Source organism: Paenibacillus sp. J22TS3, from assembly GCF_018403205.1.
Classification (GTDB): Bacteria; Bacillota; Bacilli; order Paenibacillales; family Paenibacillaceae; genus Fontibacillus; species Fontibacillus tuaregi.
Genome location: NZ_BOSF01000009.1, coordinates 57,672 through 173,014, shown reverse-complemented (window position 1 = coordinate 173,014; position 115,343 = coordinate 57,672). Strand labels below are relative to the sequence as shown.

Sequence of the window (115,343 nt, the reverse complement as noted above, 5' to 3'; positions counted from 1 at the left end):
AATTCGAACGGGAGCAGTCTGTGCTCACACTTCACCGCAAATTGGTAAATGAATCCAAACTGACTGAGCTTCGGAAAGCACTGGACCAATTTATAAAGTCAAAGATATGGTCTGAATTGCCGGTGCTGCCGGGTGACCATGACCTGTTCTTCTTCGCCAACCTTTTGGTCAATCCCGACCTGATGAAGCAGGAGGAGCAGGAGATTGATCCATTGATTCGCCAGTTATTGGGCAAAATGCAGAAATTCCCGAAACGCAGAGACGAGTGGATCCGGCAATATACTTCAGCTTTTAAACACTGGGCGCAGGAGCATTTCCTGCCGCGGTATTTTGAACCGACCGGAAGTTATGGACAGGAGTGGGTGATTAAGGAGGGGACGGATCTTGCTGCTGTAGATTCCAGAGACCTGGATTTCTTTCTGTATGCGGCTCTGCAGGTCGGCTCCTCCGACCCGGATACCCGGCAGAAATACCTGGAGCTTGCGATTCAATTGGGCTCTGACCAAGCTCAGGCTTATCTGAACACGGGCAGCGGGAAATTCGTCAGCGCTTATCGTGGGGAGCGGATGGAAGGCAAGAACAATGATGTGACGAAGACGATTGAAATACGCATCCTGTCCGAAGAGGAGCAGGCTTACAGTGAGGCGCTGGATTATATCATCGGCTTGCTGCAGCAGGGGTTCCCCAAAGGCTATCAATTAAAACTGAAGAGCAGCCAGAAGCATTTCTTGCCCGTAAAGAAGCTGGCGAAGTCCAAGCTGCACCAGTTTTTTGCCAATGCACTGAGCTATCCTGATCTGTACCCTAAGCTTGCCGAATATGCCGATGCCGTTATGGAGGAGTTCGCGTGGTATGAAGACGTGGAGCCGAGCGAGAAATCAGTCATGCCGGGCACTTATGCCGTTATGGGCCTTGGCTTGTACAGTGAATCTTATTTCCCACTGGTCTGCCGTTATATGGAATTGGTTGATACTGAGCATCAAATGGTACAGGATGGCTACGCTGAGGCGTTTATTGAGGCACATGACGTTCAAGCGGAGCATATGCCTGTGATTGTGTCGATCTTACTTGGCGGCAATGAGGAAGGCAGACAGGTCAAGAACATCACTATCGATCGTCCGGAGCTTGCGGAGGCGCTGATCCAGGCGCTGAAGGGCAAGAAGGACCATGAGATAGAACTGGTGCTCTGCCGGATCTTCGGAAACCCGAAGAAGCTGGCCGGAGCGGTCCGGGCAGCCCAGCCGCCGCTCAGGGAGGGACTTGAGCAGCTGCTTGCGCTTTGGGGATAGGTTAATTCTATTTTCTGACTTTTATAGCAACCGTTATTTTAGCCCTTTACGATTGGAAGCATAATTCCTAACCTGTATGGTAGTTCTATTCACTATCAGGATAAATCGTCAGATATTTGGCTGCAGGATTCCTTCTATTTCTTCGCGGACTTATTTGGATGGAGGATTCTTCATTCATCTAAAGGTTCATGGCGTTCAACGTCATGGGCCTTTTCTTTTTCCGCCAATGACTCCCCATAATTCCAGTATCAAAAAGTATCCTACCTTACAAAAATGATCGGATCATACAAAAAAGTGCGTACTATTCAAGCGTTAGGGAGCCTGCTAACCTAATATACAGAACGATTGATCCGGAATTCGCTGGATGGTACGGTCGTTTTAAAAAAATCATAGATGAGGTGCGAAGATATGCAGGAATATCAACTTACTTTGAAAGATAAGCGAATCGTATGGGGGAGGGCTGTCGATATCGAGTCTCTAGTTGGCAAATATTCTGGCGACTCTCTTAGACGGGGTGTGAATACGGACTTGGATTGGAATCTGCCTGCTGGTGTATATCGGGCAAAAGAGGTCGTTATGGAGCTCGATAAGATGCTCGAGGCCATGCTGATCCAGCTTGGCGAACCGGTGAACGGTGATCCGACGGTGCTCTTGGACAGCCTTCAAGCCAATTTGGCGATTTCAGGACGCATGTCATCTTTGCCACTAGGGCCATTAGCTCTTGAGGATAAAGCTGGCTCCGAGATTACGGCTCAGGCGGTGCGCATCGGCGAGCAGTTGGTAAGCTGGGCCCGGGAAATTAATTCCGGGAAAAAGGCGCTCGCTGAGTATGGGCCGGAAACGCTCGGAAAGCTGGAGTTTCGCAGCCACTGTTATGGTCACCCCTTGATCCCGGAAGCCGTTGCTCAGGTATGGGGTCCCTACGGCGGTCCAAAGATCATGCAGATTTATAATGAATATCTGCACCAATTCGTTCTGCTGCGGGATGCCTTGCTTCCGTTCGCCAACTGGGAGGAAGTTCCGTTTGAAGTCAAGGAACACAAGGGTTTCAAAGGACTGCGCTTTCTGGAGCCGGCCCGGGAGATCTTTTTAACACAATTGCTCGGGAAAAATTTAACGCATAAATCGATTATCCGATATGCGCAAAGTGTGGTCAGCTCAGGTCTGACTGAAGCCGGTTACGGCTTCCAATATCATCTGGGAACCGTCTTGCCAGCGGGCTTGGGAGAGTCGGCCCGAACGTCGGCGCGCTATCTGCTGAAGTGGCATCCTGTACAAACCATAACGGCAGATGAAACGCAAGATTTGGCTGCTGTCTCCTTTGATTATGAATATGAGGATTATTATGCCGCGCCGCGTAATGAAGCTGGGAAGGGCACACCGGCGGGCGAGTATGGACTTCCTATTTCCGGGGAGCATTACGATGAACCATCCATCGCTCGGTTGCTGCCAAATACAGGCAACGGCCGAACGACCCTGCGGTTCAATCTGGAAATGAAAGGTAACGAGATTACGGTAGATCTCGGTCAGATTTTTAGGGGACATCGGTTTTTATATCGTCCGTATGGAAACGACAATGCCGACGCTGCAGTTGCGAAGCGGGAATCCCTCAGCTGGCACCTTGCGGCAGACATTTTCTCGCATTCCGGGTTGGTGACTAATACCGATGGCATTCATTTTATTTCAACGGGCAGAAATGAACTTGTATTATGGGCGTTGCTCGGCAAACTGTATCCTGAAAATGTGGTGTTATTGGACAAAGGGGATCATAAGGAGCTGGGGGCCGCTTATGTTTCCGGCAAAGGGTTCGGAACGCAATTTTTAGTGCTGTAAATCTTTACACCAAACGAGATTCACTGTCCATTTAGATAGGAGTGGGAGAGAACCCTCTGTATCCATCAATGTCGGGATTGCCGTGGGATATATGTTTTTGGGAGGGTTTGTCACGACGAACATGGAGCTCGTTGATCTTTCCTGGTCCGGGGGAATTGTGGCTGTCTTGGCAGCCGTGCTGGCTTCAATCACTATCGTTTAGATCGGGGAACTCACAGGACATCTAAAGAGGACAACGAGCTGCGCAGTCAATACGAAAGGAAGCTTGTGATCACGGAATATAAGGCTAAGAGGTACCTGCCCTGGGTACCTCTAAAAGTTTTAATATTTGAAGCAGCTCCTTAGGCATGCTTTTGGTTGGTGTAAGATACTTCATCGGGATAACTATCGATATAGATGGTGCCAAATTCGCATAACATCGTGAGCATGGGAGCCAATTGTTCGCCCAGCTCGGACAAGCCATATTCTACTTTTGGGGGCGAAACTGGATAAACCTTGCGAATAATGAGTCCGTCACTTTCGAGCATTCTTAGCTGCATCGTAAGCATGCGTTGGGTCGCGTCGGGAAGCAGCCGCTGCAGCTGATTAAACCGTACCGGTCCTTTGGACAATTGATTTAATATAGATATCTTCCATTTTCCGCTGACTAAGCCTAGTACAATTTCCGAGGTACAGCGATACGTTTTGTCCCTAAAAGTTATCATCTGTCCACACATCCCTTACAGAAGATCTGAGCAAAAACCATAAGATGACCCGTGAAGTCGAGCTTAATTTTAGATCGATCATTCTATATGTTAAGCTTAACCACGTTTCCTTGTCAACAAATTGTGGATCGATTAGTATAAAATTAATGAAAGGGGATCATCTTATGGCACGAACAGGACGTCCACGCGCATTTAATCGTGACGAGGCGGTTGCTACCGCCATGCTGCTATTTTGGGAACATGGCTTTGAAACCACCTCAGTGGCTCAGCTGCGGGCGGCGATGGGGGATATATCGGCCGCGAGTTTTTACGCGGCGTTTGAATCGAAGGAAGCGCTGTTCCGTGAAGCGGTGGATCGATATATATCTACTTATGGACATGTTTCGGAAGCTTTCAGGGATACAAACCTGACAGCTAAAGCAGCAATGGAACTGGGATTGCGGCAATCAGCGCGGATGCAGACGGAGAACTCCCATCCTTCGGGTTGTCTGTTGGTTTTGTCCGCTGTAAATTGTTCGCCCGAGCAGCAGCATATCCGCGGCCTGCTGTCCAAGGAACGAGAGAGAGTCCGGGGTTGGATAAAAGAATGTATAGAACGAGCCGTAGTTAACGGGGAGCTGCCCGAATCCACGGATATCTCCATGGTAGTTATGTTATTTGAAACATTTCTTCGAGGAATTTCCACTCAAGCCCGGGACGGTGTTCCTTACGAGGCCTTTGAAGCTGCCATAACTCAACTGATGAGTGTATGGGATGCATTATCTAGTCATGGTACTGAAGGAACGTGAAAAGCAAAGTCTTAACGGACATTTGTCAGCATTTCAGATGACACTGGGCTTAACATAAAGTCGATACGTAACAGCTTTCGTGACTATATCAGTCGTCTTGAAGAAACGTTGCCGTTTAAAACGGAGCCATCCAGGCCGCGTCTGTTTTCTTTAACCTCAAAAGCCCGCGTCATACGCGGGCTTCTTTAGCGTGCTTGGCTTATTGGGTATCCTCACTGGCCTGAACGAAGTCAGGCCTTTTCCAACTGCTGGATCAACTCGGCCACGGCCTGATCCGTGAAGCGGAGCCGCCCATGATCCTGTACGATGCGTCCTTCGCTTTTACGCTGATCCAGCCAATCGGTTATCCACGCGGGTGCATAGCCGCCTTGTCCGAATTCACCGCCAAAGGCAATCATGTCCTTATACACATCTAGGTATTGCTGGCGTCCGGTATCCGGGTAGGACTTTGTATAAAGCCAGAACTGCACATCATACATTAGATAGGACAGCGGATCGGCATGGAAAGAGAAGTGGCCTTTCTCTTCAACGATCTGGGTACAGATGTGGCGGATCTTTTGCGGGAGCTGATTTACTTCCGTGACCCGGGCGCACAGTTCTTCCAGTAAGGGGGAGAACTTACCGTGCGCTACCCTGTGAAGATCCGCTTCTTTATCCTCTTCGGAGGTATCGAATTCTTCCTCGTTGACCAGGCCTCTGATAAAAGCCTCAAAGTTGTCGGCCAGGAAGGTGATCTCATAGTCGCTCTCCTGGTCCACATGGATCACTTCGGGTTCTCCGTCTGGACCGCAGGCCCGGTAGTCCAGCATGACCACATCATGGCCAGCCGATGGGCAATCGCAGATGACGACTCCAATATCGGGATAGCCCCAATCTTCAATCATAAACCGGCTGCCGGTGTCCCCGCAGAGGGAGTAGCTTTTCTCCCGGCCAATGCCCATGATGCTTGTTATTGCGATATGATCCTCGGCCCAGGAGGTCGCTTCTTCGGTTGGGAAGCAGGTGTTCTTCGGAACTCCGCCGTTCTGCTGCTTCATCAAGGCGATATAGGATGCCGGGAGTTTATAGCCTAGTTCTTCTTCTATTGAGGCGATCAGCTCATCCGTCGGTGGATCGCTAACATATTCCTTCCTGGCATAATCGCTGTCTTCCCAGAAGTCGCTCAGGGACATGCCTGAGAAAGGAACCTTGTCTTCGCCGGCGCCCTGATTCGTGAGCGCAGCTGCCCGTCTGGTCGCTATTCGCTGCTCGTGCTTCCGCTGCTTCTCTGCTTTCCGCAGACTGGACTGCAGCAGCCATTGGGTATCCGGATCGCCGGGTTCGAGCTTGTCCGAGGTGGCAAAGGCTTTCGCTGCCTCTTCATACCTGCCCAAATAATAAAGGGCATAGCCTGCCCGGTAATGCCAGAGCGGGTCCTGCTGCCCGGCTTCAGCTATTTTTGCAAATTGTTCAAGAGCTTCCTCATAGAGACCCAGATTGTTATAAGCCCTTGCCAGCCGGCTGATGGCTTCATAATTCCGTTCTTCCTCAGGAACGGCAAGAACGGTGTCAACGATCCGCTGATGTTCATCTGCTTCATGCCATTCCGTTAATTGATCGAGCCATGTTTGGTCCATTGGTAAACCTCCGAATATAGATTTGTTTGTTATGTTTACTTACAGACATCTCTTGCTGTATGTAGTTTCATGTTGTCTATAGAGAAAGACTAGCGACGTCTGCTCTCAAGCACACGTGCATGATCCAGGAGCACCCACTGATTCAGCTCGTCGTAGCCCTTCACGGTTGCAGTGAGCTTATATCCAGGATACATCCGTTCCCGGGGAGTCACTTGGTTCAGGGCAGCGGTGTCCGCCAAGCCTACAGCCTGATCTTGAAACAGACTTACCAACGTGCCATGTGGAAAAAAGGCTTCTATCGCCCCTTCCACTTCCATGCCAATGGACAGGGCCAGCTTAACTTCGTTCCATTCCTCCAAGGTGGTTTCGAGGGAACGGGCCCACAGCTCTTCAAAAAGGCTCTTAGGGATCGGCTCGTAGTAGGGATCGGTGACATCGATGGGATGTTCGGCCAACATGAAATGAAACTGCTCGTGTTTCCGGTTGGAGACGACTTGGCTCCCATCCTCTTCCATGACCATTTGTCTAAAGGCGATTCCGTCTGGATCAACCTCGAAATAATAGGTTCCCATTCCGGGCTCGAGGCAGGCGCTGAAATACAACATAGATGCTCCCTCTCTTTTTTTAGATAGAATATAGCTGCTTCTGTCTTGATTCATATGTCTGCCTTGCCGTCTACATCACGGGCTTAATCATAAATCTGTTCATGGCACCAGCATCAGCCAAGCGGCGGCGCCGCCTGCGGCAGTGAGGATAGCGCCAGCTGCAATCCCCCATATATGCCGTCTATCGAGACCCAGCTTCCCGATGATGCCGGGCAGCACCCATTTGAATGTGATTAGACTGTAAACGCCGTGCAGGAATCCCAATGTGAGGAGCTTCTTGGCTTGACCCAGCTGCACATTGGCCGGGGCTGAACGGGAGAATGCCAAGGTTCCTCCGGTGTGCGCACACCAGTAGGTGATAATCATGTACGTAATGATGGCTAGCAGTGTGAACAAGATAGGGAGGGATTGTCTGATGATATCCCAGGTTCTGCTTCTTCCGGTCTGCTTGAATTCAGGCAGCCCAATCAGGAAGAACACAATTCCCATAAGTAGAATGGCGCCTGAGGCAGCACATAATGCGGCATTCACGATGGCACCGGTCACCAAAATAATAAATAACATGTAGGTCCTCTCATACTATGGCGAGGTTTCGAGTCTATTAGACTTCCGATTATAATAGATGCCCCCGTGATTTTGATCTTAACAGGCACACCGGTTGGATAGTTGTACCAATTAATTGTAACACGTTTATTGTATATGCCGCAGATATGCTGGTGTCAACTGTTAGGAATCTGGAAAGACCGAGGTGAGGAGGACGGATGGAGCCTGGAACGGGTAGGGCTATTTCTTGTCTCTTCATCGCTAAGAGCCCGTCTCTTTCTCCTTTGGGGTATAAGTATGGTAAAATTTATATAAACATATGGGAAAAGGAGGAAGCTTAATGATGAATCCACATACACAGGAAGAATTTCGTTTTCAAGTTGATCTTAGCGGTATGATTAATATATTATCCAATCATTTATACAGCAGTCCCAAGGTGTTCCTGCGGGAGCTGCTGCAGAACGCCGTTGACGCCATTACCGCCATGCGGGAGAGGGATTCCTCTTATCAAGGGCAGGTGAGGGCGGAAGTCATTGGAACAGGAAACGGTGCAACGCTGGCCATGGAGGATAACGGGATAGGCCTTACCGAGGAGGATGTCCATGAGTTCCTGGCGATGATCGGGCAGTCGTCCAAGCGGAAAGACGGGCAGCTGCTAGGGGAGACTTCGTTTATCGGCCGGTTCGGCATCGGCTTGCTCTCCTGCTTCATGGTTAGTGACGAGATTGTGCTCCTAACCCGGTCGGCCAAGGGAGGACCTTCACTGGAGTGGCGGGGGAAGCCGGATGGTACATACAGTATACGTAAATTGGAGAACGAGCTGTCATACGGCACAAAAGTCTATCTGCGGTGCAAGCCGGGATGCGAGCTATACTTCGATCCAGCCAATCTTGAAGAATGGCTTGGTGATTATGGCGCCCTCCTTCCTTACCCGGTTGTACTCGAGTCGGAGGGAGTTAGCAGAACGATCAATATTCCGCATCCGGATTGGATGAACAACTTGTCCCTTGTCCGGGGAAGACGGGAGGAAGTTCTGAAATTTGGCGAGCAGCTGCTGGGGGAGCAGGTTCATGATTTTATTCCTTTATCTTCATCCTCCGGCCGGACCTCTGGAATTGCCTATATTCTGCCCTACTCCGTCAATCTGAGCGCCAAACGCTCACACCGCGTATATCTGAAGTATATGCTCGTCTCCGAATCGGCGGAGAACATTCTTCCGGATTGGGCCTTTTTCGTCAAATGTATCCTCTGGACGGATGAGCTTCAGCCAACCGCTTCGCGGGAGCATTTCTACGAGAATGAGAAGCTGGAGACGGTCCGGACTGAGCTTGGAGAATCACTGCGCCGTGAACTGATGAACCTGGCAGACCAGGACCCCGAACGGCTCAAGGGCATCATTCAGCTGCACGCCTTGTCGATGAAGGCGCTGGCAGTGGAGGATGAGACGTTCTTCAGGATGATTCACCGGTGGCTGCCTTTCGAGAGCAGTTATGGCCGCAGGGATCTTGGGGAACTGCTGGACGAGAATGAGGAGCTGTACTTTACGTTGACGCTGGACGAATACAGACAGATTATGCATGTCGCCGCGGCGCAGTCGCTTCCGGTGATCAACGGGGGGTATGTATATGATGCTGGGCTGCTGGAGGGCCTGCAGAGACTATATCCTGGGAGAAAGATCGATCGGCTGCTGCCGGAGGAGGTCTCCTTCTCCTTTACCGATCTTACACCAGAGGAACGCAGAGCGTATTACGAGCTGATCCGGGAGGGCGATATTGCGCTGCAGCCATTCCGCTGCCGGGTTCAGCTCCAGCGGTTCAAGCCTGCCGCACTTCCTTCTCTGTTCACCCTGTCGAAGGAATCCTCCGATTTGCGGAGCTTGATTGCTGCTGAAGAAGTAAGCACGACGGAGCTGTCGTCGATTCTGAATAGTCTGGGCGCCTCTCATCAGGAGCAGGTGTATTCCACACTGTATTTGAATTTGGACAATGAGGTCATTGCGCGGATCTTTGGCTCCAATAATCTCGAGATTCTTAGAGCAGCGATCGAAATGCTGTACGTGAATGCGCTGATGATGGGACATTATCCGCTGAACCGGAAGGAAATGCAGGTGCTGAATGAAGGCATTTTGCGGTTTATAGATCTGGGATTGTCTATGAATAATGGAGGAGATACCAAATGAGTATGGAGCTTGAATTTGAAGATTTGCTGGACGAAGCGATGGATTTGCCTGATTCTCCGGCCAAGATCGCTCTGCTGGAGCAGGCGATCCGGGTCGCCGATGCGGCGGGGGATATCGAACAGGGGTACGAGGCACGAAGCATGCTGGTGAATACCGCTTCTTTTAACGGTTTTCCTATGAAGGCCTTGGTCGCTTTCTCCTGGCAGTTAGGTCAATACGATAAACACCCTGAGCTGTTCGAGTATGATCTGCATAACCTGTTATGGTCCTACAAATGGATCCTCGATGATCTTCCTTCATTCCCGGACATTCAGCTAGGGCAGATTCATAATTTGCTTGAGGATTTCAAGCTTCGCATCAAGAAGGCCGGTCATTCCGAGAGAACGTATGATTACTATCGTTTCCGAATGGCGCTGTTGACGGGAGAGCTTGAGAAGGCCGGGGAATATATGGACAAGTGGAGGCCGGTTGACCGTGATTCGCTAAGCAATTGCCAGGCCTGTGAGCAGGATGCCCTTGTTGAATATTTTTTCATGTTGGGTGATGATGAGCGGGCGCGGGTTGAGGCGAAAAAGATCATGAGCGGCCGAATGTCCTGTGCTGAGGTGCCACATGTCACCTACCCCAAGCTGCTGATGCCGCTGTATCGTACCGGACGGCAGGATGAGGCAGCCAAGCTGGAACGCGAGAGCTTCCGGCTGATTAAAGGCAACCGCGACTTCATCAAAGCCGCAGGGTTGCAAATGATATATCTGACCCATGCAGATCCCTTCCGGGGACTTGAGGTTTATGAGTCGTTTGCCCCACTGACGCATAACCATGAAAGCCCGATGTTCCGCATGGTCTTTGATGGTGCAGCGGCTGTCTTGTTCAAGCGGCTGGCCCGCGAGCAGGTGAAGTTCAATGTGCGGCTGCCCGCTTATATTACAGAGTCCGGGGCGGCAAACGATGTGTCGCGCCTATCGGAGATTTACTCTGAACTGGCCTTCGACGCTGCCGGGAAATTTGATAAGCGCAATGGCAACCGGTTCTACACCGGTGAGGTTGAGCGGCTGCTGGCCCAGGTGGATGAGTAAACGGGAGCACATTTGCTGCATTTCCGGGCGGATGCCGTATCAACTTGAAATTAACGGTTTGGAGCAAACTTTTATCGGAAAGCACGTGTTAACTTTTTAGATAAAGCAATTTCGAGCTATTCTTCCTGTCTGATAATCTCATATGAGAAGGGAGAAGATCATCTTGGGAAATAAAAAGTGGCTATTCTTATTGCTGGGACTGGTCGTTATAGGCGCATTTATGACGATTGAGACCTTCTTTCCAGACACAAACTATAAATATATAGTTTATGCGGTTCTGCTGGTTGCAGTGTTGTATATTGCCGCTAAAATAAAAACAAGATCGGACCTAGCAAATGGAAATATGCATGCCTTTATTTTGGTGATGTTTTTATTTACGCTCGGTTACCACCTGCTTTTGATTAATTGGACACATCAAGCGTTTTTCCAGAATGACTATCTGATCTTTTTATGTTTGATTTATCTCCTGGTGTGGGTCCGGTATTCGTTCGCTAATAAGCGCAGGTAAGCTTGGGATAAAAAGAGTATCGTGTTCATGGGCTTTTCTACAGCCGTCAAGCAGTATATGCGGCCCATAGCTTGGCTTGTATTCATAAGAGATGTGACTCTGCTTAAGGACTAACTCCTTATATCTTAAAAGAGAGACCTGGATGCTGATTGCACCCAGGTCTCTCTTTTTGCCGTGAAGGCAGCATGTAACGAAGACTTTGTGGACTTAGCTCCACTTCTTCTCAATATATACGGGTTCATAGGGGTAATCCTCCGACAAAAGTTGCATACCAAAATTTGAAATTTCTTACTACTCCTGAACGACTTATTTCCAAAAGTTAAGTTCATAGTTGGATAGATATTATTCCAAAATTATCTAATAATTGGTGTATATGTATATGAATATCTTTATATTTCATATCCAACTATACGCTTGAGAGGAGTAATGTCTTTGTTACGGTCAATTCCACGCAAGGTTACGAGTCTGCTAGCGAGTGCCGTCATTGCATTCAGTGTAGGGGCAGGTCTGGGAAACCCTGCAGCAGCTGCCGGTTCAGAGGTCCAGCCGGTAATTGAATGGACCCAAGAGTTCGGGGATAATTCAATGGGGAAGTCGGTAAGCCCTACTTCGGATGGTGGGTATATTACAGCAGGTGAAATCACTGAGTTAGATGAATCAGGCTATTATCCGACATGGGTTAGCAAGGCATACATCGTTAAAACCAATGCCTTAGGTCAGGTCGAATGGGAACAAAAGGCTGTTTACGGGGACAGTGAGACCAACAGCGCCAGCAAAGCTGTTCAGACCAGAGATGGTGGTTATATTGTGATCGGGTCAACAGACATAGCCCGGATGTCCAGTGTTTTTCTAATTAAGTTAAGTCCACAAGGTAAGGTGGAATGGAAAGTGGCTTACGAAGGCGGCCAGCATCAATATGGAAATGCCGTTGTCGAAGCTTCAGATGGAGGCTTTCTGGCGACTGGCTATGCCAGTGGATGGGCCGGGGCTTCAGGAGCTGATGCCTATATCTTGAAGACCGATGCCCAAGGGCATAAGACTTGGCTTAAGACATACCATTTTGATGAAAGTCAGTCCTTGAGTGATATTATCCCTGCTGAGGATGGCGGGTATGTTGCGGTAGGGAGCGTTAATGTTGATCCTTATTTCTCCGGGCCAGGAGATTATTCGGTTGCGCTTAAGATCAACGATCAGGGAGAAAAGGTCTGGACTAAGTATTACAAAAATGGAGACCAGAGCAGAGCGACCTCGGTGATTGCTTCTGGAGATGATGGTTATATTATCGCCGAGAGGTTAAACGATGTGGCGCAGAATCAGACCCGGCTTTTCAAAACCGATTTAAAGGGTGAAGTCATCTGGGGGAAAACTTACGATTTCGCGCCTATCGAATCCTTGAATCAGGTGGTCTCTACAGGTCAGGGGTATGCCTTGATCGGAGGAACTTATGAGGGGGCCGGAAGTGCACGGCAGCTCAAACATGAGGTGCAGCTAGTAGATGGGAACGGTGAGGCAGGAAGTAAATTCATATTTGGGTCTGATCTTAACGGTGTGGGTCATGGGACTTATACCCCAGACGGGGGCTTCGTTATAACGGGAACACTTGGAGATGCGGAGAAATCCAAAACACAGCTTATCAAGATCAAAGCTAAGAAGAACAACAATTTAACCAGATTAGCTTTTGAGAGAAGTGAAGAGCAGGTTAAAGCCGGAGAGACAGCAGCTGTAAAGGTAATTGGCCAGTATGGCGATGGAAGCACCTCAGAGCTGACAAATGGTGTAGCTTACACCAGTCAGGACCCTTCTATTGCTACCGTGAATGCGGAAGGGAAAATTACAGGAGTTAAAGCCGGAGCTACGAGCATCACAGCTGCCTATGAGGGACATGAAGCCGTTCTTGCCCTGACAGTGACCGCTGCTGAGGGCCCCGTTATAGGGACAGGGGAATTTTATCTGGAATCAGACGAGTATTCCCTCTCTGCAGGTACGATGATTGATACCGCAGCCTACTTCAAAGACACGGAAGGTAAGGTTCATAATGTAACCCAAGATTGTGAATTCAAGAGTGAGAATCCAGAGATTGCGGAGTTCGATGCGGAAGGCAACATTATTGGACACCGGGCAGGTACTACCCGGATTACGGCCACCTACAATGGGAAGAGCTATACCGCAGCAGTACAGGTCGTTCGCGCATTTGTTCCAGCGCAGGATCATCCGGCCAATGAGCAGCTGGCCGACTAATGTATAACCTTTGTATACCTCTATCTAGGTTATTATAGCTTTACTAGGAAGACTACCCTCCCGGGGTAGTCTTTTTTAGTTGGGAGAAGGCCAAGCTGCAGATAAATAGTTGCCGCAAGTGAGAGATTTGCGGATTTGTTCCGTCTTAATAGTATTGAATTTCTGGGAGGCTTGGCAGTGTGGAACGAACATAATCTCACTAGACAGGATGACGAGCGAAAGTGGATCAGCCGTGTATTGGATGGACATACGGAGGAATACGCATTCCTGGTGAATTTGTATAAGAATAAAATCTATGGTCTTCTGCGCGGAATGGGTGCTGATCATCAAGATGCCCAGGATCTTGCTCAAGAGACCTTTATAAAGGCCTACCGCAACCTGGCATCACATGATAGGAGCAGAAGCTTTGCAGCTTGGCTCTACACAATTGCAGCGAACCTGCTGAGAGATTTCCGGCGGAAGACACCCTACATAGAACATCGGGTGGAAAACTATGCTCACTTATCGGCCGGAGCCAATCCGGAGGAAATTCTGCTGAAAGGTGAGAATCTGAATGAATTGCAGGAAGTCTTAAGGCAGCTGCCCGCGAATTACCGGATGGTCATACTTCTTCGATACACAAACGATTTAACCTATGAGGAGATGAGTGAAGTGCTGGGGGTGCCTATGAACAAAGTCCAGAATGACCTGTACCGGGCTAAAAAGAGATTGAAACAATTGTTAACTTCACAGGAGGCGAGAAATGATGCAGTGTTTAAGTCCAGATGAAATGGAGCTGTACATCCTTAGCGCCGAATCTTCTCAAAAAGAGGAAATATCCAGGCACATCCGCACCTGTGCACAGTGCGCCGCCCTGTATAATCAGCAGAAGGAGGAGCAAGCAGGCTATTCCAGGGAGTTGTTTGGCGAAATCTTAACGGATTCCTTTACCTCACAGGTTATGGCTTCGATTGAGCGGGTTGAAGCAGAGCCGACTTCAGTTGGGAAAGGAACCTCTTTGGGAGATAGCTTTTTCCAACGGGGCGGCGCCCGAAGCTACAGAAAGATGAGAGTTGTGGCTGCTGTTGTGCTTGTTATCCTAAGCTCAGTTATATTATGCCTGCCACCTCTGGCAGACGCTCTTCAGTCATTGTTCGGGCATATAAAATACGCCGACAAGGGATTGCTGCGGGCACAAGGAAACGGTCTTGTCCAGCATCCGAACATTAGTATTGAAGACAAGGGTTACACAATCCAGGTTAAGGAAGTAGCCGCTGACTCCTCTCGGGTATTCCTCGCCATGCAGCTGTTTGGCCCAGATGGAAGGCATAAACCTGATGATCTTGACATCTATGATTATCTTGGAAATCAGATTATCGTTAAAGATGACCAGGGCCTTATTCTCGGCAAGATGTTCCGAGATGATGAAGGGGAGATCAGAGATTTTTATTATATGCATTGCGATTTTCGAGAGCCTCTCCAAACTGACCGGATAACCATAGAAGGACAGCTTACGCAGTTGAAAAATAAACTCCAGGGAAATTGGAATTTTAAGTTTACCATTGATCTAAAAGAAACGAACAAAAAAATGAAGGTTACACCACTTTTAGCTAGTTATACCTCGCCAGACGGAATGACCATTCGTTTGAAAAAATTGACCCGGACAGTTACAGGTGTATGGTTAGATATCGATACAGAGCTAAGTGAGGAAGCTTTATCCCGGTCACCTGGTGAATTGTGGAGTCAGCAGCTCCTAAAGTTTCACTTTGTGGATCAGCGAGGGAAAGAGATTGAATCTGTGAATACCAGGAAACAACCATTTACATCGTTCTTAGTAAAGGAGCACCAGTATCCCGGAAATAAACCTGGAGTAATGCATTGGAAATACTTGTTTGAATATTTGCCGGAGGACAAACCGTTGACATTTGTGTTCGATGGTTACTCGATTGCTGAGCGTGACGGTTCCTCTATCCAATTCGAGCCATCCAAGCTGAAAGACCATCCGGTTTCTTTTCATTACGATGGGGATGAGATTTGGCTAAGAAATTTCACAATTGAACCCAGGTATCCTAAAAGCAAAGAGTTACAAGGAGTGCTGCATGTCGATGGCAAGCTATGGAATGAAGAACAATTCTGCCAGTGGCTTCTAAGAGTTCCAGGTGGTAAGAACTATACGGCAATACCCGGAGGTGTGCTTACCTTTGAGAGCTCTAACTGGAAAGACGGTTATATAATACTGGAAGGGATACAGCCACGCTATTCTTTCGGATTCTACTCAAGGGAACTGACAACTATTCCGGACAAGCTCCAATTAATTCGTCCCATTGTCGGTCGGCTTCATACCAACGTAGATTGGTCGGTTCAGATGGATTCAATCAAACTACAATGACGACCTGTGATAATAGCTTTCCGTCTGTATGGAAAAGGGCTTTTGACCATGGGATCATACCATGACTGATGTAAGAGGGTGCCCCCAAAGTCATCTCTTAGATGACGGAGGACAGCCCTCTTTTTGCTTTGGGGAGAAGGCAAGCTGCGGATAAATAGTTGCTGCAAGTGAGGGATTGGCGGAGTTTCCGTCTTACTAGTATAGAGCACTCGAAGTTTTATTTTCTCAAACTGTCACATTAAGACTAGGCTCGTACGTTCTGTACTGTTACCCTATGCTGGGGCATTATGCAGAAGCTGAGGATAGTACACAGGAAGTCTTTATTAAGGCATTCAGGCACTTAAGTAAATATAAGCTTGAAACAGCCTTTTGAATAAGTGTTTGTTGCTGATAGGTTTTAGCCTTTTTACTCGTATTACTTTATAGATACCGGGAACAAAGTAGAAAAGGAGGCATTTCTTGAATACAAATTCCGAAGATGACATTCTGCAGCAAATCAGAAACCGCGATGAGAAAGCAATCGCTTCTATTATTCAATCCTATGGAGGGTTGCTCTCAGCCATTATCAGGCGTTATGTTCACTTCAATCAGCAGGAGTACGAAGAATGCCTGGATGATGTGCTGCTGGCAGCCTGGCAGAATATCAACTCATTTGACCCTGAGAAGAATACGCTCAAGCAGTGGATTGCGGCAATTGCCAAATACCGTGCCATCGACTATCAACGCAAAATGATCAGAAACCAGCAGCAATTTACCCATACAGAAATAACGGATGATTTATATAAGGCGGAACCGGTGTCACTGTATCAAGATGTTGACGAGGTATTGGATCACTTATCCCCAGTGGAACGGGCAGTTTTCGTAAAGTACTATTTGGAAGGCGTACCCTCTCGCGAAATGGCCGAAGAGATGAAGGTTAAAGAGACCTGGATTCACAACAAGCTTTCTCGCGGACGTAAGAAGCTGAGACAGCTGTTCATTTCAAATAAGGAGGTGTAGTAGATGTCCCTTTATGAAGATTTAAACGAAGTGCGAATGGATGTATCGACATATGAGGAAGAGAGGCTAACGGACGTAGAGCAGAAAAGATGGGAGAAACGCGTGCTCCGTAAGCTCCCCAAACGTAAACCGCGGTCGATGATAAAGTGGGCCGGACTGGTAAGTGCTGTTATCTTAGCAGTAAGTCTAATTATCCCGTTAGGCAGCACGGCCCTTGCCAAAATGCCGCTGATCTCCCGGCTAATTGAAAGTATTATCAATATCGATAATCCGCCAGATTTATCGAATTATAAGACAGCCGTTGGTGAGACTGCCGAGAACAAATATGGCAAGTTGACCTTGAATGAAGTGTTGGTTGATACAGACCGTCTGTTGATCAGTGCTACATTGGAGCCTACAGGGAAGGCGAACATGAACGAGGTGCTTTACCTGACTCCAAATATTTTCGTTAATGGAGAGGAGGTTCCGCATCCCTTTTTTAACCAGGGGTTTGGAGAGAAGGGCAATGGAGTCTACACGATATCGGGAGATATCCCTCTAAACTCTTTGCCTGATTTCCCCAAGGATGACCGGCTTCAAGTTAAGGTTTCTTATGATTTCCGAGCGAAAGACATGAAAGATTTAATAGATAAGCCATGGGTGTTTGATGTCAGTGTTTCCATGGGGCAGATCAAGAGGGATACGGTTATCTATACCATGAATAAGTCCATGCCTATCAAAGGTGGAGGAGGTACAGTCATAATAAACAAAGTCGTGAGTTCACCGGTCACGACAACGCTTTATTATGATGTGAGCAAAGCGACACTCGGATCATTTTGGATCAGACTGGTATCAAAAAATGGAAAAGTCGAGGAGGATAAATTCTATGAATCGAAACTTACCGGAGAGCGCTCCTACCATCGGTATAAACCCTTGGATTTCAAGAAAGAGGCATATTGGATCGTTGCTGAGGATAAGAATGGAAAAGAAATCAGCCCGCGCATTCCCGTTGAGTAATTGAGAATTAATTAAAGTGAACCCGCTCTCGGAGCGGGTTTCTCCTTTGGATGGTCAAAATCAGACAGGTTGGACGAACCTTGTCACGAATTTACCATCTTTTTCTACACCAGGTTTGCTATAATATAGTCACACAACTGCAAGGAGGAGATTATTTGAGCTCACATCAAATTGGAGTTCCATTAGAAGGATTTGCGGATTTCAGCAGGAAGGTTGCGGCGGAAGGCGCAGTGCTGTTGAAGAATGATGGACAGGTTCTTCCGATCCGGGAGAACGAAAGCGTTTCAGTTTTTGGCAGGGTCCAGGTGAATTATTACCGCTCTGGTACAGGCTCCGGTGGTAGTGTTAATGTACCTTATACCACGAATCTGCTGGACGGGCTTCGCAGCAAACCAGGCATTCAGGTCAATGAAGAGCTGGCCGCTGTGTATGAGCAGTGGATTGAGCAGAACCCGTTCGACAACGGTGGTGGCGGCTGGGCAGCTGAGCCATGGCATCAGAAGGAAATGCCTCTGACGGATGAGCTGGTTGCGGCAGCAAGGAAGAAATCATCCAAAGCGATTGTGGTGATCGGCCGCACGGCGGGTGAGGATCAGGATAACGCGGATGAGCCGGGAAGCTACCAGCTAACGGAAGACGAGAAGGCGATGCTTCGGCAGGTGGCGGCACATTTTGATCAGACAGCCGTAGTGCTGAATGTCTCGAACATCATCGATATGAGCTGGCTGCTGGACGAATCCTATGTCCACCCGATCGCAGGTGTGATTTACGCTTGGCATGGGGGCATGGAAGGTGGCAATGCCATTGCTGATGTGCTTGCTGGCGATGTGAATCCTAGCGGTAAGCTGACGGATACGATTGCCTACTCCATCAACGATTACCCGTCAACCCGGAACTACGGGAATGAGCTGCAGAACCTGTATCAGGAAGATATTTATGTGGGGTACCGGTATTTTGAGACGTTCTGTCCGGATAAAGTCCAGTTTGAGTTTGGTTATGGTCTGTCCTATACGGAGTTTAAGATAGAGCCGGAAGAAGCCAAGCTGGTCACTAAGGATGGGAAAGCCCACCTGGAAATTGGTGTGACTGTGACCAATGTGGGGGATACTTTTGCAGGTAAAGAAGTCGTTCAGGTTTACTATGAGGCACCGCAGGGCAAGCTGGGCCAACCGGCCAGAGCTCTAATTTCTTTCGAAAAATCGAAACCGGTTGCGGTAGGAGAATCCGAGCGCCTTATCCTCAGTTTCCCTGTTGATTCCATGGCCTCTTATGATGACGGTGGGGTCACCGGACATCCATCTGCTTATGTGCTGGAAGCCGGTACCTACAACCTTTATGTAGGGAATAGTGTGAAGAATGCTGTACAAATTCGCGTGGACGGCAAGAGCGGATACGTGCTGGATGAGCTTAAGGTTGTGGAGCAGCTGCAGGAGGCGTTGGCCCCGACGGAGAGCTACACACGGATGAAGCCGGGTGCCCGTAAGCAGGATGGTTCCTATGAGCTGACTTATGAGGAAGTGCCAACGCAGAAGGTGTCTATAGCTGAGCGGATTGATAAGAACCTTCCAAAGACGCTGCAACAGACCGGGAACCAAGGATATACCTTAAGAGACGTACTGGAGCAAAAGATCAGCATGGAGACCTTTATCGCCCAACTCAGCGACGAGGATTTGGCGGCAATTGTCAGAGGGGAAGGCATGAGCAGCCCGCTTGTCACTCCGGGAACGGCGTCTGCATTCGGCGGGGTCAGTGACAGCCTTCTCAGCTACGGTATTCCGGTGGGCAGTACGGCGGATGGTCCGTCCGGTATCCGCATGGACAGCGGGGACCAGGCGACTCAGGTGGCGATTGGCACACTGCTGGCCGCAACGTGGAATGCTGAACTGGTTGAGGAGCTGTATGTGATGGAAGGCCAGGAGCTGCTCCGCAACCAGATTGATACACTGCTGGGACCGGGGATGAATATCCGCCGCAGTCCGCTGAACGGCCGTAACTTTGAGTACTTCTCGGAGGACCCGCTGGTAACTGGAGTGTTCGCCACGGCGTGCACACGCGGGATTATGCGGGGCGGATCGAATGCGACACTGAAGCATTTTGCCTGCAACAATCAGGAGAAATACCGCAGCAAGGTGGACGCGGTGGTGTCGGAACGCGCTCTGCGTGAGATCTATCTCAAAGGTTATGAGATCGCGGTGAAGCAAGGTGGGGCCAACTCCATCATGACCTCTTATAATCCAGTGAATGGGCATTGGGCTGCCTCCAACTATGATTTGAACACCACCATCCTTCGTGGGGAGTGGGGCTTCAAGGGCATTGTTATGACGGACTGGTGGGCGATCATGAACGATGTTGTTCATGGCGGACCAGCCGACCGCAAGTACACGAACTGGATGGTCCGTGCCCAGAACGATCTGTATATGGTTGTCAGCAACTATGGGGCCGAGACCAATGTCTGGGGGGACAACACAATAGAGTCCCTGGCGAATGGCACTTTAACACGTGGCGAGCTGCAGCGCAGCGCGATGAACATCTGTGAGTTCCTGATGCATGCGCCGGTGTTCTCCCGCGATCAAGTGCTGGAAGGGAACATTCCTTCCATCGCGGCGAATTCCGATCTAATGCCTGGGCAGTCCCAATCGCTGACCGAAAGCGCACAGATTAAGCTTGCCGCAGACGGGCCGGCTTACATGAAGGTGGAGCAGCCGGGGATATACCGGATTTTTGCCCATGTCATGTCCCCGGATACAGAGCTTGCCCAAAGCGCAAGTAATGTCACCCTGAACGGACAGCTGGTAACAACGGTTCAGACCAATGGAACCGAAGGCAAATGGGTTACGATGAAGCTCATTAAAGTGGAGCTGGAAGCCGGCCAGTATGAGCTGAAGCTGGTCCCTACCAAACCGGGCATCCAGATGGATTGGATAGAGTTCAAGCAGGTTTAAAGACAGCTGGATACAACTAGCATTGTGGTAACTGTTGGCTCGGGAGAGGGTATAGTGGGGAAGGGAAGACATTCCCTCAATAACGTGTTTGGAAGGTGCTAAAAGTGATTTATCTCTGGTTATCAGGCCTTAATCCGCTTATACCAACTTTTATTGTAAGCCCGTTAATTGCCATCGTAATTGGACTGTTGCTAGCCCGATTTGGCGGGAAGATTTACGCAGGCTTAGGGATAGCTTTATTACTTCCGCTTTTATTTATTGCCAGCGACCTAACCACGCTTAAAGCTAATCTGGATGCGTGGGCCCTTTATGGTATTGTCTATGCCGTCCTAACCTATGTGGTTTACAAACTTACCGTTTCCCTATCTGTACGATAAAAACTAGGCGTAAGGAGGAAGCAGCCATGCAGCTGTTAAGTTCTCCTTACGCCTGTTTATTTTTTTGGATCATGTTTTTACCTTCTCAACGCCCAGCAGCCCATAGCTAACTTATGAAGCTACCCGGATCAAGCCTTTCTTCCATCACATTCTTTAGGAATAGTATTCTCACAGCTTAAGCCCCCCAAGTCTATCCTGGGATTTCGGGCTTCTTTGGTGTTCGTGTGGTGTCTAGTTCAGGCCCGCTGCTTCAACATCGCCTGCTGGTTTACCTCTTCCTGGAGCCGCCGTTTGATGCGTTCTACCGATGGAATCCTCCCCAAGGTGATAGCAGAAAGAGCCCGTGCCCCAAGCAGCAGGATGCTTCTGAAATTCCCTGGGTCAGCCCCCCGGCTTATAATTCTGTTAAACATGCTCACCACCATCCTTCTTATTTTAGTTGTAGTTATAGTATACTTATCCGGCTGTTTTACTATAATTTAACACTTTAATTAAGTAAATAATTTGTCGATATATGTCGATATATAAATTAATACTTTGAAGGGAGTTTGATAGATGAAACTTAAAAGCATTAGGGTAAAAACACTGCTGTTGGTTTTGCCTTTCCTGATTATCATTAATTCTGTCATTTCAGGTATTGTCTTTGTAAGCGCCCGCTCGCTGCTGACCGAGGAGACAGAGAAGGAACTGAATGGGCAGCTGCATACAACGGAACAGAGTATTGAAAAGGGGTTGGTGGCTCACGGCAGTCTTACTGAGGTTATAGCCAAAAGCTTGCAAAGCCAATATCAGAAGCTGACTTTAGAAGATTATGACCACCTGCTTAAGAATACCCTTGCCGTGAACAAAGACACATTTGGAGTGGGAATCTATCTTAAGCCTTATGCCTACAATCCGGATACGAAATATTTCTCATCTTATGCCTATCATATGGGGGATGCCATATCGGTCATTCATGATTACAGTGATCCTTCTTATGATTATCCATCCAAAGACTGGTACAAGCTTGCTGAGAAAAGCAAAGACATTGCCTATTCCGCGCCTTATTACGATGACAAGACCAAGTCTACGATGGTGACGGCATCGGTGCCAACATTTAATGATCAGGCCGAGTTTATTGGAGTTACGACAGGTGATATCAGCTTAAATACAATTCAGAATATTATTAAAAACACTAAATTAGGTGAAACCGGCTGGGCTTTTATGATCAATAAAGACGGCACATATCTTGCCGGGCCGGATACGCAGCTGATCATGAAGCAAAAGCTTCAAGACAATAAGGACCCCGAGCTGGCAAGATTAGCCAAATCCATGCTGGAGCAAGGAAAGGGAAATACCGTATACAAAGGAGCAGACGGAAGCAATCATGTGTACTATGCGCGATTGGCACAGACGGACTGGGTCTTAGCGATGGTGCTGCCTGACAAAGAAATGAGCTCCAAGGTCAATTCCTTGATCATTAAAGTTCTAGTCGTAAGTCTTTTGGGAATTGCATTGGTTGTGATCGTCATTGTGTTGTTCACCAACTATCTGGCGGCGCAAACCAAGCGGGCCAACCAAATGGCGGAACAATTGGCCCAAGGCGATTTTACGCATCGGCTTGAGGTGAAATCACAGGATGAGTTCGGAAGAATGACGGCGAGTATGAACGAAACCAGTGCGACGCTCAGCGGTATGGTTAAGGAAGTTAGAGATCATGCGCTGTATGTGGCTTCCATATCAGAGGAGCTGGCCTCGAGTGCTGATCAGACGAGCCGGACATCCGAGGAGATTGCGCTAACAATTCAACAGGTAGCCGCGGGAGCAGCAGCCCAGCAGAGAAGCACGGAAGAGAACGCAAGAGCACTTGAGGAGCTGGCAGCAGGCATTCAGCGGATAGCGGAATCTTCTTCCTCACTCCATGATACGACCTTAAACACATCTGAGAGAGCTCAGAAGGGTAATGATACGATCCAGCTTGCCGTTCAGGAAATGAACCAGGTGGATCATATGTTTTCGGGTACGGCAGCCATTATGGAGAAGTTGTCCCGGCGTTCCGAGGAGATCGGGAACATTATCAAAGTTATTACAGACATCAGCAACCAGACGAATCTGCTGTCCTTGAATGCGAGTATTGAAGCCGCCCGTGCTGGAGAGCATGGCCGGGGATTCGCGGTTGTTGCTGCTGAGATCCGGAGCTTGGCTGAGCAGTCCAGACAATCCGCAGAGCAGGTTCGTGATATCATCGGGAAAATACAAAATGAAACAGCTGACGCCGCCGCGTCCGTTCAGAGCGGAGTACAGACTGTGAAATCAGGTACAGCCCGGGTTGAGCAGGCAGGCCACGCCTTTACAGGCATTTTCACGGAAATACAGCAAAATGTGCTTCAAATTCAGGAAGTCTCGGCAGTTGCAGAGCAAATGTCGGCAAGCTCCCAGCAGATCAGCGCGACCGTTGAGGATCTGGCTCATCTAGCCGGTGAAGCTTCGGATGGTTCGCAGAATGTTGCCGCTGCAAGTGAGCAGCAGCTTGCGTCCATGGAAGAGGTGGCAAGCTCAGCACAGTCACTGGGCAAGATGATGCAAGAGCTTCAAGATCTGTTAGATAAATTTAAAGTGGATTAGCCCGGGGTCAAGGAAGCACTATGGTTCTTGACGCAAAGATGCACCCTTACAATAATCCCTGGAGCCTATAAGGTAATCGGGGAAATTCATGGGGGTGCATCTTTTTGTTACATGTCAATTTCAAAGAGCTGCCAGTTCATCTGGCAGCTCTTTGAATTCATGTGTCCTCGAGCGGCACTCCTGCTGCTTCAGAATCAGAACGGATTCAGCACATGGTAGAAGACGTTCGGCGAGGCTATGCGGTAATAGTAGCTGCACCAGCCCACACCTTTGTGGTTGAAGCGGTTGGCCGTGCTGTAGACCAGCCGTTCCTGCTCCAGCTCCTCAATGCACGGGATGCGCCCTTCCACATAGTCCATGATCCGGACAGCTGCGGTATCCAGGCGGGTAAGCACACCTCCGTAGCGGATATCGATAACCTCCCAGCCAAAAGGCTTGAACATCCGCAGCCACTGTGTGCGGTGTGCCGCCCGGAGCTCACGTACCGCTTCGGCTATGGCAGGCAGTCCGTTCACCGCCATGGCCCGAAGTGTCCCGGCATCCTTCGCATCATATGCGAGCTTAAGATCAATGCCGAACTCGCTCTTCTGCTTGAGTACGGCTGCGAGTTTCTCCGGCATCTCAAATAAGTAGTCCAGCGCCGCTTCGGGATTACGCCGGCTGTGGATGCGCTGCTCCAGATCGGCATAGTGGCTGTTCAGTTCCAGTCCTTCAATTTGCTTGTCGAACAGTCCCAGAAGCACATCCTGATACAGGAGGAACTTCGAAGGGTTGCTCTGCTTGCTGTTGTTCGGCTCTGAACCCGGAACCTCATCCAGATCTTTAAGCTGAAGGAAGGTTTCCATGTCAATGCCGGTACAGAATTTCACCCGCTCCGCTAGCCAATCTTGGTTCGGCTTCTGCTCAGAGTAAGCATGCTCTGCATACAGCTGCAGTCCCAGCAGGGCGGCGAACGGATTTCCCTCATTGCCGTCATCGCCCCACATGGTCGCATAGACCTCGCGGATGCCTTCCTGTTTGCACACCTGCAGGGCCACATCCGAGGCGTTTAAGGATAAGCCATAGTTCACGCCAAACGTGTTGAAGATCCACACAGCCCCGGCGAATACCAGGTTGCAGCCCAGCGGCCGGTGATTGGCGATGACCTTCTCGTAATCCTCCGGCTCCATATGGGTGTAATCCCAATACACCATATCCACGTCCTTCGGGATGCGGCGGGCCATGTCTTCCGGGATGGAAATGTTCTTATCATAGTATTCGTCTCCGTTACCGGAAGCGAGCTTGAGGAACATGTCGCTCCACATCATTGGTTTCAAGCCGCGCCGACGGACGGCGGCCAGCACCTGGTCCAGGTGGGAGACCATGATGTCGAACCGGCTCTCGTATCCGTTCAGATCCAGATACTTGCCCCGGCCCAGCTCTTCCGCTTCATCCATGCCGATATGGATTTTACGGCTGCGGAACGGGGCGCATGCAGCCTCGATCATGCTGTCGATCAGAAGATTTGTCGCCTCACTTCCAACCAACAGGGCGCCCTTGGTGTCCCGGTAATGCTTGATGGGCTCCCATTTCAGGAACTCTTCAAGGTGAGCCAGCGTCTGGATGCTTGGAAAGGCTTCTATCCCGAATTGGTCGGCATAATCGTCAATTTCTCTTAACTCCGCCTCAGTATACCGTCCCCGCATGTACCCGAAATAAGGTTCGTTCCCGATTTCATAAGTATCTTCCATATACAGCATGACGGTATTCAAGCCCATCAGTGCCATCTTGTTCAGCATGGACTTGAAGCCGTCCACGGTAAGCACCGCATTGCGGGACAGGTCGAACATCGGGCCAACTTGATCAAACTGCTGCTTCTCATGAATGTGGAATACGCTGCTCTCCTGGCTGCGCTGAATCAGCAAGCCAAGTCCGCGGAAGAACTGGTGTTTCTGTCCGTAGTGAATGTAGGCCTGATCTTGATCACGTCCAACCTCCAGATCTCCCGCCGACAACTGAACCCGAACCGCCAGGCCATCCTCTTGCAGATTTATGCCGAGTTCATGCGAGAGTGACTGTATACCGGACAAGAGTTCGGCGGTATCCCCAGTGAAACGAAGCTTCATATGAAGTCCTCCTGTATCCGAGATTAATAGAAATACATTATAACATTATAATGTTATCGTATTGCAATCTGAATTGGAAATCAATACATAGGAACGCATTCTAGAATATAGAATAATAATCTGTATGGAATGATATGGAAGGACAATGTGATATACTGAGGGGGAATCATTCGGATAGTTTATTTTATATCGGGGAGTAGTTGGAGATGTTATCGGAAAAAGTGGTCAATCATTGCAAAAGCAAAAATTGGTGGTTTGAAGACATCGAAGAAGAGTATCAACACGCATTAACCAAGTTAGGCATCGATTTGCATTCAGATTTTGCCGCATTTTATTTGCATGCAGAGGATGGGCCGACATTCTTTAGCAGACGGCGTGAAATCTATCAGATTTGTTGGTTTATGATCAATTCTTCGGATTATAGGCTAGGCATGGAGAGAACTCATAACGTTTTAAAGCTGCCTGAGGAATATATTCCGCTCGATAACTTCGAGGGGGAGTTCGGCTTTTTTTATAATAAGAATACAGACGAGGTAGTAGCTTTAGGCTTGGGGCAGCAGATGCAGGATTTTTGTGCCGGTAAATTGATTCCACAATGGAAAAGCTTTAACTCCTTCCTGGAGTGGTATTTTGAACTGACAGATTCGTGTGTGACAATATAGAATAAGGCCTTAAGTTGCTACTGAACTGGAGCTAATCCGATGGTCTATGAGGATAGACATCATTTTAATAATTAAGGAGGCAAAAGACATGTTTCAGCAGATACCTTGGTCACAAGGCGTATGGTCGGACACACCCCGTTCCTATATTGAGAAGGAAGGGAATTTAGTGGTTGAGGCCTCGGAAGGAAGCGATTATTGGCAGAAGACGATGTATGATTTTGTGCATGACAATGGCCATTCGCTTCTGGGGCCGTGGAACGGTGAGGATGCCGTGGAAGTGAGCTTTCACTTGGAGGGATTTGATCATCTGTATGATCAGGCCGGGCTGATGCTGTGGAGCCACTCGGGACAATGGATCAAGGCAGGCGTTGAAATCAATGATGGTGTTCCGCATGTGGGCGCCGTTGTTACGGATGGCTTCTCGGATTGGTCGCTGGCACCGGTGCCGGATTGGGCGGGACAGACAGTTACAATCCGGGCCTCGCGGATGCGGGATGCGGTCATTATTAGAGCCCGGACAGAGCAGCATCCATGGCAGACGGTTCGGGTGTGCCGCCTGGCCGAGGTGGATTGGCAGGCCGGGCCATTCCTCTGCGCGCCTACAAGCGGGGGTCTGAAGGTTGCTTTTACCAGATGGGTTCGGACGAAGCCTGATGCCGATCTTCATGCAGATCCGTATTAATGCGATCCTAGGATTTTCTAGACTGTAAGTTCTTGTCCTATCTGGGCAGGCGCTTGCAGTCTTTTTAACATTCACGTAAATGGTAGAAAAATGAAACTTTACATAAGCAAACCGCGTCTAACCATCAGGAGCACTGCTGAAAAATACTTAGACCACAGGTGATGAATGTGAAAAAAATATTAATTCTTACCTCGCTGACCTTGACCGTGCTGTCCGGCTGCGGAAGCAGCTCAACAGAGGGTGCAAGCCAAGGGAGTCAGACCAACCCATCTAACTCAACAAACCAAGCAAACCCAACGAGCTCAACAAACTCAACAAACTATGCTGACCAAACGAATCCATCGAATCAAACCGGCGATGCGGACCACACCGGGTCCATTCTTGTTGAAGCGGTAAATCAACCGGGTAGGGGCATCCGGCACGAAATCGTGTCCGCTGTCTCTAAGCCTAAATCCGTTATCAAGACCAAACAGAAATATCTTAAGAAGCTGGACGCGGTAGAGAAGGGTATGGCCGATTTGGAGAAAATGTTTGACGAGGGATCTACAGCTTCGATGAGAGAAGCCTCCTCTGAAATGTTCAAACGTTGGGATCAAGCGCTGAATGAGGTTTATGGAGCCTTAAAACAGCAGCTGTCCAAGAAAGATATGGCCAAGTTGAAGACGGAGCAGCGCAAATGGATCAAACAAAGAGATGAAGAAGCAGAGAAAGCGGGTAAGGAATTTGAAGGAGGCACGTTAGAGCCGGTAATATTCACAGCAACTCAAGCAGAAATGACGAAGAAGCGGTGTTATGAGCTGGTCAAAACATACATGAAATAACTCCTAAAGGGGGTTATGCCGGATGCGTGCAGCAGATGAAGTATGAAGTGCCGACTGAAATTAGTCATCATAGAGGAGGATACACTTGGGGAAAAACACAAAAAAACCGAGCGGCCTGCTGCATGTTCACAAGAAGGCGAAGGTCTTCTCGCTTGATCTGATCTCTTCTTCATCGGACCTTGATCTGTATGTGGAGCATTACTGGATCGTTCACTGGGATCTACGGGGACAGGGGCCGCAGATTTCGGAGAATTTGCCCCATCCTTCGGTACATCTGGTTGCGGTATCGAAGCAGCAGAGAACTCTAATTTTTGCAGCCGGAATGAAGTGAAAGTTAGACAGCAGCCTTATTCCAAGTTAAGTTGGGGTAAGGCTGTCTCGTTCCAAGCCTCTTCCTTCCCCTTTTGGGTAATAACTAACTTAGAGGCAGGAGGTGAGTCACTTTGGAGTTTGATTTTTTAATTCAGATTGTGCTGGCCGGATTGTGCGGGATGCTAATCGGGTACGAACGCAAGAGCCGGATGAAGGAGGCCGGAATCCGCACACATTTTGTTGTGGCTATAGGGGCCTCGCTAATGATGATTGTATCCAAGTACGGGTTTCAGGACCTGCTTGGGCAGGAGGGCATAGCGCTTGATCCTTCCCGGATCGCGGCCCAGGTTGTCAGCGGCGTCGGGTTCCTCGGAGCGGGCATGATCTTCCTTCAGCGGCAGACCGTGAAGGGGCTGACTACCGCAGCAGGGATATGGGCAACGGCTGGTATCGGCATGGCCATTGGCTCCCGGATGTATATCGTCGGCATCGGGGTCACGCTGCTGATCCTGATTGCGCAGAAGCTGCTTCACAGCAGCCGGGTGAGCTGGCTGGGCGTACCCCGGACAGAGCAGCTCTATATCCGCATTCAGAATGAACCGGAAGGTATCGAGCAAATCCGGAGCCTTTTCGAGAAAAAGGGAATCGGCTTGCTGAATTTCCATACGGAGAAGCTCAGCGAAACTTCCGAGATTATGATGGAAATCACGGCAAGGCTGCCCGTGTCGTTTGATACAGGGCGGCTTCTTCCACTAATTCAGCAGCTGCCTTTTGTGAATATGGTCGAAATTCAATAGACGGTATTCGTGCTCAATCAAGCGCATCTGATGAATTTTATAGTGGTGACCATGTGGCAGCAGATTCTGGGCCGGTAAGCACTCTTACTCTTCACTCAATGTATAGAGACATGAAAAGGATACCCACCAGGGTATCCTTTTCATGTTCTCTCTGTGCTGGTATGTGGAGTCGACTTTAAGTATTATTTGTATTATAATACATAATACTTAATGGAATAACTGGTAATACATAGAGGTGAGTGAATACATGGTAATTTCATTGCAGCTGGATGGAGATACGCCTTTGTACGAGCAACTGCGCAACCAGATTGTCATCGGTATTGCCACAGGCGAATTGGCCCCGGATGAGAAGCTTCCGACTGTCCGCCAGCTCGCGAATGAACTGGGGATCAATACGATGACCGTAAACAAAGCGTATTCGATGCTCAAGCAGGAAGGTTATATTGTGATTGACCGCCGGCACGGGGCCAAAGTGAATGCTTCGCTAAGGAGTGACCCGGAGCCTTCTACAGAGCTGGAGCAGCAGCTGCAATTAATTATTGCGCAGGCGGCAATCCAAGGGATTGAGCCATCCCGTTTCCAAGCTTTGTGTGATCAAATTTTCACGAGAATGACTTATCGGCAAGCCTAAAGTACTGGATAGGAGGAATATTCAATGCTGACTGTAATTTTGCTATCGAGCGCGCTGATCAGCTTCCTCACCATCTCCGCGACGTATAAACCGCAGGCCAAGTACAAGAACGGCATGCTGTTCGCTGTTACGCTGCCGCCTCATGCCTTGGAATATCCCGAGATTGAAGCGGTGCGGGCAAGCTTTGGCAAGAGGTATGCCAGGTACAGCATCTGGATGATTGCATGTCTTGTACCGTTTGTGTTCATGTACAATCTGGTTTTTTATCAGGTCCTATATTTCTTCATTTGGTTCTTCTTGTTCTTCTTTCTTATGGGCGTTCCATTTCGCCGTGCGTTCCGGGAGACCCTGGCTCTGAAACGGGAACATGAGTGGTTTGTCGGTGAGAAGAAGGTTATACTGGGCGATCTGCGCACTGCCCGGTTGAAGAATCAGCGCTCCGCGCCATTGTGGCTGTACATAATCCCTTTTGCCATGGGGGCGGCCCTGCTGCTTGTGGGTCTTCGCAAGGACACTCAGCTTGTGGGTGTATTATCCGGCGGTATCGTTATAACCGGGCTTTTTCTGCTTATCTCGGTCCTTTCCCGGCGGACGAAGGCCAAGGTGTACAGTGAGAACAGCGAGGTGAATCTGGCTCTGAATCAGGCCAGACGCAGAGCCTTGTCCTATCTGTGGATACTTCTGGCTGTCGTCGAGAATATACATTTTCTGCTTATCTACTTGCTGCTTGCCAATACGAATGAAGCTATGGAGGGCTTCTGGATTACGCTGATTGTGCTGGCCACCCTGGTTCCTGTTGGCCTGCTTGTTTACGTTTACCGTAGAATTCAAAAGCAGGAGGAAGAGGTCCTATCTCAGGACGGTAAGGTCATCCGAACGGATGACGACGAATACTGGGCTAACGGAATCACCTATCATAACCCTTATGACAAGAGCGTATTTGTAACCAAGCGTGTAGGGATAGGAGACACCGTGAATACAGCAACTGTAGCCGGCAAGATCATGGTATGGGGATCTGTTGGTTTATTGGCGGTCGTAGTCCTTGGTGTGTCTCTCATGATGATCCTTTCCGAGTTGAATCCGCCAGTGTTAAGCATTAAGCCGGACCGGGAGGTTGAAATCAGTTATCCTCTGTATTCCTTCGACTTCCATCTCTCGGAGGTTGAGCAACTGGATTTGGTTGAACATATGCCAACCGGGTCGAGAACTAATGGGGAAGCTACCGAACAGCATGCAAGGGGGTATTTCCATCTGAAGGGAATAGGCAAGGCAAGGCTGTATGTTTATCGGGAAAACCCTCCATATATTCGGATTAAACTTAAGGATACGTATGTATTCTACAATGAGAAAGACCCGCTCAGAACAAAGGAACTGTTCGGACAGCTGCAAGAGCAACTGGGAAGATGAACTGGGCATAAATGGACTACAGAGTAATTAATAAATCGGTGAGCCATTTTCTTTTGTTCAGCAGGTGAGCTGTGAAGTCCTAGCGAATGTTACGGAGTAGGCGCTAATTAGGATAAGTGCTGACGGGAGAAGCGGGTTCCTATATTAGGTCATAGAGATAGGGACATGTTCGTCGTCCATGAATACCCTAAAATGAAAGGGGACTGAAAGCCAATGGCAGCTATTCTGAGTTGGATTACCGGTCTGATTCTGTTTCTATTAAGCGCGATACATGTCTATTGGGTGCTTGGAGGCGCCCATGGAATAACTGCTGCAGTTCCAAGTCAGGGGGGGAAGCCGCTGTTTCGTCCCTCGAAATCCGCCACATTACTGGTAGCACTGTTGCTGGCGATTGCGGCCTGGCTTGTGCTGGAGCTTGGCGCCGTGCGGCCGGTACTTTACCCGCCGGGGCTGCTTCGGATAGGAGGGTGGCTTTTGGGTTTAGTGTTTATTGCCCGGGCGATCGGGGACTTCCGGTGGGTCGGATTTTTTAAGGCTCATAAGGAAAGTGTATTTGCCCGGTGGGACACCGTGCTGTTCTCTCCATTATGCTTGTTTCTGGGTGCGGCCACTCTGGCGCTGATCATTCTCGGAAGGTAAGCGGCCAAGGTGCATCGCGACATGGAGCGGAGTACGGGGCGTGGCCCCGAATGGCAGGCTTAGGCCAACACTAAGGCGATACTTTCGAATAAGGGTATATATGGAGTAAGAAACTCTTGATATGTCAGTTCATCAGACACCTGTCTTCATGGCGGGTGTCTTTTTCTTTTGCCGCACGATTATCGCCCTCCCTATTTGCTTCCTAAAACTACCTGTTTGGTTGGGAAAGGGTCTGGTTATTGTCTTGTTAACGGTTCCGTGGGCTGGATATATCCGTGGTGAAAAGGGAGAGGAGCTTGACAGTGAAGAGTTGTATGAAGCGGATGCTTGCGGGATGGATGGTTATCATGGTGGCTTGCAGTATGTTCATAGAAGTGAGTATGGGCAGGGCAGAGGGGGCAGACAAGATCAGCAATTTCCAGGCCGCCTCAGTGAAGGGGCCGCTGATCCCGGGAATCGGGCAGGGCAGGGAATGGGTGCCGCAGGGACTGGCACTTGTTCCGGGTAAGGATTGGATGATCACCTCCCACTACTTAGGCAAGGAGACGGTTAACCAGCCTTCAGGCATTGTTATCACGAACACGAAAACACATAAACGGGTCAAAACCCTCTATTTGTATGAGTCGTTTCTGCGGCCGCATACCGGGAATGTGGGAGGCGTTGCGGTGAGCCGTGAGCATTTATGGATTGTGTCGGGTTATACAATCTATAAGCTTCCCTTAAGTGTTCTTATGGACCGCAGGGACTTCAGCTGGGTGTTCATGACAGGATATGAAGTGAAGCATAAGGCATCCTATGCCACTTATGAGGGTGGAGTACTCTGGGTGGGAGAGTATATGGACGGTAAGGACAACGGGAGAACAACCTGTGCTTCCGGCCCAAAAGGGCGAATCTTCGGTTATAAGCTGAATGCTTCCGATGACCTGTCCTCCAAGCCCGTGCCTGCTTACAGCCGGTCTACACCCGACCGGATTCAGGGCGTCGCTGTAAACGGCAGCCAGATTGTGTACAGCCAATCGTGCGGCAGGGATGTTCCGAGCAAGCTGCTCGTGTATTCGAAGGCTGCCCCTTCCAAGCTGATCGGCACAGCGAAGCTGCCGCCGATGGCTGAGGGCATTGCTTTCTCAGGAAGCTGGCTGTATACGAGCTTCGAGTCAGCGGCTCATAAATATGCGGGTGGTCCCTATCCGCTTAAGAATGTGTATTTGATTAATATGAGAAAGCTAAAAATTTAGAGAGCTTTATAATAGAGTGTTCAGAAGCCCCCTCCCAGGGGGCTTTTTATGAAACTAGCCAGCTTTGTAAACGAGTTAATTGCCAGTGTTCTTCACAATCAGCTGCACCTATTACAGCTAATCTGTCAGCCACGAACCTTGCTGAGTGTCATTATCCCTTAATGGCACCCTCGGTTAGCCCTTTCTCAATATACCGCTGAATGAACAGATAGACGACAAGGATCGGAATAATGGTGATTGATACCGCGCTGGCCATAAGGCCAAAGTCGGTCCCATACTGTGAGCTAATTTCGCTAAGGAGAGCTACAATAGGACGCACGCTATCCTTGTTGACAAAGATCAGCGCCGAGAACAGGTCATTATATGCCCACAGGAATACGAAAATACTTGCAGAGGCAAATACGGGCCTGGAGATTGGCAGGAATACACGCGAGAACATGTTCAGGCGATTGCACCCATCCATAAATGCAGCATCCTCCAGATCCTTCGGTATCGTTGCCATATAACCGGAAATGACCAGTATTGCAAAAGTGAGATTTGACGCGGTATGCGGCAGGATAAGCCCCCAGTACGTGTTCACAATGCCCCATTTGATGAGAAGTTCGTATACAGGGACGACTGTGGAGAAGGAGGGGATCAGGAGCGTGGCGACCAGGATGGAGTAGAGCACAGATCTGCCGCGGAAGCGGAATCTGGCGATCACATAGGCGGCAAGGCCTCCCATGATCAAGACAAGCAGCACCGTGCTGACCGACATGATTAAGCTGTTCACATAACTTTTCCCAATATTAATCCGGTCAAAAGCCGTCGTATAGTTCGTGAGAACCGGAGAAATTGCGATAGTGAAGGAGTTGTTCATCACATCTCTCGATAGCTTGAATGAATTGTTTACGAGCCAAAATAATGGATAGATGGTTGTGAGCGACCATAAGAACAAACAAATATAAGTAAAGATTGTCCCCCCATTGAATCGTGTGCTGGGGGTCGCCCGCCTTCTAGATATAACCGATTGGATTTGCTGCATTCCTTACACCCCTATAACAAGCTTAATAAGTGATTTCTTCCTTCTTCAGCAAGCGGTTGGTCACAATGGACAAGATGACACCGAATGCAACGATATACACGGCAATCGTCGAGCCATAGCCGAAGTTCAAATCAATCAAAGCCTTCTTGTACATGTAAGTTCCAAGCACCTCGGTTTGATTCTGGCCTCTTGTTAGAATCCAGACAAAGTCGAACACCTTTAGCGTGCCGGTTATGGCCAGGGTTAAGACGACTTTAATATCGCTGAGAATCAGCGGAATCGTAAGATACAGGGTCTTCTTAATCCCGGTTATCCCCTCCAGCTTGGCCGCTTCATAGAAATCAGAAGGGATTTTCGACATGGCCGTCAGGAACAAAATAAAGTAGAACCCCACATAATGCCAGACGGTCGGGATTGCGACCGATTTAAGGGCGCTGTTCTCGCTGAGCCATAACGCCTTGTCGAATCCAAGACTTTCGAGAGCTCCGTTCAGCAGGCCAAATTGAAAGTTGTAAATTAACACAAACAGGAGCGAAATCGCTGCACCCGAGATCACGATCGGGAAGAAGAACACGGTGCGGAAAAAGGTTTTACCCCATCTAATGCTGTCGACCATAACGGCCAGAACCAGGGCAAGGCCAACTTGAAAAATAATCACGTACAGCATAATTTCAAGGGTGTGCAGGGTTGCGGCTCCAAGCAAGCCATCGCTGAACAGCCGCTCGTAGTTATCTAACCCCACATATTTCTTGTCAAAGAAGCCTGTCGTACGGAAGAAGCTGAGGTAAAAGCTTTTAAAGAAAGGGTAGTACACGAACGTGGTCATCATGATCGCCGCAGGCAGCAAAAATAAAAAGATATACTTCTTGTCACCCTTCATTCAATCACCTTTGATCTTTATTTTACTTGCGGATTGAAGATGATCACGCCGCCCGTAAGGACCTTATGAGCGGCGCGAAGCAAGCTTATTTCTTATTGTTCTCTTCGACCTTCTTCGCTTCTTCCAGTGCCTGCTCTGGTGTCTTTGTGCCCTTTAATACCGGCTGAATGTTCTCACGGATGGTGGTGAAGGTCTCCTGGCTGACCTGTGTATCAATCGGTGCGTTAATCGTTGGCGCATCCGCTGCCATTTTGAATCCATCCAGTGCCACCTGAGGAAGGCCGGTCACCTCAACATTGGCTGCCGGTGTACCGCCGTTGGATTCAGCAATGATCTTGATGCTCTCCGGGGAAGTGAGATGCTTGAGCAGCGCAACGGCCGCGTCCTTCTTCTTCGTATCCTCATAGGTTTTTTTCGCCATATAGAACCCTGTACTGAAACCGCCAATAATGTCTTTGCCGCTTCCGACACCGCCGGTAATGGCCGGGAATGGGAGAACGGTGGTTGTATTGCGGACCTGTTCAGACATGCTGTTAATCGCCCAAGAGCCTTCGATGATCATAGCGCTGAGGCCTTCGGAGTAATAATTCATAGCCATGTTCAAGTCAATCGTTGCCGCATCCTTTGGAAACGCTCCCAAGTCATAAAGCTCTTTTAGACCGGCCAGTCCTTTCCCCCAATTTGGATCTATGCCGCTGAGAAGTCCTTTGTGATGCCCATCCGGTCCTGCAGCGCTGAGAATGCAATTCTCAATAAGATAATGGGACTGGTCAAACGGCGCGGATATAGGGGTAATTCCCTTGGAGGCCAGCGTTTTAACGGCGGTTTTGAGCTTAGCCCAATCGGTTGGAAGCTCGAGCTTATGCTTCTCGAAGATGGCTTTGTTCACGAACAGCCCTTCATAAAACCCGGTTAATGGAATGGCATAAATATTGCCGTCTTTTTGCTGCACCAGCTTTAGCGCATCCGGCTTAAAGCCGTTCTTCCAGTCCGCATCGGCATCCAGCAGCTCGTTCATCGGGATGACCTTGCCGGCTTTCACGAACCCTTCGGCATCCGCCCCTACAAAATAAAACAGCAGATCAGGCTCATTGCCGCTGTTCATATCCGTGTTCACTTTGGTGCGGAATCCATTATCGTTCGCCGACATGACATCGTTATCGATCGTTACGTTAGGATGTTTGGCTGTAAAATGATCAAGGACTTTCTGGAAAGCCGCTCGTCCCGCATCCGTTCCCCCAAAGGTAGAGAACACACGGAGTGTAACCGGCTCATCCTTCGGCGGTTCCGCTTTCGTTTCCCCAGGCTTATCCGCGGCTGCTGGGGTGTCCTTCGTTCCGCTGCAAGCACTCAGAATCAAAACCATCACTAGAGCTAACATCATAAGTGCCTTTGAGCCTTTTAACAACACACATCATCCCCCTCATATCTTGGTTCTCGGGTTACGAATCTGCTTGACCATGATGTATATCTCAACTTATGTCATTCATACTTCCTCCATGAGTCATATTCGGGGGTAAATATCTCTAGTTAGACCATATACTCTTCAATAACTCTCTCCTTTTTTCCAAATTATGAAACTTTCAGTAAAACCGCTGAAAGCTCTTCATTTCATCCCCTTTAATTTCGATAAATATTAAGTACTTCAAAAGGGGGGGATGGATGTTGAAAACTACAAGAGAACTTAAAGTCGATCTCAGGCTGAAGCTGTATGCCATTATGCTGATTCCTCTGCTGGTCATTGGGGGGCTGGTCGTATGGACAACCAAGACATCAAGTGAGAACGCCTCTTTGTCCACGATGCAGCATAATAATCAGCAGTTGGTCGTGAATACGGCAGGCCATCTTGGCAAGCAATCCGATGTCATCGAGAGACTGTACGCAAGTCCTTCAGAACAAAGCAGCGACTATAAAAGCCTGCGAAATGAGATTAACACAGTGCGTCTGCAATCCGGCGCCTTGTATGTGTACATGTTCAACCGGACCTCCAAAGGCTGGATGTATACGGTGGACGGAGCAGGCTGGGATGATAAAGAATACAGCGCTTATGGCGATGATATGGTGTTTTCGGATAAAAAGGTGGAGGACGGACTTCTTAAGGGTGAAGTCGTTACCACAGGGTTGGTGAATGACCCTGCATGGGGAGAGCTGCTGTCATCTTTCTCTCCAATCAAGGACCCGAGCGGAACGATTGTCGGTTATCTCGGCATTGATATTTCTGCTAAAGCGGTAAGTGAAGTGACCTCGGATACGCTGGCCAGCTCTTACCGGACGGTTATCCCTGTCTTTGGAGTCGTGTTGGCGGTATCCATAGGGGTCATGCTAGTTGTACTGTACGGAATTCTCAGACAGGTCCGTGATATTAAGCTGAGCCTGGACCAGGTGGCTAATGGCAATCTGAACGTGGTGTCCAGACGATACACAAGGGATCAACTCGGCGATGTCAGTGTACTGATTAACCGGATGGTATCCCAGCTGACCAGAATTGTTCTGGGCATTCAGCAAGGGGCGGGAACTCTGCAGGAATCCTCGTCCAATATCGCTCAGACCGCTCTTGGCAATCAGCGCCAGACGGAGGAGCTGTCACGGGCTATCGAAGAGATTGCCATTGGGTCGATGAAGCAGGCAGAAGAAACAGAACTATCTGTGAAGCGCTCGGAAAGCCTGGGACAAATCATGGATGAGGTTGGAACATACGTCCACCAATTTGCCCATACTTCAGAAAGGCTATCTGAAGTACAGACTCAGGTCACAAGGGAGCACGAGCTTCTGCTTGAAAAAGGCCGGGAGAATGCCGGCCGTGTCGGCGAGCTGCGTCTGATGTCCAAGTCGCTGACAGATCAGTCTCAGCTGGCTTCGTCTATTAGCGGGCAGATCCATAATATTTTAAAGATGACCCAGATCCTGTCCTTGAATGCCTCGATTGAAGCAGCCAGGGCGGGAGAAGCTGGAAAGGGCTTTGCCGTGGTGGCCGGGGAAATGGGTCAGCTGGCCCGTCAATCTGAAGAATCCATCCAGGAGATCGATACTATTCTGGAGTCCTTCGTGAATGAGACGAACCGGATGAGTGAACACTTTGATGAGAATCTGGCCTCTGTTCAGGAGCAGGAGCAGCAAATTGCAGGATGTCTGGAAGTGTTCGGCCAGGTCAGCCGTATCTCGGCGGAGGTTCAGGAGCTGGCTCAGCGTCTGGCGAACCGGACAGCCGACATGCATGCGATTCGCCAGGAGGTTGAACAGCACCTCAGCTTCATTGCTTCGGCTACGGAGGAGACCTCCGCGATGACGGAAGAGGTAGCAGCCAGTGCCGAAGAGCAGAAGAAGGCAGCAGAGGAGCTGTCCGCAGTTTCAAGCCGGTTGGCTGGTCTATCAGACAGCCTGAAGTCGTACGCGGACCAGTTCAAGGTCAAGGAGACCAAGGCAGAGCAAACAGCCGAAGAAGAAGGACAAGCATAAAGGAAGAGCCGCATTCAGCTATGGAATGCGGCTCTTTTTGCACAGCGGGTTGTGAGGCATATAGAGTTGGTCCTGGCTGCAGATCTAATTGTGACGGATTCGGAAGAAGGGTTACTTGCCAGAGTCTATATACCGGTCTCTGGACGCACCCAGACCCACGATCAAGAGCAGTACCGATGCGCCCACCAGGATGAGAAGCGGAATCTTCCAGCTCTGGGTTGCATCGTGTAAATACCCGAAGATGGTTGGACCCGCAGCGGCGAGCAGGTAGCCGAAGGATTGGGCCATACCGGATAGTTCTGCGGCTTGATGTGCATTCCGGGTACGCAGACCAAAGAACATCATGGCTAGACTGAATGCAAATCCTCCACCGATACCCAGTAAGATGATCCACAAGACAATAAGATTTGAACTTCCATAGACTAATCCTAGGGTACCCATCAGGAGCAGGATCGACATTATGATCACCAGTGGACGTTGACTGGACATACGGCCCGCGAGGACGGGAACAACGAAGGTGAACGGAAGCAGTGACAACTGCATGATAGAGAGCAGCCAGCCCGATTGATCAGAGCTTACTCCCTGCAGCTTTAAAATCTCGGGAAGCCATGCAATCAGCACATAGAACACTGTGGACTGCAGGCCCATAAACAAGGTTACCTGCCAGGCAAGCGGGGAGCGCCACAGGCTTACATCCTGGTTATCCGCTTGAAGGGGAGCGGCTCCCGCTGGGATGCCCCGGCGCTTCAATTGAGGGAACCAGACCATTATAGATGCCAAGCTTAGAACACCCCAAATGCCTAATGAGGTTGGCCATCCTAGACCTAATCTCACGGCGACAGGTACACTGATGCCTGAAGCAATGGCTCCAAACAGATTCATGGAAATGGAATACACACCGGTCATTAAGCCAATTTTTGTGGGGAATTCCCGTTTGATAAAAGCGGGCAGCAGCACATTGCAGACAGAAATAGCCAAGCCGAGCACAGCCGTACCGGCATATAAAGCGGGGGCACCCGGCAGCCAGCGAATCATAATGCCCAAAGTAAGGAAGGTGACAGAAATTAAAATCATCCGTTCCATTCCCCATCTTCGTCCCAATCTAGGCACAAAAGGCGAGAAAAGCGCAAAAGCGAGCAGAGGAAGCGTGGTGATTAGACCTGCTAATGTATTGGAGATATGCAGGCTGTCCCTTATAAGGCCTGCTAACGGGCCGACCGAGGTTAAGGGAGCCCTTAAATTAGTTGCTACAAAAATGATCCCTACAATCATGATCCAACCAACTGATTTACGAAGGCCTTGAGTTAACGGTGCTTCTGGATTGTTAATTATTTGATCGGTTGATTCCAAGGCTGTTCCCTCCATCCTAACCGCACATTAATAGGAGTAGTGCATAATATTCTGATGTATATTATGATATACATAAATTAACATAAAGAAAAATATACTATACAAACCGGGGCTTGTCTATGGATTTATCTGTAAATGTAAATAACCCCTATCCATATGGCTGGATAGAGGTGGTATGTAAATCATGAGATTTAGGACGGGGTGTTATTGCCCGTATTTCAGGATAATATGAAGAACAACAACCTCATGGGTGGGATTAATATAGGAATGGGTGCCATCTGCAGGAAAGCTGATAGAATCATATTGGTTTAAGGTGTATGACTCGTTATTCACTTGAATGGATATAGAACCGGACATCACGGTTACAAACTCCGTAGTATTATGGTGATGGGTCTCTGGATAGTATGAGCTGTTCGGCTGAAGATAGAACCGGTACATCTCCATCTCATGATTTCCATTTTGATATATCGGTTCAATCACCCACTTGGCGCCCTCACCGGGAATTCTAAGCCCCTTTCCGGCACGGGAGAGATTCACCCCGTTTTCACTTGAGAAGAGTGCCATCAGCGGGATCGAGAGACTTCTCGAAATCTTCCACAACATGCCGATGGTTGGATTGGTTTCTCCGCGTTCTATATTTCCGAGTGTAAGCCTGCTCACACCCGATAGCTCTGATAAATCTTCAAGACTCAGCTGCCTTTCCTTCCGAAGCTTTTTTAACGCTGCCCCAACCTGCAGGACAACCTGTTTTGAATCATCCGGCTCTATGTTCATCGTGAGCTCCCCCTGCTCAGGCTAGATCTTCACCATAATAAAATATAGTTCCAAAAAAGGACACCCTTGTGGACGTCCTTTCTGACTTGAAGCTATACGGACTGCGTCAAGCTTGTCCAACCAGCCCTAAGCGTCCCCCCAGGTCCGATCTCCGGTGAGGTATTTCTCGGTTAAGACTGATAGAAGCTGAATGCCGACTTCGTTCTGTCCGCCTTCGGGGATAATCAGATCGGCGTATTTTTTGGAAGGTTCGATGAATGCTTCGTGCATCGGCTTCACGGTAGCCAGATACTGCTGGTGGATGGATTGAATCGTTCTGCCCCGTTCTTCAATATCCCGAAGAACCCGCCGCAGGATGCGAACATCGGGGTCGGTATCAACAAAGACCTTAATGTCGAGCTGGTCGCGCAGCTTCTCATCAGAGAGAACATGCAGGCCCTCCAGAATGACGATGTTGTTGGGCTTGAGCTCAACCGTTTCGGTGATGGAGCGGGCGTGAACCGTGAAATCGTAAACGGGGGCATTAGCCGATTGCCCACTCTTGAGAAGAACAAGATGTTCGATAAGCAGCTCGTTATCGAAGGCGAACGGATGATCATAATTGATCGCTTCGCGTTCAGGCATGCTCAGATACGAATGGTCCTTATAGTAATTATCCTGAGATATAAAAGTGACTTTGCCTGATCCGAGGCGGTCTATGACAGAGCGGGCAACCGTGGATTTTCCTGAACCGGTGCCGCCGGCGATACCTATTATGAGCATGGTGATTCAAATACCCTCCCTAAGCTATTACAATTCAAGTATTGTAGCATAATGCCGGCGATTTTTCACCTTGGCTGAAGGTTGGATGCATGGCATCTTTCTGAAACTTTGGCAGGCTCTACCCAGTATCCCGTGCATTCGTATTGAATTAACATTTACTGCGCCGGGAGTTAATATACAATTGTCATCCAGTCATTCCATTCCCTGACATTGGTCTCCGAAGTTCTGGCATCAAGGGGATCGCAGCTTGGAACCCGACAAATAAGACCGGCCCCTCCCGGGACCGGCCTGTCAATTATTTCTTGATAATAGGAATCCATACCTCACAACGGTAGCTATCTGATCTGATATCGCCTATAGGATAGACCTCAATTTCGGGACCGCCACTGTGTTCATAACCAGTGGATGGGAACCAGTCCTGAAAGATCTGACCCAGCACGTCTTGAATGGCATTAGGCAGCGAACCAACTGAAGTGAACACTGCCCAGGTAGAGGCGGGGATTGTTCTTATCGTAAATTCATTGTCTACCGGGGTGTCAGCGCTGGCTTCCACAGCAATCATATAATTGAACTGTTCCTTCTGGTGCTCCATATCAAGGCAGACTCCGAGCAGGTCCTTGTCCTTCCCTAATGCAAGCAGCTTGTCGGAGGTACCGTCGGCGTTCCAGGTGTCCCACAATTTCGGGACAATCCGATAATTCTCTCCGTTTTTGGTTGTGACTTGAACCAACTTTCCTATAATGCTAAATTCGGGTTTTTCCACAATACGGTATTCCATTCCCTGATCTCCCTTCAATGATAAGTGGAAGGAGATGCGGGGGAAGGCCTTGAGACTGGCTCCAGGACTACGCGCTTCAGAGGGGGAAATGCCATGAAGCTTCCGGAACGCTTTGGAGAAGGATTCCGGAGATTCATAACCGAACTTTAGTGCAATATCGACCACCCTGGAACCGGAGATCGCTAACTCCTGCGCGGCCAAGGTCAATCTTCTTTTTCGTGTATACTCCGCAACAGTCATCCCGGTCAGCATATGGAACATGCGTTGGAAATGAAAAGCTGAACAGTATGCGGCTCTGGCGATTTCCCCAATATCAAAAGGGGCTTCCATCCTCTTCTCCATCATATCAATGGCACGGTTCATCCGATTCAGCCAATCCACACCGCATCACCTCCTTTGTAGCTGATCTTAACATCAGGGCTCTACGAATTCCTGTCTTTGCGTGCGCTCTTTGGACAGAAGCTGCACTTAGTTCAGGGTTCTTCCTGCGATTAGAATATATTCAAGAGGGACAAGGTTCTGACCCATTCCCGCGAGGTTGTTCAGCTTGCTTGTAATAACCGCGTCCTTCTTGACAGCAGGCCGGGTTCTTCTTCCCTTCACTTCGTTGTCGGAGTCGCTTGTAACGGTAACCCCTTTGAACATCAGAATGGAGTGCAGATCCTCATGGCCTGCAGAAATGGATTTTCCGGTTATATTTTTGGCCGATACCGAGTAGCTGAAGTTCGTGATATTGTTCTTCACTGCGGAAGAAAAGGAAATATGAAGCGGCTTGAATGCGTCAGAATCGGAGGTTCTTCTAATCCCTTCCCTGTCGTCATCGAGCGTGATTTTGAATTTCTCGCTCCCCAGGAGCCGCTCATCCTTCAGGGTGATGACATTGTTCACCGAAGCGGCCTTGTAGCCGAAGGTATCCAGCAGAATGCGCGCTGGTACCAGCGCGGAGCCCTGCTCCAGCACAGCCACGGTATCCATCATGACCGGCTGTCCGTTGACTAGCGCTTTCTTGCTGCCAATGGTGATTTCGACCTTATCCTGTCCCTGCTTGACTGTGGCGGTCTTGGTTATGTTATCGTAGGACACCTCAGCTCCCAACAGGTCGCTGACCGATCTTAAAGGCACAATCAGCCGGTTCTGCTTGTCTATATAGGGGGCCTTTGGATACGTGTAGGCTACATAGTAATCATTCATTTTGAGAACTACGGGGGTGCTGGGGATTGAGGACGAAGCGCTCTTGGCTTCAGCAGGATGTATGGAAAGGGTTGTGACTAGCGTGGCGGCTGCAAGAATGGCAGTGAATTTTTTTATCCAACTCATTTTAACACACTCCTATTTACAGTATTTGTATATAACGACGGGATAGATTGCTGGAAAGTTACAGATTGTAGGAGAAAGAGCGCTAATATAGAGTGCTGGTAGTTCCAATAGAGCAATTGCTTATGATCAAGACGGAGGATTTAGGGCATATCTGGGCAGTTTTTTGCATCCTCTTACTCCCGGCCGCTATACTTGAAATACCAGGTGCTGGAAAACGTCCAGATCTGGCCATCCAAGGATTTCGAAAGGAGAATGAACGTTGAATTCACATGATGCCGTGGACAGTTCTCTATTTACGAATCTATTTAGCAAATCTTTTACGAAGAATCCTTATCCGCTTTACACAAAGCTTAGGGATATGGACCCTGTGTACCGGTGTGCGTTCCCGGATGGGAGAACGGGCTGGATGATTACAAGGTATGAAGATGCGGTTCTGGCATTTAAGGACCCGAGGCTGGTCAAGGATTATGGCAAAATAACAGGTAATCCCGGGCAGCATCAGAGAGTCTTTACCACCAATATGCTGTTCTCTGATCCCCCGGATCATAAGAGATTGCGGGGGCTGGTGCAGAAATCGTTCACTCCAGCTATGATTGAGGGAATGCGTGGACGCATTCAAGAGATTACAGATGAGCTTCTGGACGCTTGGAAGGGTAAGGACCATGTGAATCTAATCGATGAATTTGCTTTTCCTCTACCCATTATCGTGATATGTGAAATGCTGGGGATTCCCACCCAAGACCGCGACAAGTTCCGGGTGTGGTCAACCACCTTGATAGAAGGCTCAAGCGGTGAGTACGCAAGTGAGATGCAGCGGCATATGGATGAATTTATCTTATATTTGAGGGAGATGTTCGGCCGTCTCCGGGAGGAGCCGGGTGAGGATCTGATCAGTCAGCTCATTGCTGCCGAGGAAGAGGGTGACAAGCTGACGGAGCAGGAGCTGTACGGCGTAGTTACACTGCTGATTATTGCCGGGCATGAGACCACGGTGAATTTAATCGGGAACAGCATCCTGTCCCTGCTTGAGCATCCGGACCAGCTGAAGCTGCTGGTTAACCAGCCAGAGCTGATTCATACTGCCATAGAGGAGTCTCTGCGATTTAATGGCCCGGTCGAATTCAGCACCTCACGCTGGGCGAGTGAGGATTTCGAATTCGGCGGGAAGAGCTTTAAGAAGGGCGAGCTGGTCATTATTGCGCTAAATTCAGCTAACCATGATCCGCGGCAATTTGAGCATGCGGATGAATTCGATATTACCCGGGAGAAAAGCCCGCATCTCGCCTTTGGCAAAGGGGTGCATCTGTGCCTCGGAGCGCCGCTGGCCCGGCTTGAGGGTGAAATTGCGATCGGCAGCCTGCTGCGCCGCTATCCTGATCTGAAGCTGAATGCGGACCTGGATGAGCTGGAATGGCGCCCGGGGATGGTGGTCAGGGGTGTGAAGGAGATCCCGTTGACCTTGTAACTACCCAGCAGGCGCCAATCAATTATGTACCGGCGGGAAAGCGCTTTGTTATATGCAAATAAAAGGCACCTTAAGGGTGTCTTTTATTTATGCTTGCAGGTTGATTGTGCTTATATGCACCGTAATCTATCGGGCAATCAGGCTGCCTGTGGATTCGCGGAATATCGGCTCTGTCCGCACATGAATGATTTGGTAAGGCTGGGCCGGATTCTTCACCCGGGATAACAGCATCTCGGCAGCCGTGACACCCATTTCATTGTTGTAGATATGCACCGTGGAAAGATGCGGCTCCACAATCCGTGACTCTGGTGCGTCATCGAACCCGCAGATCCGAACCTCATCGGGAATTTGTACGCCTCTACTCTTTAGAGCCTTCATCACTTGAACCGCAATGAAATCATTCGCACATATAAATGCGTCCGGCATGGTATTCATGTGTTCAATCTGACCGGCTACCCAGCTGTCCGAGAATAACCGGTCTTCCCCCACAATACAAGATGACAATTCAGGCTGCAGCCCGGATTCCGTTAATGCCCTCTGATAGCCTGCCCATCTCTCATTAAAGCTCTTGCAGTGGTCGTAATCGCCAGCGAAGCCTATCCGGGTTAGACCGCTGTCGATCAGTTTGCGTGTGATATAGTAGGTGCTGTGCTCGTTCTCCATAAGCAGCAGGTCTGCTTTGAGCTCCGGGTATAAGACATCCGAAGAACAGTCGATGAAGATCGTTGGAAGCCCCAGGCTGGTCACAAGCTCACTGTAAGCTTTGTCGAACATTTCAATACAGATAATCCCGTCTACCTTGGAGGTCTCGAAATTGTTAGGCAGCGATTGGGTGCTGAGCTCTGTCTCCCGGATGATGTGGATGGACAAGTTGTATCCTTCCGAGCTTATTCTTTTCTCCAGCCCGCTGATCAGGAAGGAACCGAAGTGAGAGCTGTTCGGCAGATTGCAGGTGAAGAGAGCGATGTTGCCAGGATTCTTCGGAAGAAGGTTGTCCGACTCCACATAAGCAAACTGCTTATACTTCAGCTCTATGGCCTTTCTGATTACTTTATTTCGGGTTTCGGCAGGGATGCTGTCGCTGCCATTAAGTGCTTTGGATGCGGTGTTGCGGGAGATCCCGAGCGAATCCGCAATATGTTGAATGGTTACCTTTTCTTTTCCCATAGTTATGATTTCCACCTTTACTAATAACGAGGTCTAAGCTAAATGTATTATAGTTCAGTTCAAATAGCAATCAAAATGTTACAAATGCACAAATTATAATGACAATAACAGCATTTTCGCAAAAGTATGATCTTAGTTTACAAATGTTTACTTTTGTGGGTTGATTGATTCCCCCTTATGTACAGGAAAATGTTCTGAATATATTATAAATCAAGGTGATTTCTAAATAATTTAGAGATTTAACTATAGAAATTTAAACACTAATCGATTTATGAACAAAATATCTTGGTCAAATGTTAAAATAATATTTTACAAAATGTATTGACGAATTGCCGCTTTATTTGGTAAATTGTAAAAGCAGAACGAAATGAAAACCCTTTCTTTTTATGCAAATGTAAACTTCTAGATGAAGATGGGAGGCAGGGGGATTGCAAAACACAGTAGAAGTTGAGAAAAGAACAGTTAGACCGGAGAGGAAGAAGGGGAGGGCGATTCACCACAAGCTGGATTTCATAAGGAAGAATTACTTCTTGTATGTGCTGCTGGCTCCGGCATTAATTCTTACACTGATCTTCAAGTATGTCCCGATGTATGGGGCCATTATCGCGTTTAAGGATTTCAGCCCGATCAAGGGGATTATGGGAAGCGACTGGGTGGGGTTCAAATACTTCGAGAAGTTCCTGAGCGCTCCCAACTTTGAACAGCTCCTGCTGAATACGCTGAAGCTCAGCTTGTACGGGCTTGTTCTTGGATTTCCGGTACCTATAATTCTAGCTTTAATGCTTAATCAACTGCGCAAATCAGCCGTCAAGAAGAACGTGCAGCTTATCCTGTATGCGCCGAATTTCATATCGGTTGTTGTCATTGTGGGGATGCTGTTCGTGTTCCTGTCTCCAACCGGACCGATCAATCATTTGATCACTTCAATTACCGGCAAGCCCGTTATGTTCATGACAGAACCTGAATACTTCAGGTGGGTGTATATTCTGTCCGGCATTTGGCAGGGGGCGGGCTGGGCTTCCATTATCTACGTGGCCGCTCTGGCCAACGTGGACCCGGAGCTGCACAACGCGGCCAGCCTGGATGGGGCCAACCTTCTGCAGCGTATCCGCCATATTGACCTGCCGACGATCAAGCCGATCATGGCCATCGTCTTCATCCTGGCGGCAGGCGGCATCATGTCCATCGGATTCGAGAAGGCTTATCTTATGCAGACTTCCCTGAATCTGCCGACCTCTGAAATCCTGCCTACCTATGTATACAAAATAGGTTTGCAGTCCGGCAACTATGCTTATTCCGCGGCGGTTGGCCTGTTCAACTCCGTGATCAATGTCATCCTGCTCGTCACCGTCAACTTCATTGTCAAGAGACTTAATGAAGGAGAGGGACTTTATTAAGGAAGGAGCTGTCTTATGCTTATCAAGCACTCGCGGCTTGACCGCGTCATTATAGCCATTAATTATATTCTGCTTTGTCTGGCTGTGCTGATCATCGTGGTGCCCCTGGTATACGTAGTCCTTGCATCTTTTATGAATCCAACCGTGCTCCTGAATAAAGGAATCTCTTTTCATGTGTCTGACTGGAGTGTGGAGGGCTACAAAATGATCCTGACCAACCCGGCAATGCTCCGGGGGTTTGGCAACGCGGTATTCTATTCGGTATGCTTTGCGCTCATTACTGTAACGGTCTCTGTCTGTGCGGGTTACGCCCTGTCCGTGAAGGAGATGGTTGGCCGGAAGTTCTTCATGACCCTGTTCGTAATTACGATGTTCTTCGGGGGAGGGCTTGTTCCTACTTACCTGCTCGTTAAGAACCTGGGCATGCTGAACACCGTATGGGCGATTCTGGTCCCTGCGGCAGTGAATGTATGGGATATCATCCTGGCAAGAACCTTCTTTCAGGGAGTGCCCAAAGAGCTGAAGGAGGCGGCAAACGTGGACGGGGCTACGGATATGCTGATTTTTTTCAAAATCGTGCTTCCGCTGTCCAAACCGATTATTTTCGTAATCGCTTTATATGCCTTCGTAGCCCAATGGAATTCTTACTTTGATGCCATGATTTATTTGGATAACCCGAATCTGCACCCGCTGCAGCTGGTGCTTAGATCGATCTTGATTCAGAATCAGGCCGCTTCAGGCATGATTGGCGATCAATTAGCCATGGCGGAGCTGAAGCGTCTCTCTGAAATGATCAAGTATTCGTCTATTGTAATCTCAAGCCTCCCGCTGCTGGTGATGTACCCATTCTTCCAGAAATATTTCGAGAAAGGTGTCATGGTGGGTTCATTGAAATAATGGGTGGTCTAGGTTTATGGCTTTAAGAGTCTTTTACCTTATATACATGGAGGTCATTAGTATGAAAAATGTAAAAACCGTATCCGTATCCGTTCTTGCATCTCTGCTGCTCTTGTCCGGCTGCAGCGGCAGCGGTACTTCGACAGGGGAAGGAGGAGGAGCATCCGGTGCGAATAATGGCAAGGTCACGCTGAATTTCCTGACGCAGAGCTCGGCGCTCGCTCCGGCAGACCCGAATGAGAAGCTGATTAACAAGCGTCTGGAAGAGAAGACCGGTGTCCATATTAACTGGAAGAACTATACGAATGATGTATTTATAGAGAAAAGAAATTTGGCGATCGCCAGCGGTGATCTGCCGGATGCGGTGTTTGATGCCGGATACACGGATTATGACCTTCTCAAGCTGGGCAAGGACGGTGTGATTATCCCGCTTGAAGATTTGATTGAGAAGTATATGCCGAATCTGAAGAAGGTGCTTCAGGAGGCACCCGAATATAAATCGCTGATTACAGCCCCAGACGGACATATTTATTCCTTCCCGTGGATTGAGGAGCTTGGAACAGGGAAGGAAGCGATTCAGGCGGTGGACGATCTTCCATGGATTAATGTGGAGTGGCTGAAGAAGCTGGGGCTGAAAATGCCAACCACCACAGAGGAGCTGAAGCAGGTCCTGATTGCCTTCAAGACGAAGGACCCGAATGGGAACGGGAAGGCGGATGAGATCCCGCTGTCGTTCATCGACAAGCCGGGCGGAGAAGACTTGGCTTTCTTGTACGGCTCCTTCGGACTCGGCGAGAATGGCGACCATGCGGTTGTGACGAATGAAGGCAAGGTCGTATTTACCCCGGCGGAGAATGGTTACAAAGAAGCGGTGAAATACATCCATGACCTCTATCAGAATGGCCTGATTGATATTGAATCGTCCCAGCAGGACTGGAATACTTATTTGGCTAAAGGCAAGGACAACCGTTATGGTCTTTATTTCACCTGGGATAAGTCCAACATTACGGGCATGAATGACAAGTATGATGTGATGCCACCTCTTGCAGGTCCTGATGGGCATGTGAATGTGGCCAGAACGAATGGGATGGGCTTTGACCGGGGCAAAATGGTGATCACGAGCGCTAACAAGCAGCTTGAAGCAACGGCCAAATGGGTGGATCAGCTCTATGATCCGCTGCAATCGGTCCAGGATAACTGGGGAACTTATGGCGACACCAAACAGCAGAACATTTTTGAATTCGATAAATCCAAGAACATGCTGAAGCATCTTCCGCTGAAGGGCTCGGCTCCTGTTGAAGTCCGGCAGAAGACCAGCATTGGCGGACCGCTGGCCATCCTGGATGAGTATTACGGCAAGGTCACCACGAAGCCGGATGACGCCGCATGGAGACTTGATATTCTTAAGAAGGTTATGGTTCCCCACATGCAGGCCGAGAACAACATGCCTAAAGTGTTCCATTCCCTTGATGAGCTTGACCGTCTAACGACAATTGAGACCGACATGTTCGCTTATGTGCTGAGAAAGCGGACGGAATGGTATCAGAACGGCAAGGTGGAAGAGGAGTGGCCGGAATACCTGAAGGAGCTGGATCGTCTAGGCCTCAAGGAATGGCTGCAAATCAAGCAATCCGGGTATGACAGAAGCAAGAAATAAACTAAACTTCCCAAGAGGTGCAATTTAATGAACATAAGTACGACAGAAAATTACCGGCCGGCCTATCACTTCTCTCCGCAGAAGGGCTGGATGAATGACCCGAATGGCATGGTCTATTTCGAAGGAGAATACCATTTGTTCTTTCAGCATTACCCCCAGGGAACGACCTGGGGCCCGATGCACTGGGGACATGCAATCAGCCGGGATTTGGTCACCTGGGAAGAGCAGCCTGTCGCACTTGCGCCGGATGAACACGGGATGATCTTCTCCGGTAGCGCGGTCGTGGACTGGAAGGATACCTCCGGCCTGTTCGGCGGCAAGCCTGGACTTGTGGCTATCTTCACCCATCATGATGTGATACCGGGTACGGATCAGGCTCGGCAGCGCCAGAGTCTGGCCTACAGCACGGATTCGGGAAGAACGTGGACCAAGTATGCCGGGAATCCAGTTCTGGCCGATGAGAGATACCCGGATTTCCGCGACCCTAAAGTGTTCTGGCATGAGCCATCTGAGCAATGGGTAATGATCCTGGCCTGCGGACAGACGGTATGCCTGTACAACTCTCCGAACTTGAAGGACTGGACCTTTGTGAGTGAATTCGGTCAAGGCATCGGTTATCACGATGGGGTCTGGGAATGTCCGGACTTGTTCCCTCTGGCCGTGGATGGTGAACCATCCCGGACGAAGTGGGTTATGCTCGTGAGCATCGGCAATGAGGATGGAATCCGCGAAGGCTCACGCACCCAGTACTTTACGGGGGAATTCGATGGCAGAACATTCATTGCGGACGAGGACTCTGCTGAAATCCGGTGGCTGGATCAAGGCAGGGATAATTATGCGGGAGTCTGCTGGTCCGATATTCCGCATGAGGATGGCCGTCGTCTCTTCATCGGCTGGATGAGCAACTGGAGATATGCGAACATTACGCCACTGGAGAACTGGAGAGGTGCGATGACGCTGGTCAGGGAACTTGCACTGGAAACAAGAGTGGGGAAGGTTACCCTTGTTCAGCGGCCAATCCGTGAACTGAAGCAGTTCCTGAGCCCGGTCGTTTCTCTTCAGCAGGCTTCGGTCCGCGAGGCGCAGGCTGCATTGTCCGAGCTTCAACTGGAAAGCTATGTGATCTCAGCGGAGATTGAAGCCAAGGAAGAGTGGGGTTTCAAAGTGCGTTCTTCAGCTGAACAGATGACCCTCGTCGGGTATGACCCCGAACTGGGTGGACTGTATGTGGATCGGACCCGGTCGGGCCAGTCCAAATTTCACGAGGATTTTGCAGGCCGCCATACCGCTAAGGTTGATCCTGTGAATGACCGGCTGGACATCCTGATTTATGTGGACCGTTCCTCCGTTGAGGTATTCGCCGGTGGCGGTCAGGCCGTGATCACGGATCTGGTCTTCCCGGACGCGGAGGCGCAAGGACTCGGATTGTTTGCCGCAGATGACAGCCTTCAGCTTCACACACTTGAGGTCAGCACGCTGTCTTTCCGGAGCTAATAGCAGCAGAGTAAGGAAGGGGATAGACTGCCTGATAGGGCAGTCTGTTTCTATTCGTTCTTTGTATAGAAGGAGCGGGAGCTAGTACAATAGATGGAAGAGTTCAAAGAGGAGGCAGATAGGATGCGTATAGGAGCAATTGAAGCCGGCGGCACAAAATTTGTATGCGGAGTCGGCAGTGAAGAAGGCATTATTGAAGATAGCGTAAGTTTCCCGACTAGGCACCCGGAGGAGACTCTGGAGCAGGCGATCTCTTATTTTCAAGACAAGCAGGTGGAGGCGATAGGGGTCGGTTCCTTCGGGCCGATTGATATTGATCCGGCCAGCTCAACTTATGGATATGTTACAACAACCCCGAAGCCGGGCTGGGCAAATTATGATTTTATCGGGAGACTCAAGCGGGAGTTTGCTGTTCCCTATGGCTGGGACACGGATGTGAATGCGGCAGCTTTAGCTGAGGCGAAGTGGGGGGCCGCCAAGGGCCTTGACAGCTGCGTCTACTATACGATCGGCACTGGCGTAGGGGTTGGCGTATATGCTGAAGGCAGGCTGGTGCATGGATTGGTCCATCCGGAAGGAGGACATGTCCTGGTAAGACGGCACCCTAAGGATACTTTTGGGGGACATTGCCCATTCCATGGAGATTGCTTGGAGGGAATGGCGGCTGGACCGGCATTGGAAGCGCGCTGGAAGGTCAAAGGCCATGAGCTGCCAGAAGGCCATCCTGCCTGGGAGATGGAGGCCTACTATATCGCACAAGCTGTGACAAGCACCATTCTGATGCTCTCACCGAAGAAGGTCATTCTGGGCGGGGGCGTTATGCAGCAGGCACATCTGTTCAAGATGATCCGAAGCGAAGTCCAGCGTAATCTGAACGGTTATGTAAGCTCAGACACAATCCTCAAGCAGATCGATACTTATATTGTGCCGCCTGGATTGGGCAGTAAGGCAGGCTTGGCTGGGGCGCTGGCCCTTGGATTGGAGGCTGTTCAAGCGAAGTGATGCAGCTTTAAGCCATGTTAGTTTAGTTGGATTAAACTAAGGGCTTCTTGCATGATAAGAGTACCGTTACATGAGTCTGCCCCAAGCCTTTTGTTTCTGTAGTCCTTACACACAGTTCCTTGCAAACATAGTTCCTTATGTGCTGTTTAAACGGCTCCTCTTCCGCTTAAATATAGTAATGAAAGGGGAGAGGACTTGTTGACAACTAAGAAATGGATAAGACAAAGTGTGGCTAGCTTGTTAGGTGTGGTCCTGATATTGGGGGTGCTTGGAGGCTGGAAGCCTGGTGCCGTGGACGCCGCTGACAAATACAGCTCCTTCAAGAAGGTGTCTGTGCAGGGGCCAGTTATCCCGGGATTGTCCGGGAATAAAGAGTGGGTACCCCAAGGGCTTGCGGTTGTACCCGGCAAGAATTGGGTTATTACGTCACATTACTGGGGTGGAAGTGGAGGCACGGCCACATCTATCGCCATTACAAGCACAACAACCAAGAAGCGGATTAAAACCCTGTATCTCTATGAATCGAGCACGAAGAAGCATACGGGGCACGCCGGGGGACTTGCCGTGAGCAAGAGCAATCTGTGGATCGCTTCGGGGAAAAGTGTCTACAAGATTCCGCTAAGCACATTGTCCAGCAAGAAGGATTACAGCAATGTGGTTATGAAACGTTATGTCTTAAGCCACAAGGCCTCCTATGCGACCTATGCCGAAGGATTTTTGTGGGTAGGGGAATACATGGACGGTGAAGATATTGGCAAAAAAATGTGTGATGCCGGCCCTAAGGGACGTGTGTACGCTTACAGACTGAACAGCAAGGATGAACTGGATGCGAAGCCGAAGGCTTCCTTCTCATGGGTGACTCCTGATCGCATCCAGGGCATGGCTATCACGAAGGACCGGGCGATCTACAGCCAATCCTGTGGACGCAACAATTCCAGCCAGCTGCTGATCTATACCCGGGGAGCCTGGGGCAAGAAGACCAGCTCCCTGACGATGCCGCCGATGTCTGAAGGAATTGCCCTCTTCGGCAGCCAGCTGTATACGAACTTCGAATCCGGTGCGCGGAAATATTCCGGGGGAAGCTACCCGCTGAAAAATATGTATATCATTAACATCAAGAAATTGAAGATGTGACAATTGTAGGCCGCGAGAAGCCCGGTATAATCCGGGCTTTTATGGTTTTAAATCAGTTGAACACATGATTGTATGGATGAAGGCATCCGGGTGAATGGCTCATCTGATTACTGCTGTTCACGGATTTTTTGATTTAACAAGTTCAATACAGGTGAGATCTGTTCACAAAGGCGAACGCTGCACTTCTCTAGAATCATCTCACCTTTTTGCCTAGGCTCTGATTTTTCTTTAATTCAACTTCTATAAACGTAATTTTTCAAATAAGGAGTTGAAATAAAAGTGGAAGTGATGTACATTGTAATTAGTGATTGATCAATCACAAAGTAAAATCTGTAAAATGAAGCAAAGGAGAAGGATTATGCCCAGAAATTCAGCCGCCTCAGCCAATCGTAAGAACGATATCGTTTCTGCAGCCATTGAAGTATTTGCCGAGGTTGGATATTACCGGGCAACGACAGCCCAGGTGGCTCAGCGAGCCCAAATATCGCAGCCCTATGTGTTTCGATTCTTCGCGACCAAGGAGGCTCTTCTGGTCGAAGCGCTTGAGGTCTCATGGACCCGCATCCTTGATGCCTTCCGTAATGTGATTGGCAGAGCAAGCCGGGAGCAGTTGGAGAAGGAACTGATTGAGACTTACACGCAGATCATGGAATCGAACAAGAGTGAAATATTGCTGCAAATGCAGGCACAGACCATTCAAGAGGAGGTCGTGGCGCAGGTTATGCGAAAAGGATTTTCAGATGTGCGGGAGATGGTTCTTAACGCCTTTAAGCAGGCCGATCTGGATCGCCCTGAGGAGCGAACCCTGTTATTCCTCGCTAGGGGAATGCTGTGTAATATCTCCATGTCCTTATCCTTACCTGAGCTTATAGCTATGGATAAGTAAGCCTGTATGGCTTATTTCAATTTGTGATCGATCAATCAATAACAAATCTCTTTCTAGTAACAAGAAACCAATCAAGCGATCAACAAAGCAGCGAACAAACAAAGCAACCAAACAAGCAGTCAACAAGGCAACTACAAGGCACTACAAAGCAACTACAAAGCAACCACAAGGCAACCATCTACCTATTTATCTGGTCTGTCAGTCTAGTTCACTCATGCTTAAAGCATCATGTGCTTTTCATTACGATTAAGAGGGAGCAGCGATGACTGTGCGGTTGAAACGTGTTTGCTGAATCTGTTATTGATCAATCAATTATAAACAATTTGATAAATACAAACTAATGATAAAGGAGAGGTTTTTATGTTAAAGAAGGCGGTTGTTCTAGGAGCTACTGGAGGAACAGGAAAAGTGATTACAGCGGAACTAATTAAGCGGGGGGTCGAGACGGTGATCTTCGGAAGGTCACTCCCTAAGCTTCGGGCAATGGCGGAGGAATTGGGGAACCCGGCGCTTCTCTCTATGGCTGAGGGGAACGTGTTTGATTCCGCAAGCATTATTCGGGCAGCCAAGGGGGCTGATGTGATCTTTCATGCGGCATCCATCCCGTATAACCAAATGACGACACAGCTTCTCCCTATGGGGGAGGCAGTTATGGGGGCAGCTAACCAGCTCAAGATTAAAGTTGTTGCGGTGGATGGAATATATCCCTATGGAAGAAGGACGACGGATCACCCTATTGATGAGAATCATCCCAAGCGTCCCCACACCCGGAAAGGGAAAACCAAGCTTGCATTCGAGAAGATGTTCTTTGATCCGCGTTGGAACCAGGCAAAGGGGATGATCGTCAGGCTGCCGGACTATTATGGGCCGACCGCGAACGAGGCTTCTTATTTAGGCGGCACCCTGGAGGCGATTGCTGCCGGGAAGCCTGCGGCATTCATTGGAAATATGCGTATTCCAAGGGAGTATGTCTATCTGCCTGACGCGGCAAAAATGATAGTAGAGCTCGCTGAACGGGAGGAAGCCTACGGCCAGAACTGGCACATTCCGGGGGGTGGAGTGATTTCAGGACGTAAAATTGTGGAGATTGCCCAGCGGGCCACCGGACAGAAGAAGCCTGTCATTGCTCTGGGCAGAGTCTCACTGTCTATCCTCGGATTGTTCGTACCCGTGTTCAAGGAAATTGTAGAAATGCTGTATTTGACCGAGAAGCCGCTTGTTCTTAGCGGTAAGAAGTATGAGAGTCTGGTAGGGCCGATTCCGGCAACCCCCTTTGAGCAGGGGATCACGGACACCGTTAAGGATATTATGAATCGCAAACACCGCGTGTAAATTAAACAAAATGAGGGGCCGTCCCCATAAGACGGCCCCTCTATGCTTGGTTTGTTTTTGCTTAATTAGATTACCCTATTTAAGTTGTTAAGGCTGCAGCTTCACAATCTGCCCAGTAGCTTGGGATTCGAACGCTGCCAGAATGACCTGCAGCGAACGAAGGCCTTCTTCTCCGGAGATGCTCGGCGGAGTCTGACTGAGGATAGATTCCACAAAAGCATCGATCACACCGCTCGGCACCTGTTTCTCATTGGTTGCCATCGCCCCGACCTTATAGGTCTCTACCGTGCCGTTAGTCAACTCCACAATGACCTCGTCTCCACTCACTGTGCCGATCTTGACCACACCGTTCTCACACCAGAGAACCGTGCTGTTGTCTCCACCCTGGTACTGGGTCCAGCTGGCCACTAACGTCCCAATGGCACCGCTCTTCATACGCAGCAAGCAGGTGGCATTGTCGTCCACAGCCGTGTCTTCCTTGTGCAGTGTGCCGATGAAGGCGGCAACCTCAGCTACCTCGTCATTCAGCAAATAACGGATGAAATCGGATTTGTGCACCCCGAGATCTCCCATCGCCCCAAGAATAGCCTGATCTTTCTCGAAGAACCAGCTGTCGCGGCCGTCCACACTCCAGGCCTCCGGCCCGGGATGACCGAAGGCAGTGCGGAAGGTCAGTACCTTCCCAAGTCGGCCGGAATCCAGAATTTCCTTCGCTTTCACATGCGGAGGCATAAGGCGCTGGTTGTGGCCGACCATTAGATACACCCCGTTCTTGCGTGCAGCCTCGATCATCTGTTTGCCTTCCTCTTCAGTCGTAGCCATAGGCTTCTCAACCAATACGTGCACTCCAGCCTCCGCAAAAGCTACCGCCATAGGCGCGTGCAGATAGTTCGGCGTACAAATGCTTACCGCGTCGATCTTCTCATTGGCAAGAAGCTCCTCGTAGCTGGCATAAGCCTTGCCGCCGTAAATCTCCGCCATTTCCCGGGCCCGCTCGATCCGGGGATCGGCATAAGCCACCAGCTCCGCCTGCGCATTTGCAGCGTACTCAGGAATATGCCGGCGCTGGGCGATTGCGCCGCAGCCAATGACAGCCACTCTAATTTTACTCATTGGACAGTAGTCTCCTTTTTCATTCAGATGTTAAATTAATGTCTATATATCTATACCTTCAAATCATGATCTTTAAGCCAGTTCAAGCTGTTCTCAACACTGGTGAGGGGCGGGTTCTGGCAGAAGTCCTGCTCCACGATCAACCATTGTACCCCGGCCTCTATGGCAGCTTCAGTTACAGCGGGAAGATCCACCGAGCCTTTTCCAAGCTCCAGAGTGACCATATGGCCCTGCTCATCCTTGCTGAAATCCTTCAGATGGAGCAGCGGCAGCCGTCCGGCGTATTTCTTGATATAGGCAAGCGGGTCCTGGCCTGCGAATTGCACCCAGCATACGTCAAGCTCTACTTGAACCGCCTCCGGTGTTGTGTCCGAGAACAGCGCATCGAATGCCGTTAGCCCGCCGACATGGTCTTGGAATTCGAAATCATGGTTGTGATAACCGAAGACCAGCCCTTGCTTGCGGGCTTCCGTACCGGCTTCCTGGAGAAAAGAGAACAGTTCCCGCCAGCCTTCCCCTTGCGGCCGATCTTCCGGGGCAAGATAAGGACAGATCATGTATTTGGCTCCAATGGTCTTCAGGTAGTCAATTTCCTGCTGGAGATTGTCCTTCATCGCCTGCAGCGGCACATGGCTGCTGATGGCCTTGAGTCCAAGCTCATCTAAGAGCGCTTTCATTTCTTCTGCGGACAGATCCCCATATCCTGCAAATTCAACACCTTCATAACCAAGCTCCGCTACCTTGCGGAGTGTGCCGCGAAAGTCCTTGGCGGTCTCTTCACGAAGCGTATACAACTGCAGTCCAATACCTGGTTTACTCAAATTCAACACCTCATCCTTATGGAATATAATAAGTGCCTTATCTGATACCAGAATACATGAATATAAGCTAAAATGAACATACACAATCTACTCAGAACCTGAACTATTTGATTATATTTTCGTGAAGTGAGGTAGGGATCTTATGGAAACCAGCTTGCTGATATGTGATTATTCCTATCATTCGAGACCATTTACCCAGAACAGCCGCAGCGGGCTCACCAACTATTTGTTCCGCCTTCAGACGGAGGGCTCTTGTAGAGTGATCTGCCGGGGACAGGAGTACCACGTTCAGGCAGGCGATTTAATCCTGCTGAAGCCGGGGGATGAATATGATCTGGAAGTGAAGGAATCCGGGGCAGATGGGAGGGTGTCCAGCGGGGATTATTATGTTTTTTGTGAAGGGGATTGGATTGACAGCTGGTGGGGGCGTAAGGAAAGGCCTGTGGTGAGTGCGGTTGGGGTGGATGAGAAGCTGCTTCGACTGTGGCAGAATCTTATTATCGAGAAGCGGCGGGGTCCGCTTGAGGAGAATGTGGAGATTATGGATTATCTCCTGCGGGGGTTGTGTTTGTATTTTGACCGCGCCATCGCCGAGAACACACACTCCAGCCGCACGGTATTTGCCGCACTCCGATTGAAGAGGTTCATTGAGGAGCATGCCACGGTGACTTTTAAGCTGGAGGAAGCCGCCCGGTACGCGGGGTTAAGTCTCTCCCGGTCAGTCCGGCTGTTCAAGGATTATTACGGAATGACCATGATCGGTTATGCGACGCAGATCCGGCTTAACGCGGCCGCAGAACGCATGAAATACAGCGATATGACGCTGGAGCATATTGCGGAGACCTGCGGCTTCTCCAGCTATTCTTATTTTCACCGCGTATTCCGTGCTCATTTAGGCATATCCCCGAAGGAATACCGGCTGAAGGAGAGAGGCTTCTAAATGTACCAGTAACCCCGGGCAAAGACGAGGATGAAGCGGGTTAGCGCGCCGCCCTGGGATAAGAATTTTAAACAATGTAAGAGATGTATTCTTGTAAGATACGGCATTGACAATGCCGTGATTTATTATTATCATTATTGATAATGATAATAATAAAGGGGCAGTTTAGCGTGGGAAATTCCAAAATGGATCTTATCATGCATCCTATCCGGATGCGGATTATCCAGACATTGATTGCAGGGAAACAGATGACAACGCAGCAGCTCACCGAGATGCTGTCCGATGTGCCGCAGGCTACGATGTACCGCCATTTGAACAAGCTTCGGGAAGCCAAGCTGATTGAAGTGGTGGAGCAGAATCAGATCAGGGGTACGGTCGAGAAGGTATATTCGCTTGCTAAGGGTGGGGCCGACAGCACACCCGAGGATGTGACCCAGGCAGCGTCTGAAGAGCATATGCAGATGTTCATGAAGTTCACGGCAAGCTTGATCGCCGACTTCGGTGACTATCTGCAGCAGCCGGAATACAACTTGATTCAGGACGGGGTATCCTTCCGGCAGACGCAGTTCTACCTTACTGATGAGGAGTATGTGCAGATGCTTCAGGATATCCGGGCGCAGATGGCACGGTATGCGGGCAGGGTGCCGGGCGGTGGCCGGCGCAGAAGAATGATGTCCACCATTATTATTCCGGGGCGAGCTGAAAATCAGCAACAGAAGACGGGGGAAGATACTAATGACGACAACTAACCTTAATACGCAGAACGATACTTTGGAATTGCAGGTGAAAAAAACCCTTCCGCTGCTTCCGGTATATGTGCTTGTACCGGTTCTGTTCTGGGTGGTGTTCCATTATTCAGGAACCCCGTTGGTCTGGGCAGCCTTCGGTTTGGGCGCCCTAGGATGGATTATCGCTTTAATGCTGCGCGGTCCGGTAAGTGCGGTCGCAATGAGACTGCCGAAGGAGAAGGCCCAGCAGATCGTTGTAGGTTCCTCCGGCCCGCTGGAGGAAGGTGTCCGTCTAGGCCTGCTTCTTCTTACAGGATCAGGATTCTCATGGGCGCTATCGATAGGTCAGGGTTGGGCCGCCGTTGAGGTTCTGTATACGATGGTTCAAGTTGTGGCGATCGCCTCGCTTGCGAAACGGACGGATGAGAAGGCGCTGCAGGCCAAGGCTATGCTTGAAGCCCAGGGAACCGTTAATGCCAGTCCGGTGTGGGGGATCGTGGAGAGGATCTCCGCAAGCGCCTTCCATATTGGTTGTACGCTGCTTGCAGCCGCTAATCCTTGGCTTGTGTTCGTGCTCATCCCGCTGCATAGCGCTGTAAATTTGACTGCGGTCCGTCTAGCCAAAAAATCGCTTGCCATGATGGAACTGGTGATCGCTATAGTTGGGCTGGCTGCACTGGTGATTGGGCTTCTAGCTCACAGCTGAGCCGATGAGCGGTTGGGCTAAACCTCGCCTATTGATGGACGGACGGTGCCATGTACTCGAGTTTCACTCCGTGTAGTCTGTTAAGAGCTCATGATGATGGCAAAATCCGTACATTCAAGTCATAGAAGCTTAAAAGAACACAACAAGATCAGGCCTGTCTAGGCCTGATCTTGTTTGCCATTATAGAGCCTCAGTATTAGCCTTAACGGGTTAGGGCTGCATTTGCTCATAAGTGTAGGTGTCAGAAGAAAATAAATTAATAGGCCGAGAAAATTAAGTTGTAGACTGAGAAAATAAAGTGTTAGATCTAAATGAAAAATTACGCAATTAAGCTAACTGGCAGAATAGTTCAAGATCATTCGCGGTGAACCGTACCATAAGTGACGGCAAGTTTTTTTGTGGGAATCGGGCGAGTTTGCTTGGGAGGCATAGAATGGCTGATTCATAAGTAGAGCGAAATCCAGGTGCCTTTACATGGCCCAACCAAAGTGTTATCATGAAAACGTGACGTTAACGTTATATTTTATCTTGAAAGGAATGATTGATCATGGACCGCATGCGCATCGGCGAGTTGACAGAGCGGGCCGGGGTTACCCAGCGCACGGTGCGCTACTACGAGAGCATCGGACTGCTTCCTTCAGGCGAGCGTGAGGGCAACGGACATCACTACTATACGGAAGAAACGGTCGCCCGTCTGCGGAAGATCGATCAGTTGAAAAAGCTGGGCTTAAGCCTCGAAGAGATTCGGGACGTTATCGAGCTCTACTTCACGGACCCAAGCGGAGTACAGCCGAAGCGGAAGGTGCTCGGCCTGCTGCGCCGGCATATGGCTGACACCGACGAGAAGCTCGAAGCGCTTGGGCAGTTCCGCGCTGAGCTACAGTCTCATATCGAACGCTTCGAGCAGTGGCTCGAGGCCAATGATCGCGGCTAATTTTTTTTGCTTAAAACATGACGTAAACGTCATGTTTTAAAATTAGAAGGAGGTTATATTCATGAGAGGAAAAATTGGTTTTATCGGACTCGGCCAGCTCGGGTTACCCATCGCAGCCAATCTGCTCCAAGCCGGTTATGCGCTGACCGTATACAATCGCACCGCGGACAAAGCGGAGCCAGTCGTTGCCCAGGGAGCGTTGCAGGTGGATAGTCCCGCTGACACCGTGACGGCCGGAGGCATCGTCGTCACCTTGGTGTGGGACGATGAAGCATTGGAAGACGTCGTCAGGAGCGAGGGTTTCCTGGAGAGACTGGGGCCAGGCGGCATTCATGTGTCGATGAGTACAGTGTCGCCGGATATGGGCAGGAAGCTAGCGGATTTGCACACGCGGCACGGCTCCGTATATGTTGAGGCGCCCATTTTTGGGCGGCCTGAGGCGGCCATTGCCAAGCAGTTATGGATTCCCGTAGCGGGTGCGCAGGAAGCGAAGGAGCGGGTACGGCCGGTGCTGGAGGCGATGGGAGCCAGAGGGATCTTTGACTTCGGCGAAGAAGCCGGTACGGCCGTACTCGTCAAGTTGATCGGTAACTTCCTGATCGTCTCCGCCGCACGCTCGCTGGAGGAAGCACTAGGAATGGCCGAGCGCGGCGGGGTCGATCCCAAAGCGGCGGTCAACATGCTTACGAGCACTCTGTTTACCGCTCCAATCTATCAAAGCTATGGCAAAATGATCGCCGAGAAGTCAGCAGCCGTTTCCCAAAGCAAAATCCCGCAGAAGGATGTCGGCCTCTTCCTGGCGGCGGCGCAAAACGCGCAGTTCCCTGCTCCGCTCGCCGGTCTGCTGCTCGATATGCTGGAGGACGGGGACCGGAGCAGACAATAAACAAAGCTGATTAGCAAAATTAGAATGGGCTGTCCCAAGGTCACGAAAGTGATCCGAGGGACAGCCCGTTTTTTTCTTTCATCTATCTACGTAGGGGAGCGTATCCCCGTAAAGGATAGAATAATAGAATTTTAGCCCTTATTATAAGAATTTAGCCCTACAGATCTGCTAGATTCGATGCTATATTGTAAAAAACCGACAGATTTGTAAGCGCTGCCAACTGCAGCTATAGGGTATGCTTGCATTTCTTCGGTTTTTTGTACACTTTATCTGGCTTGATTGAAGAGCTGTTAATCCTTGAGGGAGGTGATCCACTTACCGGAATCGTGGCAGGATCAATCACACAAATCTAGGAGGGATTTTATGAAGAAAAGATTGCTGGGACGAACGCGTAAGTCGATGTCGCTTATGGTCGTTGCAACCATGTTCCTTGGGCTGATTCCGTCAATGGCTTCGGCTGCTGACCGGGGAGCCTGGGCGCCTAATGTGTCGTATGCCTTGAATGATACCGTCACCTACGGCGGAAGCACCTACAAGGATATTCAGCCGCACACATCCTTGCTCGGATGGGAGCCGCCGAATGTCCCTGCCCTGTGGCAGCTTGTTCCTGGCGGTAACCAGGATACCCAGGCGCCAACGGCGCCATCCAACCTGCAGGCAACAGGAACAACCACCTCGAGCATTACATTGTCGTGGTCAGCCTCCTCGGACAATGTAGGTGTGACCGGATACAATGTATATCAGGGAAGCACGCTTGTCGGCAGTGTGAACGGAACTACTCTAACTTATACCAATACAGGACTTAGTGCGAACACTACGTATACGTACACGGTGAAGGCAAAGGATGCCGCAGGCAATCTGTCTGCCGCAAGCAATCAAATTACGGCCAAGACCGCTTCCACAGGTGCCGGGGATACCCAGGCGCCAACGGCTCCAACTAACCTGGCGGTTAGCGGATCAACCTCTTCCAGCGTATCCTTGACCTGGACAGCTTCAAGCGACAATGTGGGAGTTACAGGTTACGATGTATACCAAGGTTCTTCCGTTGCTCTGACGGTAACAGGAACTTCCGCAACCATCAGCGGTCTTGCGGCCAGCACAGCTTATACCTTTAAGGTTGTGGCCAAGGATGCTGCAGGCAACGTCTCTGCGCCAAGCTCCTCGGTATCGGTAACTACCCCGGGCACCGGTGGGAACAGCTCTCTGCCGAAGCATGTCTTGACCGGCTACTGGCAGAACTTTATAAACGGGGCAGCAAACGTGAAGGTGGCTAATGTGCCGGATGAGTACGACATTATCGTGCTGTCTTTTGCGGAAATGGACACAACCAAACCGGGCGGCGTCACATTTAACGTGGATTCCTCTCTGTCTAACGCACTTGGCGGTTACACAGACCAGGATCTGATTAATGATATCAAAGCCAAGAAGGCCAAAGGCAAGAAAGTAATCATTTCGGTAGGTGGCGAGAAAGGGAACATTAACCTGAACAATGCCTCCCCGAACGTAGCCAACTTCGTGGACAGCATGTACGGTCTGATTACGAAATATAATCTGGACGGCATTGATATCGATCTGGAGAACGGGATGAACGTGACGAATCTGACCACGGCGGTTCGTCAGCTTCAGCAGAAGGTCGGTTCCAGCTTTATTTTGACTATGGCTCCACAAACGATTGACATGCAGAGCGAGAACACCTCGTATATGCAGCTGTATAAGAACCTGAAGGATATTACAACTGTTATTAACGTGCAGTACTATAACTCCGGCTGTATGCTTGGACGAGACGGCAAGTGTTATTCCCAAGGCACCATTGACTTCCTGACTGCTCTGTCTGACCTGACCCTGCAGTGGGTTGCACCTTCCCAATTGGGTATTGGCGTACCGGCAACCTCCTCTGCGGCAGGCGGCGGTTATGTGTCCGCCTCTGTTGTGAACAATGCGCTCGGATGCCTGGCAACAGGCAGCGGCTGCGGAAGCTACAAGCCTGTAGCCAAATATCCGGATATCCGCGGAGCCATGACATGGTCCATCAACTGGGATGGATCGAATAGTTACACATTCGCGAAAACCGTGAAGCCTTTCTTAGTCACGCTTCCTTAGTATTTTGAACTCAATACCAACCCTCTCCATCAGCATATCCCTCTATGCGGGACAAAGGCGCCTTGGTTAAGGTGCCTTTGTTTTGTGGTAAAATTGGGTAGAATAGCTGTAGTGACGGACGGTCCAGTGAAGCGGAATACGCAATAGGAGCTCTACATAGGAGGTTGTTAGGCGTGAATAAGCGGGAACAGATGATCAAAGATGAGGACGTCAAAGGCCATGCCACGATTAATCCGCCACAGCTTGAGACAGCGACTCTCGGTATGGGCTGCTTTTGGGGCCCGGAGGCTTTGTTCGGCCATCTTTCGGGAGTTATCCGGACTCGTGTGGGATATGCTGGAGGAACCACGCCTGATCCCACCTATCGTAACATGGGTGACCATTCTGAGACGGTGCAGTTCGATTATGATCCGGCCCGGATCACTTATGAGGAAATATTGCGTGTATTCTGGCAGCATCATAATCCTGTGAATATTAATGATTATAAGGGACGGCAGTACATGTCCCTGGTGCTCTGCATGAATGAATCCCAGAAGACGGCAGCAGACCAGGTAGTTAAAGAGATCGTGGAGTCTGGCAGGGCGAGGCCGGAGACGGAGGTTGCATCCTGCATAAGCTGGTACCTGGCTGAAGCCCGGCATCAGAAGTACTATCTTCACCGCTATCCGGACGCGGTGGAAAAGCTGGGGAAGCTGTATCCGGATCGGCATGAGATGCTGAACTCCACACTTGCGGCCCGGCTTAACGGACTAGCCAAGGGCTATACGAATATGGAACGGATTAGGCAGGAGATCACCTCGGAGTGGCCGCTTAGCCAACCGGAGAAGAATGAGCTTCTGGGTCTTCTTTGTGAGATTCGCTGGTGAGTAAAAAATAATTGTGATTTACCTCATATTGTGAAATAAATCACAATCCTGTTCGGTGGCGTGTGATATATTTAACTCGTAAAGAAGATAAGGAGTGATTCAGATGAGAACAGTCAACCCCGAAGTTATGACAAGAAACTTGCTTCAGTTCTGCTACACCTGCGAAGATGCCCATATGTGTGATTGTGAAGAAAAATGCATAGAATGTTGGGCCGAGAAGGGTATGTTAACAGCTGAAGACAACGGCGTCGAAGAGACACGGGCCCTGCTTCAAGAATACTATGCATAGTACGGCTCAATCACAATTCGCAGGTTCCAGACAAACCTGATCTTACCCAGGAAGGGGAGGAGATCAGGTTTGTTTGTTTTTGTCTGGTCTTTAGGATCAGGCGGGAGCCGAAGAGCGAGTGGGTTGATACAGTTATTTTCCTGCCCGGAAGGACTTACCCATGGGCCAAGACCAAAGTAACGTCTGAAGTTGTAAATAAGCGGATTCCACTTGTCAGGATTGATGAGTTTCTCACCCGTGACAATGTTCTCATGAGCGTGGACATGAATAATGCGTGTCTCCACAACTATTTCTTTGTTCACTTCACAAAGATTTGTGATACACTGGGAGAACATGAGACTAATTACCTACCTAAGGAATCAAAGGGGACTTTTGGATGAGAAAGCGTGATATTCTCGGTCCGGCGCTGTCTGTATTTGTGCCTTTTGTGCTCTTTGAGTATTTAAAGGCCCACGCTCTCTGGGATATGGAATTGATAGCACCGGAGGGGCATTTCTATATTGTTACCTCGGTAGCCCTGCTCGCCACTCTAGTTGCCATCGCAGTCGGGATCGCCGGTCATCGTGTAAGAAATATTAAAGTGAGCTTTCTGGCGCTCGCGTTCATCTCTTTGGCGGAAATGTTCACCGTACACGGGTTGGCCACGCCTAATCTGATGATTCATGCGGCACATTTATCCGGAGTAGCGGCCCAAGCCAGCACGCTGCTGGCAACTTTCTGGCTGTGGCTGTCATCGATGTCTTCAGACTCTGCTGTGATCACCAAGTTGTCTGGTCTTCGGGGAAGATTGATTCCCATCTGGCTGATTTTGATCATATCTCTCGGTGTAGTGAGCTTGATGAGTCCGCATTGGCTGGACTTCATCCCCCTGGATCAGAAGTCGGTCAAATGGTCGGTTACTGTTCTGGTTGGGCTGCTCAATCTGATTACCATATACCGTTACTTTCAATCCTACCGGTATTCCCGGTTCCCTCTTCAGATGGCCATTATATACAGCTGCTGCTGGCTGATTCTCGCCCAGTATATTATGGTGTCCGGTGAGACCTGGAGAATGAGCTGGTGGCTGTACCATTTCCTGCTGCTGGCTTCCATGATTGTCATGATGATCGGGCTGATCCGGCAGTATGCGGCCAACGGTTCCTGGAGCATGGCGTTTAAGGGATTGTTCACGACGGATCCGTTGGAGCGGATCACAAGCTGCCTGTCCCCGAGTGTACGGGCTCTCATTCATGCTACGGAAGAGAAGGACACCTATACAGCTGGGCATAACTTCCGGGTTACGATGTATGCAATGAAGCTTGCCGAGGAGATGAAGCTGTCTCCCGAACAGCTCCGTGTGGTGTCACAGGGGTCAATCATTCATGATGTCGGCAAAATCCATATTCCCGATGAGATCCTTAACAAGCCCGGCCGGCTGACCCCGGAGGAACGGGAGATTATTGAGCTTCACCCGGTTAAAGGTTATGACATGTGCCGGATGCTCGGCTTCATGAAGGAAGAGCTGGATATTATTCGTTCGCATCACGAGAAGTGGGACGGAACCGGATATCCAGACCAGCTGAAGGGACATGAGATTCCGCTGCTGGCCCGGATCGTTGCCGTGGCAGATGTGTATGATGCGCTGACCTCGACGCGGGCTTACCGGAAGGCTTGGACCCATGAAGAGGCGATGAGGATGATTGTGGAGAACCGGGGCACCCATTTTGACGAGGAATGCGTGGATGCGTGGATTCGGGTCTGTGAGCAGGACCCGCAGGTGTATGAATATCCCGCGAAAGTCATTAAAGAGCAGGGCCAGAGTTTGGCGCTGGGTCTGAACATGGAATGAATGACAAGCGAATAAGGATTATAGGTTTAGTGAAGAAGGGGCTTCGTCTAGAAGTCTCTTTTATTTTTGCCTAGATCAAGAGGAGATCATTGATTGTATGGTAATTATCACCTGACTTGCGGCCCGGAGGAGGCTGTACCGGATTTTCAAAAGTATGATACGATAGCCTAAAGTTGGGCCAGGCGAAGCTGTTATGTTTTCATAGAATCTTGTGCAAGCGCTTACCAGTTGGGCCTTTTGCTCATCTGGTTATAGAGGGCATGACTTGGCCGGACGCGCAGAGTTTTCTTTGAATAAAGGCAACTGATCAGAGGTGGGAGAATGGAGAATTGGCTCGGGAGATCGTTGAAGAGGAAGCTGTCTCTGCTTATTATTATCGTAACACTCGTACCTTTGATATCCCTTGGCTTCTTCTCGTACAAAATGGCCGAGGGACTGACAGAAGAGAAGGCGATCATCACGGGGATGAACACGCTCCGCCAGCTTGAGGCATACCTGGATACTATGGTTAAGGATGCGGAGAATATGTCGCTCTTTCTGATTGGACACAGCGGAGTTCAAGATTATCTAAAGTCTCAGGTCTATGATCTGCGGCAGCAGACCACGATAATCAGCTTTTTGACCAATCTGGCATTTTCTAAGCCCTATGTGGCGAACATTATCATTGATTCAATGGGGGAGAAAAGGTCAATCTCACAGAAATCCCTGATCCGGTCTGAATTCAAGGATATTACCGAGACAGTCCCGGATTATTATAAAGACCATCCCAAATGGTGGTCGGATGTTCACCGGCAGTGGACCTCTGACGGCGTAAGTCAGGTGATTACTCTGGCGAGACCGATCCGGAGCCTGGATAAGTACAAACAAATCGGCAAGGTTCAGATTAACCTGAACCAGGCGGTGATCGCCAGACAGATCCAGCAGGCCGTGCTGGAGAAGAACGGGTTTGTGCTTCTTCTTGACGAGAAGGACCGGATTATCGCAGGCCCGTCCGATATGGGGATTAATCACCCTATAACCGGGTATTACCCTGACTTGAAACCCCTAAGAGATGCAAGCGGGTATCTGGATTACGGAACAGGCTCAGACAAGAAGACTATTCTATATAAAAAGATGTCCGGTGTGAACTGGAAGCTCGTAGGGATCATTCCTTCCCAAGAATACCGGTCACAGAATCATTATTTTCTTACCCTGACGGCTATCGCGGTTACCGTTGCGATTCTGTTTGTCATCGCGCTTGTTCTCTTCCTGATCCAGAGAATTACGAATCCACTGTCCACACTCACGAAATTTCTCAAGAAGGCAAGCCCGGACGAGCCGCTGCCGGCCATCCCGGTTAAATCCATTGACGAGGTAGGCCAGCTTATCATCAGTTATAACCGGCTGAGCTCCCGGATTGTCAAGCTGACCGATGAGGTCAAGCTGAATGAATCACTCAAGAAGGAAGCCGACATGCAGGCGCTTCAGATTCAGATTAACCCCCACTTTTTATATAATACGCTGTCTTCTATCCACTGGCTGGCGCTGATGAACCAGGATCACAAGATTGCTGACATGGTTGGCTCTTTAAGTAATTTCCTCCGGTTCAGCTTGAACAGCGGGCAGGAATATTGTCCAGTGCAGCAGGAGATTCTGCATGTGCAGAACTATGTGAACATTCAGTCCATCCGCTATCCGGACAAAATAAGATTCGAGGTGCTGTCCGACCCCGGGATTCAGGACCGGTATATGCTGAAGCTGCTGCTCCAGCCACTGGTTGAGAACGCGATGCTTCACGGCATATTGAAGAGGGATGGGATAGGGACAATCAAAATTGAAATCAGGCAGACAGATGAGGATTCCCTTCATTTCGCGGTTGCGGACGATGGAGTTGGCATGCCAGACGAGCGGCTGCAGTGGCTGCGGAGCCAACTGACCGGTTCTCCGGTTCAGGACCGGGAGAAGCCGTCATCAGGAGGTTATGGGGTGCGTAATGTGCATAATCGGCTTGTCCTTCACTACGGCAAAGAAGCCGGCCTTCATATGGAGAGTACGGAAGGAGGAGGGACCCGGATTTCTTTCACGATTCCTTCCCAGGACGTTACACCGAGCTGAGCAGCCAAACCAAGAACTTTAAGCCCGGATCAGATCGAGAGAGCAGATCAGGTGATTTTATTTACAACCAGGCAGCATACATGGAAGGGGAGAATCGGATGAAGGTATTGATTGTTGATGATGAGGTGATTATCCGCACCGGACTAAGTACGGTCATCCGCTGGGAAGATCACGGATACACCATACTTGCACCTGCGGCTTCAGCTGAGGAGGCACTGGCGCGCATTCCGGAGGAGCGGCCTGAGATTATATTTACCGATATCCGGATGACCGGAAAGAGCGGACTTGATATGGCCTCGGAAGTGAAGAAGGAATTCCCTGAGACCGAGGTCATCGTGATTTCGGGCTTTGATGATTTTGTCTATGCCCAGCAGGCCCTGCGGGAAGGAGTGACCGATTACCTGCTGAAGACCAGCCCGCCTGACGAGATTCTGCGGGCTGCTGCCCATGCCAAGAACCGCATTGAACAGCGGCAGCAGAAGGAGAGGATGGGCAAGGAGCAGATGAAGGTGCTGAATCGCAGCTTCCTGCGGCGGCTGCTGGCCTCTGCCGCATCTCCAGATGAGGCCGCAGCCCTGGAACTGTGGAGCAGATACCCGCAGCTCCGGCTGACCACGGACCAGGATGTGCTCCGGATCTGGATGATATCTGTGGCCGAGGTCGGAGGTCAGATGAGCACAGCCGTGGAGGATAAGCTCTACAATGCAGTCGGAGAGATCCTGGCGGAGCAGCTCCCCGGCGAATGGCTGCACTGGGCCGGCTCTCTGCTCTTCCTGGTTCGGGAAGAAGCCGGGCATACAGGATGGCACCGGGTGCAGTATGCACTGCGGCGGGCGGAGGGCATGCTTGGCTGCCGGATCTTTGCAGCCTGCGGAAGTCCAGCGAAGGATACGGATGAGCTGAAGGGGGCACTAGAGACGGCTGTTCAAGCCTCATCTTATGCATGGCTCCTAAGTGAGGAGCCTATCGTACGTTATGAAGACATTAAAGACCGCAAGGGTCTGCGCATCGTATGTACGATAGAGGAAGAAGCAGCGTTTGCCTCTCTGCTTAAATCCGGGGACCGGGATGGCCTTCGGCGCGGAATCACAGATATTTTGACCCGGGTGAAGGGGGATAGTGAGGCGACGCCAAGCTCGGTCCGGGCCTATCTTCAGTCGTTTCTAGTGGCGGGCTACCGCTGGCTGGAGCGGGCAGCACAGTCGATCGGCTACCCGAACCCTCTTCCCTACCGTGAGGAGTCGGATCGGGGAGAGTTAGCGAGCCATCCCGAGCAGGTACTGTTACGTCACTGCGAGGTGATCATGGAGCAGTACAGCCGAATGTTCTCGGGAACAAGCAGCGTCCAGCGGGCGATCTCCTATATTCATGAGCATTTGGATCAGAGCTTGTCCTTGGCTCAGGTGGCCAAGCATGTACACATGAATCCGAATTACTTCAGTGAAATGTTCAAGCGTGAGACTGGCCAGAATTATATTGAGTTTGTAACGCAAGCCAAAATGCGCCGCGCCATGACCATGCTTAGTGAGACACCGGCTAAAATCAGCGAAGTGGCCAATCAGATCGGATATGAGGACATTAAATATTTTAACCGGCTCTTCAAGAAGTTTACGGGCCAGACTCCTTCGGAATTTAGGAGCAAAAGCTGAATTTTGTCCCTCTATAGTCTGAATTATCTCCCCTATGGACGAAATTCCTCCTCTCTTATACTTGTATTAATCCATTTAACCGCTTACAACACAAATGGAAGCGCATTCCTAACTAGCCCTAGATATATTGAGGAGGATGACGAATGAAGAAAATTCGTACATTGGGTCTTGCCCTGCTAATGATGGCCATGTTCCTGACTGCTTGCGGGGAGAGCAGCGGCACCAAGAATGCTGAGGGCGAAGCGTCCAAGGATGGAAAGGTGAAGCTGACCATCTGGCACAACTTCGCTGGCGATGACCTCAGAGCCAAAACCGTAAGAAGTCTGATTGACCAATTCGCTAAGGACAACCCGAATGTTGAGCTTGATGCTCAAGCCATTCCAGTGGACGGCTACCGTCAGCGCCTAAGTACTGTGGCGGCTGCCAACGAACTGCCGGATGTATTCTTCGTCTATGCGGGCAGCCAATCGTCCGAGCTGCACAAGGCGGGCTTGCTGCAGCCGATTACAGAGCTGGTAAACAAGAACGCGGATTGGAAGAACCAGTTCCTTCCGGGCGCTTTTGAACCGTACTCTTTTGAGCCAAACCAGATTTATTCTGCCCCTATCTCGATGTCCGCAACTTCAATCCTCTATTACAATAAGTCGCTCTTTGACAAGCATAAAGTGAAAGTCCCTACAACCTGGGATGAAATGATGACCGCCATTAAGGTGTTTAATGAGAACAAAGTAACTCCGATCGCGCTCGGTAACAAAGCGACATGGGTTGCACAGTCCACGATTCTGGGCTCTCTGGCTGACCGCGTCACGGGTACAGAGTGGTTCAAGAATGCGGTTGCCCAGAAGGGAGCCAAATTCACGGACCCTGAGTTCATTAAAGCACTTGGATACTTCAAGCAATTGGTGGACAACAAGGCCTTCCAAGAAGGCGCCAACAGTATTGATAATACCCAAGCCGAGCAGTACTTCATTCAAGGCAATGCGGCTATGATGATCAGCGGAGCATGGACTCTGACGAACCTTGCGGCATCTTCCAGTGAAGAGCAGATGAAGAACATTGAGGTAACTACACTTCCATCGATCCCAGATGGCAAGGGTGAAGCAGGCACGATTTCCGGCGGCGCAGGCGGTGGTCTTGCCCTAAGCAAACGTACGACTGGCGCAACGAAGGAAGCCGCACTAAAGCTGATCTATGCAATATGCGGACCCGATGCACAGAAGGCAATTGCTGAAAGCAACTCCATGGTTATGTTTGATACCCAAGTGGATAAATCCAAAGTTAGCTCCCTGTATTACAAAGCGTTTGAGCTTGTGAAGAAATCCAAAATAACACCAGTCTATGATGCCTACCTGTCTGCAGATGCCGGGGAGGCTATCAATAACGGTCTTCAGGAAATTATGATGGGCGGCTCAGTTGAGGCAGTTGCCCAGAAGCTTCAGGATGCGCAAGCGAGATCTGCCACACCATAGAAGGGCGTAACAAGCCGCTGCTTTAAGGAAGGAGGCTGAGGCTGGCCATGCCAACGGCTATACGAAGTAAAGGTTTTATAGCAATTGCCCTGCTCCCGGCACTGCTGCTGTTTCTGGTCTTTGTAATCGTGCCAATCTTCTGGTCCGCATATTATGGCCTGTATGATTGGAAAGGACTCGGTGCAGCCAAATTTATAGGGATAAACAACTATAAGGTGATTTTGGAGGACCCAATTTTTTGGAGAGCGCTTAAGAACAACCTGATCCTGGTTGTCTCTTCGATCCTAGGACAGATTCCCATCGCGCTTCTGCTGGCGCTCGTGCTGCTTAAGAATACGTTCTTCACCCGGCTTGTACGCTCGGCTGTCTTCATGCCGATGGTTCTCTCGACTGTAGTTGTCGGACTGATCTGGGGATACATCTATAATCCCCAGTTCGGTATCCTTAATTACATCCTGGAGCACATCGGACTTGGCTCCTGGGCCCGCCCCTGGCTCTCCGATCCGAAGGTGAATATGTATGCGATCTCCATTCCAATCAACTGGGCCAACATTGGCCCATATCTGGTGATCTTCATCGCAGCTCTTCAGAATATTTCACCGGAAATTGACGATGCGGCCAAGATTGACGGAGCTGTGCGCTGGAAGAAGCTGCTTCATGTAACCCTGCCAATGGTATGGGGGACGGTTGTGGTTACCATGGTACTTTGTATTTCGGGGAGCCTTAAGGCCTTCGATCACGTTATCGTGATGACTGGTGGAGGCCCGGCCCAATCGACAGAACTGCTTGCGACATACATGTACAACAACACATTTAAGGTTTACCGCTACGGTTACGGTTCCGCGGTATCCACGATGATTATGATTATTAGTGCCCTATTGATCGGAATTAACTACATCGTTACCCGAAGAAAAGCAAGCTAACAGAAGGAGGGAGGGACGTGAAACTAGAGACAACCGGAAATTCCGCGGCTGCCGGAAACACGGGAACCGCCCTGAAGACCCCGATTACCCAAAATTTTTGGCGCAGAGCGCTTGCCGGACTTGTCAGGCTTCCCCTGCTGATCTATGCCATACTGACGCTGTACCCGCTGTACTGGCTGTTTATCAGTGCCTTTAAAACGAACGAGGACTTCTTCAAGCGTCCTTATGGCCTTCCGCTTGTATGGATGAAGGAGAACATCACCCGCGCCTGGGATCTCGGACATATGGGTAGAGCGATGATGAACTCTGCGATTGTCACCATATTGGCTGTGGCCCTGACCATTATTCTTGGGCTACTGGCTGCTTATGCGCTGGCCCGATTCAATTTCAGATTCAAAAAGGTAGTTGTCGCACTGTTTCTGGCCGGCCTGCTGATCCCGATTCACAGCACATTGGTGCCGCTGTTCCTGATGATGAAGAAGATCGGATTGCTGGATACGTATGGTGCGCTGATTCTGCCGTATACAGCCTTTGAGCTTCCGATTGCGATATTCCTGGCGATGGCGTACATGGCTTCCATTCCGCGTGAAATTGAAGAAGCTGCCATGATTGACGGCACAGGATGGTGGGGAATCTTCGGAAGAATGATTCTTCCGCTCAGTACTCCAATTATTGCAACGATCTCGATCTTGGCTTTCTTAAGATTCTGGAACGACTTCTCGTTCGCCCTGGTATTTATCAATTCCCAAAGCCTGAAGACGCTGCCGCTGAGTCTGTCTCTATTCTCGGATGGCTTCGGTACAGATTATGCCCTTACCATGGGGGCGATGGCGATCGCTGTAATCCCGACCATTGTTATCTATCTGATTCTTCAGGAGCAGATTATGAAAGGTATGGTAGCCGGCTCAATCAAGGGCTAGGAACAACAGGTTAAACCCATAAGAAGAGCTTCCAATCAGATTCCCCAACATAGATCCCCCATGCTTTATACCAAAAAGACACCCTTTACTCAGGGTGCCTTTTTGGTGTTCCCGGGAAAGCTGCACACGTCACCTTAGTGCGCGGTGTGTGGCCCGGCGATCTTTATGCTTGGATGCCTTAAACATGCATGAGGATTGGGCAAAGCCCTTTTCCTAGGTGCGTAAATCACCGTTACGAAGCCCAGGAAGAGGGCCTTCACTTCTATCCAGCTTCTTAGGTACCTAGGGACTTAGGGAGCTGGATTATTTTTTCAGACGGTAAGGAACCGTGGTAACAATGACCTTCTTGCTGTAGAGCAGCTTGGTGCGAATCATCAGGCCGGATTGGTTATGGAGAATATTATGCCATCCCTTCTTCGGAATGAATTGGGGGATCACCACAGTAACCTGATAATTCGATTCACTGGCCTTTCGCTGCACGGTATCCACGAACTTGAGCAGCGGATGAATAATGCTCCGGTAAGGAGAGTAGAGGGTAACGAGCCGTACGTCCGGCTGCCATTTCTCCCATTTGGCTTCGAATTCATCCTCGTCATGCCGTTCGAATGGTACATAGACTGCGATAATTTGATGAGGGGATAGTGACTTCGCATAGTTCAGCGAGTTCTCAACTACATGGGTAATCCCTGCAACAGGTACAATAATCACATTGCCTTCAATTGGCACAGCCCGCTCGCAGGTGGTTAATCTCAGCTGGTCCCCCACCGCTTCATAGTGCTTCCGGATCCGGTAGAAGAACAGAATAATCAGCGGCAGGAAGATCAATACCGGCCATACCTGATTGAATTTGGTCAGAAAGAACATGAGCGATACGGTGAGACTGATCAAAGCCCCGATCGTATTGATGATAAATTTCGGTACCCAGCCTTGGGGCTTGGTGCGCAGCCATTTCAGCATCATTCCGGTCTGGGACAGGGTAAATGGAATAAATACCCCAACCGCATACAGTGGAATCAGGTGCTCAGTCTGTCCTTTAAATACGACAATCAGGATAATGGAGCAGACTCCCAGCATGATAATTCCGTTGGAATATCCCAGCCTGTCTCCTCGTACCGTGAACATTCTTGGAATGAATTTGTCCTTGGCCAGGTTTACAGCCAGCAGAGGGAATGCGGAATACCCCGTGTTGGCGGCCAGAATAAGAATCAGAGCCGTAGTTCCCTGGATAAAAAAGTACATGAAATTGCGGCCAAATGTCATTTCCGCGATTTGGGAAACTACCGTGACTTGAGCTTTAGGGGCTACCCCGTAATAATAAGCCAGGAATACAATTCCCGAAAACAGCACAGCAAGCAGGGTTCCCATAGCCAGCAGCGTCTTGGAGGCGTTGTTCGGCGCCGGATCTTTAAAGTTCGGGATGGCGTTCGAAATCGCCTCAACCCCCGTAAGCGCAGAACTACCTGATGCAAAAGCCCGCAGCAGCAAGAATAAGCTGATGCCAGCGACAGGGGTTCCAATTGGAGCGTGCAGCTCAGCTGGCACATGGCCTGTCAGGATGTTAAATATGCCGACCCCGATTAGAATGAACAGAGCTAGAACAAACAAGTATACAGGGTAGGCCAGAATTGAGGCCGACTCCGTGACTCCTCTCAAGTTCAAGGTCGTGATGAATAATACAAAAATAATCGCAATAATTACCGTATAAGGATGCAGGCTGGGAAAAGCGGAGGTGATCGCATCTGTTCCTGCGGACACACTCACGGCTACGGTCAGAATGTAATCCACCAGCAGTGAACCGCCGGCTATTAGACCATAGTTCGTTCCAAGGTTTTCCTTGGATACCACATAGGCTCCCCCGCCGTGCGGATAAGCAAAAATAATTTGACGGTAAGATAAAATTAGTGCGGTTAACAGAACCAGCACACCTACGGCAATCGGTATTGAATACCAGAAGGCTGCCGCACTGATTGTAATTAGGACAAGCAGGATTTGCTCCGGCCCATAGGCAACGGAGGACAAGGCGTCAGAGGACAGAATGGCCAGAGCTTTGGTTTTGTTTAGTTTTTGCTCGCCCAGTTCTGTTGATTTCAGGGGACGCCCGATTAAAAATCTTTTTAAAGACATTCTCTCCACCACCAGTATGGTAAAAATTAAGACATAAACCCAAGTGCTTTACGAACTATACAATGTCCACAAGTCTAATCATACATACTCAGGTTTTAAATATTCTGGTCATGGTTGAATCCACCTTCCTTCTCAAATAACGCTTACGGAGTTAGCTGTCGGATTCGGGCCCTTGAGTAGCCCTACCTTGTAATAGGATTCACCCCCCGGATCGATTCAATCCGTTAGAACGGTTCCCCCGCATCTTGTAAGATTTCAGCGAATATATGGAAATTGAAAACCGATGATTATCATACTCTCGTACTTCATTCTTGTAAACACCTTTTCGTACTTCTTAAACTATCCTTAAGATTGCGGTGCAGGTATTTTTCTCATTTGGCGATTATTGTAATGCCCGGACTGATTGTTTATTGTGCTTCAGATTGACCTATGATCAAGACAAGAACCCCCTGCCGGTCTCCCGGAGGGGGTTCTTCACTATAAGGAATTGAATTAGTTCACTTTGACGATCCGATTCTCAATCTTTGCGTCAATGTCTTTGCCTGCAAATTTAGTTTTTACATAATCAACAAACGCGTCCAGATCCACTGGCCCAACTTCACGGTTGGTTCCTTTAGTCAGGGTAGTGTATCCGTCTCCGCCGGAAGCCATAAAGTCATTAACAACAATCGTATAGTTCTTGGTGTCTTCGAGTGGTGTTCCATCGGCTTTCTTCACTTCAACGATCTTGGAGCCATCCGGCTTGCTGTCGTCGTATTTGTAAGTGAGGCCGGAGACTTGCCCGATGCGGGTCTTAGGCGCTCCCCATTGCTGATTCAGCAGCTCTTTGATTTGGGCCCCGGTCAGCGTCAGCTTCACCAGCACGTTGCCGAATGGCTCAATGCCGAACATGTTGCCATAGGTGATGGTTCCCTGCGGCAGATCGTTGCGGATGCCGCCGGAGTTCATGAAACCGAAGTCGGCCTTCATGGTCTCGCGCATGCTGTCGGCAATCAGGTTGCCCAGTGCGGATTCACCAGCCGTACTTGTAGTACGGGTGATAGCTGCAGCTGTCTTGCCGACAGGTGCATTCAGGACCGGAGCGTTCTTCGCTTGATAGTCAGCAACCATCTTGGTGATTTCCGCATCCGGTGTGATTCCTTCATGTTTGGTATCCACAATGGTAGCTTTCTTGCTCACAATGTTGTGCGTAGCACGGTCAATTTCCAGGTCAAAATCGGAGAAGGCCACCCCGTAAGAGTAGGACTCCACGATCAGCTTGTTGTCTACCACGGCATTCAGACCGCCATGGTCATGGCCGCCCAGAATCACGTCAACTTCATCGTCTACCGTGTTCGCGAGGTCTACAACTTCACCGGTTGGGGCATCCTTGGACCCTGCGAATGGGTCGTGGGCCAGAATTACGATAGACCGGATGCCTTGAGCCTTAAGCTCAGCTACAGCTTTGTTGACGGCTGTGGTCTGATCGGTAAAGGTAAGGCCTTTAATACCAGCCGGGCTCACGATAGAAGGTGTAATATTGGTAACCACACCGATGAATCCGATCTTTACACCGCCTACTTCCTTAACGGTGTAAGCAGGCAGGAACGGCTTGCCGTTCTCATCCAGCACGTTCGCCACCACATAAGGGAAGCTGGCTCCCGCGAAGTCATGGCCGTCCTTCGGGTTCTTGCCCCCGTGAATCAGGCGGAGAGCTTCCGCAGGTCCTTTGTCGAACTCATGATTGCCCACGGTGCCTACAGCAAAGCCAAGGCGGTTCAGAAAATCAATCGTTGGTTCGTCCTGCAGCAGGGCGGAAATCGGGGAGCTTGCCCCTACAGCATCGCCTGCATGAACCAGAAGGGTGTTCGGGTTCTTGGCTTTATACTGCTTCAGATAAGCAGCCAGATAGTCGGCACCGCCTACAGTGGCAGTTACTTTGCCCGAGGCATCTTTAAGGTCTTTCTTGTAATCGAGTTGTCCATGGAAATCATTGATTCCGAGCAGCTGTACGGAAATGTTCGTGATGATCATATCCACAACTTTGGCTGCTTCCGCACGGCTGGAGGAGGCTGCAGGTTCAAATTTGTTGCCGCCGCGCCCGTTCATGATTCCGCGATCCACAATCAGGTTAATTTCAGCCTTAGACCAAGCGCTGAGCTTGGCGCTGTCTGCGAATTTCGCTTCAGCAGCGGCCTTCAGCTTCTCGCCAGCCTTAACATCCATTGCATGCTTGGCCATAACAGCCATCTCTTCACGGGTTACCGGCTTGTTCGGCTCAAAGGTGGTCTTGCTGGTTCCGTTGATAATGCCGTTCTCATAAGCGGCGATAACGGCTCCAGCGAACCAGCTCTTATCGGATACGTCCTTGAACACGGATTTGCCTTTGGCTTTCAGGTCCAGAGCCTTCACCAGCAGGCTTGCAAACTCAGCGCGTGTGATTGGCGCGTTCGGATCAAAGGAAGCCGCCGTTTTGCCAGTGGCAATCTTCTTCGCAACCAGGTCGCTGATATAGCTGTGGGCCCAGTGGTCTGCAGGAACGTCTTTGAAGCCAGGCGCCGCAGGCACGTCTGTGCCAGGAGCAGGTGTGGAAGTACCAGGCTGCTCAGGTGTTGTTACTGGGACAACGGCTTTGCTCAGGTCAAGCTTGTAGACGCCAAAGCCTTTGTCGTCCAGCTTGCCTGTGTACTGAATATTGTTGGTCAGCTTGGCATACTGCTCGGCTTTAGGGGAAGAAGTGAATGTGACATTCAAATCTCCTTGTACAGGAGCAATGGACCAGTTGTTATCTGCTGTTGGATTGATGTTTTTGTTCGCAGTGATGTAATCCATCAGAATTTGACGGTTCTCATCCGGGCTGTCAATGACATACTTGCTGCCTTTAACGCCAGGGAAGTTCCCGCCGCCGCTTGCGCGATAGTTGTTCGTCACCACGATGAAGTCCTGGTTCGGATCAACCGGTTTGCCTTGGTATTGCAGGTTGACGATCCGGCTGCTGTTCGCATTAGCTACAGTTCCGTCAATGTTATATTTGGCAGGCTTAGTAACGTCCACCTGATAAGTAACACCGTCAATCACATCGAAATTGTACACCTGGAAGCTTGGGTTCAGAAGCGGCTGCTCCTCTTTCTTGGCAGGATCAATCTGATTGAACTTGCCTGCGGACATTTCCAGCCATTCCTTAACGACGGAGCCCTTTACCAGAATCGCTTTCAGCGTATTGTCATATAGATACAGGTCACCGGCACTCTTGATTGCCAGAGGGCCTTTAGCGATATCCGTATATTCTTCCGGACCGTTGCGCCCCGCTTTAAATGGAGCACCTACAGACAGAATCGGCGTCTTCGCATATTCTGGCAGGTTCTTTTTCACATAATCGGCAACGTAATCTCTCTGTGCATTGGTAACAATCTGTACAGAAGGATCATCCTGAACCAGGGCGAAATAGCTGTGGATCGGTGCAGTGGCTGTTCCGATCGGACTGTTGGCATAAGCAATCGTAGCTTCGTGCTCAGCTTTGACTGCTTCAACTACAGCAGGGTCCGGCTCGGCCAGGGATTTCTTGTTCGCGGCATCGTAGATCGCTTTGGTTGAAGATTGGGAGGCGGCAACTTTCCATACCCCGTCTTTCTTCTCCAGCGTCAAATCGATAATACCGAGATTGCTGCCGCCGTATCCGGATTGCACCGCAGGTACACCGTTAATGGTTCCCTTAACGTTGTCCACTGCAGGCAGGACTTTGCCGGAGGAGTCCTTGAACAGGGCATCCAGCGACTTGTCTGTGGCCGTCGGGAATACCTTATGGGTGTGTGAGAAGGTGATGGCATCGATTCCGGCAACCTTGCTTAGCGGAAGAACAACGTCCTCGTCCTTAACGTTAGCTTTGGCATTCGCATTAAAGCCTGTATGAGCCATGGCGATGACGATATCCGCGCCCGCTTTTCTCATCTCAGGAACAAACTTCTCAGCTGTAGCCACGATATCCTTCGTAATTACCTTGCCTTCAAGGTTTGCCTTGTCCCATTCTGTGATCTGTGGAGTCACCAGGCCAAGCACGCCGATCTTCAGCGTCTGGGTTTGGCCAGCTTCATCCTTATAGGTCTTTGTCAGAATCTCGTAAGGCTTAAAGCGGTTTACATCGTTATCAGGATTGTTGTCTTTGTCATCCTTGTATACGTTTGCATTAATGTACGGGAAGCTGGCTTTCTTGACGATTTGATCGAGGAAGTCCAGGCCGTAGTTGAACTCGTGATTTCCCATGGTGGCCACATCGTAGCCCATCAGGTTCATCGCTTTATATACGGCATGTGTCTCATCCGGCTTAACTGGGCTCACAAGAGCCTCATATGTACCCAGCGGTGTTCCCTGAATCAGGTCGCCATTATCAACCAGCAGGGTGTTAGGAACCTCCTTGCGGGCTTCCTTCACCAGTGTGGCAACCCGGGCCAACCCTACGGTAGGCGCATCCGCGCTTTTGTAGTAGTCATAGGACATCAGGTTAGTGTGAACGTCCGTAGTCTCCATGATTCTCAGTTTCAGCGGGGAGCTTGCGGACGCCGTGTCTGCAGATGCGGGCACGCTGTGAAGCGGCAGCACGAGCAGGCTTAGAGCCAAGGAAGATGTAACGACTTTACCGAGTTGTTTCTTTAACCCCTTCTTCACGAAATTCTTCATCCCTCTCGTAAGTAAGATTCTGTAATTCTGTTAATGCACTCCCTATATTAATCGAGATTTTACAAAAGAGATATGGGTTTTGTGTACTTTTTTAAGCCAAATGCAAAATTATTGAACAAAGGTTGATTATGAGTTGCCGAAAAGAAGCTATACGCTTACATTTCAATATGTTAGGGTAAAGCGGATGTAAATTTATAATGATAGAAGGATGTAGATGAAACAAATAGAACAATATCAGGAACTGAAATTAAATTACAGTAATAGTTGTAAAAGGAAGAATAATTAGTTCAAAGGGACTGTAGACTTTACGGACTATTGGAACTTACCAAGTCATTGGATAAAATACCTCTGATTGACATAAAAAACGAATGGAGGGCAATGAAGTATGAAGGGAGTGCACAAGTGCGAGGGGAGTTTTTTACGGAAAGGAATGCTGTTAGGCTTAAGCTTGCTGCTGATGATGGTAATCTTCATGCCGGCAGGCCCGGTTCAGGCTGCAGACAGCAAATGGATCAACCAGGTCTGGAGCAATTATAAGGCGTATAATAAAAAGACGGTCGCTGCCTATAACAACTATATGGATCAGCAAACGCAAACGTACAGTACATATTTGAAGACCCAGAACGATAGATTGGCTGAACTGGAGCGAATTGTTCTGGAAGACCAGAACAAGTGGAATGAAAAGCTGGAAGCCGATTTGGCAGACTTGCAGAAGCGCTATGGTGATAATCGGGATCTCAGATCGGAGCTGAATGAGTATGCCCGCAATATCAATCCGAACTCACTCAGCAGCCCTATGGGAATCTATACCCGGGAGGCCAACCGGAATTCACTAAGCAGTACGATGGGCACCTTCGCCCGGGCAATCAATGAGAATTCTCTCAGCAGCTATATGGGGGATTATAAAAGGGCGATCAGTCCTAATCTGTTAAGCAGTCCAGCCTATGCGCTGAACAAGACGGTATCTGACAGTTATATCAGCAGTCCGATGTATGCATTGATGAAGAACTCCAGCACAAGTTATATTACAAGCCCTATTTATGCTTACTCACGCGGGAAGATCAGCAAAACCAAAGCCCAGCAGCAGATCAGCAAGCTGTATAAAGAGCTTACCGCGAAGATTGCCAAGGACATGGCGCGCTACAAACAACAAATTGCCAACAACGCTAGTTCTTCGGAGAACAAAATTCAGGATCTGTACTTGAAAACAGTCCGCGCTCTGGAAGCTCAGCGCAATGCCTCCCTGCAAAACATCTCTGATCAGCGCAAAAAAATATGTGGAGAAGGCCTGACCTGGGAGCCGCTGCTTAAGGGCCTGTCCGGTGACGGAAAAGTTGGAGGCCTGAAATAACCGTAGGAAAAAGAAAGGACCGGGAGTCACCCGGTCCTTTTTGTATGCGGAGAATACGCTTATAAGTTGAACTTGGGAATCACCCCTAGACAAGTTGTGAAATGATTCCGGAGAAGCTTCTTGTATATCCACAGTTCAACTTAATGGTGTGGGGCAGTTATTCGTCCTCTTTGTCCTTGTCGCCGCCGAATTGAACGCCTACATGGCCGTTGTGGGTACCTAGGTTGCCCCCAATGTCAAAGCCTACACCCTTGCCGCCGCCAAGATGGGCATCGCTGTGGATACCGACCCCGTGCTGGCCGCCGACCTTCCCGCCGACCTGATATCCCACGCCCTTGCCAAGGCCGATATGCCCGCTGGCGCCCGCACCGAAGCCGCTCTTGCCTCCGACATTGGCTCCGGCATCGAAGCCGAATCCCTGCTTCAGGCTGAGATCAGCTCCGGCGTGAGCCTTGGCTCCGTAATTCTCGCCGCCAATCTGGCCTTGGGCGTGGGCGCCAATGCCTTTGGCGCCGACATATCCGTCGCCCTGCACGCCAACGCCGTGCTGGCCGCCTACACTAGCCCCGGCATCCACCTGAAGCCCCTGGGTCAGGTTCAGGCTGGCGTCGGCGTGGCCTTTGGCTCCGTAATTGTCTCCGCCAACATGCCCACCAGCCTGAAAGCCCGCTCCCTGGGTGCCCAAGTGCCCGGCGGTCTGCATGCCGATGCCATGCTCTCCGCCCAGATTGCCAGCGGCGTCAAAAGTAAGGCCTTGGCCTCCACCTACTTGGGCATCGGCATGGGCATCCAGGCCGTATTTGCCGCCATATTTAGCCTTGGACTGGAAATTCAGTTCAAAATCTCTCGGTTCTGGACGGTGTCCATGCCCGTGGTGGTGTCCGTCTCCGTGTCCAGAGTAGTTCCCGAAATATCCTCCATAATAAGGGAAAGGGTAGGGATAACCGAAGTAAGGCGGATAGACAGGGTAAGGATAGTAAGGGGATGGGTAAGGATAGAACGGCGGGTAATTGTATTTATAAGGGTACGGATAGTAGGGATAAGGCTGCCGGACATACGAATCGGTGCTCAAGTTTCTCATCATACGTAAGAACCTCCAATAATATTGATGATTCAGCCTATTCACAAATGCCCTGAAATGACACCAGCCCAGCCATTGATTGATGTCCCCAAATCAGATACCATGCAATATATATGAATTCACTGGTCAGCACATTTCATAATGACATGAGAAGGTAAGGAGTTATAAGCCATGGAGTCTTCAGAGCAGCAAATAGCGGAATGGATGATCCAAGAGATCCGGCAACGGGGCATTCTGCGTCAGGAGGAAGCCATCGAATATGTAAGGAGCCATTTTGGCGAGCAGTATGTATTTAGGAATGAGAATGGGAACGTATCCTTGGCCAAGGAAGTGAGGAATGCGTTCCGCAAACAGCACGGCGGACGGGTCGCCTGGGACCGGGACGGTTTCTTCTGGGCCTGGACATAACGGAAAGATTGCAAATTGCAAGAGGGGGACATTATGGCGGGTCAAAAGTATTATGTGGTATGGGAGGGTGCAGCTCCTGGAGTTTACGCGACTTGGGCGGAGTGCAAAGCTCAGGTGGAAGCCTATAAGGATGCCAAGTACAAGTCTTACCCTTCCAAATCCGAAGCGGAACAGGCTTTCCGGGACGGTTGGAAGAAGCATTGGGGCAAGTCGGGCACGTCTGCGGCGGGAGGCCGGAGCGGGGTCAGCCAGAAGGCGAAGGCTTCAGGCAGCAGCTCCAGTGCGGTTAAGGCGGAAATTGACTATGACAGCATTTCTGTAGATGTGGGAACCAAGGGCAATCCGGGACCTATTGAATACCGGGGGGTTAGCACCCGGACAGGTGAAGTAATCTTTGAGCGGGGACCGATTCCTAACGGGACGAATAACCTGGGGGAATTCCTGGCCATCGTTCATTCGCTCGCCTATTTGAAACAGAGGGGCAGCAAGATGACCGTGTACAGTGATTCCAGAACGGCTCTGAAGTGGGTCCGGGAGAAAAAGGTGGCAACGACGCTGGCAAGGAACGAGTCGACCCGGGAGATATGGGAGCTGGTGGACCGTGCAGTAGCCTGGCTTAAGTCCAACAACTACGAGAATAAGCTTCTGAAGTGGGAGACCCAGGTATGGGGCGAGATTAAGGCCGATTATGGCAGAAAATAAAGAGTCAAAAAAGAAGCCCAGATTCTAAACGGATCTGAGCTTCTCTTTTGTATATCGCTCTATTTCCATATTGGAATCGTCCCCCTGAAGACGCGAAGATTTGACTTCCTCAGGTCATGTTTGATAATGTAGAAAACAAATAAAACAGTTTGTTTTCCTTGATTTCAGAATAATCAATTAGCAGGCTCTGGGGGTTGTGATGAACAGATATTTAAAGTGTTTGATGTGGTTTACAGATGTAGGGTTTATCGTTTATTGGACTGTTGTACTGCTTGGGGTGATTCCTGAAGAGTACAAGTACAAGGACTATCAGGACGAATTGATGGTGTCTTGGAATCTATCATTTCTGCCTCTGGATTTATTCATATCTCTTACGGGTCTGCTTAGTATGTATTATCTCAATAGAAGTGTGGATCAGGCGGCAAGCAGGATGCTTGCGGTGATATCTTTAAGCTTAACATTCTGCTCGGGTCTTCAGGCTGTCGCTTTCTGGGGAATCCGGGGGGACTACGACCTTCTGTGGTGGCTGCCGAATCTGTTCCTGATGGTCTATCCTCTGGTGTTTCTCCCGGGGTTGATCTGCAGCAGGGGGATCAAGGAGGTTCATTCTTACGGGGAGAGGAGAATAAGAATATGAAAAATCATATTGCCCAAGCGGCTGCACGGGAGATTGCCCGGCGCGGACTGCATTTCTCCATCCGGGATCTGACCGCAAGCCTTGGGATCAGCAGCAAAACTCTGTATCAGCATTTTGAATCGAAGGAAGCTATTATTGGGTATCTGGTGGAGCAGTCCATTGAAGATATGAGGTCCGAGGAGCAGAGGCTGCTGGGCAACCATGACATGCCGCTATCCAAGCGGCTGAGAGAGCTGCTGATTGTGCTTCCGCAGGGTTTTTCTTTTACCCAAGTGGGAGTATTGGATGAGCTCAGGAGGAAATATCCGGCCGGATGGGCAACTTTGGATGAATATTTGAACCAGGGCTGGGATAATATCCGCCGATTGTTCCAGGAAGGGATGGAGAGCGGAGAGTTCCGCCGGTTTAATCCAGAATTGTTCATTCAGGCATATGTCGGAGGCATGTACCAGATCATGGACAGCGAGGGCGGCAGACAAAGGGGCGTTCAAGAAACCTTAGCGGAGCTTGTGGATTTGCTGCTGAACGGAATCCATGCACCGGGTTCTAATGATAAAAGTAAGGAGGATATGGAATGAAAACCTATCTGTTTCTGGCAGGGGCTATACTCAGTGAGCTTGCGGGGACCTCTCTGCTGAAGGCATCGGCCGGATTTACGAAGCTGCTTCCCTCTCTGGGGACTTTAGTGTTTTTTGGGGCCGCCTTCTATCTGTTGTCCCTGTCTCTACAATCCATCCCTCTAGGGGTCGCTTACGCCATCTGGTCCGGGGTTGGGACAGCAGCTACAGCTATAATTGGCATCGTGATATGGAAAGAAGCCGTGAATTGGTACACGGTTGGGGGCATCCTGCTTATTATTGCAGGAGTGATTCTGCTGAATTTGAAGCGGGCAGCCTAAGCTTGCTTTAGGTGGAGGCTAGCCTCCCTTACTCGGCAGGAGATACTCCTGAGGGGGAGGTGGGATATATCCGCTAACATCGGAAGCAACAGCGATTCGAGGAAATCTTCGTTAACGCAGCGTTCTTAGAACAGACAAAGGAGCCTCCCTGGGTCAAATGACTTTTGGGCTGCTCCTTCTTTTTTTGCTCCAAGCTTATTGCAAGAGCTTGTTCGTATATTTCTCAAATTTCGAGCTGAATTGGGAGATTAGCTTTCTTCCTTCTGCCAGCTTGGCGTTAGCCTGCTTATAAAGCTTGCTGTCTATTTTGGTATTATACAAAGCCTTTTTCATCAAAGTCAGCGCCTCTAATTGGTAGGAAGATCCCTTGATGTACAGCGCGTTGATGCGTTTCAATTCGGAGTTAGGTGTCTTTACTGCCTTGATTCCTGAGACTAATTTGGTGTAGTTCGGAACAATTGTATTGGCAAAAGCGTAATAAGCCTCTTTCCGGTTCTTAGTACTTACGTACTGATACTTTCTATAAGTGCTGAGCGCCGTGTTCTCGTATTTATCCAGCTTCTCTAATTGACTGATGTAATCTTTAAGTTGCTGAATCGCTGGGTCTTCCTGAACCACTGGAGTTTCCGGAGTCTCTGTACCTTGATCTGACTCAGCGGCTACATTGAACTTGATCCGCGCAGGCTCGCCGTATCCATACACGGATACCAGGACGTCCGTGCTGCCGGGTTTAAGAGCGGTGACATCAATATGTCCAAAGCCGTCCTCCGTTTTAACGACAGAGGAATTTTCAGCTTTACTTGATACATCGATGGATAGAATACCTGTCTGGCAGGTATAAGCGATCGAGGTACTGTTCTTCTTGGCATCCTTGGAAACAACCAGGTCATGGGTTGGCACTTCAAACGTGCATACGTCCGAAACGGCCTTTTGCGGGGCTGCGGCGCTGATCGTAGGGAAGGCCAAAGCCGAGATTAGGGGGGCAGCCATCAGCCACCGGGTGAATTTGCTCATCTTCATTGCTGTAATATCCTCCAAATTCTGAAATAAATTATGTACAAAATTCCATCAGATGTACATTGATATTATCAGTAATTCAGTTAGAATTTGCCAGGAAAAAATTGTATTAACGGGAAGAAGAGAGTCGGAAATTTGTATTGATGGCCAGGGGAAAAAAATTTTATCGGTCCAGGAAACTTTTCCCACACCATCTGCGTCCAATATATTCGAACAGGAAAATCTATACAGCGTAGAGTGTCTTCCTAGGCTGATTTCCTGGCTAGTTTTTGTCTTTTTGGCTGGCTGGGGAGGACGCTTATGGAGCTAATTCTATACTAAGGTGGATAGAGGAGGATATTATGAAAAAAATGATTTCCCTGCTGTCAATCATGGCTATGCTTTCTTCATTTGCATGGCAGACGCAGGCCCAAGGTGCAGCCTCACCAATCCGTATTTATATGGATGGAATCAGGCTGTCCACAGACCAGGCTCCGATTGAGAAGCAGGGGCGAGTGCTGCTTCCACTGAGGGCTATTTTTGAAGCGCTTGACGCTTCAGTAGATTGGAACAGTAAGACGGGAGTTGTTAGAGCTGAGAAGGGCAACACCACAGTCACATTGAAAATCGGCTCAAAGACAGCAACGATCAATAACAAGAAGGTGACACTGGATGTCCCGGCTCAAACGGTCAAAGGCCGCACTCTGGTTCCGGTCAGATTTGTCAGCACGGCTCTGGGCGCCAAGGTGGATTGGAAGAGCTCCGCGCGCAGCGTATACATTACGAACGGGGATCAGCCTCCGGTAGATGACCCATCTACGATTAGTCCGGTGACCTATGTAACACCTCAGATTGTCAGCCAGTATGGCGACGGCCGGGATCTCAATGTAAGCTTCTCGAAGCCTTCAAATGAGTCGCTGGTAAGCCACTACCGTGTCCTCGTGGTGAAGTCTGACAAGGCACGCTGGTTCGATGAGACCGCTGCAAAGCAGGTATCCTCATCCAACTACGCCTTCGTAGGAATTCAGGGCTCGGACCGGTCGGTGAACTTGACCGCACAGACAAGGGATACGGACGGGGAGCTGCTTCGCTCAGGAGTGTCGTATAATGTCTATGTTTTGGCTGCCGGGAAGCAGGGCCAATTCGCCTTGTCAAATGCGTCTCCGGCTGTGACTCTGGGAGCAGGTACTTCTGCTTCGGGTGTCAAAGGTACGGACACCGCTGATTATGGCGACGGCCGTGATTTAACGGTGAGCTTTACGAAGGCACAAAATGAATCTAATATTGCAAATTACCGCGTATTTGTGGTCAAGACCCAGAATGCGGGCAGCTTCAACCTGTCTACTGCCAACGGAATGTCTTCCTCGAACTATACAACAGTGAACAAAACAGGTGCTTCCACGCTGACAACGACTCTGAGCTCATCGGCCAGAGACACCTCCGGGGAACTGATCCGGAATGGGGTATCTTACACGATTTATGTGCTTGCAGTAAGCAGCAATACAAGTGTATCGCCAAGCCAGTTGTCTGCAGGATCGTCTGCAATTACGCTGGGCAGCGGTACGGTAACCGTGCCATACATCACAGCTGTAAATGATGTTAGTGACTACGGCGATGGCCGTGATGTGAAGATCAGCTTCAACAAGGTGTCGGATGAATCCCGCATTAGCGGTTACCGGGTCTATGCAGTCCGGGATCAGAACGCCTCAAGTTTCACGTTGTCTTCTGCGGACGCTTTGTCCAGCAGCAATTACACATCTATAAGCAAGAACGGCTACAACATCAGCCAGACACTGAACTCGGGTTCCAGAGATGTGAATGGCTACCTTATTACGACCGGGACGACCTACCGCTTCTTCGTGGTAGCCGTGGGAGCTAACGGTTATTCGAATACGATTTCTTCCGTGTCTTCTGCCCTGACGCTCTGGAATAACTCTAACATCAATGCGGTTACCAATGTCAGTGTGGATGATGTTAATGATTATAACGATGGCCGGGATTTAAGAGTAGCTTTCACCCGGGCGAGCAATGAGTCCAATATCAGCCATTATCGTATTCTTGTGGTCAGAAACAATAACGCCGGGAACTTCGATTTGTACGATGCGAACCGGGTATCCAGTGCCAACTATACCTATGTTAGCAAAACCGGCTACAACATCAATCAGGTGCTCCCAAGCGATGCACGGGATGTTGACGGTTACGCGATTCGCAACGGAATAAGCTACCGTGTGTTTGTCCTATCGGTGGGAAGCGGCAGTTATTCCGGCACCAATGCGCTGTCCAGTTATTCTCCGGCAATTACGCTATCTGACAAGAACAACGTAAGCGCGGTGACTGGTGTGAGCGCTAGTGATGTAGGCAACAACAACAATGGCTCTGATCTGAAGGTGACGTTCAACCGGGTCAGTGATGAGTCCACGATCGCCCATTACCGTGTCTATGTGGTGAATAACGCCTATGCGGGCAGCTTCCGGCTGTCGGATGCGGTGGCGAACAGCTATTATAACGTGGTCAGCAAGACGGGTTATAATCTTAGTCAGGTTCTCAGCGCAAGCACACGGGACACAAACGGGAATCTCATTCAGAATGGGGTAGCTTACCGGATCTTCGTCCTGTCCGTGGGTGGTGGATATTACTCGGGAAGCAACGCCCTGTCGGCGGCCTCATCTGTTATTACTCTGACCAACACGGGCAGTGTAGGAGCAGTATCGAACGTATCCGCAGCCGATATCAAGGATAACGGTGACGGACGCGACCTGAGAGTAACCTTCGATAGAGCAGCCGATGAGAGCGGCATTTCAGAATACCGGATTTATGTAGTCAAAGATCAATATGCCGGTAATTTTACGAAATCCGAAGCGGTTGCAAGCAGTTATTATACTTCCGTGGCCAAAACGGGGGGAGCCGTGACCAAGGATCTGACTTCCGGTACCAAGGATACAGATGGCAATACCATCCGTAACGGGATGAAGTACCGTGTGTTTGTCCTGTCCGTGGGGTCAGGAGCCAGCGCGCTGTCCCCGGGATCAGCCCCAATTACTTTGGCCGATAACTCCAGGGTTGCTCCAGCGACAGGAGTGACTGGCGAGATGTACCTGGACGGTACCGGCAAGGCAGCAGGGGTTCTTGTCCGCTTCGGACCATCCGCGACACCGTCTATTGTTAAAGAGTACCGTGTGTTTGTGGTTCCTTCATCATCTGGTTTCAATTTGAATGAGGCTAATAATAACGTGTACTTCACCAAGAACAGTGATGGAGAATTGAGGATCCCGCTGACATCCAATAGCACTCAAGGCAGCCCAATCTCGGCTGGAAAATATAGAGTTTATGTGCTGGCCGTGTCCAACTCCTCAGATATTCCTAACGCTCTGTCCGAGCCGTCGGCGGAATTCACGGTGCAGGACCAGCCTACGGCGCAGCCGGTGGCGGCAGTCACCAAAGTGACCGCAGTATATAAGAATGCAAATGAGCTGGATGTAAGTTATGCAGATCCAAAAGATGCCAACATTGCGAGCTACACGATTGCGCTTGTCGCGAGCGACATCGAGGTCACCGCGTCTAATGTGGAAGACAAAGCTGTTACGCAAGCGAAGGATGTGAACGGGACAACAGGAACTTTGAACGTTGCGGGTGTGAAGGGAGGCACCTACAAGGTGTATGTGCTCTCCAAAGCAATCGACAAGAACACCAAGGTAAATGCGTTATCTGCCCCATCTGGCAGCATCACGGTTCCTAATCAATAAAACACGGAGTCACTTTACAAAAAGGTTATCCTAGGCTTGCTTCCCGGGATAACCTTTTTGGCTCTAGTTCGGTCAGCTGCAGGAATATCTCAAGCGTAACTTAAGTACCGGAACCGGTAACTTAAGTTATCCTAGACCTTGGTCCAGGATGAATCTTCCCTTTAGATGGAGGTTAAAAAATTCCAGCCGTGCTATCCTTGACAATAGAGATTAAATGATCGAGGAGTGAACGTATGAATACCAAGACGATTTTTGGACCTGTATTTATCCTTCTGGGAGCTTATTTGTTCCTGAATAAGTCAGGTTCGATGGGGCCGGGAACTATCTTTGAGTATTTCTGGCCAACCTTATTTATCATTCCGTTAGGCCTGCTGATGCATTGGCTGTATTTCACCATGACCGGACGCAAGGGTGTTGGTCTGCTTGTCCCGGGTGGTATTCTGTTCACCGTAGGGCTTGTATGTCAGATCGCTACCTTGTTTGACAGCTGGGGAACCATGTGGCCGGGCTTTATCCTTGCTCCAGCCGTTGGATTGTTCGAGCTTTACTGGTTCGGTGGCCGGAACAAGTGGCTGCTCATTCCGATTAACATCCTGACAGTTATTTCAATCTTGTTCTTTGCCGTATTCTCGATTGGCTCCATGCTGAATCATACGGTATTGGGACAACCGCTGATGGCCTTTGTGCTGGTGCTTGCGGGAGCTTTCCTGATGCTGTCCCCGAAGAAGAAAAGCCGGGATTTCTAAAAACACCTATATAAAATGAACTTATGAAGGTTACCCTTTTGGGAGTGCTGCGATGCCGAGTGTTTTTACGACCACTGTTGTCTCCAAAATGCTTGAACTAGATATCCAAGTAAGGGCATTTCGGAGACAAAGGTGGACGCTTCGCTTCTTCAGAATCACTCGGGATCGAAGCTGAGATCAGTTGATTCTAAAGTTCATCTTATATAGCTGCACCGCAGCAGAGTTCAAAGCAACAAATGAATAAGCATAGACAACCAAACAAAGGCCCGGTTTCGTGAAGAAATCGGGCCTTTGTTTGGTTGATCTGCCGAATTCTCCAGCATGCTCAGTAAGGAGGACATATGAAGAAAATTTATATCGTTGGGATTGTTGCCAGCGGCAAAACAACCTTAGCCAAGCGATTATCGGAAGAACTGAAGATTCCGTGGTTTGAGCTGGATTGTATTGTTCACTACCAGTCAGTGACAGAGCGTTTCAAACGTACACCAGAACAGCAGGTTGAGGTTATTCAGGAAATTGATCAACGTGGAGCTTGGATATTCGAAGGCACGGATCGCAAATCTTATCAATGTTTATATGAAATGGCAGACACCATTATTTTTCTTGATCCTCCTCTGTGGAAGCGCAGAATTAGAATTTTGATAAGATTCCTTAAACAGAATCTTGGGATTGAGGAATGTCACTATAAGCCGGATTTGAAGATGCTCAAAATGATGTATGTATGGACACGTGACTTTGAGGATAACCGCCGGGATCAGTTAGAGGCCAAATTGCACATACATGCTCACAAGGTCATTAGACTGTGCGATGGTAGCGATTTGGACCCGAAATATATACATCCTCAAGACCGTGGTTAGCTTTCAGTTTATAATCTTAAGGTTTCAGTCTATCGTTAAGGAATCTGAACCTACCTCAGCTTGTCCCCCCCTTACAGCCCCCCAGGTTTTATTTTTTTAGTCTGCACCAAAGGGGTCAGCTAGCCCGCAGCAGCAGAGGAGCGGAATTGGTCCTGGAGAAGCGGAGCGTTTGCCTTTATTCCCGGATTGTAATAATCTATCTAATTCACGAAAATCCGGGAATAACAGCGATCGGAAGGACAATCCGCCCCGGAGCGGCTCCCGGAAGAACCTTCCCAGGCACTCCCTCACAAATCTAAAAAAAACAAACCTTACTCCTTAAATTCACAGCTTGTTGGAAGCGCTCTAATCCCTAATAATTAGCTTATACTTCAAAAAAACAGGGGGCTAAAAAATGGTACAAAAGCCGTTAAAAAGAACGCTTTCCATGATTCTCGCGGGGGCACTCACCTTGAGCCTGGCCGCATGTGGAGGCGGAACCAAAACTGAATCTGGTACTGACAACACGACTGGCTCTTCAGGAGGAGACAAACCAAGCGACAAGAAAGTCACTATCACTTTCCAAAATATTCAACCAGACCCGTCGACCCCATCTTATAAAATGACGCATGCTATCGTAGAAGAATATCAGAAAGCTAACCCGAACGTGAAAATCGAGCTGGATACGCTAAATACGGACCAGCAGAAGATGAAGCTGAAGACACAGGCGGCATCCAAGGAAGTTCCGGATATTACCATCGTGAATCCGGCGGCACAGATGAAGCCGTTCGTGGACGCGAAGCTGCTCGCTCCGTTAAATGATGTGATCGACAAGAATGGGCTGAAGGATACCTATCAACCCGGACTGCTGGATTACTACAGCTTTGACGGCAATGTGTACGCCCTGCCGGATGGAAATAACATCGAGGTTGTGTACTACAATAAAGAATTGTTCAAGCAAGCGGGAATCGACAAAGTACCAACCACATTTGACGAAATGTTGGCTGATGTTAAAGCACTCAAAGCTAAAGGAATCACACCGATTGCGATTGGAGAAAAAGACTCCTGGACGGGTTCATTCCTGTTCATGAACATCCTGCTTCGCACGAACGGCGGACCTGGATTCCTGAAAGATGTAGTTGACGGTAAGAAGAAATTTGACGATCCGGCGTTTAAGCTTGCGGTGGACCGCTTCCAAGATCTTGTCCAGGCCGGAGCATTCCCAGATGGAGCAACTTCAATTGACGCCAACGCAGGCGGTAATATCTTTAAGTCCGGTAAGGCTGCAATGTGGGTGATCGGAACTTGGGAGACCGGTGCCATTGATGCTTCTTCCGTAGCTGGTAAAGTGGGCGCATTCCAGTTCCCTACCGTGGATGGCAAGGGTAATCTGAACGAGTTCATGCTGGCTCCAGGCAGTGCGTTTGCCGTGTCAGCCAACAGCGAGCATTTGCAGGAGACCAAGGACTTCCTCAACTATTTCGCGCTTAACCTGCCTAAGAAACAGTTTGAACTTAAGAATGCCGTAGGACTTGGTCAAAAGGTGGACGGCGACCTTAAAGCCGCTGGTTATTCCGAACTTGCTATTGAAGTGGCTTCCCTCTTCAACAACATCAAAGGCGGCGATCTGGCCTTTGATAACACGATGAACCCGGCAACCGCCCAGGTTCACTTGAGCAGCATCCAGAATCTGTTCGTGCAAAAGGCCGACTCCGCCCAAGTGGCACAGGAGCACCAGGCCGCATTCGAAGCGAACAAATAAGAGGGATTATCCCTAAGCGATGCGAAGAGGCCCCGCGCTTCTTCGCATTATTTTTACACCAAAGGGGGCGAAAATCGTGAATGTGTTAAAAGTGCCCGGACGTACTATAGCCGTCTTCGTGCTGCCTTGCCTGCTTCTTTACGTGTGTATTGTATTTGTGCCAATTCTGGTCTCGTTCTACACGGGGCTCCTAAGCTGGGATGGCATCGCAGACGCGAAGTTTGTCGGCTTCAAGAACTTTGTCAACATGTTCTACAATGACCCGGTCTTCTGGCCGTCGGTCCGGCGGACTCTGCTCTACGCGGCCGCATCTATTATCGAAATTCCATTCTGTCTGCTTATGGCCATTCTGCTGAACCGTTATGTCCGCAGGGGGAATACGCTCGTATCTATTTATTTTACTCCGGTTATTCTATCGGTCGTGATTATCGGGCAGCTGTGGAAGACCATTTATAACCCAACCTCGATGGGCGGGATGCTGAACGGGGTTCTGGTCTCTCTGGGGCTGGAGAGCTGGACGCATAACTGGCTCACCGAGCCGAATATCGCGATGTTCTGTCTGTATTTTGTATCCTTATGGCAGTACTTCGGCTACCACCTGCTTATTCAATTTACGGGAATTCAGAACCTGCCAAGTGAGATTTATGAAGCTGCCAAGATCGACGGAGCCGATGGCTTCAAGGCAGACCGCTATATCACCCTGCCGCTAATCGTTCCGATTCTGAAAATATCGGTAGTTCTCGCGTTCATCGGCTCCTTGCAGGCGTTTGACCTGATTGTAGTCATGACGGGTGGCGGACCGGCACATGCTACGGACGTTATCTCCACCCATATGTACAACAGTTCGTTCTTGTCCATGAAATACGGGTATGGCAGTGCAATTGCCACCTTCCTGGTGCTGGTGTGTCTGACCTTTACCCTGGTTATTAACCTCATCTTCAGCCGTATAGAGAAAAAAGTCGGATAGAAAGGGAGTGCACGAAAATGAAATATGTCAAAAAAGGTCTCGTGTATCTTCTTTTCGCGATTCCGGTGGTCACCCAGCTGTATCCGCTGTTCTGGCTGGTCCTGTACTCGCTGAAGACCAACGAGGAGATTATGAACGGGAGCTTTTTCGCTCTCCCCAAAGCGCTTCAGTGGAATAACTACACAGAGGCCTATGAGCAGGGGAGTTATTTGAAATACCTGGGCAACAGCGTATTTGTCACTGGTGTAACCATGTTCTTCGTGATCCTGCTTAGCGCCATGGTAGCCTATGCGATTTCACGGTTCCGTTGGCGTTATGGCAACGCGGTGCTGCTGGTCTTTATGATGGGTCTGATGATTCCGCTGCAGGCCACACTGCTGCCGCTGATGATTATTTTCAAAAATGTGGGCATTCTGAACACGCACTTATCTCTGATTCTGCCATATATAGCCTTCTCCACCCCGATTGCGGTGTTCATTCTCAGCGGGTTTATGAAAGGCATACCGCATGAAATCGAGGAGTCCGCTTTTGTGGATGGGGCCAGTGTATACCGGATTTTCCGCAGCATCATTATTCCGATTTCAATTCCGCCGATGATGACGGTCTGTATTCTGACCTTTATTACGATTTGGAATGAGTATATTATGGCGGCGACGTTCATTTCCTCCGAGAAGCTGAAGACCCTTCCATTCGGGGTATACACGTTCGTGAGCCAGTATTCTGTCAATTACGGGAATATCGGGGCATTCTTGATCATGGGGGCACTGCCGGTTATCCTGATCTACTTCGTCCTATCCGAGCGTATTACGAAAGGAATGGTCGCTGGGGCGGTCAAAGGATAAAATTATTGAATTGCCGGGTTCACCCAGCCCTACTATAATAGAGAAAGGTAAGCAGCAGGACATCTGGAGGGGAGGGGGATAATCCTTTGCGAAGAGGCTTTCATTCCATAAACCACAGGTTGTTCCTGCTGTTTTTATTTTGTATGTCGGGCATTGTGCTCGTGGTGAGCCTGCTCTATTACAACCGGAATACCGAGCAGTACCATGACAAAATCAGTGACCTGGCTCAGAAGAACGTGTCACAGACCGTCGGATTATTCGATTTGCTGTATAAGGGGTATGACAGTTTGTCGAAAACGCTGAGCAACAACTTCGACATGGTCCGCAAGCTGAATGAGAATTATACGGAGCCGGCCATGGCATATATTACAGAGCAGTCGATTACGAATATGATCGGGGCGATTTTTTATTCCCGGGACGATCTGGTGGGAATCCACGTAATTACGGATAAAGGCAAGATATATAACTACGGCAACTATATTAATGTGGTAGACCCGAATTATAAGGAACAGACATGGTATAAGCAAATTCAGGAATCCACCGGTAAAATGGTCTGGCTTGGCGTCTTCCCGCACTCGCTGATCGATCAGAATGAGAGCCGGCCGGTATTTGCCTTCGGCCGGCAGATTTTTGACCTCGACGAGCACAAGCGGATCGGCATCGTGCTGTATGAGACGAATCCGAAGCCGATCCTTGAGGCTCTGGATAATCTTAAGCTGGGACAGCATACGAATGTGTATGTCGTCTCCCAGGACGGAAGGATGGTGCCGACTACAATCACTCCGCAGCAGGCTCCTGAGGTGAAGATTCCTGAGCTCGGAGACAAGAGCAAAGTGAAGGTGCAGCAGGATGAGGGGCATCTGTTGATTGCCTCCCGGCTGCCTTTTACGGATTGGTCGGTTGTCAGCATCACGCCGGATAAGGATTTAAATGTCGAACTGATGCAGATGAAGCGGTATCTGTTCATTGTAGTCTCCATTCTTATTATTGTATCCGCTCTCATTGCTTCCATTGTGTCCAAAACGTTCTCTTCCCCTCTGAAGCGGTTGATTCGTGAAATGAAACAGGTGGAAATGGGGAACTTCCGGGGGGAACTGAATGTTACATCTTATCAGGAAATCAACATCCTGGTGGCTTCGTTCAACCGGATGGTGAAACGGATTGAGGAGCTGATCGAGAGGGTGAAGATTTCTTCTGTCAGTGAGAAGAATGCGGAAATCCACGCGCTGCAGTCCCAGGTGAATCCACATTTTCTGTACAACACCCTGGATATGATCTACTGGATGCTGGATGAGAACGGGGAGGGCAATGAAGAGCTGGGCGAAATTGTCTTGTCCCTCTCCCATATGTTCCGTTACAGCAGCCATTGGGAAGAGGGCGCTGAAGTTACGCTCCGGGAGGAATTCGAGCAAATCGGCCATTATTTGACTATTATTCAGTTCCGGCTGGAGGGCAGGCTGAAGGTGGAGATGGACGCGGATGAGCGCTGGATGAACATCCGGATTCCGAAGATGACCCTTCAACCGGTTATCGAGAATGCGGTGAAGCATGGGCTCGAATCTCTGGGGAGCAGGCAGGGGATTCTCCGCGTGACGGTCCGCCAGGATGGGAAGAATCTGGGCATTATGATTGCCGATAATGGCTGTGGAATGGAGCAGATGGCGTTAACTAAGCTGATTGCTTCTCTGGACGAGCGGCGCCCGTCCGGGAAAGGGCCAGGAGGAATCGGGCTGCAGAATCTTCATTTGCGGCTGAAGCATATGTTCGGGGAGGAGTACGGCCTAAGGATCTACAGTATGCCTGGAGAAGGTACTACCGTGACCATTGTCATCCCACTGCCACAGAGCCAAGGAGGAGAAGAGCATGAATATTCTGATCGCTGATGACGAACGCGCAATCCGGGAGGGGATTAAGCGGACGATCGAGCAGATGTGTCCGGAGGATAACGTTCATCTCGCGGCTTCAACGATGGAGGCTGTACAGATTATGGGAAGCCAGCGAATTGATATTGTGCTGACCGATATTCTGATGCCGGGCATGAATGGACTTGAATTCATGAAAATATCCAAGCACCGTTACCCGCTCGTCAAATGGGTGGTGATCTCCGCACATTCGGAGTTCTCCTTCGCCCAGGAGGCGGTCCGGCTGGGAGCAAGGGATTATCTGCTCAAGCCCATCGGCAAGAAGCGTCTGATTGAGCTCATTGAGAGTCTCAAGCAGGAGATTTGGCAGGAGAGCGAGCGGGTCCGTGAGGCGGAGAAGCTTCGCAGAAATCTGAAGCTTCTGCATGAAGGCGTCTTCCGAAGACTGGCTTCGGGCTTGGACACAGGGAATCTGGATATTCGTCCGTTTATCCAGGAGTATCCAGAGTTTAATCTGATCATGGTACAGCTTGAGCTGACGGAGATGAATCCTGCGCTGGAGCACTTTATTGTGGAAAATGTCCTTTCGGAGCTAATTGACACCCATGGCAGAGGGCTGGTCATCAGCTATGATCGGGATTGCCTACTGGGATTAGCCTCCTTGGATGAGGAGAACCGTCTGGATGACTTTAAGAGTCTGATTAAAGGGCATTTGACTCATTATTTGAAGGTGCCGTTCCATATTGCAATGTCCGCGCTTGTTCAGGATTTCAAGGCGGTCCCTGAGCTGGTGCTGCAAATGAGGCAGGCTTCGGCAGCTCAATCTGCCCAGCCGGTGAAGGGAAGTGGGGAGAAGTCGATCGAAGATGCCCTGGAGTATATTAAGGAGCATTACAGTGAAGAGCTGTCCTTGGAGAAGGTGGCCTCTGTGGTGTATCTCAACCCGGCTTATTTCAGCCAGTTGTTCAAGCTGAAAACAGGCCAAGGGTATAAGGATTACGTCATTTCCCTTCGGCTGGAGCAGGCCAAGAAGCTTCTGCTCAACCCGCAGCTCCGTCTTGCAGAGATTGCAGAGCGCATCGGTTATCAGGATATGCGTCACTTTACCCAGGTGTTCCGCAGGAAATATGGACAGACGCCTACCGAGTTTCGTCACAAGCAAAAGGTGAATGTCATCTGAATAGAAGCAAGCTGTTCGGAGATCCCGGCAGCTTTTTTGTATTCTTGAAAATGCTCCCTATTAAGACAAATGCTTGTAATATGCCACAACTTTCCCAGTATAAATTAGAGAGTCCTTTAATTAAGCCTATGTAGTGGGGTGCTCGACCATACAATATCCCAATTTTAATCCCTATAATGAAGATGGAATATATGGATGAATCCCTAGATATACATGAATAGTCCACCTTAGATGGATTGATACATACCATTAACTTGGCCAAAGGAGAATGTGCATGAGGGAATGGAAGCTTCCTTTTTCAGAAAAAATTGTAGGGCGCACCTTAACGGCTGCATTGGGTGCGGCCTTGTTGGTAACCCCGCTGGAAGTCCTTGCGGCTCCTGATTCCGCTGCAGCAGCGGCTGCTTCCACAAAGACAGCTGCCGCAGCTAAATTTGAAAGCGCTACCCTTAATAAGGGGGATATGGGGGTTGGACAGAGCCGTGTGCTGAATGACAAGCAGATCAAACAGCTGTGGAACGGGATTGATCCGAGGTTCCTGCCGGACAACGCAGTTGTTGCAGTCAAGGCGGTCCTTCCCGAGAAAGAGTATGAAGCGCTCTTCCCGTACAGGCTCGGCTCGGCCGAGTGGCACAAGGCTGCTGAAGGCAAAGAGTACAACGATCCGAACCAGGGTGACTACTATGCCTATCAGAATTTGATCGGCGCGGTTACTGCGGTGGCCAATATTAAATACAAGGTGAGCTACCGCGAGGGAAGTCCGGGTGTCCAGGAAATCTACCGTCTTGATAAGAAGACTAAGAAGGAAACTCTGGTCGCAAGGACCGATGATTATAATAAATCGGCAAACTTGAAAAAGAAGGTCATAACCGAAATTGTGGATTTCGGCTCATTTCTGCAGGAAGGCAGCGATCGGGACCGCAAGCGGGATTTGGCTGCCCTGCTGGCGAATCTGTCTCATGAGACTGGCGGGGGCGCGGCCGATTCTCCGGGAGGCGAGCTGAGATGGGGCTTGTTCTGGAACCAGAACATTGCCGGCAGAACCGGGGCGAATATGTCAGCCTTCGTGGACCCGGAAAGTGCCAAGCTGTATCCGGGTGTTGCGGGCAAACGGTATTATGGCCGCGGTCCAATTATGATGAGCTGGAATTTCAATTATGGTCTGATTAGCTCTATTATCTACGGGGATAAAAACGTGCTGTTGAAGAACCCTGAATCGGTTGCCGAGGACGGCAAGCTCGGATTCATGACTGCACTAATCTTCTGGCTGACCCCGCAAGCACCGAAGCCGTCAGCTCATGATGTCATGGTCGGCAAATGGAAACCGGGCAAGGAGCAGACTGCCAAGGGGTTGACCCCTCCAGGATTCGGAGTAAGTGTCATGGTGCTTAACGGACTTGAAGCGAACCTGGGTGAGGTGGACGGTAGTCCGATCAAGCGCCGGGCAGGCCATTACCGGGACATCACGGCCAGAATGGGGCTGAATGTTATAGGCGAGAAGATGGATACTCTGGGCATGAAGCCGTTCTAAACCCGGCAAGCGTGAGTTGGTCCCAACAAAGCGGCAGCGATCGCCTTTAGGAGTGGGTTCCAGCCTCAGCCTATATACATTCAGGGAACCCGAGAGGGGCACAGCCGCAGGACCATTCAGCTGTGCAAATGAGTTTGGTAACCCGGCCCGGCTTGCCATAGAATGGGACCGTCCCTAAACGCCATCTAGGATGGCTTGGGGGACGGTCTCATCGTATTAGCAGGTCAAATTCCGCTTATTTAGCGGCGGAAATTTGCTGCTTGGCTGTGGCTATAATCCCGCTGATCTTGTTCTCAAGGGCATGAATCCCCTTCTTCTGCTCTAGAATCCGCCGGGTGAGCGACACAAGGTTGTCCAAGGAGTCGGCAGCCCGCTTGGCCTCTCCTTTCTTTGCAAGCTGCTTGAAATCAGACCACTCCGCTGACAGGCGCTTCTTAGGGACATCCGCTGCGCCTTTAGCTGATTTAATCTGCAGCTTCAAACCGGTAATGGCGGAAAGTGTAGAGCGGACCGCCTTAATCTTGCGGGCCTTCTCGTCCTTAGCCGCTTTCAGCTGCTTCTCCTTCAGACGAATATCTTCACGGGCAAGCTGCACAGCAATCTTCAACTCTCCCGCCTTCTTCGTGCCGCTGACCGAGCTATAGAGCACAAATAACGGCTTGTATTTGTCCTTGGTCATCTGTACCTTTGATGTCAGCTCCGCAACCTTGTTGGCATCGATAAGTTTGATCTCCTTGCGGACGGCTACCAGAGCCTGCTCACTGGCAAAGTGCACGCCTTTAATTGTGTTATCAAGTGCAGTTTCTTGGGCAAGCAGGGTGCCGAGCTCCGTATACGCCGATGTTATCCGGCTCTTTAGGGCCGCATCTGCGGAAGCTGCGGTCTTCTCAACCGTTGTCTTTACCGTATCGGTCAGCTGAAGAGATGCCCCAAGGGCTGCGGCTGGAGCAGCCGCCGTGAGTACGGCCGTTAGAACCACTGCGGCAATTTTCTTGTTCATGTTCATTACATCATCATCCTCCTTAAATTTGTGGAACGCTAAAAATTGCGAACTAGCGGGCTGGATCGGCAGGTTGGAGATAACATATTACTTAACCCGGCTACCGGCTAACAACCATAACGCTCCTTCCTAAAAACATTTGAATACACAGAAAAGCACCGGCAAGAAAGGCGATTCGCCTAATCTTACCGGTGCTTCCGTGTAAGTACATATGTTTGCATTTAATATACAAAATTAACCAAAATGTGTCAAGTGTTGATTGAACAAGATTTGACGTCCTCTTCGTCATCTTGCTAATATAGGTGCACCAATTTATTCAGACGAGGTGCTGTCATGACTATTCGCATTATGCAAGCCGATCTAAACTCTGACATCAGGGCCTCCATTGCCGAAATAGGGGACGCGGAAGCCGTACAGGGGCTAATGCTCGCTACAGCAAGGTGGCTTCATAGCCGGGGAAGCACACAGTGGGGCGGGCTGCTAAAGGGCCATGACGATCACAATGTTCCGGCTGCGATCGACCGCGGAGAGGTAATTCTGTTCAGGAACCGGGAAGACGGGGAGCTGGCGGGAATGGTGCTCCTTCAGCAGCAGCCAAGCGCTTGGGACCGGGAATTGTGGGAGCTGGGTCCCGAGGCAGCCGATGATTATAATAATCCTGATCACCAAAAAGATCCTGGTACCTCTATTTACCTCCATCGGTTAATGGTTAACCGAAGCTATGCTGGGACAGGCCTCGGACGAAGTATCCTGGCCTGGGTGGAGACGGGTGCCGCCTATGATGGTAAAGACAGAATACGTTTAGACTGTATAGCGCACAATGAGAGTTTGAACCGCTTCTATCCGAGCTGCGGGTATACCTACATGGGCGGGAATGGTATGTTCAATACTTACGAAAAAATGCTGCCTTATTTCGAATAGGGCGTAATCCCCTTTGTATACAGGTTGTCCACTAACATGAAAAATTCCTCTGACGATAAATCCTTTTGGCGCTGGAGCCAAAGACGAAATAAAGAAAGGGATGTTGAAAGGTAAAACTCAACCAAGTATGGTGTTATGGTGTGGTTTTGCGGAAAATTTAATTCCAATCTATCCAGGGCGATTTCTCTTTTTAAGCGATTTAAAAACCGGGTGCTTCCATAATCGCCCAGGATGGCAGTGAGAATCGTGAGATATTCCCTTTTGTCCAAACAATGGAGCGCATTTTGGACCGTGTGCATAGATAATTCTTTATTCGCCAACTCTTCTTTTATGTAGTTCAATAAATTAGTTTCAACAAAGTCTAACAGTTCGTAAATATCAGAAAAGTATTGATAAAATGTACTGCGGTTATATCCTGACTTGTTCGCAATCTCTTGAATGGAGATTTTTTCAATCGGCTTTTGGCTATATAACTCACAAAACACATCTATAAAAATTTGTTTTGTTTTCTCCGTTATTTCTGGCTGCTTTTTCATTTCATACCCCTATTCGAACAAGAATATCATCCGACAAATAATAAAAAACTGATGGTTGATAAAGGAATACTAAAGACCTATGATCCCATTATACAACATGTTGTCTGATGATTATAAGGAAATGTGAACAATAGGGGTGGTTCTATGTCCGTAAAACAAAATAGAGTTCTAATTTTTGGTGCAGGTGTTATAGGCAGCGCATATGCAATCAAATTCATTGAGGCAGGAATTGACGTCACTCTGTTTGCGAGTTCTAATAGATTTACAACATTGAAAGAAAATGGCCTTCAATATTATGAAAAAGGTGCGGTTAAATCTGTAAAAGTAAATGTCATTGATACGCTTGAAAATGATGATGTGTATGATTATATTTTCGTTACCGTTCGTTACGATCGATCCGAATCAGCGTTGTCAGCATTAAAAGGCAATCAAAGCCACAATATTGTTACGATGATTAGCAATTCAATAGGATTCTCTTCGTGGCTGGATATTGTAGGAGATAGGCTTTTACCAGCTTTCCCCGGTGCCGGCGGACAGATTAAAGATGGAGTTTTGTATGCCCGGTTTCCACCAAAGGTTCTGGTGGCCACTGTGTTTGGAGAAATTAATGGTTCAGTGACAGAACGTGCAGAAAACCTCGCAAAATTATTTGAAACAGCCAAACTTCCCTACGCAATTAATAAGGATATGAAAGCTTACCTAATTACACATTCAGTATCGGACATTGCCATGCTTAGTGTTTTACATTCTGAGAATAAGATCATTGATGAAAAAACAGCTAAAACCAGAAAAACAGCACATAAAATAACAATCACTTTAAAAACGTATTTAAAGGCAATCCAAAAAGCTGGCATTACGATTAATCCATCTGCACTCAAAATTATGCTTAAATTCCCTGATTTGATTTTGGATTTATTCTTTATGATATGGCTCCGGACTAAAATGGTTAAAGATATGATGCTGCCGGATTATGCGAGTAGCGCTAACAATGAAATTGTGCGGTTGAATAACGATTTATTGAAGTTGTTAAATCAAAATAATATCGACTTGGGAATATATGAGTAATCTATGACCTTGTAAATTTATAGGCGTTATTGTTGATATTGAACGGTTCTCAATATATTAAGAGCAAAAATACAATGGTGTATACACAGCCCATGACCATGTGATTTTGGAAATAAGAACCTTTTAATTTCGCATGGTCATGGGCTAATTTACATATTATCAAGCACTCTACTATATAAGACTAGGGAAATATAGTTGTCGTTTCACCTCTTTGACATCTTGCAGGGGAGGGAGACCAAACAGGCGGCGGTATTCCCGGTTAAATTGGGAGGAGTAATTGAGTATTACTTGATCGAGTAATGACTTTGGGGTGTCATTTTCATTAGTTCGTTAAGCTACCGGATACGTTAGTTAAATGACAACAGCGGCAGTCTAAGACTTTATTTTTCAAGTCTTGGTCCGCCGCTGTTTCTTTTAATGGATCAGTCTAAAAGTTTATTTTCACCGAACACGGGTCCGCCCTTTCTGTTTCAAGTCTAGTGCGTTGAGAATAAGCACATGTTGCTTCGCCGCGTGTTGGAGTCCCCTAAGGTTTAATGCTGCCATCCTGGTAATCTTGGATCATTAGGACGATGATCAGGATGATCGGCCCAAATGTTGAATCCGGAACCTCCGGTTCAGCCCCGGCTGGTGCCCTCCATCAGCCGCGCCAGCTTGGCTTCCGTCTTCGAGCTTTGGACAGGAGTATATACACTGCATCGGAGATCCGCATGACCCTGGACCTGAAGGGAGGTTAGATCAAACAGCATCTTGCCCACCTTGGCGTGGCGGAATTCAATCAGCACTTCAGGAGCAGTGCTCACCGCGCTTTCATTCCACAAATCCCGGAAGTCCGGATAATTCTGGGTCATATCCTGGACAAAATCCGAGTACCATGGGTCCGCAACATACTGGCCATAGTAGGCCCGGAAGATGGCCAGAAATCCACGCACGAAATGCTCCCAGTTCACGGCAAGGCTCCGCAGCTCTTTTTTGGTGAAGAGCAGCTTGATCATATTTCGTTCCTGCTCGGGGACCATCTTGAAATCCAGAAATACATGAGCGGCCGCCGCATTCCAGCCCACAATGTGACATCTGCGGTCCGAGATGATGGTGGGGCAGTACCGCAGCTCTTGAAGAATCCGGGACAGGGACGGGCTGATGGCCGGATTGTCCCCGGTATCCGCAGGCTTCGTATGCATGCTTGACTCTAAAGCAAGGTCATATAAATATTTCCGTTCATCAGTATTGAGCTGCAGCGCACCGGCAATGGCGTCCAGCACAGACGGGGAAACTTTGATGTCGCGCCCCTGCTCCAGCCAGGTGTACCAGGTGGTGCTGACCCCGGCAAGAGCCGCTACCTCTTCTCTTCTAAGGCCCGGAGTTCTGCGCCGTGTGCCCGGCGGGAGTCCTACGGTATGGGGGTGGATTTTGGAGCGCTGAGCTTTGAGAAATTCGGACAATGCTTCAAGACGGGCTTCCGGTTTCATGGCAGACGTCCTTTCGGTGTTATTGTAGTGTTAATTATACTAGGATAAACAGAAACTTGTAATAGGATAACTAAAGGATAAAATAAATAGCATGAACGAACTTTCCCAGTCGCGGTACTCCGTAAGACGGGCTCACTCCGCGTGCTGGACGGGCAGGCTTGCTCCAGTGGCTGGCTTGTACAGTGGTTGAACAAAAAATGAGGCTGCACAACTAGTCCGTTAAATCCAGTCACTTAAAAAGACAGTGTTTTATTAGGGATGGTTTTGTGAAGCTTGTGCCTACGTCTTCCTGAGGGCACGGTGCAAGGTTCTGGGCAGTCAGATGACTACCGCCATAAACAGCCTGGAGTAGCTGGGAGCTATGGAGGAATACAGGAAATCAGGTGACTACGGCAATTAACCGGCTTATTTATACGCTGCTAGATCACAGTAGTTACCTTCAGGAAGATAAAGATGTGTAGGCTTAGTTCAGATGTAATGAGAAGTTAATGCAAAGGAGAGAGGATATATGGAAAGAGTTGTGATCACAGGAATGGGGATTTTATCCCCGCTAGGCAATGATCTAAACACATTTTGGTCTGGGCTTAAGGAAGGCCGGTCTGGAATCAGCAGGATTGATTCCTTTGATGTATCGGCCTATAAGACACAGATCGCAGGGCAGGTCAGAGGGTTGGATCCGGAAGGACGCTGGGGACGTAAGGAGGCAAGAAAAATGGATCGCTTCAGCCAGCTGGGACTCGCGGCTGCGGAGCAGGCGCTGGAGCATTCCGGCCTTAAGCTGGATGAGATCGACCGGGAGCGCCTTGGCGTGTATGTAGGCTCGGGCATTGGAGGCATCGAGACGCTGGTGAACAATGTGGAGCTGCTGAATGAGCGAGGGCCAGGACGGGTCAGTCCGACTCTGGTACCTATGATGATCTCCAATATGGCCGCTGCAATGATCAGTATCCGGCTCGGCTCCATGGGCCCGTCCCTGTCACCGGTAACTGCCTGTTCAATTGGGAATACGGCGATCGGTGAGGCTTTCCGCGTCATCGCATGCGGGGAGGCGGATATAATTTTTGCCGGAGGGACGGAAGCTGCGGTTAATCCGCTGGCATTAGCCGGATTTGGCAACGCGAAATCTCTCTCTGTGCGAAATGATGAGCCGGAGAAGGCCAGCCGGCCTTATGACAAAGACCGCGACGGCTTTGTCATGGGTGAGGGCGCGGGTATCCTGGTATTGGAATCCCTGTCCCATGCACTCAGAAGGGGAGCGCAGATCTACGGGGAAGTCATCGGGTATGGAGCCAGTTCGGATGCGTATCATATGGTGGCTTCGCACCCCGAGGGAACCGGAGCCTACCTGGCGATGAAGAGCGCGGTTCGCTCGGCCGGAATCACCACAGAGGATATTGACGTGATCAGCGCACATGCCACAAGCACTCAAGTTGGGGACGCGGCAGAGGCCGTAGCGATTAAGAAGCTGCTTGGCGAAGGCGCTTTGAGGGTTCCGGTTACGGCTAATAAATCCATGCTGGGTCACATGTTCGGCGCCGCCGGGGGAGCAGAGGCGATTGCTCTTGTTCAGAGTCTGAGGGAAGGTATTATCCCGCCCACGATTAACCTCGATCAGCCGGATGAGGGCTATGATCTGGATTTCGTGCCGAACACGGCGCGTGCCGCATCCCTCCAAATCGGGTTATCGAATTCGTTCGGATTCGGTGGTCATAATGCTGTGATTGTGCTGAAGAAATATGAGCAGTAAACGGACGTTCTAACAAGCTTGGACTGAGTCTAAGTGCGCGCGGCGGCTAGTTCAGAGCCTATTTAAGTAAGAAGGTTAGCAGAAAATTAAAGTTAGAAGCTTTGGAAATTAGATTAGAGTTAGCAGAGTTGGCCGAAATTGAAGTTAACAGGCGTTAGCAGGAATATACAAGTAAAGTAAGTCTTGCGGGATTTTGTGTAAGGGAACCTCCGGACATGTTGTGAGGAGTCGGGAGTTTGCAGTAATTGAACAAGCCCCATGATGCAAGGGAGAGCATTCTGCATCATGGGGCTTGTTGTGGTTCTTCCTGCTTGGCAGGGTAGAGCGCAAGCTGTGCCACGCAGCGATAGCTTGGCCGCATGCCAGCTGCTCGGGAGAGGGCACGAGGAGCGCAGTGAAGCGATCCTCCGGGCGGTGCGGCATGTGGTGCGTAGCGTGGCGGATTCGGGCGATGGCACGTGGTACGCAGCGGTGAACGGTTCCGGTTGAGCGGTACGCAGATGTGTCGCCCGCCCGGAACCATGACATCCTGGGCAGCGTGCTGATTGCCGCTGCCCGCAAGACCGGGACGTGCCGGACAATTACACCGGCACGCCCTTCTTGCCCCTGTGCATGGGCTTCCCGCACAGGGGGCAGGGCTTCGCGGCGAGGTGCTCATCCCTCGCCGACACCCGGGTCCAGGCGATACAGCCTGGACCTTGGCACAGCCAGGCGGCGACGGTATGCGTCTGCCCCGCCGCTTGGCTGCGGCTGCGGGCTGCCCCCGTGCCCGCAGCCGTGCCCGTGCCCCGAGCGCTGTGCGGACTCGGGGCCGCTCCCCGGGCGTGCGCAGCGCCCGGGGAAGTCTCCCGGCTGCGGGAGCGCGATGCGCCCGCAGCCGCCAAGGCGCCTTCGGCTGCGTCGCCACCGAAGGCCGAGAGCAGAAAGCGGGAGACGGCCGCTTTCTTGCCGCGGTACCTCGCGGGGGAGCTGATGATCAGCTCCTCCTTGGCACGGGTGATCGCGACGTAGGCGAGCCGCCGCTCCTCTTCAAGGGCTGCTGCGCTTTTGCCCGCTCCGCCCGCCTCAGGATAGGCGGTATCGTTCATCCGGTCGGCCTCGATGGCCGAGCTGTGCGGGAGACTGCCTTCGATGGCTCCGATCAGCATAACGACCGGGAATTCGAGTCCCTTGGAGCGATGAATGGTCATCAGGGCCACGCGGTCGCCCTGCTCCTGGGATTTGTCGGCGCTCCGCTCCCGGCTTTTCTGAATCACATCGCTAATAAAGCCAAGGAAGCTTGCCACCGTGTCGAACCGTTCTGCCGAAGCCTCCAGCTCGTCCAGCATTTCCTTGATCATTTCCTTGTGCTGGGTCAGCAGCTTGCGCTCATCCGCTTCCACATAGGCGTTGTAGAATTTCTCCCGCATCATGGCGATAGCAGCTGCAGGACGCATGGAGGACAAGCTTCGGATCAGCTGCAGCCTGTCTTTGATTTTGGCGAGCTGAAAGTCCTTCAAGCCGGATAGGGTTAGCAGATGAACAAGCGGCCCTTTCTTGGCCCGCTGGGATTCCTGCTGCACAATATGGGACATGCCGCGCTCCCGATTGATGTAGAGCGTGGGCAGCACACTTTCCATGGCTGTAAAGTCCCTGCGGTTCAGCCCCAGCCTTAGATGGTCCACCAGCGGAAGAACCAGGGCATTCTCATAGAGCAGCTGGCCATCCCCGTATTCAATGTACGGGATCTCCCGGATCATCAACTGCTCCAGGATAGCCCGATTGTTGCTGGATGATCTGTAGAGGATGGCGTAGTCGCCGTAGGACCGTTTTCCAGTGAGAACCTCATGTTCAATCCGGTCGAGCGCATGGCGGGCTTCCTCGTCACTCGACAGCGGGCGGGTGTACACCGGGCTGCCTGGGCCGGATTTGGCGGCTCGCAGAGTTTTGCTGCGGCGCAGTTTATTATGCCGGATTACTTCATTGCCGAGACCAACGATCCGCGCTCCCGAGCGGTAATTAATATCCAAGGTAATTACCTTGGCGGAAGGATACGTCTGTTCAAATTTTAAAATATACTCGCTGCGCGCCCCGTTGAAGGAGTAGATCGTCTGGTCGTCGTCTCCCACCACCATCAGATGGTTCTGCGGGGCGGCGATCATTTTTACCAGCTCATATTGAAGGTGGTTCGTATCCTGGAACTCATCTACCATGATATAGCGGAACCGGTCCTGCAGCGTCTTTAGCAGAGCGGGATTGTTCTTGAGCATGCGATAAGCCAGGATCAGGACATCATCGAAATCCATTTTCTCGTGATCCAGCTTCCACTGTTCATATTGGAGGAGAATCCGTTTGATCTCCCGTTCGGTGACACTGTCTTCGGGTATATCCTGAATGTCGGTTAGACTCGTTTTGTAGGAGGAGAGGACGGATAACAACGTCTCCGGCTGATAGGCGTCCTGCAGTCCCATCTCCCGCATTATCTGTTTTAATAAAATATGCTGTCTGCGCATTTCGTTCCAGATTTCCAGTTCATTTCCCTGTCTGCGGATCAATTGAAGGAAGAAGGAGTGGAAGGTTCTGGCCTGAAGCAGCCGGATATCGTGGGGGTGGATGCCCGGAAGAACCGCGATACGGTCTCTCATCTCCGCCGCAGCCTTGCTGGAGAAGGTCAGGAGCAGGATCTCCCTTGGGTCGACTCTTCTTACCGAGAGCAAATAGCCCGTCCGGCAGATAAGAACGGAGGTTTTGCCTGATCCGGCTCCGGCCAGCGTAAGCAGCGGCCCTTGAAAGTGCCGGACAGCAGAAATTTGCGGTGGATTCAGCAGAATACCGCTTGCTTCAAGCGTGCGGAAATACGCCGCATCGGGTTCACCTGGACCGACGATGTCACGGCTGGTCCGCTCGGCGGCGATCCGGGCTTCCGGTATGTTCCGGCGGGCCGCACCCGCGGGAAGTGTATTGTAAATGGATTCACCCATGTCATTCACCTTTATCTTTTTATTCAGCTTAAAAGCATACCTCTATTCTTCCAAACATACAATAGAAGAGGGCTGGGAAGAGAGGCGGGAAGCTAGCTGGGAAAATGGCCAGATAGAGAGTTGAAGGCGGGCTTGCAGCAGCATTGGACTCTCAGTAACCTTAGCTTGCAGCAGCATAGAACTCCCGGTTATCTTGGCTTGGCAGCAACACGGAGTCTCTCAGTCACCGTAGCTTGAAGCAATACAGACCCTCAACCATCCCAGCTTGAAGCACTCCAGACTCTATCGTTGTAAATCTATCATAATTGGGTTAAGATGGTACCGACAACTGCATATCAAGCGGGAGCTCAAGGTTTGGGCTGAGAGGATAGGAATTCCACTATCGACCGTTATACCTGATCTGGGTAATGCCAGCGGAGGAATTGAAATGGACGAAGCTGTCCGCTTCAAGAGACCATTTATTTTATAAACACATGATTGTACCGGTACGATGCGCGTATATTCCGGCTCTGTAATGGGGCAGGATGCAGCAGCCAGCCGGGCTTCCAAGTGTGAAATAAGACCGGTCTTGTTTTGTCCATACACTCGCTTGGCCTTTCTCGGATACACAAAGAGGAGGCTTTTTTTGTTATGAGTAAAGAAACGATGCAGCTTCAAACTTCATCCCTTCCGGGCAGCCGCAAGGTATATATTGAGGGACCGCGCCCAGACATCCGTGTGCCGATGCGGGAGATTGCCCTTAGTCCAACTTCGGACAGCTATGGAAGTCATGAGAATGCACCGGTCCGTGTGTATGATACGAGCGGCCCTTATTCCGATACCGATGCGGTAACGGACATTACGAAGGGGCTGCCGCAGGGACGCCGCTCCTGGATTCTGGAACGTGGTGATGTGGAGGAGTATGAAGGACGGCAGATCAAGCCGGAGGACAACGGTTATCTGGAAAATGATCCAAGAGCCAATATGCAGCAGTTCCCTTCAAACGGACAACGTCCACTGCGGGCAAAGCCGGGACGCAACGTCACCCAGATGCATTACGCCCGCCAAGGGATCATCACGCCGGAGATGCAGTATATCGCCATCCGCGAGAATGTCTCCGCAGAATTTGTCCGGGACGAGGTCGCTCGCGGCCGCGCCATCATTCCAAGCAATATCAATCACCCGGAGAGTGAGCCGATGATTATCGGGCGTAATTTCCTAGTGAAAATCAATGCGAACATCGGGAACTCCGCGGTGGGCTCTTCTATTAAGGAGGAAGTGGAGAAGATGACCTGGGCGACCAGGTGGGGGGCGGATACGATCATGGATCTGTCTACCGGCAAGAACATTCATACTACCCGCGAGTGGATTGTCCGTAATTCTCCTGTTCCGATCGGCACAGTACCGATCTATCAGGCGCTGGAGAAGGTGAACGGCAAGGCGGAAGACCTCTCCTGGGAAGTATACCGGGATACCTTGATTGAGCAGGCCGAACAGGGCGTGGACTATTTCACCATTCATGCGGGTGTGCTTCTCCGCTATGTGCCGCTTACTGCAAAACGGCTGACAGGCATTGTCTCCCGTGGCGGTTCTATTATGGCGGCGTGGTGTCTGGCCCATCATGAGGAGAACTTCCTGTATACCCACTTCGAGGAAATCTGCGAAATTATGAAAGCCTATGATATCGCATTCTCCCTTGGAGACGGCCTGCGTCCGGGATGTATCGCGGATGCGAATGATGAAGCCCAGTTCGCGGAGCTGGAGACGCTCGGCGAGCTGACCCAAATCGCCTGGAAGCATGACGTGCAGGTCATGATTGAGGGGCCAGGGCATGTGCCGATGCATCAGATTAAGGAGAACATGGATAAGCAGCTGGAAATCTGTGACGAGGCCCCTTTCTATACGCTTGGCCCGCTGACCACAGACATTGCCCCGGGTTATGATCATATTACTTCGGCCATCGGCGCAGCGATGATCGGATGGTTCGGTACCGCGATGCTCTGTTATGTCACGCCGAAGGAGCATTTGGGACTGCCTAATAAGGAAGATGTGCGGGAAGGCGTGATCACGTACAAAATCGCTGCCCATGCCGCCGACCTGGCCAAAGGTCATCCGGGAGCTCAAGACAGAGATAATGCGCTATCCAAAGCACGATTTGAATTCCGGTGGAGGGATCAGTTCCATCTGTCGCTTGATCCGGAGCGGGCGATGGAGTACCACGATGAGACGCTCCCGGCTGAAGGGGCCAAGACGGCGCATTTCTGCTCCATGTGTGGTCCGAAATTCTGCAGCATGCGGATCACCCAGGATATTCGCCAGTATGCGAAGGAGAACGGACTGGATAGTGAAGACGCGATCCAGGAAGGGATGGAATTGAAGGCCAAGGAGTTTAAGGAAGCTGGAAGTGTGATCTACAAATAATAGATTTTAATGTAGTATAGTAGAGATAGAACAAGCCCGAGATAGGTTAATGAATGGTACGAGACGTAAGCGCCGGAAGCTGGTTTACAAGCCAAGGCGCTGCGTCCAAGGAATGCTGTTCATCCAGGCTCGGGCTTTATATTTTTTTTTTTTTTTGATGAGTCGAATTATGATGTTTATTGTCGATGTTTCTACAAAAATATGGTTAAACACCCGATATAACCATTGATAGGCACTTTAGTCTGCTATAGCAATATAAGTTGAATTCAACTTATCGTCTATTCATCTATCAACAGGAAATAGGGGAGGTAGGGCGGTTGAGCAGCAATAGAATCCGCAAAATGTTGGTGGCCATGCTCTCTGTAGTCTGTATTACGAATGGGGCATGGGGGATAGGGGTTGTCCGGGCCTCAGCCCAGGCAGAGGGCTACTCTCTGCAAAATCCGGCGGAGGATGCAAGTAACAGACAAAATTCTGCTGTTGACGATAAGTCCCGTATTTATAAAGATATCACTTCTCCTCGTCTTGGCAGCGATAGCTCAGTTATGAGCTTCCTGGGCGAGAACAAGGAGCTTACTCAGCTGTCGGACCCGCAACGGAACTTGCGGCTCCTCAGCAAGAAGAAGGATAAGGCGCAGATGACCCATTTCCTGTATCAGCAGCAGGTTCAGGGCATTCCAGTGTACGGCAAGTATATTCGTGTCCATCTGGATGAGAATCAGCAGGTTGAGGAGGTGGCCAGCCGGACAGAATCGGAGAACGAGGTAATGCCGGACGATTTGACGGCTGCCATCAGCTCCGGGCAGGCTATTGCCGCGATGAAAGGCTGGGTTGAGGAGAAGGAGGGGACATCCATCAGCTGGGGAACCGGTTCGTCTGCTTCCGGGCAGATGATGCTGAATATCTCCGGGCCCTCAGCCAAGCTGATGATTTACCCGGTGAATGAGGTCTATCGCCTCGTTTATGAGGTGAACTTAATGTACCTTATCCCCCATCCGGGCAAGTGGACCGGATATGTGGATGCCAACACCGGGGAAGTCATTAACGGGTACAGCATTACCTATCAGGCAAGAAGCATGAATCCGGCGAACGAGGCGGCTGGATCAGGTGTAGGGTACAATCTGGACACGAAATCATTGAATATTTATAAAGATCCTCAGAGTGGTAAGTACCAATTGTCCGATATTACTAAAATCATGTGGCAGCGGTATACCGATACGGACCGGGGGATCTTCACGACAGCATACAGTGGGACCGATGCCCAAGGCGGGATTTACTACAACAATGTAGTAAGTTCCGGTACTTCCTTCTCGGATCGGCAGGCGGTGGATGCCCATTATAACGCAGGCAAGGTTTATGATTATTATTTGAACAAGTTCGGAAGGGACAGCATTAATGGAGCGGGAGGCTCCATTACTTCCGTCGTTCACATTCCTGATCTGTGGAGCAGCTCGAACTACGGGGGGCGCTGGGATAACGCGGCCTGGTTCGGTGGTTATATGCTGTACGGCGATGGCAGCGGATCATCCCGGGGCGGCTTTGACTGCCTGTCCTGCGGTCTCGATGTAGTCGCCCACGAAATGACTCACGGAGTGACGGAGCAGACTGCGAACTTGGCCTACCAGAACCAATCTGGAGCATTGAATGAATCCTTCTCGGATCTGATGGGCGCCTTAATTGAATCCGATGTGGACAAGCAGGATACGAAGTGGTGGCTGATTGGCGAAGATCTTAGATCAGACGGCCGGGCACTGCGCAGCTTGAAGAACCCATCTGATCCCGCCCTGCTGTCTCCGCAGCCGGGGAATATGAAGAACTACGTGGTGCTTCCGAATGATGATAGCCATGATAATGGCGGTGTTCATACCAACAGCGGTATTCCGAATCATGCAGGCTACTTGATGGTAGCCAATTTGGAGCCTCATCTGGGTACCGCTGGAGCTAAGGATGCGGTGGCTTCCATGGCTTACGATGTGCTGATCAATTATTTGGTGAGCAACTCGGATTTCCGGGATGCGGCCAACGGATATGAGAGTGCCGCACAGAATTATGTGAAGGCTCATCCTGAGTACCAGGCTTTGCGACAACAAATTATTCAGGCTGTGACCGGAGCGTGGAATGCCGTGGGAATTCAGACCGCGGACACGGCAGCTCCTGCTTTCGTAGCTGGTTATCCGAAGGCGGGTGTGGTAGCAGACGTATCAGCCCAGGTGCTGGTGAAAGTCGATGAGTCCGCGAAGGTGTACGCCAAGGTGCAGCCGGCTTCCGGCGCCGCTCCAACGGTACAGGAGATAAGGCAGTCCGGGTCGGCGGATGCTTCCGCGAATACAGAGGTCACACTTACCTTCGGTGATCTCAAGCCGAATACAGCTTATGCGGTCTATCTTGCGGCTGTGGATACAACAGGGAATGTGAACAGCCTGCCAGAGCGGGTTGTCTTTACGACCAAGGAACAGGTGCAGCCTTCGGATACGGCTCCGCCTGTATTTACGGCCGGTTATCCGAAGGTGGACGTGGTTACGGATACCTCCGTCCGGCTGCTGGTTAAGACGGATGAGAACGCTGCCGTTTACGCCCTGCCAGTAGCGGAGGGAGAGGCAAAACCAACGGTACAGAAGCTGCAGGAGATGACCCCGGTAACTATTGCGGGAGGTGTTGAATCCGCTCTGTATATGGACAAGCTGCTGCCGGATCAGAACTATGTGATCTATCTGATCGCCAAGGATTCAGCAGGCAATGCCCAAGCTGCTGTAACCGGAGTGCCAGTTCACACCGTACCTTCCTACACAGGCACACCTGTGCTGTCGGTTCTTCAGCCTGTGGTTGAAGAGGACCTGACCAATGAGGGGACCGTCTCCAAGACGGAGTCCGTATATGTGGACCACGGAACCTTTGTGCAGGATATGACCGGGGGAGTGGTGCTGGAGGGGCT

At 49.9% G+C, this 115,343-nt stretch carries 93 protein-coding genes, 1 pseudogene and 2 riboswitches (2 of these 96 cut by a window edge); of the genes and pseudogenes, 68 read left to right on the top strand and 26 right to left on the bottom strand.

Annotated elements, in window-relative coordinates; translation table 11 throughout:
* Both KJS63_RS23030 and KJS63_RS23025 read left to right on the top strand, forming a co-directional pair.
* Positions 1-1,289, top strand: the 3' portion of a protein-coding gene (locus KJS63_RS23030) for a DUF6138 family protein (RefSeq protein WP_213621255.1). Its footprint begins 373 nt before the window's first position; only the last 1,289 of its 1,662 coding nucleotides appear in the window; its start codon lies beyond the left edge, outside the window; it ends in the stop codon at positions 1,287-1,289.
* A gap of 408 nt (positions 1,290-1,697) precedes the next feature.
* The gene (locus KJS63_RS23025) at positions 1,698-3,122 is read left to right on the top strand and encodes a hypothetical protein (protein ID WP_213621254.1); all 1,425 of its coding nucleotides are present in this window, start codon (positions 1,698-1,700) and stop codon (positions 3,120-3,122) included.
* A gap of 341 nt (positions 3,123-3,463) precedes the next feature.
* On the opposite strand, the gene KJS63_RS23020 is transcribed toward KJS63_RS23025, so the two are convergent.
* Entirely contained in the window at positions 3,464-3,826 is a 363-nt protein-coding gene (locus tag KJS63_RS23020; protein WP_213621253.1) for a winged helix-turn-helix transcriptional regulator, read from the bottom strand.
* 164 nt (positions 3,827-3,990) lie between these two features.
* Here KJS63_RS23020 and KJS63_RS23015 point away from each other — a divergent pair, with 164 nt between their 5' ends.
* Positions 3,991-4,614, top strand: a complete 624-nt coding sequence (locus KJS63_RS23015; protein WP_213621252.1) for a TetR/AcrR family transcriptional regulator — start codon at positions 3,991-3,993, stop codon at positions 4,612-4,614.
* Positions 4,615-4,844: 230 nt separating this feature from the next.
* On the opposite strand, the gene KJS63_RS23010 is transcribed toward KJS63_RS23015, so the two are convergent.
* The 3 genes from KJS63_RS23010 to KJS63_RS23000 form a co-directional block, all read right to left on the bottom strand.
* Positions 4,845-6,230 carry an SMI1/KNR4 family protein gene (locus KJS63_RS23010; protein ID WP_213621251.1) on the bottom strand — a complete coding sequence of 462 codons (1,386 nt, stop codon included), beginning with the start codon at positions 6,228-6,230 and terminating at the stop codon, positions 4,845-4,847.
* 89 nt (positions 6,231-6,319) lie between these two features.
* The gene (locus KJS63_RS23005) at positions 6,320-6,835 is read right to left on the bottom strand and encodes a hypothetical protein (protein WP_213621250.1); all 516 of its coding nucleotides are present in this window, start codon (positions 6,833-6,835) and stop codon (positions 6,320-6,322) included.
* Between the two features lie 99 nt (positions 6,836-6,934).
* A complete protein-coding gene (locus KJS63_RS23000; RefSeq protein WP_213621249.1) occupies positions 6,935-7,399 on the bottom strand; it encodes a hypothetical protein in 465 nt (154 codons plus the stop codon).
* 319 nt (positions 7,400-7,718) lie between these two features.
* Between KJS63_RS23000 and KJS63_RS22995 the strand changes: the two genes are divergently transcribed.
* The 10 genes from KJS63_RS22995 (at position 7,719) to KJS63_RS22950 (ending at position 20,684) form a co-directional block, all read left to right on the top strand.
* Positions 7,719-9,557: an HSP90 family protein gene (locus KJS63_RS22995; RefSeq protein ID WP_213621248.1), complete on the top strand. Its 1,839-nt coding sequence runs from the start codon at positions 7,719-7,721 to the stop codon at positions 9,555-9,557.
* The gene (locus KJS63_RS22990; protein ID WP_213621247.1) at positions 9,554-10,633 is read left to right on the top strand and encodes a hypothetical protein; all 1,080 of its coding nucleotides are present in this window, start codon (positions 9,554-9,556) and stop codon (positions 10,631-10,633) included. Before KJS63_RS22995 ends, KJS63_RS22990 begins: the two co-directional genes overlap by 4 nt.
* Before the next feature lie 163 nt (positions 10,634-10,796).
* On the top strand, positions 10,797-11,141 hold the full coding sequence (locus tag KJS63_RS22985; RefSeq protein WP_213621246.1) for a hypothetical protein: 345 nt from the start codon (positions 10,797-10,799) through the stop codon (positions 11,139-11,141).
* A gap of 432 nt (positions 11,142-11,573) precedes the next feature.
* Positions 11,574-13,379 (top strand): Ig-like domain-containing protein, encoded by a 1,806-nt coding sequence (locus KJS63_RS22980; RefSeq protein WP_213621245.1) that lies wholly within the window; start codon positions 11,574-11,576, stop codon positions 13,377-13,379.
* Positions 13,380-13,556: 177 nt separating this feature from the next.
* Positions 13,557-14,147, top strand: coding sequence for an RNA polymerase sigma factor (locus tag KJS63_RS22975; RefSeq protein ID WP_213621244.1), 591 nt, complete (start codon positions 13,557-13,559; stop codon positions 14,145-14,147).
* The gene (locus KJS63_RS22970) at positions 14,122-15,747 is read left to right on the top strand and encodes a DUF4179 domain-containing protein (protein WP_213621243.1); all 1,626 of its coding nucleotides are present in this window, start codon (positions 14,122-14,124) and stop codon (positions 15,745-15,747) included. Before KJS63_RS22975 ends, KJS63_RS22970 begins: the two co-directional genes overlap by 26 nt.
* Positions 15,748-16,021: 274 nt before the next feature.
* On the top strand, positions 16,022-16,120 hold the full coding sequence (locus KJS63_RS26485) for a sigma factor (protein WP_213621242.1): 99 nt from the start codon (positions 16,022-16,024) through the stop codon (positions 16,118-16,120).
* 86 nt (positions 16,121-16,206) lie between these two features.
* On the top strand, positions 16,207-16,746 hold the full coding sequence (locus KJS63_RS22960; RefSeq protein ID WP_213621241.1) for a sigma-70 family RNA polymerase sigma factor: 540 nt from the start codon (positions 16,207-16,209) through the stop codon (positions 16,744-16,746).
* 3 nt (positions 16,747-16,749) lie between these two features.
* The gene (locus KJS63_RS22955) at positions 16,750-17,742 is read left to right on the top strand and encodes a DUF4179 domain-containing protein (RefSeq protein ID WP_213621240.1); all 993 of its coding nucleotides are present in this window, start codon (positions 16,750-16,752) and stop codon (positions 17,740-17,742) included.
* 155 nt (positions 17,743-17,897) lie between these two features.
* Entirely contained in the window at positions 17,898-20,684 is a 2,787-nt protein-coding gene (locus KJS63_RS22950; RefSeq protein WP_213621239.1) for a glycoside hydrolase family 3 C-terminal domain-containing protein, read from the top strand.
* Between the two features lie 613 nt (positions 20,685-21,297).
* Here KJS63_RS22950 and KJS63_RS22945 read toward each other — a convergent pair.
* Positions 21,298-21,474, bottom strand: a complete 177-nt coding sequence (locus KJS63_RS22945) for a hypothetical protein (protein ID WP_213621238.1) — start codon at positions 21,472-21,474, stop codon at positions 21,298-21,300.
* A 142-nt stretch (positions 21,475-21,616) separates the two neighbouring features.
* Between KJS63_RS22945 and KJS63_RS22940 the strand changes: the two genes are divergently transcribed.
* Positions 21,617-23,665 (top strand): methyl-accepting chemotaxis protein, encoded by a 2,049-nt coding sequence (locus tag KJS63_RS22940; protein WP_213621237.1) that lies wholly within the window; start codon positions 21,617-21,619, stop codon positions 23,663-23,665.
* A 194-nt stretch (positions 23,666-23,859) separates the two neighbouring features.
* On the opposite strand, the gene KJS63_RS22935 is transcribed toward KJS63_RS22940, so the two are convergent.
* Positions 23,860-25,770, bottom strand: coding sequence for a beta-N-acetylhexosaminidase (locus KJS63_RS22935; RefSeq protein WP_213621236.1), 1,911 nt, complete (start codon positions 25,768-25,770; stop codon positions 23,860-23,862).
* Positions 25,771-25,976: 206 nt separating this feature from the next.
* Between KJS63_RS22935 and KJS63_RS22930 the strand changes: the two genes are divergently transcribed.
* From KJS63_RS22930 to KJS63_RS22890, 9 genes are all read left to right on the top strand, one after another.
* Positions 25,977-26,432: a hypothetical protein gene (locus KJS63_RS22930; protein WP_213621235.1), complete on the top strand. Its 456-nt coding sequence runs from the start codon at positions 25,977-25,979 to the stop codon at positions 26,430-26,432.
* An 88-nt stretch (positions 26,433-26,520) separates the two neighbouring features.
* Positions 26,521-27,114, top strand: coding sequence for a DUF1349 domain-containing protein (locus tag KJS63_RS22925; RefSeq protein ID WP_213621234.1), 594 nt, complete (start codon positions 26,521-26,523; stop codon positions 27,112-27,114).
* Positions 27,115-27,281: 167 nt separating this feature from the next.
* Positions 27,282-27,935 (top strand): lysozyme inhibitor LprI family protein, encoded by a 654-nt coding sequence (locus tag KJS63_RS22920; RefSeq protein ID WP_213621233.1) that lies wholly within the window; start codon positions 27,282-27,284, stop codon positions 27,933-27,935.
* 85 nt (positions 27,936-28,020) lie between these two features.
* Positions 28,021-28,266 (top strand): DUF6597 domain-containing transcriptional factor, encoded by a 246-nt coding sequence (locus KJS63_RS22915; RefSeq protein WP_213621232.1) that lies wholly within the window; start codon positions 28,021-28,023, stop codon positions 28,264-28,266.
* Positions 28,267-28,378: 112 nt separating this feature from the next.
* The gene (locus tag KJS63_RS22910; protein WP_213621231.1) at positions 28,379-29,044 is read left to right on the top strand and encodes an MgtC/SapB family protein; all 666 of its coding nucleotides are present in this window, start codon (positions 28,379-28,381) and stop codon (positions 29,042-29,044) included.
* A gap of 247 nt (positions 29,045-29,291) precedes the next feature.
* A complete protein-coding gene (locus KJS63_RS22905; protein ID WP_213621230.1) occupies positions 29,292-29,675 on the top strand; it encodes a GntR family transcriptional regulator in 384 nt (127 codons plus the stop codon).
* Between the two features lie 24 nt (positions 29,676-29,699).
* Positions 29,700-31,082, top strand: a complete 1,383-nt coding sequence (locus KJS63_RS22900) for a DUF5808 domain-containing protein (protein ID WP_213621229.1) — start codon at positions 29,700-29,702, stop codon at positions 31,080-31,082.
* A gap of 213 nt (positions 31,083-31,295) precedes the next feature.
* A complete protein-coding gene (locus KJS63_RS22895) occupies positions 31,296-31,721 on the top strand; it encodes a DUF3995 domain-containing protein (RefSeq protein WP_213621228.1) in 426 nt (141 codons plus the stop codon).
* A 302-nt stretch (positions 31,722-32,023) separates the two neighbouring features.
* Positions 32,024-32,956 carry a hypothetical protein gene (locus KJS63_RS22890; protein WP_213621227.1) on the top strand — a complete coding sequence of 311 codons (933 nt, stop codon included), beginning with the start codon at positions 32,024-32,026 and terminating at the stop codon, positions 32,954-32,956.
* 151 nt (positions 32,957-33,107) lie between these two features.
* Here KJS63_RS22890 and KJS63_RS22885 read toward each other — a convergent pair whose 3' ends face one another.
* The 3 genes from KJS63_RS22885 to KJS63_RS22875 form a co-directional block, all read right to left on the bottom strand.
* Complete coding sequence (locus KJS63_RS22885; protein WP_213621226.1) at positions 33,108-33,980, bottom strand: carbohydrate ABC transporter permease; 873 nt, start codon at positions 33,978-33,980, stop codon at positions 33,108-33,110.
* Positions 33,981-34,002: 22 nt separating this feature from the next.
* Positions 34,003-34,860 carry a carbohydrate ABC transporter permease gene (locus KJS63_RS22880; protein WP_213621225.1) on the bottom strand — a complete coding sequence of 286 codons (858 nt, stop codon included), beginning with the start codon at positions 34,858-34,860 and terminating at the stop codon, positions 34,003-34,005.
* Positions 34,861-34,945: 85 nt separating this feature from the next.
* Complete coding sequence (locus tag KJS63_RS22875; protein ID WP_244862745.1) at positions 34,946-36,268, bottom strand: ABC transporter substrate-binding protein; 1,323 nt, start codon at positions 36,266-36,268, stop codon at positions 34,946-34,948.
* Between the two features lie 254 nt (positions 36,269-36,522).
* On the opposite strand from KJS63_RS22875, the gene KJS63_RS22870 reads away from it, so the two are divergent.
* Complete coding sequence (locus KJS63_RS22870) at positions 36,523-38,316, top strand: methyl-accepting chemotaxis protein (RefSeq protein ID WP_244862744.1); 1,794 nt, start codon at positions 36,523-36,525, stop codon at positions 38,314-38,316.
* 111 nt (positions 38,317-38,427) lie between these two features.
* Here KJS63_RS22870 and KJS63_RS22865 read toward each other — a convergent pair whose 3' ends face one another.
* The 5 genes from KJS63_RS22865 to KJS63_RS22845 form a co-directional block, all read right to left on the bottom strand.
* The gene (locus KJS63_RS22865) at positions 38,428-39,666 is read right to left on the bottom strand and encodes a CynX/NimT family MFS transporter (protein WP_244862743.1); all 1,239 of its coding nucleotides are present in this window, start codon (positions 39,664-39,666) and stop codon (positions 38,428-38,430) included.
* A gap of 204 nt (positions 39,667-39,870) precedes the next feature.
* Positions 39,871-40,440 (bottom strand): helix-turn-helix domain-containing protein, encoded by a 570-nt coding sequence (locus KJS63_RS22860; protein WP_213621223.1) that lies wholly within the window; start codon positions 40,438-40,440, stop codon positions 39,871-39,873.
* A gap of 126 nt (positions 40,441-40,566) precedes the next feature.
* A complete protein-coding gene (gene udk / locus KJS63_RS22855) occupies positions 40,567-41,202 on the bottom strand; it encodes a uridine kinase (protein WP_213621222.1) in 636 nt (211 codons plus the stop codon).
* A gap of 295 nt (positions 41,203-41,497) precedes the next feature.
* A complete protein-coding gene (locus KJS63_RS22850; RefSeq protein ID WP_213621221.1) occupies positions 41,498-42,361 on the bottom strand; it encodes an AraC family transcriptional regulator in 864 nt (287 codons plus the stop codon).
* 87 nt (positions 42,362-42,448) lie between these two features.
* Positions 42,449-43,297 (bottom strand): stalk domain-containing protein, encoded by an 849-nt coding sequence (locus KJS63_RS22845; RefSeq protein WP_213621220.1) that lies wholly within the window; start codon positions 43,295-43,297, stop codon positions 42,449-42,451.
* A gap of 259 nt (positions 43,298-43,556) precedes the next feature.
* Here KJS63_RS22845 and KJS63_RS22840 point away from each other — a divergent pair, with 259 nt between their 5' ends.
* On the top strand, positions 43,557-44,762 hold the full coding sequence (locus KJS63_RS22840) for a cytochrome P450 family protein (RefSeq protein ID WP_244862742.1): 1,206 nt from the start codon (positions 43,557-43,559) through the stop codon (positions 44,760-44,762).
* Between the two features lie 126 nt (positions 44,763-44,888).
* On the opposite strand, the gene KJS63_RS22835 is transcribed toward KJS63_RS22840, so the two are convergent.
* The gene (locus KJS63_RS22835; RefSeq protein WP_213621219.1) at positions 44,889-45,929 is read right to left on the bottom strand and encodes a LacI family DNA-binding transcriptional regulator; all 1,041 of its coding nucleotides are present in this window, start codon (positions 45,927-45,929) and stop codon (positions 44,889-44,891) included.
* A gap of 491 nt (positions 45,930-46,420) precedes the next feature.
* Here KJS63_RS22835 and KJS63_RS22830 point away from each other — a divergent pair, with 491 nt between their 5' ends.
* The 8 genes from KJS63_RS22830 to KJS63_RS22795 all read left to right on the top strand — a co-directional run bounded on the left by KJS63_RS22830 (position 46,421) and on the right by KJS63_RS22795 (position 55,728).
* Complete coding sequence (locus KJS63_RS22830) at positions 46,421-47,326, top strand: ABC transporter permease (protein WP_244862750.1); 906 nt, start codon at positions 46,421-46,423, stop codon at positions 47,324-47,326.
* 15 nt (positions 47,327-47,341) lie between these two features.
* Entirely contained in the window at positions 47,342-48,223 is an 882-nt protein-coding gene (locus tag KJS63_RS22825) for a carbohydrate ABC transporter permease (RefSeq protein ID WP_068613317.1), read from the top strand.
* 61 nt (positions 48,224-48,284) lie between these two features.
* Complete coding sequence (locus KJS63_RS22820; protein WP_213621217.1) at positions 48,285-49,880, top strand: ABC transporter substrate-binding protein; 1,596 nt, start codon at positions 48,285-48,287, stop codon at positions 49,878-49,880.
* A 27-nt stretch (positions 49,881-49,907) separates the two neighbouring features.
* Complete coding sequence (locus KJS63_RS22815) at positions 49,908-51,374, top strand: glycoside hydrolase family 32 protein (RefSeq protein ID WP_213621216.1); 1,467 nt, start codon at positions 49,908-49,910, stop codon at positions 51,372-51,374.
* 123 nt (positions 51,375-51,497) lie between these two features.
* Positions 51,498-52,376, top strand: a complete 879-nt coding sequence (locus tag KJS63_RS22810) for an ROK family protein (protein WP_213621215.1) — start codon at positions 51,498-51,500, stop codon at positions 52,374-52,376.
* Between the two features lie 198 nt (positions 52,377-52,574).
* On the top strand, positions 52,575-53,510 hold the full coding sequence (locus tag KJS63_RS22805) for a hypothetical protein (RefSeq protein ID WP_213621214.1): 936 nt from the start codon (positions 52,575-52,577) through the stop codon (positions 53,508-53,510).
* 358 nt (positions 53,511-53,868) lie between these two features.
* Positions 53,869-54,396: a TetR/AcrR family transcriptional regulator gene (locus tag KJS63_RS22800; protein ID WP_213621213.1), complete on the top strand. Its 528-nt coding sequence runs from the start codon at positions 53,869-53,871 to the stop codon at positions 54,394-54,396.
* A gap of 360 nt (positions 54,397-54,756) precedes the next feature.
* The gene (locus KJS63_RS22795) at positions 54,757-55,728 is read left to right on the top strand and encodes an NAD-dependent epimerase/dehydratase family protein (protein ID WP_213621212.1); all 972 of its coding nucleotides are present in this window, start codon (positions 54,757-54,759) and stop codon (positions 55,726-55,728) included.
* A gap of 87 nt (positions 55,729-55,815) precedes the next feature.
* Here the strand turns inward: KJS63_RS22795 and KJS63_RS22790 are convergent, their stop codons facing one another.
* Both KJS63_RS22790 and KJS63_RS22785 read right to left on the bottom strand, forming a co-directional pair.
* A complete protein-coding gene (locus KJS63_RS22790; protein ID WP_213621211.1) occupies positions 55,816-56,841 on the bottom strand; it encodes a Gfo/Idh/MocA family protein in 1,026 nt (341 codons plus the stop codon).
* Positions 56,842-56,891: 50 nt separating this feature from the next.
* Positions 56,892-57,662: a sugar phosphate isomerase/epimerase family protein gene (locus tag KJS63_RS22785; RefSeq protein WP_213621210.1), complete on the bottom strand. Its 771-nt coding sequence runs from the start codon at positions 57,660-57,662 to the stop codon at positions 56,892-56,894.
* Positions 57,663-57,804: 142 nt separating this feature from the next.
* Here KJS63_RS22785 and KJS63_RS22780 point away from each other — a divergent pair, with 142 nt between their 5' ends.
* The 8 genes from KJS63_RS22780 (at position 57,805) to KJS63_RS22745 (ending at position 65,111) form a co-directional block, all read left to right on the top strand.
* Positions 57,805-58,602: a helix-turn-helix transcriptional regulator gene (locus tag KJS63_RS22780; RefSeq protein WP_213621209.1), complete on the top strand. Its 798-nt coding sequence runs from the start codon at positions 57,805-57,807 to the stop codon at positions 58,600-58,602.
* Between the two features lie 170 nt (positions 58,603-58,772).
* A complete protein-coding gene (locus KJS63_RS22775) occupies positions 58,773-59,351 on the top strand; it encodes a helix-turn-helix domain-containing protein (protein WP_213621208.1) in 579 nt (192 codons plus the stop codon).
* Positions 59,338-60,036 (top strand): hypothetical protein, encoded by a 699-nt coding sequence (locus KJS63_RS22770; protein WP_068613350.1) that lies wholly within the window; start codon positions 59,338-59,340, stop codon positions 60,034-60,036. The genes KJS63_RS22775 and KJS63_RS22770 overlap by 14 nt, the downstream gene beginning before the upstream one ends.
* 547 nt (positions 60,037-60,583) lie before the next feature.
* Positions 60,584-60,970 (top strand): MerR family transcriptional regulator, encoded by a 387-nt coding sequence (locus KJS63_RS22765; RefSeq protein WP_213621207.1) that lies wholly within the window; start codon positions 60,584-60,586, stop codon positions 60,968-60,970.
* A gap of 61 nt (positions 60,971-61,031) precedes the next feature.
* A complete protein-coding gene (locus KJS63_RS22760) occupies positions 61,032-61,856 on the top strand; it encodes an NAD(P)-dependent oxidoreductase (protein ID WP_213621206.1) in 825 nt (274 codons plus the stop codon).
* A gap of 423 nt (positions 61,857-62,279) precedes the next feature.
* A complete protein-coding gene (locus KJS63_RS22755; RefSeq protein ID WP_483874615.1) occupies positions 62,280-63,956 on the top strand; it encodes a fibronectin type III domain-containing protein in 1,677 nt (558 codons plus the stop codon).
* A 173-nt stretch (positions 63,957-64,129) separates the two neighbouring features.
* Positions 64,130-64,822, top strand: a complete 693-nt coding sequence (locus tag KJS63_RS22750; RefSeq protein WP_244862741.1) for a peptide-methionine (S)-S-oxide reductase MsrA — start codon at positions 64,130-64,132, stop codon at positions 64,820-64,822.
* A 103-nt stretch (positions 64,823-64,925) separates the two neighbouring features.
* Complete coding sequence (locus KJS63_RS22745; RefSeq protein ID WP_068613357.1) at positions 64,926-65,111, top strand: hypothetical protein; 186 nt, start codon at positions 64,926-64,928, stop codon at positions 65,109-65,111.
* Positions 65,112-65,275: 164 nt separating this feature from the next.
* On the opposite strand, the pseudogene KJS63_RS26330 reads toward KJS63_RS22745, so the two are convergent.
* Positions 65,276-65,398, bottom strand: a pseudogene (locus tag KJS63_RS26330) (flavin reductase family protein); the annotation flags it as partial.
* 89 nt (positions 65,399-65,487) lie between these two features.
* Here KJS63_RS26330 and KJS63_RS22735 point away from each other — a divergent pair.
* The 6 genes from KJS63_RS22735 to KJS63_RS22710 all read left to right on the top strand — a co-directional run bounded on the left by KJS63_RS22735 (position 65,488) and on the right by KJS63_RS22710 (position 73,994).
* On the top strand, positions 65,488-66,939 hold the full coding sequence (locus KJS63_RS22735) for an HD-GYP domain-containing protein (RefSeq protein ID WP_213621203.1): 1,452 nt from the start codon (positions 65,488-65,490) through the stop codon (positions 66,937-66,939).
* Between the two features lie 321 nt (positions 66,940-67,260).
* Complete coding sequence (locus KJS63_RS22730; protein WP_213621202.1) at positions 67,261-69,033, top strand: cache domain-containing sensor histidine kinase; 1,773 nt, start codon at positions 67,261-67,263, stop codon at positions 69,031-69,033.
* Positions 69,034-69,131: 98 nt separating this feature from the next.
* Complete coding sequence (locus KJS63_RS22725; protein WP_213621201.1) at positions 69,132-70,682, top strand: response regulator transcription factor; 1,551 nt, start codon at positions 69,132-69,134, stop codon at positions 70,680-70,682.
* Positions 70,683-70,825: 143 nt separating this feature from the next.
* The gene (locus KJS63_RS22720) at positions 70,826-72,151 is read left to right on the top strand and encodes an extracellular solute-binding protein (RefSeq protein WP_213621200.1); all 1,326 of its coding nucleotides are present in this window, start codon (positions 70,826-70,828) and stop codon (positions 72,149-72,151) included.
* 47 nt (positions 72,152-72,198) lie between these two features.
* Positions 72,199-73,074 (top strand): carbohydrate ABC transporter permease, encoded by an 876-nt coding sequence (locus tag KJS63_RS22715; RefSeq protein WP_068613374.1) that lies wholly within the window; start codon positions 72,199-72,201, stop codon positions 73,072-73,074.
* A 17-nt stretch (positions 73,075-73,091) separates the two neighbouring features.
* Complete coding sequence (locus tag KJS63_RS22710; RefSeq protein WP_068613376.1) at positions 73,092-73,994, top strand: carbohydrate ABC transporter permease; 903 nt, start codon at positions 73,092-73,094, stop codon at positions 73,992-73,994.
* Positions 73,995-74,297: 303 nt separating this feature from the next.
* Here the strand turns inward: KJS63_RS22710 and KJS63_RS22705 are convergent, their stop codons facing one another.
* Positions 74,298-76,118, bottom strand: coding sequence for an APC family permease (locus tag KJS63_RS22705; protein ID WP_068613392.1), 1,821 nt, complete (start codon positions 76,116-76,118; stop codon positions 74,298-74,300).
* A 124-nt stretch (positions 76,119-76,242) separates the two neighbouring features.
* A riboswitch (cyclic di-AMP (ydaO/yuaA leader) is annotated at positions 76,243-76,389 on the bottom strand.
* 221 nt (positions 76,390-76,610) lie between these two features.
* Positions 76,611-80,759 carry a bifunctional 2',3'-cyclic-nucleotide 2'-phosphodiesterase/3'-nucleotidase gene (locus tag KJS63_RS22700; protein ID WP_280520848.1) on the bottom strand — a complete coding sequence of 1,383 codons (4,149 nt, stop codon included), beginning with the start codon at positions 80,757-80,759 and terminating at the stop codon, positions 76,611-76,613.
* Positions 80,760-81,156: 397 nt separating this feature from the next.
* Here KJS63_RS22700 and KJS63_RS22695 point away from each other — a divergent pair, with 397 nt between their 5' ends.
* A complete protein-coding gene (locus tag KJS63_RS22695) occupies positions 81,157-82,122 on the top strand; it encodes a hypothetical protein (RefSeq protein ID WP_213621198.1) in 966 nt (321 codons plus the stop codon).
* Between the two features lie 157 nt (positions 82,123-82,279).
* On the opposite strand, the gene KJS63_RS22690 is transcribed toward KJS63_RS22695, so the two are convergent.
* Complete coding sequence (locus tag KJS63_RS22690; RefSeq protein WP_213621197.1) at positions 82,280-83,206, bottom strand: hypothetical protein; 927 nt, start codon at positions 83,204-83,206, stop codon at positions 82,280-82,282.
* Between the two features lie 168 nt (positions 83,207-83,374).
* Between KJS63_RS22690 and KJS63_RS22685 the strand changes: the two genes are divergently transcribed.
* The 5 genes from KJS63_RS22685 to KJS63_RS22665 all read left to right on the top strand — a co-directional run bounded on the left by KJS63_RS22685 (position 83,375) and on the right by KJS63_RS22665 (position 85,848).
* A complete protein-coding gene (locus KJS63_RS22685) occupies positions 83,375-83,611 on the top strand; it encodes a DUF6953 family protein (RefSeq protein ID WP_213621196.1) in 237 nt (78 codons plus the stop codon).
* Between the two features lie 33 nt (positions 83,612-83,644).
* Positions 83,645-84,313: a ribonuclease H gene (gene rnhA / locus KJS63_RS22680; RefSeq protein WP_213621195.1), complete on the top strand. Its 669-nt coding sequence runs from the start codon at positions 83,645-83,647 to the stop codon at positions 84,311-84,313.
* Between the two features lie 199 nt (positions 84,314-84,512).
* The gene (locus tag KJS63_RS22675) at positions 84,513-84,950 is read left to right on the top strand and encodes a DUF5360 family protein (protein ID WP_213621194.1); all 438 of its coding nucleotides are present in this window, start codon (positions 84,513-84,515) and stop codon (positions 84,948-84,950) included.
* Positions 84,947-85,528: a TetR/AcrR family transcriptional regulator gene (locus KJS63_RS22670; RefSeq protein WP_213621193.1), complete on the top strand. Its 582-nt coding sequence runs from the start codon at positions 84,947-84,949 to the stop codon at positions 85,526-85,528. Before KJS63_RS22675 ends, KJS63_RS22670 begins: the two co-directional genes overlap by 4 nt.
* A complete protein-coding gene (locus KJS63_RS22665) occupies positions 85,525-85,848 on the top strand; it encodes a DMT family transporter (protein WP_068613413.1) in 324 nt (107 codons plus the stop codon). Before KJS63_RS22670 ends, KJS63_RS22665 begins: the two co-directional genes overlap by 4 nt.
* A gap of 195 nt (positions 85,849-86,043) precedes the next feature.
* Here KJS63_RS22665 and KJS63_RS22660 read toward each other — a convergent pair whose 3' ends face one another.
* Positions 86,044-86,868, bottom strand: a complete 825-nt coding sequence (locus tag KJS63_RS22660) for a hypothetical protein (RefSeq protein ID WP_213621192.1) — start codon at positions 86,866-86,868, stop codon at positions 86,044-86,046.
* A gap of 338 nt (positions 86,869-87,206) precedes the next feature.
* On the opposite strand from KJS63_RS22660, the gene KJS63_RS22655 reads away from it, so the two are divergent.
* The 9 genes from KJS63_RS22655 to KJS63_RS22615 all read left to right on the top strand — a co-directional run bounded on the left by KJS63_RS22655 (position 87,207) and on the right by KJS63_RS22615 (position 100,313).
* Positions 87,207-90,587, top strand: a complete 3,381-nt coding sequence (locus KJS63_RS22655; RefSeq protein WP_244862740.1) for a copper amine oxidase N-terminal domain-containing protein — start codon at positions 87,207-87,209, stop codon at positions 90,585-90,587.
* Positions 90,588-90,820: 233 nt separating this feature from the next.
* Positions 90,821-91,333 (top strand): hypothetical protein, encoded by a 513-nt coding sequence (locus KJS63_RS22650; RefSeq protein WP_068613420.1) that lies wholly within the window; start codon positions 90,821-90,823, stop codon positions 91,331-91,333.
* 341 nt (positions 91,334-91,674) lie between these two features.
* A complete protein-coding gene (locus KJS63_RS22645; RefSeq protein WP_213621191.1) occupies positions 91,675-92,190 on the top strand; it encodes a P-loop NTPase family protein in 516 nt (171 codons plus the stop codon).
* A 394-nt stretch (positions 92,191-92,584) separates the two neighbouring features.
* Complete coding sequence (locus tag KJS63_RS22640) at positions 92,585-93,931, top strand: sugar ABC transporter substrate-binding protein (protein WP_213621190.1); 1,347 nt, start codon at positions 92,585-92,587, stop codon at positions 93,929-93,931.
* Positions 93,932-94,007: 76 nt separating this feature from the next.
* The gene (locus KJS63_RS22635; protein WP_068613427.1) at positions 94,008-94,898 is read left to right on the top strand and encodes a carbohydrate ABC transporter permease; all 891 of its coding nucleotides are present in this window, start codon (positions 94,008-94,010) and stop codon (positions 94,896-94,898) included.
* A 17-nt stretch (positions 94,899-94,915) separates the two neighbouring features.
* Positions 94,916-95,740 (top strand): carbohydrate ABC transporter permease, encoded by an 825-nt coding sequence (locus KJS63_RS22630; RefSeq protein WP_068613428.1) that lies wholly within the window; start codon positions 94,916-94,918, stop codon positions 95,738-95,740.
* A gap of 86 nt (positions 95,741-95,826) precedes the next feature.
* Positions 95,827-97,623 carry a cache domain-containing sensor histidine kinase gene (locus KJS63_RS22625; protein ID WP_213621189.1) on the top strand — a complete coding sequence of 599 codons (1,797 nt, stop codon included), beginning with the start codon at positions 95,827-95,829 and terminating at the stop codon, positions 97,621-97,623.
* Positions 97,604-98,782: a response regulator gene (locus KJS63_RS22620; protein ID WP_213621188.1), complete on the top strand. Its 1,179-nt coding sequence runs from the start codon at positions 97,604-97,606 to the stop codon at positions 98,780-98,782. The genes KJS63_RS22625 and KJS63_RS22620 overlap by 20 nt, the downstream gene beginning before the upstream one ends.
* 274 nt (positions 98,783-99,056) lie before the next feature.
* Entirely contained in the window at positions 99,057-100,313 is a 1,257-nt protein-coding gene (locus tag KJS63_RS22615) for a chitinase (RefSeq protein WP_213621187.1), read from the top strand.
* A 235-nt stretch (positions 100,314-100,548) separates the two neighbouring features.
* Here KJS63_RS22615 and KJS63_RS22610 read toward each other — a convergent pair whose 3' ends face one another.
* Positions 100,549-101,319: a hypothetical protein gene (locus KJS63_RS22610; RefSeq protein ID WP_213621186.1), complete on the bottom strand. Its 771-nt coding sequence runs from the start codon at positions 101,317-101,319 to the stop codon at positions 100,549-100,551.
* Positions 101,320-101,646: 327 nt separating this feature from the next.
* Here KJS63_RS22610 and KJS63_RS22605 point away from each other — a divergent pair, with 327 nt between their 5' ends.
* Positions 101,647-102,234 carry a GNAT family N-acetyltransferase gene (locus tag KJS63_RS22605; RefSeq protein ID WP_244862739.1) on the top strand — a complete coding sequence of 196 codons (588 nt, stop codon included), beginning with the start codon at positions 101,647-101,649 and terminating at the stop codon, positions 102,232-102,234.
* Here the strand turns inward: KJS63_RS22605 and KJS63_RS22600 are convergent.
* A complete protein-coding gene (locus KJS63_RS22600) occupies positions 102,222-102,770 on the bottom strand; it encodes a TetR/AcrR family transcriptional regulator (RefSeq protein ID WP_213621185.1) in 549 nt (182 codons plus the stop codon). The two genes, KJS63_RS22605 and KJS63_RS22600, sit on opposite strands and share 13 nt — an antisense overlap.
* A gap of 144 nt (positions 102,771-102,914) precedes the next feature.
* Between KJS63_RS22600 and KJS63_RS22595 the strand changes: the two genes are divergently transcribed.
* Positions 102,915-103,835 (top strand): ketopantoate reductase family protein, encoded by a 921-nt coding sequence (locus tag KJS63_RS22595; protein ID WP_213621184.1) that lies wholly within the window; start codon positions 102,915-102,917, stop codon positions 103,833-103,835.
* Positions 103,836-104,452: 617 nt separating this feature from the next.
* Here the strand turns inward: KJS63_RS22595 and KJS63_RS22590 are convergent.
* Positions 104,453-105,304 (bottom strand): helix-turn-helix transcriptional regulator, encoded by an 852-nt coding sequence (locus KJS63_RS22590; protein WP_213621183.1) that lies wholly within the window; start codon positions 105,302-105,304, stop codon positions 104,453-104,455.
* A gap of 508 nt (positions 105,305-105,812) precedes the next feature.
* Between KJS63_RS22590 and fabF the strand changes: the two genes are divergently transcribed.
* Together fabF and KJS63_RS22580 are read left to right on the top strand one after the other, a co-directional pair.
* Positions 105,813-107,051 (top strand): beta-ketoacyl-ACP synthase II, encoded by a 1,239-nt coding sequence (gene fabF, locus KJS63_RS22585; protein ID WP_213621182.1) that lies wholly within the window; start codon positions 105,813-105,815, stop codon positions 107,049-107,051.
* Between the two features lie 258 nt (positions 107,052-107,309).
* Positions 107,310-107,540 carry a hypothetical protein gene (locus KJS63_RS22580; protein ID WP_213621181.1) on the top strand — a complete coding sequence of 77 codons (231 nt, stop codon included), beginning with the start codon at positions 107,310-107,312 and terminating at the stop codon, positions 107,538-107,540.
* 92 nt (positions 107,541-107,632) lie between these two features.
* On the opposite strand, the gene KJS63_RS22575 is transcribed toward KJS63_RS22580, so the two are convergent.
* Complete coding sequence (locus KJS63_RS22575; RefSeq protein ID WP_213621180.1) at positions 107,633-110,011, bottom strand: UvrD-helicase domain-containing protein; 2,379 nt, start codon at positions 110,009-110,011, stop codon at positions 107,633-107,635.
* 329 nt (positions 110,012-110,340) lie between these two features.
* Positions 110,341-110,450: riboswitch (TPP riboswitch) on the top strand.
* Between the two features lie 191 nt (positions 110,451-110,641).
* Between KJS63_RS22575 and thiC the strand changes: the two genes are divergently transcribed.
* Both thiC and KJS63_RS22565 read left to right on the top strand, forming a co-directional pair.
* On the top strand, positions 110,642-112,411 hold the full coding sequence (gene thiC / locus KJS63_RS22570) for a phosphomethylpyrimidine synthase ThiC (RefSeq protein ID WP_213621179.1): 1,770 nt from the start codon (positions 110,642-110,644) through the stop codon (positions 112,409-112,411).
* A 317-nt stretch (positions 112,412-112,728) separates the two neighbouring features.
* Positions 112,729-115,343: the 5' portion of a M4 family metallopeptidase gene (locus KJS63_RS22565; RefSeq protein WP_213621178.1), read on the top strand. It continues 1,759 nt past the right edge of the window; 2,615 of the gene's 4,374 nt are visible here — the first part of the coding sequence; its start codon is at positions 112,729-112,731; its stop codon lies beyond the right edge, outside the window.

Bases quoted from the DNA above. Each gene is read 5' to 3' on its own strand.
- KJS63_RS23025 (WP_213621254.1), top strand. From the start codon at position 1,698: ATGCAGGAATATCAACTTACTTTGAAAGATAAGCGAATCGTATGGGGG.
- KJS63_RS23020 (WP_213621253.1), bottom strand. From the start codon at position 3,826: ATGATAACTTTTAGGGACAAAACGTATCGCTGTACCTCGGAAATTGTA.
- KJS63_RS23015 (WP_213621252.1), top strand. From the start codon at position 3,991: ATGGCACGAACAGGACGTCCACGCGCATTTAATCGTGACGAGGCGGTT.
- KJS63_RS23010 (WP_213621251.1), bottom strand. From the start codon at position 6,230: ATGGACCAAACATGGCTCGATCAATTAACGGAATGGCATGAAGCAGAT.
- KJS63_RS23005 (WP_213621250.1), bottom strand. From the start codon at position 6,835: ATGTTGTATTTCAGCGCCTGCCTCGAGCCCGGAATGGGAACCTATTAT.
- KJS63_RS23000 (WP_213621249.1), bottom strand. From the start codon at position 7,399: ATGTTATTTATTATTTTGGTGACCGGTGCCATCGTGAATGCCGCATTA.
- KJS63_RS22995 (WP_213621248.1), top strand. From the start codon at position 7,719: ATGATGAATCCACATACACAGGAAGAATTTCGTTTTCAAGTTGATCTT.
- KJS63_RS22990 (WP_213621247.1), top strand. From the start codon at position 9,554: ATGAGTATGGAGCTTGAATTTGAAGATTTGCTGGACGAAGCGATGGAT.
- KJS63_RS22970 (WP_213621243.1), top strand. From the start codon at position 14,122: ATGATGCAGTGTTTAAGTCCAGATGAAATGGAGCTGTACATCCTTAGC.
- KJS63_RS26485 (WP_213621242.1), top strand. From the start codon at position 16,022: ATGCTGGGGCATTATGCAGAAGCTGAGGATAGTACACAGGAAGTCTTT.
- KJS63_RS22955 (WP_213621240.1), top strand. From the start codon at position 16,750: ATGTCCCTTTATGAAGATTTAAACGAAGTGCGAATGGATGTATCGACA.
- KJS63_RS22945 (WP_213621238.1), bottom strand. From the start codon at position 21,474: ATGTTTAACAGAATTATAAGCCGGGGGGCTGACCCAGGGAATTTCAGA.
- KJS63_RS22940 (WP_213621237.1), top strand. From the start codon at position 21,617: ATGAAACTTAAAAGCATTAGGGTAAAAACACTGCTGTTGGTTTTGCCT.
- KJS63_RS22935 (WP_213621236.1), bottom strand. From the start codon at position 25,770: ATGAAGCTTCGTTTCACTGGGGATACCGCCGAACTCTTGTCCGGTATA.
- KJS63_RS22930 (WP_213621235.1), top strand. From the start codon at position 25,977: ATGTTATCGGAAAAAGTGGTCAATCATTGCAAAAGCAAAAATTGGTGG.
- KJS63_RS22925 (WP_213621234.1), top strand. From the start codon at position 26,521: ATGTTTCAGCAGATACCTTGGTCACAAGGCGTATGGTCGGACACACCC.
- KJS63_RS22905 (WP_213621230.1), top strand. From the start codon at position 29,292: ATGGTAATTTCATTGCAGCTGGATGGAGATACGCCTTTGTACGAGCAA.
- KJS63_RS22900 (WP_213621229.1), top strand. From the start codon at position 29,700: ATGCTGACTGTAATTTTGCTATCGAGCGCGCTGATCAGCTTCCTCACC.
- KJS63_RS22895 (WP_213621228.1), top strand. From the start codon at position 31,296: ATGGCAGCTATTCTGAGTTGGATTACCGGTCTGATTCTGTTTCTATTA.
- KJS63_RS22885 (WP_213621226.1), bottom strand. From the start codon at position 33,980: ATGCAGCAAATCCAATCGGTTATATCTAGAAGGCGGGCGACCCCCAGC.
- KJS63_RS22880 (WP_213621225.1), bottom strand. From the start codon at position 34,860: ATGAAGGGTGACAAGAAGTATATCTTTTTATTTTTGCTGCCTGCGGCG.
- KJS63_RS22870 (WP_244862744.1), top strand. From the start codon at position 36,523: ATGTTGAAAACTACAAGAGAACTTAAAGTCGATCTCAGGCTGAAGCTG.
- KJS63_RS22860 (WP_213621223.1), bottom strand. From the start codon at position 40,440: ATGAACATAGAGCCGGATGATTCAAAACAGGTTGTCCTGCAGGTTGGG.
- udk (WP_213621222.1), bottom strand. From the start codon at position 41,202: ATGCTCATAATAGGTATCGCCGGCGGCACCGGTTCAGGAAAATCCACG.
- KJS63_RS22845 (WP_213621220.1), bottom strand. From the start codon at position 43,297: ATGAGTTGGATAAAAAAATTCACTGCCATTCTTGCAGCCGCCACGCTA.
- KJS63_RS22835 (WP_213621219.1), bottom strand. From the start codon at position 45,929: ATGGGAAAAGAAAAGGTAACCATTCAACATATTGCGGATTCGCTCGGG.
- KJS63_RS22825 (WP_068613317.1), top strand. From the start codon at position 47,342: ATGCTTATCAAGCACTCGCGGCTTGACCGCGTCATTATAGCCATTAAT.
- KJS63_RS22820 (WP_213621217.1), top strand. From the start codon at position 48,285: ATGAAAAATGTAAAAACCGTATCCGTATCCGTTCTTGCATCTCTGCTG.
- KJS63_RS22815 (WP_213621216.1), top strand. From the start codon at position 49,908: ATGAACATAAGTACGACAGAAAATTACCGGCCGGCCTATCACTTCTCT.
- KJS63_RS22810 (WP_213621215.1), top strand. From the start codon at position 51,498: ATGCGTATAGGAGCAATTGAAGCCGGCGGCACAAAATTTGTATGCGGA.
- KJS63_RS22800 (WP_213621213.1), top strand. From the start codon at position 53,869: ATGCCCAGAAATTCAGCCGCCTCAGCCAATCGTAAGAACGATATCGTT.
- KJS63_RS22795 (WP_213621212.1), top strand. From the start codon at position 54,757: ATGTTAAAGAAGGCGGTTGTTCTAGGAGCTACTGGAGGAACAGGAAAA.
- KJS63_RS22790 (WP_213621211.1), bottom strand. From the start codon at position 56,841: ATGAGTAAAATTAGAGTGGCTGTCATTGGCTGCGGCGCAATCGCCCAG.
- KJS63_RS22780 (WP_213621209.1), top strand. From the start codon at position 57,805: ATGGAAACCAGCTTGCTGATATGTGATTATTCCTATCATTCGAGACCA.
- KJS63_RS22770 (WP_068613350.1), top strand. From the start codon at position 59,338: ATGACGACAACTAACCTTAATACGCAGAACGATACTTTGGAATTGCAG.
- KJS63_RS22765 (WP_213621207.1), top strand. From the start codon at position 60,584: ATGGACCGCATGCGCATCGGCGAGTTGACAGAGCGGGCCGGGGTTACC.
- KJS63_RS22760 (WP_213621206.1), top strand. From the start codon at position 61,032: ATGAGAGGAAAAATTGGTTTTATCGGACTCGGCCAGCTCGGGTTACCC.
- KJS63_RS22755 (WP_483874615.1), top strand. From the start codon at position 62,280: ATGTTCCTTGGGCTGATTCCGTCAATGGCTTCGGCTGCTGACCGGGGA.
- KJS63_RS22745 (WP_068613357.1), top strand. From the start codon at position 64,926: ATGAGAACAGTCAACCCCGAAGTTATGACAAGAAACTTGCTTCAGTTC.
- KJS63_RS22735 (WP_213621203.1), top strand. From the start codon at position 65,488: ATGAGAAAGCGTGATATTCTCGGTCCGGCGCTGTCTGTATTTGTGCCT.
- KJS63_RS22730 (WP_213621202.1), top strand. From the start codon at position 67,261: ATGGAGAATTGGCTCGGGAGATCGTTGAAGAGGAAGCTGTCTCTGCTT.
- KJS63_RS22725 (WP_213621201.1), top strand. From the start codon at position 69,132: ATGAAGGTATTGATTGTTGATGATGAGGTGATTATCCGCACCGGACTA.
- KJS63_RS22720 (WP_213621200.1), top strand. From the start codon at position 70,826: ATGAAGAAAATTCGTACATTGGGTCTTGCCCTGCTAATGATGGCCATG.
- KJS63_RS22715 (WP_068613374.1), top strand. From the start codon at position 72,199: ATGCCAACGGCTATACGAAGTAAAGGTTTTATAGCAATTGCCCTGCTC.
- KJS63_RS22705 (WP_068613392.1), bottom strand. From the start codon at position 76,118: ATGTCTTTAAAAAGATTTTTAATCGGGCGTCCCCTGAAATCAACAGAA.
- KJS63_RS22695 (WP_213621198.1), top strand. From the start codon at position 81,157: ATGAAGGGAGTGCACAAGTGCGAGGGGAGTTTTTTACGGAAAGGAATG.
- KJS63_RS22690 (WP_213621197.1), bottom strand. From the start codon at position 83,206: ATGATGAGAAACTTGAGCACCGATTCGTATGTCCGGCAGCCTTATCCC.
- KJS63_RS22685 (WP_213621196.1), top strand. From the start codon at position 83,375: ATGGAGTCTTCAGAGCAGCAAATAGCGGAATGGATGATCCAAGAGATC.
- rnhA (WP_213621195.1), top strand. From the start codon at position 83,645: ATGGCGGGTCAAAAGTATTATGTGGTATGGGAGGGTGCAGCTCCTGGA.
- KJS63_RS22675 (WP_213621194.1), top strand. From the start codon at position 84,513: ATGAACAGATATTTAAAGTGTTTGATGTGGTTTACAGATGTAGGGTTT.
- KJS63_RS22670 (WP_213621193.1), top strand. From the start codon at position 84,947: ATGAAAAATCATATTGCCCAAGCGGCTGCACGGGAGATTGCCCGGCGC.
- KJS63_RS22665 (WP_068613413.1), top strand. From the start codon at position 85,525: ATGAAAACCTATCTGTTTCTGGCAGGGGCTATACTCAGTGAGCTTGCG.
- KJS63_RS22660 (WP_213621192.1), bottom strand. From the start codon at position 86,868: ATGAAGATGAGCAAATTCACCCGGTGGCTGATGGCTGCCCCCCTAATC.
- KJS63_RS22655 (WP_244862740.1), top strand. From the start codon at position 87,207: ATGAAAAAAATGATTTCCCTGCTGTCAATCATGGCTATGCTTTCTTCA.
- KJS63_RS22650 (WP_068613420.1), top strand. From the start codon at position 90,821: ATGAATACCAAGACGATTTTTGGACCTGTATTTATCCTTCTGGGAGCT.
- KJS63_RS22645 (WP_213621191.1), top strand. From the start codon at position 91,675: ATGAAGAAAATTTATATCGTTGGGATTGTTGCCAGCGGCAAAACAACC.
- KJS63_RS22640 (WP_213621190.1), top strand. From the start codon at position 92,585: ATGGTACAAAAGCCGTTAAAAAGAACGCTTTCCATGATTCTCGCGGGG.
- KJS63_RS22630 (WP_068613428.1), top strand. From the start codon at position 94,916: ATGAAATATGTCAAAAAAGGTCTCGTGTATCTTCTTTTCGCGATTCCG.
- KJS63_RS22620 (WP_213621188.1), top strand. From the start codon at position 97,604: ATGAATATTCTGATCGCTGATGACGAACGCGCAATCCGGGAGGGGATT.
- KJS63_RS22615 (WP_213621187.1), top strand. From the start codon at position 99,057: ATGAGGGAATGGAAGCTTCCTTTTTCAGAAAAAATTGTAGGGCGCACC.
- KJS63_RS22610 (WP_213621186.1), bottom strand. From the start codon at position 101,319: ATGAACATGAACAAGAAAATTGCCGCAGTGGTTCTAACGGCCGTACTC.
- KJS63_RS22605 (WP_244862739.1), top strand. From the start codon at position 101,647: ATGACTATTCGCATTATGCAAGCCGATCTAAACTCTGACATCAGGGCC.
- KJS63_RS22600 (WP_213621185.1), bottom strand. From the start codon at position 102,770: ATGAAAAAGCAGCCAGAAATAACGGAGAAAACAAAACAAATTTTTATA.
- KJS63_RS22595 (WP_213621184.1), top strand. From the start codon at position 102,915: ATGTCCGTAAAACAAAATAGAGTTCTAATTTTTGGTGCAGGTGTTATA.
- KJS63_RS22590 (WP_213621183.1), bottom strand. From the start codon at position 105,304: ATGAAACCGGAAGCCCGTCTTGAAGCATTGTCCGAATTTCTCAAAGCT.
- fabF (WP_213621182.1), top strand. From the start codon at position 105,813: ATGGAAAGAGTTGTGATCACAGGAATGGGGATTTTATCCCCGCTAGGC.
- KJS63_RS22580 (WP_213621181.1), top strand. From the start codon at position 107,310: ATGATGCAAGGGAGAGCATTCTGCATCATGGGGCTTGTTGTGGTTCTT.
- KJS63_RS22575 (WP_213621180.1), bottom strand. From the start codon at position 110,011: ATGGGTGAATCCATTTACAATACACTTCCCGCGGGTGCGGCCCGCCGG.
- thiC (WP_213621179.1), top strand. From the start codon at position 110,642: ATGAGTAAAGAAACGATGCAGCTTCAAACTTCATCCCTTCCGGGCAGC.